General features: G+C 64.6%; 102 protein-coding genes and 1 tRNA gene (1 of these 103 only partly in view). 51 read left to right on the top strand and 52 right to left on the bottom strand.

The annotated features are described in order from the left end of the window. A protein-coding gene (locus ABIB80_RS05360; RefSeq protein WP_007599153.1) for a flavin reductase family protein crosses the window boundary here: on the top strand, positions 1 to 49 show its end. 635 nt of this gene lie to the left of the window's left edge; 49 of the gene's 684 nt are visible here — the last part of the coding sequence; its start codon lies off the left edge, out of view; it ends in the stop codon at positions 47 to 49. A gap of 8 nt (positions 50 to 57) precedes the next feature. Here ABIB80_RS05360 and yddG read toward each other — a convergent pair whose 3' ends face one another. From yddG to ABIB80_RS05345, 3 genes are all read right to left on the bottom strand, one after another. Continuing rightward, the gene (gene yddG / locus ABIB80_RS05355) at positions 58 to 927 is read right to left on the bottom strand and encodes an aromatic amino acid exporter YddG (protein ID WP_007599152.1); all 870 of its coding nucleotides are present in this window, start codon (positions 925 to 927) and stop codon (positions 58 to 60) included. A gap of 141 nt (positions 928 to 1,068) precedes the next feature. Next, positions 1,069 to 1,794 (bottom strand): acetoacetyl-CoA reductase, encoded by a 726-nt coding sequence (phbB, locus tag ABIB80_RS05350; RefSeq protein ID WP_007599151.1) that lies wholly within the window; start codon positions 1,792 to 1,794, stop codon positions 1,069 to 1,071. A gap of 240 nt (positions 1,795 to 2,034) precedes the next feature. After that, complete coding sequence (locus ABIB80_RS05345) at positions 2,035 to 3,213, bottom strand: acetyl-CoA C-acetyltransferase (protein WP_007599150.1); 1,179 nt, start codon at positions 3,211 to 3,213, stop codon at positions 2,035 to 2,037. 303 nt (positions 3,214 to 3,516) lie between these two features. Between ABIB80_RS05345 and phaR the strand changes: the two genes are divergently transcribed. Continuing rightward, positions 3,517 to 4,113 (top strand): polyhydroxyalkanoate synthesis repressor PhaR, encoded by a 597-nt coding sequence (gene phaR, locus ABIB80_RS05340; protein WP_007599149.1) that lies wholly within the window; start codon positions 3,517 to 3,519, stop codon positions 4,111 to 4,113. 42 nt (positions 4,114 to 4,155) lie between these two features. Further along, positions 4,156 to 4,773, top strand: coding sequence for a class I SAM-dependent methyltransferase (locus ABIB80_RS05335; RefSeq protein WP_007599148.1), 618 nt, complete (start codon positions 4,156 to 4,158; stop codon positions 4,771 to 4,773). A gap of 11 nt (positions 4,774 to 4,784) precedes the next feature. On the opposite strand, the gene ABIB80_RS05330 is transcribed toward ABIB80_RS05335, so the two are convergent. Continuing rightward, the gene (locus tag ABIB80_RS05330; RefSeq protein ID WP_007599147.1) at positions 4,785 to 5,672 is read right to left on the bottom strand and encodes a branched-chain amino acid aminotransferase; all 888 of its coding nucleotides are present in this window, start codon (positions 5,670 to 5,672) and stop codon (positions 4,785 to 4,787) included. 117 nt (positions 5,673 to 5,789) lie between these two features. Between ABIB80_RS05330 and ABIB80_RS05325 the strand changes: the two genes are divergently transcribed. After that, positions 5,790 to 6,725: an alpha/beta hydrolase gene (locus tag ABIB80_RS05325; RefSeq protein WP_007599146.1), complete on the top strand. Its 936-nt coding sequence runs from the start codon at positions 5,790 to 5,792 to the stop codon at positions 6,723 to 6,725. A 48-nt stretch (positions 6,726 to 6,773) separates the two neighbouring features. On the opposite strand, the gene ABIB80_RS05320 is transcribed toward ABIB80_RS05325, so the two are convergent. From ABIB80_RS05320 to ABIB80_RS05300, 5 genes are all read right to left on the bottom strand, one after another. Beyond that, a complete protein-coding gene (locus ABIB80_RS05320) occupies positions 6,774 to 7,019 on the bottom strand; it encodes a hypothetical protein (RefSeq protein ID WP_007599145.1) in 246 nt (81 codons plus the stop codon). A 110-nt stretch (positions 7,020 to 7,129) separates the two neighbouring features. Then, positions 7,130 to 7,690 carry a carboxymuconolactone decarboxylase family protein gene (locus ABIB80_RS05315; RefSeq protein ID WP_007599144.1) on the bottom strand — a complete coding sequence of 187 codons (561 nt, stop codon included), beginning with the start codon at positions 7,688 to 7,690 and terminating at the stop codon, positions 7,130 to 7,132. A gap of 106 nt (positions 7,691 to 7,796) precedes the next feature. Then, on the bottom strand, positions 7,797 to 8,384 hold the full coding sequence (locus ABIB80_RS05310) for a peroxidase-related enzyme (RefSeq protein ID WP_007599143.1): 588 nt from the start codon (positions 8,382 to 8,384) through the stop codon (positions 7,797 to 7,799). Then, positions 8,384 to 8,872, bottom strand: coding sequence for a CMD domain-containing protein (locus tag ABIB80_RS05305; protein WP_007599142.1), 489 nt, complete (start codon positions 8,870 to 8,872; stop codon positions 8,384 to 8,386). The genes ABIB80_RS05310 and ABIB80_RS05305 overlap by 1 nt, the downstream gene beginning before the upstream one ends. Then, entirely contained in the window at positions 8,869 to 10,026 is a 1,158-nt protein-coding gene (locus tag ABIB80_RS05300; protein WP_007599141.1) for a PLP-dependent cysteine synthase family protein, read from the bottom strand. Before ABIB80_RS05300 ends, ABIB80_RS05305 begins: the two co-directional genes overlap by 4 nt. An 86-nt stretch (positions 10,027 to 10,112) precedes the next feature. Here ABIB80_RS05300 and ABIB80_RS05295 point away from each other — a divergent pair, with 86 nt between their 5' ends. From ABIB80_RS05295 to ABIB80_RS05285, 3 genes are read left to right on the top strand one after another with little or no spacing between them, the layout of a single operon-like run. Continuing rightward, positions 10,113 to 11,093: a LysR family transcriptional regulator gene (locus ABIB80_RS05295; RefSeq protein WP_007599140.1), complete on the top strand. Its 981-nt coding sequence runs from the start codon at positions 10,113 to 10,115 to the stop codon at positions 11,091 to 11,093. Then, entirely contained in the window at positions 11,090 to 12,547 is a 1,458-nt protein-coding gene (locus ABIB80_RS05290; RefSeq protein ID WP_007599139.1) for an NAD(P)-binding domain-containing protein, read from the top strand. The genes ABIB80_RS05295 and ABIB80_RS05290 overlap by 4 nt, the downstream gene beginning before the upstream one ends. Before the next feature lie 25 nt (positions 12,548 to 12,572). Continuing rightward, a complete protein-coding gene (locus tag ABIB80_RS05285) occupies positions 12,573 to 13,877 on the top strand; it encodes a citrate-proton symporter (RefSeq protein ID WP_007599138.1) in 1,305 nt (434 codons plus the stop codon). Positions 13,878 to 13,883: 6 nt separating this feature from the next. On the opposite strand, the gene ABIB80_RS05280 is transcribed toward ABIB80_RS05285, so the two are convergent. Further along, positions 13,884 to 14,348, bottom strand: a complete 465-nt coding sequence (locus ABIB80_RS05280) for an Lrp/AsnC family transcriptional regulator (protein WP_007599137.1) — start codon at positions 14,346 to 14,348, stop codon at positions 13,884 to 13,886. A gap of 163 nt (positions 14,349 to 14,511) precedes the next feature. Between ABIB80_RS05280 and ABIB80_RS05275 the strand changes: the two genes are divergently transcribed. Further along, positions 14,512 to 15,525 (top strand): 1-aminocyclopropane-1-carboxylate deaminase, encoded by a 1,014-nt coding sequence (locus tag ABIB80_RS05275; protein WP_007599136.1) that lies wholly within the window; start codon positions 14,512 to 14,514, stop codon positions 15,523 to 15,525. A gap of 202 nt (positions 15,526 to 15,727) precedes the next feature. Here ABIB80_RS05275 and recQ read toward each other — a convergent pair whose 3' ends face one another. The 6 genes from recQ to ABIB80_RS05245 form a co-directional block, all read right to left on the bottom strand. Beyond that, positions 15,728 to 17,593 carry a DNA helicase RecQ gene (gene recQ, locus ABIB80_RS05270; RefSeq protein ID WP_035993930.1) on the bottom strand — a complete coding sequence of 622 codons (1,866 nt, stop codon included), beginning with the start codon at positions 17,591 to 17,593 and terminating at the stop codon, positions 15,728 to 15,730. 124 nt (positions 17,594 to 17,717) lie between these two features. After that, positions 17,718 to 18,461 (bottom strand): polysaccharide deacetylase family protein, encoded by a 744-nt coding sequence (locus ABIB80_RS05265; RefSeq protein ID WP_088941380.1) that lies wholly within the window; start codon positions 18,459 to 18,461, stop codon positions 17,718 to 17,720. Between the two features lie 104 nt (positions 18,462 to 18,565). Further along, a complete protein-coding gene (metA, locus tag ABIB80_RS05260; RefSeq protein ID WP_007599131.1) occupies positions 18,566 to 19,567 on the bottom strand; it encodes a homoserine O-succinyltransferase MetA in 1,002 nt (333 codons plus the stop codon). A 12-nt stretch (positions 19,568 to 19,579) separates the two neighbouring features. Further along, entirely contained in the window at positions 19,580 to 20,881 is a 1,302-nt protein-coding gene (locus ABIB80_RS05255) for an O-acetylhomoserine aminocarboxypropyltransferase/cysteine synthase family protein (protein WP_354127125.1), read from the bottom strand. Positions 20,882 to 21,140: 259 nt separating this feature from the next. Then, positions 21,141 to 22,721: an amidase family protein gene (locus ABIB80_RS05250; RefSeq protein ID WP_007599129.1), complete on the bottom strand. Its 1,581-nt coding sequence runs from the start codon at positions 22,719 to 22,721 to the stop codon at positions 21,141 to 21,143. 547 nt (positions 22,722 to 23,268) lie between these two features. Further along, positions 23,269 to 23,832, bottom strand: a complete 564-nt coding sequence (locus ABIB80_RS05245) for a TetR/AcrR family transcriptional regulator (RefSeq protein WP_007599128.1) — start codon at positions 23,830 to 23,832, stop codon at positions 23,269 to 23,271. A 79-nt stretch (positions 23,833 to 23,911) separates the two neighbouring features. Between ABIB80_RS05245 and ABIB80_RS05240 the strand changes: the two genes are divergently transcribed. The 3 genes from ABIB80_RS05240 to ABIB80_RS05230 all read left to right on the top strand — a co-directional run bounded on the left by ABIB80_RS05240 (position 23,912) and on the right by ABIB80_RS05230 (position 25,660). Beyond that, positions 23,912 to 24,916: a quinone oxidoreductase family protein gene (locus ABIB80_RS05240; RefSeq protein WP_007599127.1), complete on the top strand. Its 1,005-nt coding sequence runs from the start codon at positions 23,912 to 23,914 to the stop codon at positions 24,914 to 24,916. Between the two features lie 97 nt (positions 24,917 to 25,013). Then, positions 25,014 to 25,484 (top strand): PaaI family thioesterase, encoded by a 471-nt coding sequence (locus ABIB80_RS05235; protein ID WP_007599122.1) that lies wholly within the window; start codon positions 25,014 to 25,016, stop codon positions 25,482 to 25,484. Next, positions 25,451 to 25,660 carry a CoA transferase gene (locus tag ABIB80_RS05230; RefSeq protein WP_354127124.1) on the top strand — a complete coding sequence of 70 codons (210 nt, stop codon included), beginning with the start codon at positions 25,451 to 25,453 and terminating at the stop codon, positions 25,658 to 25,660. The genes ABIB80_RS05235 and ABIB80_RS05230 overlap by 34 nt, the downstream gene beginning before the upstream one ends. A 423-nt stretch (positions 25,661 to 26,083) precedes the next feature. Here ABIB80_RS05230 and ABIB80_RS05225 read toward each other — a convergent pair. Beyond that, positions 26,084 to 26,173: transfer RNA gene (locus tag ABIB80_RS05225), tRNA-Ser, on the bottom strand. Positions 26,174 to 26,369: 196 nt separating this feature from the next. Between ABIB80_RS05225 and ABIB80_RS05220 the strand changes: the two genes are divergently transcribed. Further along, entirely contained in the window at positions 26,370 to 26,711 is a 342-nt protein-coding gene (locus ABIB80_RS05220) for a hypothetical protein (RefSeq protein ID WP_007599077.1), read from the top strand. A 47-nt stretch (positions 26,712 to 26,758) separates the two neighbouring features. Here the strand turns inward: ABIB80_RS05220 and ABIB80_RS05215 are convergent, their stop codons facing one another. From ABIB80_RS05215 to ABIB80_RS05205, 3 genes are all read right to left on the bottom strand, one after another. Beyond that, on the bottom strand, positions 26,759 to 28,222 hold the full coding sequence (locus ABIB80_RS05215) for a trehalose-6-phosphate synthase (RefSeq protein ID WP_007599076.1): 1,464 nt from the start codon (positions 28,220 to 28,222) through the stop codon (positions 26,759 to 26,761). 238 nt (positions 28,223 to 28,460) lie between these two features. Further along, a complete protein-coding gene (otsB, locus tag ABIB80_RS05210; protein WP_007599075.1) occupies positions 28,461 to 29,282 on the bottom strand; it encodes a trehalose-phosphatase in 822 nt (273 codons plus the stop codon). Positions 29,283 to 29,285: 3 nt separating this feature from the next. After that, complete coding sequence (locus ABIB80_RS05205) at positions 29,286 to 30,785, bottom strand: MFS transporter (protein ID WP_007599074.1); 1,500 nt, start codon at positions 30,783 to 30,785, stop codon at positions 29,286 to 29,288. A 182-nt stretch (positions 30,786 to 30,967) separates the two neighbouring features. On the opposite strand from ABIB80_RS05205, the gene ABIB80_RS05200 reads away from it, so the two are divergent. Continuing rightward, positions 30,968 to 31,306 carry a DUF3175 domain-containing protein gene (locus ABIB80_RS05200; protein WP_007599073.1) on the top strand — a complete coding sequence of 113 codons (339 nt, stop codon included), beginning with the start codon at positions 30,968 to 30,970 and terminating at the stop codon, positions 31,304 to 31,306. A 166-nt stretch (positions 31,307 to 31,472) separates the two neighbouring features. Here the strand turns inward: ABIB80_RS05200 and ABIB80_RS05195 are convergent, their stop codons facing one another. Both ABIB80_RS05195 and ABIB80_RS05190 read right to left on the bottom strand, forming a co-directional pair. Beyond that, on the bottom strand, positions 31,473 to 33,506 hold the full coding sequence (locus ABIB80_RS05195; protein WP_007599072.1) for a methyl-accepting chemotaxis protein: 2,034 nt from the start codon (positions 33,504 to 33,506) through the stop codon (positions 31,473 to 31,475). A 279-nt stretch (positions 33,507 to 33,785) separates the two neighbouring features. After that, positions 33,786 to 35,825 (bottom strand): methyl-accepting chemotaxis protein, encoded by a 2,040-nt coding sequence (locus ABIB80_RS05190; protein WP_354127123.1) that lies wholly within the window; start codon positions 35,823 to 35,825, stop codon positions 33,786 to 33,788. A 282-nt stretch (positions 35,826 to 36,107) separates the two neighbouring features. On the opposite strand from ABIB80_RS05190, the gene ABIB80_RS05185 reads away from it, so the two are divergent. Continuing rightward, positions 36,108 to 37,274: an FIST N-terminal domain-containing protein gene (locus tag ABIB80_RS05185; RefSeq protein ID WP_007599070.1), complete on the top strand. Its 1,167-nt coding sequence runs from the start codon at positions 36,108 to 36,110 to the stop codon at positions 37,272 to 37,274. 5 nt (positions 37,275 to 37,279) lie between these two features. Next, complete coding sequence (locus ABIB80_RS05180; protein WP_007599067.1) at positions 37,280 to 38,629, top strand: hybrid sensor histidine kinase/response regulator; 1,350 nt, start codon at positions 37,280 to 37,282, stop codon at positions 38,627 to 38,629. On the opposite strand, the gene ABIB80_RS05175 is transcribed toward ABIB80_RS05180, so the two are convergent. The 4 genes from ABIB80_RS05175 to ABIB80_RS05160 form a co-directional block, all read right to left on the bottom strand. Continuing rightward, positions 38,626 to 39,330: a response regulator gene (locus ABIB80_RS05175; RefSeq protein WP_007599066.1), complete on the bottom strand. Its 705-nt coding sequence runs from the start codon at positions 39,328 to 39,330 to the stop codon at positions 38,626 to 38,628. The genes ABIB80_RS05180 and ABIB80_RS05175 overlap by 4 nt on opposite strands. Positions 39,331 to 39,466: 136 nt before the next feature. Continuing rightward, on the bottom strand, positions 39,467 to 40,150 hold the full coding sequence (locus ABIB80_RS05170; RefSeq protein ID WP_035995389.1) for a response regulator: 684 nt from the start codon (positions 40,148 to 40,150) through the stop codon (positions 39,467 to 39,469). A gap of 138 nt (positions 40,151 to 40,288) precedes the next feature. After that, entirely contained in the window at positions 40,289 to 41,458 is a 1,170-nt protein-coding gene (locus tag ABIB80_RS05165) for a c-type cytochrome (RefSeq protein ID WP_007599063.1), read from the bottom strand. 140 nt (positions 41,459 to 41,598) lie between these two features. Then, positions 41,599 to 43,314, bottom strand: coding sequence for a PQQ-dependent methanol/ethanol family dehydrogenase (locus tag ABIB80_RS05160; protein ID WP_007599061.1), 1,716 nt, complete (start codon positions 43,312 to 43,314; stop codon positions 41,599 to 41,601). Positions 43,315 to 44,293: 979 nt separating this feature from the next. On the opposite strand from ABIB80_RS05160, the gene ABIB80_RS05150 reads away from it, so the two are divergent. The 4 genes from ABIB80_RS05150 (at position 44,294) to ABIB80_RS05135 (ending at position 49,341) form a co-directional block, all read left to right on the top strand. After that, positions 44,294 to 44,779 (top strand): (2Fe-2S)-binding protein, encoded by a 486-nt coding sequence (locus ABIB80_RS05150; RefSeq protein WP_007599059.1) that lies wholly within the window; start codon positions 44,294 to 44,296, stop codon positions 44,777 to 44,779. An 84-nt stretch (positions 44,780 to 44,863) separates the two neighbouring features. Further along, positions 44,864 to 47,206: a xanthine dehydrogenase family protein molybdopterin-binding subunit gene (locus ABIB80_RS05145; protein WP_007599057.1), complete on the top strand. Its 2,343-nt coding sequence runs from the start codon at positions 44,864 to 44,866 to the stop codon at positions 47,204 to 47,206. A gap of 13 nt (positions 47,207 to 47,219) precedes the next feature. Continuing rightward, positions 47,220 to 48,020 (top strand): FAD binding domain-containing protein, encoded by an 801-nt coding sequence (locus ABIB80_RS05140; protein ID WP_007599055.1) that lies wholly within the window; start codon positions 47,220 to 47,222, stop codon positions 48,018 to 48,020. Positions 48,021 to 48,228: 208 nt separating this feature from the next. After that, positions 48,229 to 49,341 carry a CaiB/BaiF CoA transferase family protein gene (locus tag ABIB80_RS05135; RefSeq protein ID WP_007599053.1) on the top strand — a complete coding sequence of 371 codons (1,113 nt, stop codon included), beginning with the start codon at positions 48,229 to 48,231 and terminating at the stop codon, positions 49,339 to 49,341. A 188-nt stretch (positions 49,342 to 49,529) separates the two neighbouring features. Here ABIB80_RS05135 and hppD read toward each other — a convergent pair whose 3' ends face one another. Next, complete coding sequence (gene hppD, locus ABIB80_RS05130) at positions 49,530 to 50,645, bottom strand: 4-hydroxyphenylpyruvate dioxygenase (protein WP_007599051.1); 1,116 nt, start codon at positions 50,643 to 50,645, stop codon at positions 49,530 to 49,532. A gap of 121 nt (positions 50,646 to 50,766) precedes the next feature. On the opposite strand from hppD, the gene ABIB80_RS05125 reads away from it, so the two are divergent. Both ABIB80_RS05125 and ABIB80_RS05120 read left to right on the top strand, forming a co-directional pair. Then, on the top strand, positions 50,767 to 51,246 hold the full coding sequence (locus tag ABIB80_RS05125; RefSeq protein ID WP_007599049.1) for an Lrp/AsnC family transcriptional regulator: 480 nt from the start codon (positions 50,767 to 50,769) through the stop codon (positions 51,244 to 51,246). 74 nt (positions 51,247 to 51,320) lie between these two features. Beyond that, positions 51,321 to 51,632 (top strand): DUF1272 domain-containing protein, encoded by a 312-nt coding sequence (locus tag ABIB80_RS05120; RefSeq protein ID WP_007599047.1) that lies wholly within the window; start codon positions 51,321 to 51,323, stop codon positions 51,630 to 51,632. Positions 51,633 to 51,741: 109 nt separating this feature from the next. On the opposite strand, the gene fahA is transcribed toward ABIB80_RS05120, so the two are convergent. The 5 genes from fahA to ABIB80_RS05095 form a co-directional block, all read right to left on the bottom strand. Next, positions 51,742 to 53,016, bottom strand: a complete 1,275-nt coding sequence (gene fahA, locus ABIB80_RS05115; RefSeq protein WP_007599046.1) for a fumarylacetoacetase — start codon at positions 53,014 to 53,016, stop codon at positions 51,742 to 51,744. 231 nt (positions 53,017 to 53,247) lie between these two features. Beyond that, positions 53,248 to 54,594 (bottom strand): homogentisate 1,2-dioxygenase, encoded by a 1,347-nt coding sequence (hmgA, locus tag ABIB80_RS05110; protein ID WP_007599045.1) that lies wholly within the window; start codon positions 54,592 to 54,594, stop codon positions 53,248 to 53,250. Continuing rightward, on the bottom strand, positions 54,591 to 55,553 hold the full coding sequence (locus tag ABIB80_RS05105) for an MBL fold metallo-hydrolase (RefSeq protein WP_007599044.1): 963 nt from the start codon (positions 55,551 to 55,553) through the stop codon (positions 54,591 to 54,593). The genes hmgA and ABIB80_RS05105 overlap by 4 nt, the downstream gene beginning before the upstream one ends. Before the next feature lie 25 nt (positions 55,554 to 55,578). After that, a complete protein-coding gene (locus ABIB80_RS05100; protein ID WP_007599042.1) occupies positions 55,579 to 55,815 on the bottom strand; it encodes a DUF2783 domain-containing protein in 237 nt (78 codons plus the stop codon). An 8-nt stretch (positions 55,816 to 55,823) separates the two neighbouring features. Then, a complete protein-coding gene (locus tag ABIB80_RS05095) occupies positions 55,824 to 57,452 on the bottom strand; it encodes an FAD-dependent oxidoreductase (protein WP_007599040.1) in 1,629 nt (542 codons plus the stop codon). A gap of 110 nt (positions 57,453 to 57,562) precedes the next feature. On the opposite strand from ABIB80_RS05095, the gene ABIB80_RS05090 reads away from it, so the two are divergent. After that, positions 57,563 to 58,105, top strand: a complete 543-nt coding sequence (locus ABIB80_RS05090) for a MarR family winged helix-turn-helix transcriptional regulator (protein WP_007599039.1) — start codon at positions 57,563 to 57,565, stop codon at positions 58,103 to 58,105. Here ABIB80_RS05090 and ABIB80_RS05085 read toward each other — a convergent pair whose 3' ends face one another. After that, positions 58,106 to 58,912: an N-acyl homoserine lactonase family protein gene (locus tag ABIB80_RS05085; RefSeq protein ID WP_035995385.1), complete on the bottom strand. Its 807-nt coding sequence runs from the start codon at positions 58,910 to 58,912 to the stop codon at positions 58,106 to 58,108. Between the two features lie 373 nt (positions 58,913 to 59,285). Here ABIB80_RS05085 and ABIB80_RS05080 point away from each other — a divergent pair, with 373 nt between their 5' ends. The 6 genes from ABIB80_RS05080 to ABIB80_RS05055 all read left to right on the top strand — a co-directional run bounded on the left by ABIB80_RS05080 (position 59,286) and on the right by ABIB80_RS05055 (position 66,473). After that, positions 59,286 to 60,794 carry a caspase family protein gene (locus ABIB80_RS05080; protein ID WP_007599037.1) on the top strand — a complete coding sequence of 503 codons (1,509 nt, stop codon included), beginning with the start codon at positions 59,286 to 59,288 and terminating at the stop codon, positions 60,792 to 60,794. A gap of 145 nt (positions 60,795 to 60,939) precedes the next feature. Next, on the top strand, positions 60,940 to 61,611 hold the full coding sequence (locus tag ABIB80_RS05075) for an OmpA family protein (RefSeq protein ID WP_007599036.1): 672 nt from the start codon (positions 60,940 to 60,942) through the stop codon (positions 61,609 to 61,611). A gap of 158 nt (positions 61,612 to 61,769) precedes the next feature. Then, entirely contained in the window at positions 61,770 to 62,699 is a 930-nt protein-coding gene (locus ABIB80_RS05070; protein ID WP_007599035.1) for an efflux RND transporter periplasmic adaptor subunit, read from the top strand. Then, positions 62,699 to 65,848: an efflux RND transporter permease subunit gene (locus ABIB80_RS05065; RefSeq protein WP_007599034.1), complete on the top strand. Its 3,150-nt coding sequence runs from the start codon at positions 62,699 to 62,701 to the stop codon at positions 65,846 to 65,848. The genes ABIB80_RS05070 and ABIB80_RS05065 overlap by 1 nt, the downstream gene beginning before the upstream one ends. Before the next feature lie 35 nt (positions 65,849 to 65,883). Further along, a complete protein-coding gene (locus ABIB80_RS05060; protein ID WP_245285962.1) occupies positions 65,884 to 66,192 on the top strand; it encodes a hypothetical protein in 309 nt (102 codons plus the stop codon). Next, positions 66,129 to 66,473, top strand: a complete 345-nt coding sequence (locus ABIB80_RS05055; RefSeq protein ID WP_198288261.1) for a type II toxin-antitoxin system RelE/ParE family toxin — start codon at positions 66,129 to 66,131, stop codon at positions 66,471 to 66,473. The genes ABIB80_RS05060 and ABIB80_RS05055 overlap by 64 nt, the downstream gene beginning before the upstream one ends. A 5-nt stretch (positions 66,474 to 66,478) precedes the next feature. Here ABIB80_RS05055 and ABIB80_RS05050 read toward each other — a convergent pair whose 3' ends face one another. Beyond that, positions 66,479 to 67,153 (bottom strand): Crp/Fnr family transcriptional regulator, encoded by a 675-nt coding sequence (locus ABIB80_RS05050; RefSeq protein ID WP_007599026.1) that lies wholly within the window; start codon positions 67,151 to 67,153, stop codon positions 66,479 to 66,481. 235 nt (positions 67,154 to 67,388) lie between these two features. Between ABIB80_RS05050 and ABIB80_RS05045 the strand changes: the two genes are divergently transcribed. Continuing rightward, on the top strand, positions 67,389 to 69,470 hold the full coding sequence (locus ABIB80_RS05045) for an AsmA family protein (RefSeq protein ID WP_007599025.1): 2,082 nt from the start codon (positions 67,389 to 67,391) through the stop codon (positions 69,468 to 69,470). Between the two features lie 286 nt (positions 69,471 to 69,756). Continuing rightward, positions 69,757 to 72,204 carry an adenylate/guanylate cyclase domain-containing protein gene (locus ABIB80_RS05040; protein ID WP_354127122.1) on the top strand — a complete coding sequence of 816 codons (2,448 nt, stop codon included), beginning with the start codon at positions 69,757 to 69,759 and terminating at the stop codon, positions 72,202 to 72,204. 102 nt (positions 72,205 to 72,306) lie between these two features. Here ABIB80_RS05040 and ABIB80_RS05035 read toward each other — a convergent pair whose 3' ends face one another. Together ABIB80_RS05035 and ABIB80_RS05030 are read right to left on the bottom strand one after the other, a co-directional pair. Next, entirely contained in the window at positions 72,307 to 73,590 is a 1,284-nt protein-coding gene (locus ABIB80_RS05035) for a Spy/CpxP family protein refolding chaperone (RefSeq protein ID WP_354127121.1), read from the bottom strand. Between the two features lie 316 nt (positions 73,591 to 73,906). Next, positions 73,907 to 74,902: a LysM peptidoglycan-binding domain-containing protein gene (locus tag ABIB80_RS05030; protein ID WP_007599022.1), complete on the bottom strand. Its 996-nt coding sequence runs from the start codon at positions 74,900 to 74,902 to the stop codon at positions 73,907 to 73,909. Between the two features lie 183 nt (positions 74,903 to 75,085). On the opposite strand from ABIB80_RS05030, the gene ABIB80_RS05025 reads away from it, so the two are divergent. The 10 genes from ABIB80_RS05025 to ABIB80_RS04980 all read left to right on the top strand — a co-directional run bounded on the left by ABIB80_RS05025 (position 75,086) and on the right by ABIB80_RS04980 (position 86,093). Beyond that, positions 75,086 to 75,787: a hypothetical protein gene (locus ABIB80_RS05025; protein WP_007599021.1), complete on the top strand. Its 702-nt coding sequence runs from the start codon at positions 75,086 to 75,088 to the stop codon at positions 75,785 to 75,787. 139 nt (positions 75,788 to 75,926) lie between these two features. Continuing rightward, the gene (locus ABIB80_RS05020; RefSeq protein ID WP_354127120.1) at positions 75,927 to 78,590 is read left to right on the top strand and encodes a bifunctional diguanylate cyclase/phosphodiesterase; all 2,664 of its coding nucleotides are present in this window, start codon (positions 75,927 to 75,929) and stop codon (positions 78,588 to 78,590) included. A gap of 341 nt (positions 78,591 to 78,931) precedes the next feature. Continuing rightward, entirely contained in the window at positions 78,932 to 79,891 is a 960-nt protein-coding gene (locus ABIB80_RS05015) for a helix-turn-helix domain-containing protein (protein WP_007599018.1), read from the top strand. Positions 79,892 to 79,989: 98 nt separating this feature from the next. After that, positions 79,990 to 80,280 (top strand): hypothetical protein, encoded by a 291-nt coding sequence (locus tag ABIB80_RS05010; protein ID WP_007599017.1) that lies wholly within the window; start codon positions 79,990 to 79,992, stop codon positions 80,278 to 80,280. 102 nt (positions 80,281 to 80,382) lie between these two features. Further along, the gene (locus tag ABIB80_RS05005) at positions 80,383 to 81,588 is read left to right on the top strand and encodes an NAD(P)/FAD-dependent oxidoreductase (protein ID WP_007599015.1); all 1,206 of its coding nucleotides are present in this window, start codon (positions 80,383 to 80,385) and stop codon (positions 81,586 to 81,588) included. Between the two features lie 77 nt (positions 81,589 to 81,665). Beyond that, on the top strand, positions 81,666 to 82,463 hold the full coding sequence (locus ABIB80_RS05000) for an acetoacetate decarboxylase (protein WP_007599014.1): 798 nt from the start codon (positions 81,666 to 81,668) through the stop codon (positions 82,461 to 82,463). Between the two features lie 32 nt (positions 82,464 to 82,495). Next, positions 82,496 to 83,668, top strand: coding sequence for a patatin-like phospholipase family protein (locus ABIB80_RS04995; RefSeq protein ID WP_007599013.1), 1,173 nt, complete (start codon positions 82,496 to 82,498; stop codon positions 83,666 to 83,668). Positions 83,669 to 83,702: 34 nt separating this feature from the next. Then, positions 83,703 to 84,485: a 3-hydroxybutyrate dehydrogenase gene (locus ABIB80_RS04990; RefSeq protein WP_007599012.1), complete on the top strand. Its 783-nt coding sequence runs from the start codon at positions 83,703 to 83,705 to the stop codon at positions 84,483 to 84,485. Between the two features lie 129 nt (positions 84,486 to 84,614). After that, positions 84,615 to 85,532, top strand: a complete 918-nt coding sequence (locus tag ABIB80_RS04985; protein ID WP_007599011.1) for an MBL fold metallo-hydrolase — start codon at positions 84,615 to 84,617, stop codon at positions 85,530 to 85,532. Between the two features lie 201 nt (positions 85,533 to 85,733). After that, positions 85,734 to 86,093: a hypothetical protein gene (locus ABIB80_RS04980; RefSeq protein ID WP_007599010.1), complete on the top strand. Its 360-nt coding sequence runs from the start codon at positions 85,734 to 85,736 to the stop codon at positions 86,091 to 86,093. A gap of 70 nt (positions 86,094 to 86,163) precedes the next feature. Here ABIB80_RS04980 and ABIB80_RS04975 read toward each other — a convergent pair whose 3' ends face one another. Then, positions 86,164 to 86,286, bottom strand: a complete 123-nt coding sequence (locus ABIB80_RS04975) for a hypothetical protein (RefSeq protein WP_007599008.1) — start codon at positions 86,284 to 86,286, stop codon at positions 86,164 to 86,166. A gap of 96 nt (positions 86,287 to 86,382) precedes the next feature. Then, positions 86,383 to 86,559 (bottom strand): hypothetical protein, encoded by a 177-nt coding sequence (locus ABIB80_RS04970; protein ID WP_157158619.1) that lies wholly within the window; start codon positions 86,557 to 86,559, stop codon positions 86,383 to 86,385. Between the two features lie 138 nt (positions 86,560 to 86,697). Between ABIB80_RS04970 and ABIB80_RS04965 the strand changes: the two genes are divergently transcribed. From ABIB80_RS04965 to ABIB80_RS04955, 3 genes are all read left to right on the top strand, one after another. Then, positions 86,698 to 86,829: a hypothetical protein gene (locus ABIB80_RS04965; RefSeq protein WP_354127119.1), complete on the top strand. Its 132-nt coding sequence runs from the start codon at positions 86,698 to 86,700 to the stop codon at positions 86,827 to 86,829. Between the two features lie 121 nt (positions 86,830 to 86,950). Next, on the top strand, positions 86,951 to 88,075 hold the full coding sequence (locus ABIB80_RS04960) for a lactonase family protein (protein WP_007599001.1): 1,125 nt from the start codon (positions 86,951 to 86,953) through the stop codon (positions 88,073 to 88,075). Between the two features lie 323 nt (positions 88,076 to 88,398). Then, complete coding sequence (locus ABIB80_RS04955) at positions 88,399 to 89,286, top strand: efflux RND transporter periplasmic adaptor subunit (protein WP_007598998.1); 888 nt, start codon at positions 88,399 to 88,401, stop codon at positions 89,284 to 89,286. Positions 89,287 to 89,538: 252 nt separating this feature from the next. Here ABIB80_RS04955 and ABIB80_RS04950 read toward each other — a convergent pair whose 3' ends face one another. Continuing rightward, positions 89,539 to 90,387, bottom strand: coding sequence for a caspase family protein (locus ABIB80_RS04950; RefSeq protein ID WP_007598997.1), 849 nt, complete (start codon positions 90,385 to 90,387; stop codon positions 89,539 to 89,541). 425 nt (positions 90,388 to 90,812) lie between these two features. Here ABIB80_RS04950 and ABIB80_RS04945 point away from each other — a divergent pair, with 425 nt between their 5' ends. The 3 genes from ABIB80_RS04945 (at position 90,813) to ABIB80_RS04935 (ending at position 94,789) form a co-directional block, all read left to right on the top strand. Next, entirely contained in the window at positions 90,813 to 92,540 is a 1,728-nt protein-coding gene (locus tag ABIB80_RS04945; RefSeq protein ID WP_007598995.1) for a hypothetical protein, read from the top strand. 213 nt (positions 92,541 to 92,753) lie between these two features. Then, positions 92,754 to 93,494 (top strand): thermonuclease family protein, encoded by a 741-nt coding sequence (locus ABIB80_RS04940; protein ID WP_035995378.1) that lies wholly within the window; start codon positions 92,754 to 92,756, stop codon positions 93,492 to 93,494. Between the two features lie 107 nt (positions 93,495 to 93,601). Further along, positions 93,602 to 94,789: a pyridoxal-phosphate-dependent aminotransferase family protein gene (locus tag ABIB80_RS04935; protein ID WP_007598984.1), complete on the top strand. Its 1,188-nt coding sequence runs from the start codon at positions 93,602 to 93,604 to the stop codon at positions 94,787 to 94,789. Positions 94,790 to 94,897: 108 nt separating this feature from the next. On the opposite strand, the gene ABIB80_RS04930 is transcribed toward ABIB80_RS04935, so the two are convergent. Next, positions 94,898 to 96,010, bottom strand: coding sequence for a hypothetical protein (locus tag ABIB80_RS04930; RefSeq protein WP_354127118.1), 1,113 nt, complete (start codon positions 96,008 to 96,010; stop codon positions 94,898 to 94,900). Next, the gene (locus ABIB80_RS04925; protein WP_007598980.1) at positions 96,010 to 97,446 is read right to left on the bottom strand and encodes an MBOAT family O-acyltransferase; all 1,437 of its coding nucleotides are present in this window, start codon (positions 97,444 to 97,446) and stop codon (positions 96,010 to 96,012) included. Before ABIB80_RS04925 ends, ABIB80_RS04930 begins: the two co-directional genes overlap by 1 nt. 334 nt (positions 97,447 to 97,780) lie before the next feature. Here ABIB80_RS04925 and ABIB80_RS04920 point away from each other — a divergent pair, with 334 nt between their 5' ends. Beyond that, entirely contained in the window at positions 97,781 to 99,886 is a 2,106-nt protein-coding gene (locus ABIB80_RS04920; protein WP_007598978.1) for a S9 family peptidase, read from the top strand. Positions 99,887 to 100,079: 193 nt separating this feature from the next. On the opposite strand, the gene ABIB80_RS04915 is transcribed toward ABIB80_RS04920, so the two are convergent. From ABIB80_RS04915 to ABIB80_RS04895, 5 genes are read right to left on the bottom strand one after another with little or no spacing between them, the layout of a single operon-like run. Further along, the gene (locus ABIB80_RS04915) at positions 100,080 to 100,799 is read right to left on the bottom strand and encodes a ribonuclease activity regulator RraA (RefSeq protein WP_354127117.1); all 720 of its coding nucleotides are present in this window, start codon (positions 100,797 to 100,799) and stop codon (positions 100,080 to 100,082) included. 11 nt (positions 100,800 to 100,810) lie between these two features. Beyond that, the gene (gene araD, locus ABIB80_RS04910) at positions 100,811 to 102,550 is read right to left on the bottom strand and encodes an L-arabinonate dehydratase (RefSeq protein WP_007598974.1); all 1,740 of its coding nucleotides are present in this window, start codon (positions 102,548 to 102,550) and stop codon (positions 100,811 to 100,813) included. Continuing rightward, on the bottom strand, positions 102,547 to 103,404 hold the full coding sequence (locus ABIB80_RS04905; protein WP_007598972.1) for an ABC transporter permease: 858 nt from the start codon (positions 103,402 to 103,404) through the stop codon (positions 102,547 to 102,549). Before ABIB80_RS04905 ends, araD begins: the two co-directional genes overlap by 4 nt. An 11-nt stretch (positions 103,405 to 103,415) precedes the next feature. Continuing rightward, on the bottom strand, positions 103,416 to 104,177 hold the full coding sequence (locus ABIB80_RS04900; protein ID WP_354127116.1) for an ABC transporter ATP-binding protein: 762 nt from the start codon (positions 104,175 to 104,177) through the stop codon (positions 103,416 to 103,418). After that, entirely contained in the window at positions 104,177 to 105,196 is a 1,020-nt protein-coding gene (locus ABIB80_RS04895; RefSeq protein ID WP_007598968.1) for an ABC transporter substrate-binding protein, read from the bottom strand. The genes ABIB80_RS04900 and ABIB80_RS04895 overlap by 1 nt, the downstream gene beginning before the upstream one ends. Before the next feature lie 94 nt (positions 105,197 to 105,290). Here ABIB80_RS04895 and ABIB80_RS04890 point away from each other — a divergent pair, with 94 nt between their 5' ends. The 3 genes from ABIB80_RS04890 to ABIB80_RS04880 all read left to right on the top strand — a co-directional run bounded on the left by ABIB80_RS04890 (position 105,291) and on the right by ABIB80_RS04880 (position 110,212). Continuing rightward, positions 105,291 to 106,007 carry a GntR family transcriptional regulator gene (locus ABIB80_RS04890; RefSeq protein ID WP_007598966.1) on the top strand — a complete coding sequence of 239 codons (717 nt, stop codon included), beginning with the start codon at positions 105,291 to 105,293 and terminating at the stop codon, positions 106,005 to 106,007. Positions 106,008 to 106,209: 202 nt separating this feature from the next. Further along, complete coding sequence (locus ABIB80_RS04885) at positions 106,210 to 106,638, top strand: response regulator (RefSeq protein ID WP_007598964.1); 429 nt, start codon at positions 106,210 to 106,212, stop codon at positions 106,636 to 106,638. Next, a complete protein-coding gene (locus ABIB80_RS04880) occupies positions 106,616 to 110,212 on the top strand; it encodes a PAS domain S-box protein (protein ID WP_007598962.1) in 3,597 nt (1,198 codons plus the stop codon). Before ABIB80_RS04885 ends, ABIB80_RS04880 begins: the two co-directional genes overlap by 23 nt. Positions 110,213 to 110,334: 122 nt before the next feature. Here the strand turns inward: ABIB80_RS04880 and ABIB80_RS04875 are convergent, their stop codons facing one another. Further along, positions 110,335 to 110,970 (bottom strand): response regulator transcription factor, encoded by a 636-nt coding sequence (locus ABIB80_RS04875; RefSeq protein WP_007598960.1) that lies wholly within the window; start codon positions 110,968 to 110,970, stop codon positions 110,335 to 110,337. A gap of 150 nt (positions 110,971 to 111,120) precedes the next feature. On the opposite strand from ABIB80_RS04875, the gene ABIB80_RS04870 reads away from it, so the two are divergent. After that, positions 111,121 to 111,411, top strand: coding sequence for a hypothetical protein (locus tag ABIB80_RS04870; protein ID WP_007598959.1), 291 nt, complete (start codon positions 111,121 to 111,123; stop codon positions 111,409 to 111,411). Positions 111,412 to 111,468: 57 nt separating this feature from the next. On the opposite strand, the gene ABIB80_RS04865 is transcribed toward ABIB80_RS04870, so the two are convergent. The 5 genes from ABIB80_RS04865 to ABIB80_RS04845 all read right to left on the bottom strand — a co-directional run bounded on the left by ABIB80_RS04865 (position 111,469) and on the right by ABIB80_RS04845 (position 114,266). Beyond that, a complete protein-coding gene (locus tag ABIB80_RS04865) occupies positions 111,469 to 111,972 on the bottom strand; it encodes a response regulator (protein WP_007598958.1) in 504 nt (167 codons plus the stop codon). Positions 111,973 to 112,113: 141 nt separating this feature from the next. Beyond that, positions 112,114 to 112,431 (bottom strand): hypothetical protein, encoded by a 318-nt coding sequence (locus ABIB80_RS04860; RefSeq protein WP_007598957.1) that lies wholly within the window; start codon positions 112,429 to 112,431, stop codon positions 112,114 to 112,116. Between the two features lie 2 nt (positions 112,432 to 112,433). Then, a complete protein-coding gene (locus ABIB80_RS04855) occupies positions 112,434 to 113,315 on the bottom strand; it encodes a CheR family methyltransferase (protein ID WP_007598956.1) in 882 nt (293 codons plus the stop codon). A 59-nt stretch (positions 113,316 to 113,374) separates the two neighbouring features. Then, positions 113,375 to 113,761 (bottom strand): response regulator, encoded by a 387-nt coding sequence (locus ABIB80_RS04850; protein WP_007598955.1) that lies wholly within the window; start codon positions 113,759 to 113,761, stop codon positions 113,375 to 113,377. Between the two features lie 31 nt (positions 113,762 to 113,792). Then, positions 113,793 to 114,266 (bottom strand): chemotaxis protein CheW, encoded by a 474-nt coding sequence (locus ABIB80_RS04845; RefSeq protein ID WP_007598954.1) that lies wholly within the window; start codon positions 114,264 to 114,266, stop codon positions 113,793 to 113,795. Between the last annotated feature and the right edge of the window lie 97 nt (positions 114,267 to 114,363).

Here is a 114,363-nt window from a genome sequence, read left to right as displayed (position 1 = left end):
GATTCCGGAGGCGATGTATCGGCCGCCGGGTTGGCAGCCGGCGCTTTAGCGGCGCCCTCACCGTTTCCTCGACACCATGTCCTTGGCCGCGATCAAGCCGCCGCCGGCGATCAGGATCGCGGCGATGGCGATGTTGGCGCTCGCCTTCGCAAAGCCAGCGGCGATGAGGAAGCCAGTCGAGAGTAGCGGCGTCGCGTAGGATGCGGCGCCGAGCACGCGGATGTCGCCGCGCTTCATGCCGATGTCCCAGGCGTAGAACGCAGCACCGACCGGACCGATGCCGAGCGCGATGACGGAGAGCCATTGCAGCGTCGTGTCCGGCCATACCGTGGCTTCAAGCAGGCCATGCATCAGCGCGGCAAGCAACGCCGTGGCGAGGCAGAATCCCGCGACCGCATCGGTCGGCACCGCCTTCAATCGCCGCGACAACACCGAATAGATCGCCCACACGAAGGCTGCGATGAAGGCCGCGGCCAGACCCGGCAATTGTCCCTGCGTGAAGCCCGAGGTGTTCCCGGCGAACAGCAGCACGGTGCCGACGAGACCGAGCACGGCGCCGACGACGTGATGCACGGCCAGCCGCTCGCCCGGCAGAAACGACGAGAACAGCACGATCAGAAGCGGCCACAGATAATTCAGCAAGCCGGCTTCAGCCGGCGGCGCGAAGCGCAGCGCGAGGAAATAAAGCGCGTGATAGCCAAACAGTCCGCCGACACCGACGATCCACACGGCCAGCGGCTGACGCAGGCTTTTGGCCGCCGAGCCGCGGCCGATCCAGGTGAGCAGGCCGACGAGACCGCCGATCGCGAACGTCATCGCGGCCAGCTGGAACGCCGGGATCTTTCCGGTCGCCACCGTCATCACCGACAGTAACGACCACATCAGGATCGCGGTCAATCCGATCAGCGTCGCAGTGCGGGGAGTCATCGGCCACATACTCTCGTCATGGCGGGCTTGTCCCGGCCATCCACGTTCTTTCGTGGCGACGGATGTTGTAAGGCCGTGGATGCCCGGGACAAGCCCGGGCATGCCGAAGTTACCGATATGATCGAACGTGATGCCTGCGCATCACACCATGTATTGGCCGCCGTTGACGGTCAGCGTCGAGCCGGTGATGGCGCCGGCCTCGTCGGCGGCAAGGAACACGACCGCGCGCGCGATTTCCTCGGGCTCACCGAGACGGCCGATCGGGATCAGCGGCAAGATGGCCTTTTCCAGCACGTCCTTCGGCACCGCCTGCACCATCTCGGTGTTGATGTAGCCGGGGCAGATCGCATTCACGGTGATACCGCCCTTGGCGTTCTCGATCGCCAGCGCCTTGGTGAAGCCGATCTCGCCCGCCTTCGCCGCCGAATAGTTCACCTGACCGAACTGACCCTTCTGCCCGTTGATCGAGGAGATGTTGATGATGCGGCCGAACTTGCGTCCACGCATGCCCTCGATGACCTGGCGCGACATGTTGAACAGCGAGCCGAGATTGGTGCCGATCACGGCGTTCCATTGCTCGAGGCTCATCTTGTGGAAGGCGCCGTCCTTGGTAATGCCGGCATTGTTGACGAGCACGTCGATTGGGCCAACCTCGGCCTCGACCTTCTTCACGCCCTCGGCGCAGGCATCGAAACTGCTGACGTCCCATTTGTAGACGGCGATGCCGGTCTCGGCCTTGAACTTCTCCGCCGCCGCGTCGTTGCCGGCATAGCTCGCCGCAACCTTGTAGCCGGCCGCCTTCAGCGCCTTGCCGATGGCAGCTCCGATGCCCCGCGTACCACCCGTCACCAATGCAACACGTGCCATATCGTATTTCCTTCCCTTGGACTCTTCGGACGTTTCTGTGTGATCGTTTTTAACGGTGGATTATGCGGTTGGTTTGACGGACATCAAGAACAAAACGCCCGGCATCGAGCCGGGCGTTTCTCTTTAGTCGAGGCTTGTACGGTTGCGAAGAATATTTGATTTGCAACCGCTGCTTTTTTAATCGCGTGCAACGCACTCAGTCACGTGTGCAACGCACGCGCAAATGACGCACCAACTATCTCAGTCGCGCGCCACACACATCGCGATGCCCATGCCGCCGCCGATGCACAGCGTGGCGAGGCCCTTCTTCGAATCCCGCTTCTGCATTTCGTGGAGCAGCGTCACCAGCACGCGGGCGCCGGAGGCACCGACCGGATGGCCGATCGCGATCGCGCCGCCGTTGACATTGACCTTCGAGGTATCCCAGCCGAGATCCTTGTTGACGGCACAAGCCTGCGCCGCGAAGGCTTCATTGGCTTCGATCAGGTCGAGATCGCCGACGTTCCAGCCGGCCTTCTTCAGCGCGGCGCGCGAGGCCGGGATCGGGCCCGAGCCCATGATCTTCGGATCGACGCCCGCCTGCGCCCAGGACACGATGCGCGCGAGCGGCGTCTTGCCTTCCTTGGCGGCCTGTTTGGCGGTCATCAGCACCACGACGGCGGCGCCGTCATTGATGCCGGAGGCCGAACCCGCGGTGACCGTGCCGTCCTTCTCGAAGGCGGGACGGAGCTTCGCCATCGCGTCGACCGTTGCGCCATGGCGCGGATATTCGTCGGCGCTGACGACGACATCGCCCTTGCGTCCCTTGATGGTGACGGGAACGATTTCGTCGTTGAATCTACCGGCCTTCTGCGCGGCCTCGGCCTTCTGCTGCGAGGCGACCGCGAACTCGTCCTGCTGGGCGCGGGTGATCTGCCACTGCCGCGCGACGTTCTCGGCGGTGTTGCCCATGTGATAGCCGTTGAAGGCGTCCCACAGGCCGTCCTTGATCATGGTGTCGATGAATTCGACCGCGCCCATCTTGACGCCGCCGCGCAGATACTGGGCGTGCGGAGCCATGCTCATGGATTCCTGGCCGCCGGCCACCACGATCTCGGAATCGCCGTTGAGCAGCGCCTGATAGCCGAGCGCAACAGTGCGCAGGCCCGAACCGCAGAGCTGGTTGACGCCCCAGGCCGGGCTCTCGACCGGAATGCCGGCATTGATCGAAGCCTGGCGAGCCGGGTTCTGGCCTTGGGCGGCGGTCAGGATCTGGCCCATGATGACTTCGGAGACCCGGCCGGGCTCGATGCCGCCGCGCTCCAGCGCGGCCTTGATGGCGATGGCCCCGAGATCATGGGCGGGAAGGGTTGCGAACGCTCCGTTGAAGCTTCCGACCGGGGTGCGGGCGGCGCTGACGATGACGACATCGTCTGACATGGGCATCTCCTGGGTTGAATGGGGGCAGAGGGGGCTGGGGAAACGGCTCGCCAGTCTCGGACGGCATCCTGTTAACGTCGTTGAGGCATGTCAATCGGCCGGCGGCCGAATTCATCCCGCAGCGCATTCAAAATAGCGTTCTTGGCGCTTTCGCAAGCACGTTTTTGCTGCCCGATTAACCGTGGCGCACAAAACGGTAGCGTGACCCCTTTGAAAATGCTTATTTTGTTGCGTTGCGTACTCTTCCCGCCCTGCGGCATAGCCCGACAGGTTCCCGTTCTCCGCGCTTGCAAGTGAGAGCCCATGGCGAAATCAGACCAACCCACCACCATCAAGAAATACGCGAACCGCCGGCTCTATAACACCGGAACGAGCACTTACGTGACGCTGGAAGACCTCGCCTCCATGGTCAAGGACGGCGAAGATTTCCTGGTCTACGACGCCAAGACCGGCGACGACATCACCCGCTCCGTGCTTGCCCAGATCATCTTCGAACAGGAGAACAAGGCCGGCCAGAACCTGCTCCCGACCACCTTCCTGCGCCAGCTGATCCGCTTCTACGGCGACAGCATGCAGATGGTGGTGCCGAAATATCTGGAGCAGGCCATCGCGTCGCTGACGCAGGAGCAGGAGAAGTTCCGCAAACAGATCGCCACCTCCCTGTCCGGAACCCCGTTTGCGCCGCTGGAGGAACAGGTCCGCCGCAACATGGAGCTGTTCCAGCAGACCTTCTCGATGTTCAAGCCTTTCGCGCCCGGCGCAGCCCGCCCCGCGGGCTCCGCGGAGCCGGCCCCCGAGGCGACTGCCGAAGCGCCGAAGGACAGCAACATCGACGATCTGCGCCAGCAGATGAAGGACATGCAGGAACGCCTCGAGCGGATGTCGAAGAAGGACGAGTAGATCGTCCCTCTGCGCCGGCTCCCGGCAAGCCGGAGGACGCGCATGTCCGACCGAAGCACCCATTGGGACAATGTTTACGCCACCAGGGGCGAAGCCGAGGTCAGCTGGTTTCAGAACAGTCCGGCGACTTCGCTTGCAATGATCCGGGCGGCCAATCCGGACCGCGCGGCCGCCCTCCTCGACATCGGCGGCGGCGCATCGCGACTTGTCGATGCTCTCCTGCTGGACGGATATCGCGACGTCGCCGTGCTGGATCTCTCTGCCAATGCGCTTGACGCTGCAAAGAAGCGGATCGGCGCAGCCGCTTCGACGGTCGACTGGATCGTTGCCGACGCCACGACATGGCGCCCGGCAAAGACCTACGATCTATGGCACGATCGGGCGGCGTTTCACTTCCTGACCGACTCCCGCGACAGGACCGCATACATCGAGCGGCTGCGGTCGGCGGTTGCGCCCGGCGGCCACGTCATCATTGCGACGTTTGCACTCGACGGCCCCGAGAAATGCAGCGGCCTGCCGGTGCAGCGTCATGACAGCGCGAGTCTTGCGGCGGAGCTCGGGCCGGGATTCGAGCTCGTCGAAACGCGCAACGAGGCGCACCAGACGCCGTGGAATTCGATGCAGGCGTTTCAGTTCAGCCGGTTCAAGCGACGCAGCTAGGACAGTGCTATTCAAGCCGCCAGCTTCACGGCATGGGCAAAGTCCCAATAGAGCTTGCGCGCGCGAATGTAGAGCGGGCCCGGCTGCAGCTCGCGATCGTCAATGCGGATCACCGGCGCGACTTTTGCGAAATTGCCGGTGGAAAAGATCTCGTCGGCGGCGAGGAAGTCGGCATAGCGCAGCGTCTTCTCGACCACGGTGACGCCGTCGGCGCGAAGCAGGCTGATGACGCGCTGGCGGGTGACGCCGTTGAGAAAAGTGCCGTTCGGCGCCGGTGTGTAGACCACGCCGTCCTTGGCCATGAACACGTTGGAATTGCCGAACTCCGCGACGTTGCCGAGCATGTCGAGCATCAGCGCGTTCTGGAAGCCGCGCGAGGCGGCCTCGGCAAGCGCGCGCGAATTGTTCGGATAGAGACAGGCGGCCTTGGCCTCGACCGGCGCGCACTCGGCGGTGGGCCTGCGGAACGGCGACAGCGTGATCGCATTGCCGACGGGTTTCGGCATTGGCGCCTCGTAGATGCATAGGCACCAATCAGTGGTCTCGGGATCGAACAGCACGCCGCCGCCCGAGCCGTTCTGCGCCCAATACATCGGACGGACGTAGAGCTCGGCATTCGGCGCGAAGCGCGCGATGCCCTCATTTGCGAGTGTCATCCAGGTTCCGGTATCGACCACCGGCTTCAGCCCAAAGTTGATGGCGGACTGATTGGCGCGGGCAACGTGGCGGTCGAGATCGGGCGCGACGCCTTCGAACACCCGCGCGCCGTCGAACACGACCGAGCCGAGCCAGGCCGCATGCGTGCGCGGACCCATGATCGGCACATTGCCGTCATGCCATTTGCCCTCGAAGAAGGTCCAGCTTGGCGAATATGCAATGGGCTTTTTGATCTCGGCCATGACCGGCCTCTCCCTTGGCGTGGTGCCGCATTATAGCGCCACTATTGGGCGCAATTTCTAAATGATTCCCTGCGGGAAAATGGTGAGTTACCCTCCCGGACGGGGAAAGGAAGCACCATGCCGCTCGATCCGCTCGCAAAGCGTTTGTTGACCATGATGGCTGCGGCTGCGCCGCAGGCACGGAGCCGGCCCAGCGTGGAGGCACGGCGGCAATCATTGGCAAAGCTGATGCAGTTTGCGCGCGCCGATGCGCCTGACGTGACGACGTCCGACGGCATGCTGCCTGGTCCCGGCGGCGCGCTGCCCTATCGCCTCTATTCACCGGCAGGCGCCGATGATCGCGCGCCCGGCTTCGTGTTCTTTCACGGCGGCGGGCTCGTTGCCGGCAGCATCGCCACGCATGACCGCATCGCGGCGGCGCTGGCACATGCGACCGGCTGCCGCCTCGTCTCGGTCGATTACCGGCTGGCGCCCGAGCACAAATTCCCCGCCGCCGTGGACGATGCGGTTGCTGCCACCGAATGGGTGGCGCGCGAGGCCGCATCGCTCGGCATCGACGCCGGACGTCTGGTGCTCGGCGGCGATTCCGCCGGTGCAACGCTCGCCGCGATCGTGTGTCAGGAGGCGGCGCAGACAGCTGGCCTTTCCATCGTCGCGCAATGCCTGATCTGCCCGGTGCTGGATTTCGAGGAGGCCTCGCCGTCGCGGCAGGCGTTCGCCGAGGGGCACCTGATCGACCGCGTCACGATCGAAGCCGATCTCGCCGATTATCTGCCCGAGGACCTTGATGCTGCCGATCCGCGCATCTCGCCCTTGCGCGCGACACGGCTTGCGGGCCTGCCGACCGCCATTATCCACACCGCCGAGTTCGACCCGATGCGCGACGAGGGCAATGCCTATGCCCGCAAGCTGCTCGCTGCGGGCGTCACGGTCGAGCACGTCTGCCACGAGGGCATGGTCCACAATTTCCACGCCATGGGCGCAATCCTGCCGCAGGCGCAGCTCGTGCTGTCGCAGATCGGTGAGCAGGTCAGGCGGGCGGTGGGGACGTGAAGCACCTCGTGTTGCCGTCTCCCGCAACGGAAGAGGAAAGAGAATGCCTCACGCTCTCGCCTCGATGACGGAACGCGCCGCCGCGACGTAGTTTGGCCAATGCGCATCCGCATAACGCTCGGCCTGTCGCGCGCAGGTGACGTCGGGCGCATGCGCAGCCGCGATCATGCGCGCAAAGCGCTCTTCGGCGACCGTCACGTCGTCGGACGCGGCCGAGGACGCGGCTCCTGCGGCGGTCGGCGCAACGGCGAGTCCCGCCAGTCCGGCGAGCAGGATGCGGCGTGACGTGTCCATGGCTGTCGTTCCCTCTTCATTGCACTTCGATCGTGACCGGCGATGCGTCGCCATGGCGGCGGCAGGGTACCGTGACGCCTCCGTCCAGTCCAGCAGTTGGGCCAGCGTGGTCAGTCTGGCACCGGCACGTCGAACGTGTTGAGCGTCACCGACACCATGCAGTAAATGCCGACGAGATAGGACAGTTCGGCCGCGCCGTGCTCGCCGAATTCCTTGACGGCGGCCCGATAAGTCAGTTCCGGCAGCACGCCGCCGCTGACCAATGCGGACGCCACATCGTAGGCGACCGCCTCCTGCTTGGTGAGATCGACCGGCCGCTGTCCGGCGACGATGGTCGCGAGCTTCTCGTCGGAGAGGCCGCGCTGCTCGGCGACCAGCACATGCGCATAGAGCTCGTAGCCGGAGCGGAAATGCGAGCCGGTGACGAGGATCGCGACCTCACGCACCGGCGCCGGCAGCAGCGGGTTCGCCGCGATCGCCTTGACCAGCTCCCACACCGGCTTGCCGAACCGCGGCTCGCGGATCCATGGATTCCAGGGCCCGAGCAGCGCGCCATCGTCGCGCATGTTCACAAAGCCCTTGAAGTGGTCCTTGATGCCGGCTCGCATGTCGTCGTAGAGCGGCTTCTGTTCGGCACTCAGGTCTTTCGGATCGAGAATGGGAAGGCGCACGGCAGGTCTCCTCGTTGAGAAGCCGCGAAACTCGCCCGCACGCACGCGCAAGGCAAGTGAAGTTGCCGTGACATTCGGTTCGGGGCGAGCGACCCGATGGCGTCGGTTACGATGCCTCCGGCCGCACCAGCGGCTCGCCCAGCGTATGCATCAGCCGGTTGGCCCAGCCGAAGATCGCGGCCGACAGCACCAGGTCGAGCTGCTCAAGCTCGCTGAGCCCGGCCTCGCCAAGTGCGCGCGCATCGTCTGCGCTCGCTTCGATCGGAGTCGTCGAGAGTTTTGTAGCGAAATTGAACAGGGCCTGCTCGCGTGCCTCCAGCGTGGAATCGCGCTCGTCGGTAAAGATCTCCTCGACGACCTCTTTGCGCCCGGAGTAATTGATGAAGCGTGAGGCGTGCACGGCGGCGCAATAGATGCAGCGGTTGACGACCGAGGCACTCAGCGCGCCGAGCTCGCGCTCCGCCGGGGACAGTCCGTCCTTGCCATACATAATGAGGTTGAACAGCGGCGAGCGCACCGCGAGCGACTCCGGGTCATGCGCCAGCGTCAGCACGTAAGGCGAGACGCCCTTGTTGGAGGGGGTGACCTTCATCGCCGCGAGCTGCTCGGGCGTCGCCGAGGCGAGCTCGACCGGCGTGACATAAGGCGACCAGGTCGGGATCGTGGTAGTGAAGTTGTGGACGACCTCGCTCATCAGGCTTCGATCTCTTTCAGGAGCCTGAGGCCGGCAAGGACCCGCAGCTGGTAGTTCACGAAGGCGCCAAGCTCGGACAGCCGCACGATATCGGCCTCGCTGACGCCGGCCGCCTTCAGCGCCGCGATGTCCTGTCGCGTCGACTCGCGCGGCGAAAGCGTCAGCAGATCGGCGTGGCGGGCCATGGCATCGTGCAGGGGATCGCCACACACACCGCCGGGCCGGGCGAGCACGGCGAAGTCAAGATCGCTCGAATGCGCCAGATAGGAGTCGTAGTGCGCGGTCAGCGCCTCGTCGCCGACATGCCGGCACATCCGCGCCGCGAGTGCCGCCCGCAAGCCGTGGCTCAGACCGCCGGGCTCGCGCGGCAGCAGCACCGCGTCATGGGCTGCTTCGCTGAGGCGCAAAATCTCGGTGCGGGCGTTCAGAGCGTGGCCGAGCCGCGACGCCGCGGGCACCCCGACAATGGTTTCGATCAGCGTGGTCAAGCACTGCTCCGCAAGCTCTGTGGATTGGCGACGTCCTCGACGGCGAGCGCCGGCGGCTGCGCCGTATCGAGAAACGCCGACAGGGCAGCCTCGATCGGCATCGGATCAAGGCCGCGAGCTTTTAGCCACGTGGGATCATAATAGGTCTGCCGGTAGCGCTCGCCGGAATCGCAGATCAGCGTGACCAACGATCCGGTTTTGCCGGCGGTGCTCATCTCCGAGGCAATGCGGCAGAGCGCCAGGAAATTGGTGCCGGTCGAGCCGCCAACTGGCCGGCGCAGCCGGCGCGACAGCACGTTCATCGCTGCGATCGTTGCGACATCCGGGATCTTCATCATGCGATCGACGACGCCCGGCACGAAGGAGGGTTCGCAGCGGGGCCGACCGACGCCTTCGATCAGCGAAGGCCGCTCGCAGACATGGGAGCGGTCCTGCGAGCGGAAGCAGTCGAAGAAGGCGGAATGCTCGACATCGGCAACGCACAGCCGCGTCGGGTACTGGCGATAGCGCAGATAGCGTCCGAGCGTGGCCGAGGTGCCACCGGTGCCCGCCCCCATCACGATCCAGTCCGGCAACGGACGCGTCTCGCCCTTCAATTGCGTAAAGATCGATTCGGCGATGTTGTTGTTGCCGCGCCAGTCGGTGGCGCGCTCGGCGAAAGTGAACTGGTCCATATAGTGGCCGTTCAGCCGGGCGGCGAGCGCCGCCGCTTCCGCATAGAGTGCACGGCCGTCATCGATCAGATGGCAGTTGCCGCCGTAATGCTCGATCGCGGCGATCTTCTCTGCCGAGGTCGTGCGCGGCATCACGGCATAGAAGGGCACGCCGATCATCTGTGCGAAATAGGCTTCCGACACCGCGGTCGATCCCGACGAGGCTTCGACGACGGGCGTGCCTTCGCGGATGTGGCCGTTGCAGAGCGCGTAAAGGAAGAGCGAGCGCGCGAGCCGGTGCTTCAGGCTGCCGGTCGGATGCGTGGACTCGTCCTTCAGATAGATGTCGATGCCGGCGAGAGCCGGCACGATCAGCCGGATCAGATGCGTGTCGGCCGTGCGGCACTGGTCGGCCTCGATCGCCGCCACGGCCTCATCGACCCAGCCGCGCCGATAGGCCGGTCCGGCCGGATTGTGGTGGCGAAAGGGGTTTGGCTCCATCGACATGACCTCAACTTCCCATAATACCTATTGCACATCAAGAAATATTGTTCATTCTATATTCGCATAATTCGGACAACCAGACCATGAACCAGGACGTTATCGACATTCGCCTTCTCGAGGCCTTCGCCGCCGTGATGTCGGCCGGCAGCATCACCGGTGCGGCGCGGTTGCTCGGCCGTTCGCAGCCGGTCACGACGCGTCAGATCCAGGATCTCGAGGCTGACGTCGGCTATCTCCTGTTCACCCGGAATGGCCCGCGCATCAGCCCGACACCGAAAGGCCTCCTGTTTCATGCTGAGGTCGAGCGGCTTCTGATGGGCCTGAAGCACATCCGCCAGCGTGCCAACGCGATCGGCGCGGGTGCGCTTCCCGTGCTCAGCCTGGCGGCGATCCCGGCGCTGGCGGCCGGCTTCGTCCCGGCTGCGCTCGCAGCGCTCGAACGCGAGTTGCTACCAAGCCAGATCCACGTGCAGGCGCTCTCGGCCGAGAATGTGGTTCAATCGGTGCTGTCGCAGTCGGTCGATTTCGGTCTTGCGAGCCTGCCGATCCAGCATCCCGGACTCGATGTGCAGTGGGTCTGCGAGGTGCCGTGCGTTGCGTGCCTCGCGATGGATCACCCGCTGGCGAAGAAGAAGGTCATTCGCCTGAAGGATCTTAGTGGCGTCCGGCTGCTGACGATGGCCAACCCCTACCGGCTTCGCCGCCGCGTGGAGGAGGCGCTGGAGCGTGAAGGTGTCGTGCCCGCTGAGGTCATCGACACCAACGCTTCACTGACGGCGATTGCCATGGCCAAGCAGACGCTCGGCATCGCCGTGGTCGAGCCGGTGCTGACTTCCAGCCTGCCGGTTGAAGGCGTCGTCACCCGGCCGTTGGATGTGTCCATTTCGTTCCTGTTCGCCGCGATTGCGCCGACCGGGCGCGAGCTGACGCCGACGGTTGCCGCGCTCAACGGCGCTCTGCGCGCCGCGGTCGCGCTGATGCCTGGCGCAAGGCTCCATAGCGGCGCCACCGCGCTAGCCGAGGCCGGCGACGAAACCACTAAATTCGAGAAAGCTTCCTCATGACGATGACACCTGGTGCGGCGGGCCTCGGGGCACTTGAAGCGCGCCTGAAGCAGGATCTGGCCTGGCTCGAACTGCCGGCCAAGTCATGGGTGCCCCGCCGCGTCGTCGATGGCGAGGGCGTCGTCGACGTCGTCATCGTCGGTGCCGGCATGGCCGGCCTCGTCGCCTCCGCCATGCTCAAGCGTCTCGGCGTCGACAACCAGCTCGTGCTCGACCGCGCGTGCGCAGGCGAGGAAGGTCCCTGGGTCACGTTCGCGCGGATGCGGACGCTGCGCTCACCCAAGGAATTGACCGGCCCCGCGATGGGCATGCCGGCGCTGACCTTCCGCGCCTTCTACGAGGCGCAATATGGCGAGCAAGCCTGGCAGGCGCTCGACCGCGCGCCGCGCACGGTATGGATGGATTACTTGATATGGTACCGCAAAGTGCTGGGCCTGCCCGTCCGCAACGGGGTCTCGGTTGAGCGTATCCACGCGCGCCCCGATGAATTGTTCGCGCTCGAAATCAGCGAAGGTGGCACGTCGCGACACATTCTCGCGCGGCATGTCGTCCTGGCGACGGGGCGCGACGGCCTCGGCGGCGCTTACGTGCCGCCGCTCGCCGACGGCATCGACCGGCGCTTCTGGGCCCATTCCTCCGACCCGATCGACTTCGAAAAGATTCGCGGCAGGCGCGTGGCCGTCGTCGGCGCGGGCGCATCCGCGATGGACAACGCGGCGATGGCGCTGGAGGCGGGCGCCGCGCGCCTCGATCTCTTCATCCGGCGCGCAGACATCCCGCGCGTCAACAAATTCACCGGCATCGGCAGCCAGGGGGTCGTGCACGGCTTTGCCGGCCTGACGGACGACTGGAAATGGCGCTTCCTCGATCACACGCTGAAAGCGCAGACGCCGCCGCCGCGGCAGAGCGTGCTGCGCGTCTCCGCCTATCCGCAGGCGCATTTCCATCTCGCAAGCCCGATCGATGATCTCGTCGTCAAAGAGGATCATCTCATGGTGACGACGCCGAAGGGCCGCTATGCGACCGACTTCATCATCTTCGGCACCGGCTTCAAGGTCGACCTCGCGTTGCGCGACGAGCTTGCCGCGTTCGCGCCGCATATCCGCTTCTGGAGCGATCGCTTCCCGACGCCTGACGGCATGAACAATGCGGAGCTGGAAAACTCGCCCGACCTCGGCGACAGCTTTCAGTTCCTGGAGAAGCAGTCAGGCGCCTGCCCGATGCTGGCACGGCTGCACTGTTTCAACTATCCGGCGACGCTGAGCCACGGGAAACTTTCCGGCGATATTCCGGCGATCAGCGAGGGCGCCGACCGGCTCGCGCGCGGCATCGTCCGCCGCCTCTTCGTCGAGGATCGCGAGATTCATTTCGCCAACCTCAAGGCCTTCGCAACGCCGGAACTCGCCGGCGACGAATGGCAGGATGCCGACGCCACCCATCAACCCGCCGAATAGGCACAACCGGACAGGCAAGCGAGAGATGCAGACGAACAGGAAGGCCATCGTGGCCGCGGTCGCCGGCAACGCAATGGAGTGGTACGACTTCACCGTGTTCGCGCTGATGACACCGGTCATCAAGAACCTGTTCTTTCCGGTCGACCCCAAAATTCCAGGCAGTGAGATCAACGCGCTGCTGCTGACGACCGCGCTGTTCGGCACCGGTTTCTTCATGCGGCCGATCGGCGGCCTCGTGCTCGGCTATTTCGGCGATCGCAAGGGGCGGAAGGCGGCGATGACGCTCGGCATGGGCATCATGGCGCTGTCGGTCGCGCTGTTGGCATTGACGCCGACCTACGCGACAGCCGGCATTGGGGCACCCCTGATCGTGCTGCTGGCGCGGCTGTTACAGGGCTTTTCGGTCGGCGGCGAGTTCGGTACTTCGACCGCCTATCTGATCGAAGCGGCGCCTCCCGGCCGCACCGGCTTCTATGGCTCGTGGCAAATCGCCGGCCAGCTCATGGCCAACGTGCTCGGCGCAGTGCTGGGCGCCGCCCTGACGCTGACCTTCACGCAGGAGCAGCTTGCCGCCGGCGCCTGGCGTATCCCCTTCTTCGTCGGCCTCGTGATCGTTCCGATCCTGCTTTATATGCGCGCCAGCGTCATCGAGCCCGAAGCGTCCCGGCGCAGCATGGCGACGGTGCACAAGGAAGATTTCATCGCCGCGCTGAAGAATCCCGGCCGCAATTTCCTGATCGGCATGGGCATGGTGGTGGCAAGCGCCGTGTCGTTCTACGTCACCTTCGGCTACACCGTGACCTACGCCAAGGAGGTGCTGAAGCTGCCGCTGATGCAGAGCTTCCTGGTTCAGATGATCGCGGCGATCGTGATGGTGATCGTCGTTCCCGTTGCCGGCGCCGTCTCCGACCGCTACCCGCGCAGGCCGCTGCTGCTGGTCTCGCTCATTGGCTATTTCGTCTCGCTGTATCCGCTCTATAGCTGGGTGATCTCCGAGCCGTCGATCGCAAGGCTCCTGGTCGCCCAGGTCGTCATCGGCTTCTTCAGCGCCTTCTTCCTCGGCGTCTACTGCACCACGCTGGTCGAGCTGTTCCCGATCCGCGTCCGCTCGACCGCGCTTGCCATCGTCAACAATGTCGCGGTGCTGGTATTCGGCGGCTTTGCCCAGTTCTTCGTGACATGGCTGATCGCGCTCACCGGCTCCCCGCTGGCGCCGATCTTCTATGTGATGATCGGCGTCGGCCTCGGGCTGATCGCGGTGATCGCGATGCGACCGGAGGACGCCGGACGGGAGCAGGTCGCGGACGGCATCGTCGAACAGGCGTTGTGAGGCCGTTCAAAACTCCAGCGGTGCGTTGTCGACGACTTCCTTCATCACGAAAAAGGTGCGGGTCTGGCGCACGCCGGGCAGCGCGATCAGCTGCTCGCCATGGATACGGTTGAAGTCCTCCATGTCGCCGACGCGGATCTTGAGGAAATAGTCGAAGTCGCCGGCGACGAGGTGGCAGTCGAGCACGAATTTCAGCCTGGTGATCGCCTGCTCGAAGATCGCAAAGCTCTCCGGCGTCGAACGGTCGAGCACGACGCCGACCATCACCAGCGTGCCCTTTGCCACCTTCTTCGGCGCGACCATGGCGCGGACGGCGGCGATGAAGCCGTGCTCGAACAGGCGTTGGGTGCGGCGATGACAGGTGGCGGGACTGATGGCGACGGTTTCGGCCAGCTCGGCATTGCTGAGCCGGCCGTTATTTTGCAGCAATCGCAACATCTTAAGGTCGATACGGTCGAGGCGGGCGGACATGGAAGAAGCTTCCGTGGCGAGCGTCTATTCGGAAGGAATAGCACATATTGGCGCCCTTATCGCAAGATCGAGCGCAATAAACGCGCAATATTTGAAAGCACCTTTTTGCGGCGCGATGTTAGTGTTTTCGCAGACATTTAACGCCAATCGGGATGACCTGACGATGCTCGAAAAATTCGCGCGCTATCCGCTGACCTTTGGTCCGACGCCCATCGAGAAGCTGGAGCGGCTCTCGAAGCATCTCGGCGGCAATGTCGAGGTCTACGCCAAGCGCGAGGACTGCAATTCCGGGCTCGCCTATGGCGGCAACAAGCTGCGCAAGCTCGAATACATCATCCCCGACGCGATCGCCTCGAACGCCGACACGCTGGTCTCGATCGGCGGCGTGCAGTCCAACCACACCCGCATGATCGCGGCGGTCGCTGCCAAGATCGGCATGAAGTGCCGCCTGGTGCAGGAAGCCTGGGTGCCGCACGAGGACGCCGTCTATGACCGCGTCGGCAACATCATGCTGTCGCGCATCATGGGCGCCGACGTGCGCCTGGTCGACGACGGCTTCGATATCGGCATTCGCAAGAGCTGGGAGGAGGCCATCGAGGAGGTGAAGGCGGCGGGCGGCAAGCCCTACGCGATTCCCGCCGGCGCCTCCGTGCACAAATTCGGTGGGCTCGGCTATGTCGGCTTCGCCGAAGAAGTGCGCAAGCAGGAAGCCGAGCTCGGCTTCAAGTTCGACTACATCGTGGTCTGCACCGTCACCGGCTCCACCCATGCCGGCATGCTGGTCGGCTTCGCCGCCGATGGCCGCGCGCGAAAGGTGATCGGCATCGACGCGTCGTTCACCCCGGCGCAGACCAAGGCGCAGGTGCTCTCGATCGCGCAGAACACGGCCAAGCTTGTCGAACTCGGCCAGGATCTCGTCGCAGACGACGTCGTTCTGATCGAGGATTACGCTTATCCAGCCTACGGCGTGCCGTCGGAAGAGACCAAGGAGGCGATCCGCCTCACCGCGCGTCTCGAAGCCATGATCACCGATCCCGTCTACGAGGGCAAGTCGATGCAGGGCCTGATCGACCTTACGCAGAAGGGCTATTTCGAGAAGGGCGCGAAGATCCTCTACGCCCATCTCGGCGGTGCACCGGCGCTGAACGGCTACGGGTATGCGTTCCGGAACGGCTAGCGCGTCGGTGATGTGAGGCGGCGCGCACCTCCCCACGAGTGTCGTCCTGGCGAAAGCCAGGACCCATTACCCCGACTGCCAATTGTTGAAACACGCTGAGGCATTCAGCGTGCCTTTTCCTACGGCCTGTGGCTATGGATCCCGGATCGGGCGCTCCGCTTCGCTGCGCTTATCCGGGATGACGGCGGGGGTGTGGCGCGCCCTACCGCGTCCTGACAATCTGCAGCAGCTCGTCGCCGTAATGCTCGAGCTTCTTGTCGCCGATGCCGGGCACATTGCGCAGCTCGTCCAGCGTGGTCGGCCATGCGCGAACGATGCCGTCGATGGTGGCGTCGTGCAGCACGACGTAGGCCGGCACGCCACGTGCGCGGGCAATCTCCGAGCGCCATGCTCGTAGCCGCGCGCGCAATTCAGGATCGACATCGCCCTGCGCCGCGCCGGCCGCAGGCGCAAGATCACCGCGGCGAGACTTGGCGCGGCTTGAACGGATCCGGGCGCCGGGCGCTTCTTCGCGCAGCCACACTTCCGTTTCGCCCCGCAGCACGCCGCGCGACGAATCCGTCAGCTTAAGCGCGCCGAACGCTTCGCTGTCACTCAGCAAATGTCCCATCGCCACGAGCTGCCGCAGCACCGTGCGCCACTGCTTCTCGTTGAGCTCGCGTCCGATGCCGAAGACGGTGAGCTTGTCGTGACCGAACTGCGTCACCTTCTCGGTGAGCCGTCCGATCAGCACGTCGATGAGGTGCATCGCGCCGAAGCGCTGCCCGGTGCGATAGGCACAGGATAGCAGTTTTTGCGCCAGCACCTTGCCGTCGCGCATTTTCGGCGGCATCAGGCAATTGTCGCAATTGCCGCAGCCCTCGCCCATCACGATCTCGCCGAAATAGGCGAGCAGCCGCCGGCGCCGGCAGTGCGGCGTTTCGGCCAGGCCAACAAGCGCATCGAGCTTGCCGATCGAGACCCGCTTGAATTCGTCGGAGCCGCTCGACTCGTCGATCATACGGCGCTGCTGCACGATGTCCGAGAGACCGTAGGCCATCCAGGCCGCCGACGGCTTGCCGTCACGGCCGGCGCGCCCTGTCTCCTGGTAATAGGCCTCGATGCTCTTGGGCAGATCGAGATGCGCGACGAAGCGCACGTCGGGCTTGTCGATGCCCATGCCGAAAGCGATGGTCGCGACGATGACGATGCCGTCCTCGTTGAGGAAGCGGTCCTGGTTGCGCGAGCGCACGCTGCTGTCGAGCCCGGCGTGATAAGGCAACGCGGCAATGCCGGCGTCGTCGAGCGCGGCGGCGACCTCCTCGACCCGTTTGCGGGACAGGCAATAGACGACGCCCGCATCTCCCGCGTGACGCTCCCGGATGAAATCCTTGAGCTGCGACACCGCGTTGCGCTTGTCGACGATCTCGTAACGGATGTTGGGACGATCGAAGCTCGAGACGAAGTGCGGACTGTCTGCAAGGTGAAGCCGCTCGACGATTTCCTTGCGGGTCAATTCGTCGGCAGTCGCGGTCAGCGCGATGCGGGGAACGTCGGGAAAACGCTCGGCGATGACCGACAGGCCGACATATTCGGGGCGGAAATCATGGCCCCATTGCGAGACGCAATGCGCCTCGTCGATAGCGAACAGCGCCACCTTCGCCCGCGCCAGCAGCGCCAGGCAGCGCGGCGTCAGCAGCCGTTCCGGCGCGACATAGAGCAGGTCGAGATCACCCGCGATCAGGCGCCGCTCGATGTCGGACGCTTCCTGCGGGGTCAGCGACGAGTTCAGCGCGGCGGCGTTGACGCCTGCTTCGAGCATGGCGGCGACCTGATCGCGCATCAGCGCAATCAAGGGCGACACCACGACACCGCAGCCTTCGCGCAGCAGTGCCGGCAATTGATAGCACAGCGACTTGCCGCCGCCGGTCGGCATCAACACCAGGCAATTGCCGCCGTCCGTGACGTGCCGGATGATCTCACCCTGCGCGCCGCGGAACCCGGGCAGGCCGAACACCGAACGCAGCACCGACAACGCATCGCGGCCCTGAGCCGGCGCGGACAGCGGAGCGGTGGAAGGAGAGGACATGGGCATGTCGGGGTGAGGCCGTGAGATTCGTCCCAAGGCCAGTCGCATGACCGCGCAGGCGTGGCAAGACCGTTTGCTCCGCCGGACGCCGCCTTCCCCCACCCTTTGTGGGAAGAAAACTTTCTTACGCGCCGATTCGTCGCAGCGCTTCCGCGACCGTCACGATCGGCATGTCGCGCTTCCCGGCGGCCTGCAGCGCGTGACGCATCAGGTGCGGCGTGCAGCCATATGGGCTCGGCGCGTCGGCGACGTCATGACCGTAGAAGATCAGCCATCCGCCGCTCTCGACCGCCTCGTCGAAATAGCGATCGACACCCGTCGTATTGATCTCGCGATCGACCAGGGGCGAGGCGCGCAGGAACTGGAGGTCGATGACGTCGCGATTGACTCCGGGAAGGATGCCGCGCGCCGAGCGGAAGGTCTTGGCGAGCTGCGGCTTGCGCCACACCGACGCGATGCCATAGGGGTAAGCGAAATTTTCCAGCGTGATCGAGGAATCAATGCCGCGAAAATGGCTGCGGTTTCGCTCGATCTCCCGGGCCATGGCGGTCTCGTCGAGACCGACCGCGCTCTGGTGCGAGAAGGTGTGGCAGGCAATCTCGTGTCCGGCCCGGTGAAGCCGCACGATGGCGTCGTTCGACAGGCCGTGCCAGTGGTCCGAGGGACGATCGACCAGGCTGCCGGCGAGATAGAAGGTACCGCGACCGCCATGCTGCTCCAGAAGCCCGGCGCCCTCGCCTGCGGCGCTATCGGGGGCATCGTCGAAGGTGAAGCTCACCATGGGCGCATTCGCGGGCAGCCGATGCGGCGCGGCGCGGAAATGCCGGGCCAGCCGATTGCTCACGCGTCCCTGGAGTGCCGACCACACGACTCGCATTTCCTGTCTGTCCCGCCCCTCACTGAAGCATTCGTACGCTGCTCGAGGCAAGCTTCACACTTCGTTAGTCCTAACGTCGAGCTCGTCGTCCCGACCTAACGCGCAAGCACCGACGCATCGGTCCCCGCGCCGAGATATTGCAGCCAGTTCCGGAACAATGCCGCCGCGGCGCTGCCAGCGGCGATATCGGTGCGCAAATTCAGCGCGGGCAGCTCGTTGCTGAGCGCGGGGTGGCGCTGGTGCCTTGCCTGCTTCTCGAAGCGGACCAGCTTCTCTTCCGTCGCAGCGTCAAAATAGCTCACGGGCAAATGCGGATAATTGTCGCGCTCACGCGCGAGATAACGGCCGATGTCGCGCAGATATTCACGCTGAAGCGACAGCGCGTCATATTCCGGATGGCCCTGGAAGAACACGAAGCGGCTGGCATATTGCCGGACGAAGATGTCGACGCCGGCCTTTGCCGAACGCGTCAGCACCTGGTAGCCGGCCTGCGCGAGGTCGCTCTCGGCGATCTCGTTCAGGCGCGAATGCGAGACCTTGAGCGGCGCAGGCGCGGCCCGCGTCAGCGGATCGCCGGTCACGGCTTCGCAGTCGAAAATGCCGTGACATTTGGCGGCGAGCGGCCGCCGTTCGATGCGGTCGAGATGCAGCACCGCGGCGTGCGCAGCGAGGCACGACCAGATCGTCGAGCGCGTGTTGACCTTGGCCCAGTCGATCAGCTCGGTGAGGTCGCGCCAGTACGGTTCCTGGTCGAGCTCGGGCGCGATCGGCTCGGCGCCGGTCACGATCAGGCCGTCGAACCTGTGGCGCCTGAGCTCGGTGAGTTCCGAATATTCGCTATCGACATGCCACTTCGCTTCCGGCGAGCGCTTGACCGAGGGCAGCGAGAAGCAGTGAAAGCGGATGCGGCGCGGACCTGCTGCGGCTTGCAGCAGCTTCATGAACTGCCGCTCGGTCGCCTTCAGCGCCGGATCCGGCATGTTGTTGATCAATCCGATGGTGAGCTCTGTGTCGCCGTGCTCGCGCGCCAGATCGCCCGCCCCCGGCACCAGCGCCGGGCTCGATATGCCTTGATCCCTGTCGATCAGGATCGTCATCGGCGCCGCCGCCTACTCCGCGGCCTGGAGGCGCGCGGACCGGCAGGCCTTTTCCAGGGCCTGGTCGAGGTCCTCGATGATGTCCTGGCAATGCTCGATGCCGATCGACAAGCGGATCGTTTCCGGCAAAACGCCGGCGACCCGCTGCTGCTCGGCAGACATCTGCCGGTGCGTCGTCGAGGCCGGATGGCAGGCCAGCGACTTGGCATCGCCGATATTGACGAGGCGCGTGATCAGGTTCAACGCATCGTAGAAGGACTTGCCGGCTTCCATGCCGCCCTTGATGCCGAAGGTGAACAGCGACGAGGCGTTGCCGTCGAGATATTTCTGGACCAGCGGATAATAAGGACTGTCCGGGAAACCGGTGTAATTGACCCAGGCCACGCGCGGATCCTTGCGCAGGAATTCGGCGACCTTGCGGGCATTCTCGCAGTGGCGCTCCATGCGCAGCGCGACGGTCTCGATGCCCTGGAGCAGCAGGAAGGCGTTGAACGGCGACAGCACCGAACCCATGGTGCGCTGATAGATGCTGCGCGCGCGCTCAATGTACGCCGTCTTGCCGAAGCGCTCGGCATAGACGAGGCCGTGATAGGAGGCGTCCGGCTTGTTGTAGCCGGGGAAGCGATCGACGTGCTTGGCCCAGGGGAAATTTCCGGAATCGACGATGGCGCCGCCGAGCGTGGTACCATGGCCACCCAGGAATTTCGTCAGCGAATGCACGGCGATGTCGGCGCCGTAATCGAACGGCTTGAGCAGGATGGGGGTTGCAACGGTATTGTCGACGATCAGCGGCACGCCATGGGCATGGGCGATCTTCGCCAGTGCCTCGATGTCGCAGACATTGCCGGCGGGATTGCCGATGGTTTCGGCGAACACGGCGCGGGTGTTCTCGTCGATCAGCTTTTCGATCGCCTCGGGCTTGTCGCTCTCGGCGAAGCGGCCGGTGATGCCCTGCCGCGGCAGGATGTGCGAGAGCAGCGTATGCGTGGTGCCGTAGAGCTGCGGCACGGAAACGAGGTTGCCGCCGTGATCGGCGACGTTGACGAAGGCGAAATGCAGCGCGGCCTGCCCGGTCGCGACCGCAAGCGCGCCGACGCCGCCCTCGAGCTCGGCGATACGTTTCTCCAGCACCGCGCTGGTCGGATTGGCGATGCGGCTGTAGCGATAGCCTTCGGTCTCGAGATTGAAGAGCGCCGCGCCGTGATCGGCGCTGTCGAAGGCGTAGGCCGCGGTCTGGTAGATCGGCACGGCAACAGCGTGCGTGGTGGCTTCGGGCTCGTAGCCGGCGTGAATAGCGATCGTCTCATTGCGCATCGTGCCACCTCCGCGTGGAGCGGGCCGCACTTATTGGCCTGTATGAGGCATGTGCGTTGTCCGCCGTCCCTCTGTTAGAGGCGGGTGGTAAAGCGGACAATAATTCGTCTAGAGATCGAGGAAGTAACCCTAACGGTTATTGGGGAATTGGCTAAAATTCGAGTCAAATTGGATGAATGAAATTTTGCGGTTTGCGGCAGCGACCACGCTGCACTCCCTCTCCCACAAGGGGGGAGAGGGAAACACCCTTCGCTACCTCTCAGTCCATCTGTTCCCACAGCCGATGGGCGAGCACGCCGGCCCGCTTCTCGATCGCGGCCGCCGCGTCGAGCGCCAGGTCCTCGCGATAGCGCCCGGCGATGAGCTGCACGCCGATCGGCTTGCCATCGTGCAGCGTCACCGGCACCACGGCGCCGGGCAGGCCCAGCACGTTGATCGCGGAGATGAAGCGGATCTCGCCCCAGAAAATCTCGCGCACGCGCTCGGGGCTGACAGTGTCCTCGCGCGGGCCAGGCGTCGGCTTCACCGTGGTCGGTGCCAGCACCACCGGATACTCCTCGAAGAACAATTGCCAGGCGCGGATGTGGCCGTTGCGCGCGGCGGTCGCCTGCATCCAGGCCTTGAGGTCGAGCACGTTGGCCTTGGCTTTCATGCCGCCCCACGCCTTGTGGAAGTCTTCGGACGTCACCTTCAGCATGCCGGCTTCCTGCATCACCATCGTCTCGTTGGTGATGATGTCGCACCAGGTCTGCCAGACGCCGTCGATGTCGGGCACGGGCACGTCGACCTCGCTGACACGATAGCCGGAACGCTCCAGATGATCGGCGGCCTGGCGCAACGCCGCCGCGACGTGCGGATCGACGTCCATGTCTTCAGGAATCCTGGCGAGCGCGACCTTGATCGGCCCCTTCGGCTTCGGACCGACCAGCGGCGCCGGCACCCACCAGGGATCGCGCGGATCGCGCTGGCTCATCACCTCCAGCGCGAGCCGGACGTCCGCGACGTGGCGGGCGAGCGGCCCCTGCGCCGACATCAGATGCGCCAGCATCGGCCGCTCGGCGGCTGCGCTCGCGTTGAACGCAGGAATACGCCCCTGCGTCGGCTTGATGGTCGCAACGCCGTTGCAATGCGCCGGCCAGCGCAGCGAGCCGCCGATGTCGTTGCCGTGCGCGATGGAGCCGATGCCGGCGGCGACGGCCGAACCCGCACCGCCCGAGGAGCCCCCGCAGGTGATATTGGGATCCCAGGGATTGAGCGTCAGTCCGTGCAAGGGATTATCGGTGAAGCCGCGGAAGGAGAATTCCGGCGTGTTGGTGAGGCCGATAACGATCGCGCCGGCCTTCTTCAGGTTGCGCACCACGGGCGAATCCGACGGCGCGATGAGATCCTTGTTGGCCGGCACGCCGTTGAAATTGGGACGGCCTTCGTAATCGACATTCTCCTTGATCGTGATCGGTACGCCGTGCAGAAGGCCGAGCTCGCCGCCCTTGGCGCGCCGCTTGTCGGCCGCATGGGCCGCAGCCAGCGCCTCCTCCGAGAGATCGACGACGACGGCGTTCAGCCTCGGGTTGACGGCACGCATGCGCTCCAGATGCGCCTCGGCAGTCTCGACCGCGGAGATGGCGCCGGAGCGGATTGCGGCTGCGGTCTCGACCGCCGACCATTGCCAGGCCGGGCCTTTTGGGCGGCGTGGTGCTGATGATTTGCGCTGGGGGGCCCGCTTCACCGGCTTCGTTGCAGCCTTCGCGACCTTGCTCTTGCGAACGGCGCTTTTCTTGCTGGAGGTCTTCGCTGCTTTCTTTGCAGCACTTTTCTTCCTGGTCGCCGTCTTCTTCGCCACGTCGCATCTCCTCAAATTGCGCTGCCGAAGTTATGGAGCTCACGCGACCGTGTACAGGCGCGTTTCTGCATGGCGCGGCGTCGGGGCGCGTTGTGGCGGCCGAAGGCGCGCGAGACGCTCATGAGGTCGTCTCCCGTGACGCATGTATCGGTTGAATGATGGAATGAACTGCCGCCAGATTGCGGCATCGCGAGCGGGTTTTTGACGCCGCCGTTTGGAGAGTGACAAATTGGGACGTTTGCCTACAGCCACACAGCATCCCATGTCGGTGGCGATCGCCGATGGAAGGGGGCGTCGCGGGCGTGCGCGAGGGACGGGAGGTGGTAGCGGGAGCGCTACCACGGACCAATTGCCTTACCAAGGGCTGGAGACGGGCAGAAGAGTTGGAGAAAGCCCCAATCGAGACCAGAAGGTCAAACGGTCCCGTGCGTCAACACTGGAAATACATCGGAAAACTTTGCCATCAGAGCACTCGTCTCCCCTTCGCGCAAGAAGCAGCCCTCCCCGGCCGTGACCCTCGACGGACGTAGAGCTTCAGTCGAAGCTCTCAATTGCAAAGCCGGGCAATCTGAGCTCCACACGCGCGCATAGGCTCCTGCGATTGCGCCACGCGCGCCTGAATGAGAGCACCTTCAAAGGCCGCCAAGATTACTGGCGCGAGCGTCTCCGCATTCTTCGGAGCCATTCCGCATCGGATCAAGCCATCAGCAATCGTTTGGTGCCAGAGACCGAAAGCGTTCTTGCATGCCTTGGTGAGCGCCTGAGATTGGGGTGCAGTTTCCAATGCAACGGTGCACACGGGGCAGCCAGCGGTGAACCCGGACTTTGCCAACTGTGCCGCGCTCCCCGCAAACAACTTGCGGACACCCTCCGCAGCGCGGCCGCCTTCGGGGAAGCACTGCGCGATGCCCCCAGCGACATTTTGTGCAGCCCATTCGAGAGCGGCGACTCCAACCTGCTCCTTACCATCCGGAAAATAGTGATAGGCGGAACCCCAGGGCGCTCCCGACTCCTGGACCAGCCGCCGCCATGAGGCCGCGGCATAGCCCTCTCTCTGAAAGAGAGACATGGCGGCCAAAATCATCTGTTCGCGCGGTGAATGGGCTGTCATGGGCGTTTGACTAGGACGATCGTCTTATCTATAGACGTAGAGACGTTAGGACAAATGTCATAATGGAGGGTGGGGATCTATGAAGGCGGTATTGTTGCATGCCTACGGCGACGCTGAGGCGCTTCGGGTGGAAGAGGTTTTGAAACCGCAGCCCGGGGCTGACGAAGTGCTCATCCGGATCGAAGCGGCGAGCGTCAACTACGCCGACATCGTGCGTCGGCGCGGTGATCCCTATCCACTGCGGACACCTTTGCCGGCGATCCTCGGCAGCGAAGCCGCCGGTGTCGTCGACGCCGTTGGCGAGGGTGTCACAACGCTGCATCCCGGTGATCGGGTGTTCGCGTTTTTCGGCGGAGACGGTCTTGGCGGCTACGCTGAGTACGCCCTCGCCGGCGTCGACAACGTCATCAAACTGGACCCAAGACTCGATTTTGACGTCGCTTCCACGCTTGTCGTTGCCGGCGTGACTGCTTTTCAAATGCTCAAGGACGCTGGACGGCTCAAGCCCGGCGAATCTGTCTTCATTCCCGGCGGCGCCGGAGGCGTTGGCAACTACGCAATTCAGCTCGCCAAGATTTTGGGCGCCGGCTGCGTCATTGCCGGCGCCAGCACACCCGAACGCCGGCAGCAAGCCTTGGCGCGGGGCGCCGACCACGCCATCGACTCTACCGCCGATGATTGGCCGCGCGAGGTGAAGCGGCTCACCGGCGGACGCGGGGCCGATGTGGTTCTCGATATGGTCGGAGGCGCATTTTTCGACCAGGCTCTGGCCGCGCTCGCACCATTCGGGCGCCTCGTCGTCTATGGGACCGCCAGCAGGAAGCCCTCTTCTTTCATCGCCCAACGCCTGATGCCGATGAACCAAGCCGTGATTGGCTACTACGTCAGCCACTGGTTCAAGGCTCGGCCGGATCAAGCGCAGAAGGCCTTCGACACCGTTGCAGGATTCGTGATCGAACAGCGCCTTCATGTGGAGGTTGCCGGGCGGCTGCCACTCGAAGGGGCCACCGAAGCTCACCGCATCATGGAAGCGCGGCAGGCGACGGGAAAATACGTGCTCAAGCCGTCGCTGACCGCCCCTTGAGCTAAGCAGCGCCACGTATCAACGGCGGCACGCAGCACGCCGCCGATATGTCGGAACCGAAGATGGCAGGCCGGCTGTCTTGAAAAGGGAGGAAACCATGACGATGAGCGACGAGCGTCCCGCATCGCGAGAGAATGGAGGGCTAGCGCTCTTCCGCGAGCTTTTGCGCACAGGCGCGCCAGCCGCTCCCATCTGCATGCCACTGAATTTCCAGTTGTCCGCGGCAGAGCACGGTAGCACAGAGTTTACTGGTTGGCCCGGACCACAGTTCGCAAACCCAGGAGGGGTTGTGCACGGTGGTTACCTCGCCGTGATTTTGAGCTCGGCGATGTCCTGTGCCGTCCATACGACACTTAATGAAGGCGAGGGTTATACGACAACGAACTTTACTGTGAATCTCACCCGTCCGCTAAAGCCGGGACCGGGCCCTGTTATCGCCTCGGGCGTCGTAGTTCACCGCGGCAGACAAGGCGCTACTGCCGAGGGTCGCATCGTCGATGACACGGGCAAGCTTCTTGCGCACGGCACAACGACTTGCGTGATTTTCGCTCCGCGAAAACAAGACTAGCAGTCGCTGCATTTACCAAATTGCTGCCTTCAAAGGACCTTACGAGGTTTCGCATCACCGGGACGACCGATCGTCCACTCGCGGGTGTCAAGGTGATCGATGTTGGCCACTACGTCGCAGCACCGCTGGCAGCGATGATACTGGCGGATCAAAGGGACGGACGTCATGCGCGTTAAGCGATCAGGACATCGAGCGGTAATGCCGCTCGCGGAGGCGGCCTGCGGGCTTGGGCGGGGTTGCTTGGTGCAGCAACGGGACTCCACACGGATGTCAGACGCCACGCGCCGACAAGCACGAGGGTCGGCCGACATGAAACAGAGAGTGTCTGTGACAAGCCAGCAAACGGGAGACATTCGCAGGACCGCGATCGTCACGGAAACCTCGTCCGGCACCGGACAGGCCACCGCAAGGGCGTGCGCGATTCCGGTTTTGTCGTCTAGGAAAGACGGCGAGAAATTACTTAGCCGTTGTTGTCATCACCGCAAATCTGCGCCGGCTAATGTAATTGTCAGCTACTCTGGGGCGCCTGACCGGGGCAACAGCGCACGATGGTGCGCAGAAAAGTCCAATATCGAAGATTGGCGTACAAAATCGTGCAATGGCGGAGAGAGTGGGATTCGAACCCACGGTACGGTTTCCCGCACACACGCTTTCCAAGCGTGCGCCTTAAGCCACTCGGCCATCTCTCCGGAGCGCACTCTCTTGAAGGGGCGCCGATGATTTTGCAAGGGATCGCGGGGAAATCGGGTGATTTTTCCGTAAGATGTTGTATTTCATAGATAATATCGGGCGCCACGCTAACGCTCGGAACCGCCTGCCGGCTGAACCGGCGGCGGGTTTGGTGCGACGATTCACTCAAGACCGTCAAACAAGACCGGGGGCCCCATGATCATCCGCAACACCATCGCCGCGCTGAGCCTGATTTCGGCTGTCGCCGCCGCCTTTGCAGGACCGGCCGCCGCACAGGTCTGCACCCGGCAAGGGGGCGACGTCAGCTGTGACGACGGACGGCGCGGGATGCTTTCGGGCGATGCCATCCTCTGGCCGGACGGCACGCGTTCGAGCGCGACGCCGCATCAGAGCGTCATTATCGGCAACAAGAGCTCGGTGCATGTCGGGCCCGGCGTGTTCGTCGGCCAGGGCAAGGGCATGGTGCCGCTCGACGATCCGAACGCGCCGAACAAGCGGCAGTGCGCGATTCTGGAAGGCGTGTCGTATTGCTATTGAGGCTCTCGTCTTCGCCCCTGCCCTCCCCGAAATGAACGGGGAGGAGACTAGATCAGCCGCACGCCCGATATCGCCGACTTGAGCCAGCGCAGCGCTTGCGGCGGCTGGTTGGCGAGCGGCGCAACCGCGGCCTTCTCCGTCCGGCACTTCTCCAGTTCTGCGACGAAATCCGCCGACCATTGCTGGATGGTGTGGCCGCGCAGCTTCTTCATCATCGCATCCCAGCGCATCTTGCGCTCGGTGAGCGGCATCGCGGCCGCGACCGCGATCGCGCGCGCCATGCCGTCGATGTCGTGCGGATTGACCAGCAGCGCGGCGTCGAGTTCGTTGGCCGCGCCGGCGAATTTCGACAACACCAGCACGCCGGGATCGGCCGGGTTTTGTGCGGCGACATATTCCTTGGCGACCAGGTTCATGCCGTCGTGCAGCGGCGTCACCACGCCGATCTGCGCGGTGCGGTAGAGTCCCGCGAGCACGGCCTGGCTAAAGCCCTTGTTGAGATAGCGGATAGGTGTCCAGTCGGCCTCGCCGTGGCGGCCGTTGACGTCGGACACGAGCCGCGCGACTTCGTTCTGCAAATTGCCATAGGCTTCGATGGCACCGCGCGAGGGATTTGCGATCTGCAACAGCGAGATGCTGCGCGCAAACTGCGGATGCTCGGTCCAAAGCCGATCGAACGCGCTGATGCGGTTGACGAGGCCCTTGGAATAGTCGAGCCGGTCGACGCCGATCGCGAGCCGCTCACCGTTGAGGCTGCGGCGAAGCCGGGAGACGTCCGGATGCGACGCCGATTTCGCCGCGTATTGCGCGAACTTCTCGGCGTCGATGCCGATCGGAAAGACCTCGCAGCGCGTTCGGCCATGCTGCGAGATCGCAACGCCGTCTTCGACGGCGAGGCCGAGTTCGCCCGCGACATAGCCGAGAAAATTCTGGCAGTCGTCATGGGTCTGGAAGCCGATCAGATCGTAGGCCAGCATCGCCGTGATCAGCTCGCGATGATTGGGCACGCCCTGCATCACCGCGGCGACAGGCCATGGCGTATGGAGGAAGAAGCCGATCGGATCGTCGACGCCGAGGTCCCGCAGCTCCGCGCCGAGTGCGAGGAAATGATAATCCTGCACCCAGAACGCGGTTTGTGCTTTCCGAAAGCGCATCAAGGCGCGCGCCATGAAGGCGTTGACCTCGCGATAGCTGACATAGTCGTCACGCGAGACGCGGATCAGATCGCTGCGCGAGTGCAGCGCCGGCCACAGCGCCGAATTGGCAAACCCCTCGTAATACCCGCCATAGTGTGCCGCCGGCAGATCCAGCGTCGCGATCGCGCCCGAACCCAATGCTTCGATTTCGGCGAACGGCTCCTTTTGATGACCGTCACGCACACGGCCCGAGGAACCCACCCAGATCGCGCCCGAATGTTCCACGACGGGTAACAAGGCCGCCGCGAGACCGCCCGTCATGGGCTCGTTGGGTTTGCCGCGTGCGACGCGATTCGAAACGACGACTAAGTTCACAGGTCGTCCCCTCCTGTTTCATTCCACCCGTTTAACTGCCGTTCATCAATATGGTTCCTGATCATCCTTTGCACCAATTGAAACCAAAATCGGGCGTGCGCGTTGGAACCGGTTTACCTCCAGGGAACCCGACGATTTCGCTACACAAAGTCGGTTTGGGTTACCGTGGCGCGCACAGCATGAAACGGGCGCGCTGGGGAATTACGCGCGCGATATGTGGCTCCGAGATGTCGGTGCCTTATTCCAACCTTGAGTCGTCGAGCAGCCGCGCGAGGAACGTGCGCACGTCGTTCGGCGCGTCGAAGTGCCCGTTGACACCCATAGCGCGGCGGCCGACCGAGAAAGCGAGCCCGTTCATGTCGGGCATGATCGCGAACACGGTCTCGTCGGTGACGTCATCGCCGATGAAGATCGGACGGCGGCCCTTGAAAGGCTCGTGCTTCATCAACTCGCGCACGCCGGTCGCCTTGGTGAAACCGGAATGCTTGATCTCGCAAACGAACTTGCCGGGCAGCACCTCGATCGGCGCATTGGGCAGGTCGGCGCGGATCAGCGAAACGGATTCATAGATCGCCTTCTCCGCATGCGGCGCAAGGCGGTAGTGCAGCGCCAGCGAATAGCCCTTGTCCTCGAGCAGAATGCCGGGACTGAGCTTGGCGACCGCCGCGAGCCGCCGCTTCAGCTCCTTGTCCAGCGGCGGCGCGCTGACGGCATCGGCTTCGTTGTCCACCGAAAGCCGCATCTCCGCGCCGTGGCCGGCGACGGCGCGAAAGACATCGGGCGCGAAGATCAGGTCGATGTCGTTGAGCGAACGGCCGCTGACCATCGCCAGTGCGCCCGAGGTGCGCTCCGTCAACCGGTTCAGCGTTTCCGACAGGCCGGGCGGCACCCACACCTCGCGCGGCGTCGGCATCAGGTCGAGCAGCGTCCCGTCGATGTCGAGCAGGATCGCTGTTTGATTGAGATGCGGCACGAGCGCGTGGGGCACCGGCACCGCATCGGGCGCTTCATCGTCGACCATGGTGCGCTCTTGATCCAATTCAGCCAGTTCCGATTTCATAGTCTACTCCATGGAAGCAAGCGGCCGCGCGATTTCTTCGAGCGATCTGCGTTCCGCCGAGATGGCATAGCGCCACGCCACGATCGCGGCTGCGATCATCAGGAAGGCCCCCAGTAAATAGCCTGCGAATACGCTCGTGCGCGACCCCGTGTCGATCAGCGCCCCGAACAATGCGGGGCCGATCACGCCGCCGATACCGGTGCCGACCGCGTAGAACACGGCGATCGCGAGCGCGCGGACTTCCAAGGGAAACGTCTCGCTGACGGTGAGATAGGCGGCGCTCGCGGCGGGCGAGGCAAAGAAGAAGATCACCATCCAGGCGATGGTCTGCCCCTGCGCGCTCAAGGCGCCAATCGAGAACAGATAGCCCGACAGCGCCAGCAACAAGCCCGACACCCCATAGGTGAACATGATCATGGTCCGGCGGCCGAGCGTATCGAACAGGCGGCCGAGCAGCAGCGGGCCGAGGAAATTGCCGGCGGCGAAGGGGAGCAGATACCAGCCGACATGATCGGCGCTGATGCCGTAAAAATCGGTCAACACCAGCGCAAAGGTGAAGAAGATGGCGTTGTAGAAGAAGGCCTGCGCGATCATCAGCACGAGGCCGACCATCGCCCGCTGGCGATAGACCGAGAACAGCGTGTGCACGACCTCGCGGATCGGCGTGTGGCTCCGCATTTTCAGGCGGATCCTGGCGAAGCGGCCGTCGGTCGTATCCTGGTCGTGTCCGAGCACCGAGCGTTCGATCTCGTCGACGATGGCGTGGGCCTGGTCGGGACGGCCGTGGATCATCAGCCAGCGCGGGCTCTCCGGAATCCACATCCGCATCAAGAGCACGACGAGGCCGATGGCCGCGCCGATGAGATAAGCGAGGCGCCAGCCGAGATCAGGGCCGATCACCGCGGGATCGAGCAGCACAATGGCCGCTACGGCGCCCATCGCGGCACCGATCCAGAAGCTGCCGTTGATGACGAGATCAGTCCAGCCGCGATAGCGCGCCGGCACCAGTTCCTGGATGGTCGAATTGATCGCGGTATATTCGCCGCCGATGCCGGCGCCGGTGAGAAAGCGAAACAGTGCGTAGCTCGCGACATTCCATGACAGAGCCGTCGCGGCCGTCGCCGAGAGATAGAGCGCGAGCGTGATGAAGAACAGCTTCTTGCGACCGATGCGGTCGGTGAGCCAGCCGAAGCCGAGCGCGCCGAGCACCGCGCCTGCGAGATAGGCGGAATTGGCAATGCCGAGATCGAGATTGGAGAAATGCAGCGAGGGACTCTGCTTCAGCGCGCCGGAGAGCGCGCCGGCCAACGTCACCTCGAGGCCATCCAGAATCCAGGTGATGCCGAGCGCGAGCACGACGCGGGTGTGAAACCCGCTCCACGGCAGCGCGTCAAGTCGCGCGGGAATGCTGGTTTCGATGATGCGGTCGCCCGCGGCCGCCTTCGCGACCGCCTTGGAGACCACAGGTCCATCGTCCGGCGCTAGGCTTCGCTGCAATTCCATCGCGTTGTTGCATCTGACCAATGGACATGGCCCCGGTTCACATAGCGTGGACAGGGGCGATCCGATCAAGGGGGTGCGGCATTCCGCCTGCCACCTGCGACAACGTCTGCGGCGAGGGCAGGTTCCCGCAGGAACGACTGCTCGCGCCGCTGGTTTTCGGTGGAGCCGCAAGGAGTTGACGCATGGCTCATGCCAGAAAGACGACACATTCTCGCAAAACATCGGCGAGCAAGAGCACCAGACGCGCCGCACCGAAGCGCTGGTCACAGCGCGTGACGAAGGAGAGCGACGCGCTCGACCTCAAACAAGGCGTGTTCAAGCTGACCAGCGCGAAGAAAATCGCGGCTTCGTTGAAGCGCTCGGCCGAGCACAGCGCGCGCCGCAAGACCGGCGCCTACCGCTCGGCGCTGTCGATGCTGACGTTCTACATCAACCGCGCCGGCAAGACGCTGCCGCAGACGCAGCGCACCCGGCTGGAGCGGGCAAAGGTGGAGCTGAAGCGGGCGTTCGGGAGGGAGTGAGCGCCAGGTCGTCCTGGACAAGCGCAGCGCCGATCCAGGACCTGTTACCCCAGGGAGCAGTTTGGCGAAGATTCGGGGTTAGCGGCCCGCGCCGCAACTTCGCGCTGGGGTAATGGGTCCTGGCTTTCGCCAGGACGACGGCGGAGTGCGTGGCGCGCTTCGGGCCTTACGCCGCGCGGATATTCCCCATGAAGCGGTCGAGCTCGGCGCGCAGGCGGGTGCTTTCGGACGATAATGTCTTGGCCGAATGCAGCACCTCTTCCGAAGCCGAGCCGGTTTCGGCGGCACCGCGGTTGACCTGGCCGATGTCGGTGGCGGCGGTCTGAGTGCCCTGCGCGACGGTCTGGACGCTGCGCGCGATTTCCTGCGTCGCCGCGCCCTGCTGCTCCACTGCGCTCGCGATCGACGTCGAGATCGACGAGATCTGGCCGATGGTGGCGCCGATCTCCTTGATCGCCGCAACCGACTCGGCGGTGGCGCCTTGCATGCCCGTGATGTGCGAGGAGATCTCGTCGGTGGCCTTCGCGGTCTGGCTCGCCAGCGACTTCACCTCGCTGGCGACCACCGCAAAGCCGCGGCCGGCATCGCCGGCGCGCGCCGCCTCGATGGTCGCGTTCAAAGCGAGAAGATTGGTCTGCTCGGCGATCGCCGTGATCAGCTTGACGACTTCGCCGATCTGCTGGGCGGCGTGCGAGAGCTTGCCGATGCGGTTATCGGTCTCCCTGGCCTGCACCACGGCGTTTTCGGCAATACGGCTGGAATCGCGCACCTGGCGGCCGATCTCCTCGACCGAGGCCGAGAGCTCTTCGGTCGCGGTCGCGACCGACTGCATGTTGCTGGAGGCCTGCTCGGAGACGTCGGCGACCTGGCTCGACAGGCTCTGCGTGGTCTCGGCGGTACGGGTCAGCGTCGAGGCCGCCGATTCCAGCTGCACGGCGGAAGCCGAGACGTTGGAGACGATGGCACCGACCGCGCTCTCGAAATCGTCGGCGAAACGAATCAGCTCGGAACGGCGAGCAGCGCTCGCTTCCTTGTTCTGGGCTTCGTTGGCGGCAGCGTCGCGCTCGGCCTTGGCCACGGCCTGCACCTTGAATTCCTCGACCGCGCCGGCCATCTCGCCGATCTCATCCTTGCGGCCCAGGCCCGGGAGCACGACGTCGAAATTGCCCGAGGCAAGCTCGCGCATTGCCTTGCACATCGCGATCATCGGACGCGAAATGCCGTTGCCTAGCATCAGGGCGAGCGCAGCGCCGACGGCAAGGCCGCCCAGCGCCATCATCAGCATCAGCCGCTCGGTCTCGCCGATGGTGGCATTGGCGTTGACCTCGATGCGCTGCTGATCCGCCGTCAGCTCCGACCGCAGCTCACCCGAGAGCTTGAGAATGGACGCGGCCGTCTTGGTCATGTCGCCGTTCAGCTTGACGATGACCTTCACGTTCTCGGTCAGTTTTGAAAAGGAGGTGCGGTACTGCTTGAGGAGATTGCTGATCTCGGTGACGCGGTCGGTGATCTTCTGGTCGTTGGCATAGATCGAGACCAGCAAGGTCTCCAGGAATTTGATACGGGCGATCACGCCGTCGGCGGTCTTCGGCTCCGGCTTGGCGACGAAGGCGCTGACCGAGGTGGAGACCGCAAGGTATTGCGATGTGATGTCCTTGGCCGTGCTCTGAACCGAGTTCAGGCCCGCCAGTGCCGCGGTATCGGCGAGGTCGTCGAACTTGAACCGGATCTTGTTGCCGACGCTGTTGAGCTCATCGGTCGCGATCTTGCCATTCTCGCGCGTCAACGTGATGATCTCGCCGAACACCTTGGTAAAGCCCTTGAAGTCGGCCTCGAGCCTGCCGACCTGCTCGCGGCGCGCTGCGCCCGTGGTGGCCGCCGCCGACTTGGCGATCGCGGCCCTCAGATTCTCTTCGGCTGCTTTGGCCGCGGTCTCATCATCCGCCGCGCCGGTCAGCGTGTAGGCCCGCGCCAGCCCCTGGTAAGCGATCAGCTCGCGATCGACCGTCCGCGCAAGGTCCGCTTCGGCGACGCTGGAGCGGTAGGAGGCCACGGCGGCCTGGATCCGCTCGAAGCCGAAATACGCGAAAGCCATGCTGACGGCGAGGATGGCGAGCACCGCCACGAAGCCGAGGATGATTTTTGCGCGAAAACGCAAGGTGAGCAGCTTCGATGTGGTCGGCTTCGACTTGACGGGCATTCCCCACCCCATTCCATTCGCGGAAAAACAGGCGCAGCCCGGAAGCAGCCCGCTTCCTGACGCGTGAGCACGGTAAATGGCAAAGGATAAGCGGCGGTAAACTTGTGGCGCCGCAACTGGCGGTTAGGTGACGCAGGGTCTCGTCGTCCTGGACAAGCGCTACCCAGTGAGCAGTTGGCGATGACTCGGGGTTAGCAGTTCGCCCGACAACTCCTCCTTGGGGTAATGGGTCCTGGCTTTCGCCAGGACGACGGCGGAGTGCGTGGCGCGCTTCGGGCCTCACGCCGCCCGGATATTCCCCATGAAGCGGTCGAGCTCGGCGCGCAGGCGGGTGCTTTCGGACGACAGCGTCTTGGCCGAATGCAGCACCTCTTCCGAAGCCGAGCCGGTTTCGGCGGCACCGCGGTTGACCTGGCCGATGTCGGTGGCAGCGGTCTGAGTGCCCTGCGCGACGGTCTGGACGCTGCGCGCGATTTCCTGCGTCGCCGCGCCCTGCTGCTCCACTGCGCTCGCAATCGACGTCGAGATCGACGAGATCTGGCCGATGGTGGCGCCGATCTCCTTGATCGCCGCAACCGACTCGGCGGTGGCGCCCTGCATGCCTGTGATGTGCGAAGAGATCTCGTCGGTCGCCTTCGCGGTCTGGCTCGCCAGCGACTTCACTTCGCTGGCCACGACGGCAAAGCCGCGGCCGGCTTCACCGGCGCGTGCCGCTTCGATGGTCGCGTTGAGCGCCAGAAGATTGGTCTGCTCGGCGATCGCCGTGATCAGCTTGACCACTTCGCCGATCTGCTGGGCGGCATGCGAGAGCTTGCCGATGCGATTGTCGGTCTCCTTTGCCTGCACCACGGCGTTTTCGGCAATGCGGCTGGAATCGCGTACCTGGCGGCCGATCTCCTCGACCGAGGCCGAGAGCTCTTCCGTCGCGGTCGCGACCGACTGCATGTTGCTGGAGGCCTGCTCGGAGACGTCGGCGACCTGGCTCGACAGGCTCTGCGTGGTCTCGGCGGTGCGGGTCAGCGTCGAGGCCGCCGATTCCAGCTGCACGGCCGAGGCCGAGACGTTGGAGACGATGGCACCGACCGCGCTCTCGAAATCGTCGGCGAAACGAATCAGCTCCGAACGGCGAGCAGCGCTCGCTTCCTTGTTCTGGGCCTCGTTGGCGGCGGCGTCGCGCTCGGCCTTGGCCACGGCCTGCACCTTGAATTCCTCGACCGCGCCAGCCATCTCGCCGATCTCGTCCTTGCGGCCCAGGCCCGGCAGCACGACATCGAAATTGCCCGCGGCAAGCTCGCGCATCGCCTTGCACATCGCGATCATCGGACGCGAAATGCCGGTGCCGAGCAGGAAGGCGAGGACCGCGCCGAGCAGCGTGCCGCCGACGGCCAGCATCAGCACCAGTTGCTCGGTCTTCCCGATGGTCGCTTCCGATTCGGACTCCAGCCGCTGCTGTTCGGCAACGAGGTCCGCCTTCATGGCGGTAGCACCCTGAAGGATCGCGCCGGCCGAACCGCTCATCTCGGTGACGAGATCGTCGATCATCTTGGCATTGGCGATCAGTTTCTCCAGCGATTCCCGATAGGCACCGAGTAATCCCTTGGCATCCTTCAGGCCGGCGACGATCTTGTCGTCCATGGAATAAACCGCGCCGAGCGAGTTCTCGACGAATTTCAGCCGCGCCAGCGCGCTGGTCGCAATCGCCTGATCGGATGTCAGCACGAAATTGGTCGCCGCCGCGTTCGCGGTCTGGAATTGGGCATTGACCTGCTTGGTCCCGAACTCGATCGCCTGCGCCTCGGAATCGGAGGCATTGTTGCCGATGTCGTCGAGCTTGTATTTCAGGAGGTTGGCGTTGCGCATGAGCTGGTTCTGCACCAGCAGCGCGCTGTCACGCTTGGCCTGGAGGACTTTTGCGAAGGTCGCGGAGAAGTTGGAGAACTCCTTGGCGAGCTTGCCCAGGCCCTCCTGGCGCGCCGGCTTCTTGGCGCTCTTGACCGCCTGGTCGATGGCGCTCTTGAGGCCGGTCTCCGCGTCCAGCGCCGTCTTGGCGTCGTCCTCCTTGCCGGTGACGACGAAGTATTTGGCGGCCGAGCGATAGGCGAGCAGCTCCCGGTCGATATTGCGGGCGAGATCGGCCTCGGTGACGCTGCTGCGGTAGGACCCGACCCCGGACGAGACCCGCTCGAAGCCAAAATAGGAGAAAGCCATGCTGCCGGCGGAGATCACCAGCACGGCGGCAAAGCCCAGAATGATCTTGGCGCGGAACCTGAGGGTCGGCATTATGGTGCGCTTCGACGAAGACGCGATACGTCCGGACATTCCCACCCCCAACCCTCTGTTCTTGCAACGCTCAGCCGGCCCGGAAGCAGCCCTTCCCGAACCTGTGCGGAAAATTAAGGCAGAAACGTCAAGAGGCGGTAAATCCAGCCGGCCTGCACCCCGGGTGGCGAGACTATCCGTCCTCCCGGCGCTCGTTCAGCCTTGCCGGGCCGAGGGGGCCGTGTTGCGGCCAACCGGAAAGCGCCTTACTCTTGGGGAACTTGTCGGACACTTATCAGGCACTTGGCGTTAGACCGGGCTGGTCCTCGAGGGGAGAAACGAGTGGGGCAAACCGATTTTCGGTTTGGCGGTGCGTCTGGCGTTGCCGTTGCCAAATCGAAGGCTGCGAGCGTCGATGAAGCCGTGGCCGAGCTCGTCGCCCAACTCCCGTCCGACGAGCTGGCGCTGATCCTGGTCTTCCTCTCGCCCCGCTACGACCCCCATCGCTTCATCGCCGAGATCACCCGGCAGTTCGATGAGACCCGGATCTGCGGTTGCACGACCGCGGGCGAGCTCGCCCCTGACGGCTGGGACGAGAACAGCGTCGTGGCGCTCGCGTTCAGCCGTGCCGATTTCTCGGCCGCGGTGCGGCCGATTTTCAACCTCGACAGTTTCCGCGTCGAGGACGGCCGCAGAATCGGCGGCGAGCTCCGGCACGAGCTGTTGCGGATCACCCCGCAAGTCGATCGCGGCAATGCCTTCGGCCTCGTGTTGATCGACGGCCTGTGCCGCCGCGAAGAGGCGGTGATGTCCGCGATCTATGCCTCGCTCGACGACATTCCGGTTGTCGGCGGCTCCGCGGGTGACGGGATGCGCTTCGAGAAGACCTGGGTGTTCTGCGACGGCAAGGCACACACCAATGCCGCCCTCCTGATCCTGTTGAACACCTCGCTGCCGTTCCGGGTTTTCAAGTGCGACAATTTCGAGCCCAGTCCGCAGAAGATGGTGGTCACCGAAGCCGACATCGAAAATCGAACGGTCAGGGAGCTGAACGCGGAGCCAGCGGCCGAGGAATATTCGCGCATGGTCGGGATCCTGGACGCCAAGCTCGATCCGTTCTCCTTCGCGTCCCACCCGGTGCTGGTGCGGGTCGGCGGCGCCTATTACGCGCGGTCGATCCAGCGCGTCGAACCGGACGGCTCCTTGCATTTCTTCTGCGCCATCGACGAAGGCATGGTGCTGACGGCGGCGACGTCGCGCAGCCTGGTCGGCTCGACCCGCGACACCTTCACCGAAATCCGCGACCAGATCGGAGAGGTCTCGCTCTATATCGGCTTCGAGTGCCTGCTCCGGCGGCTCGACGCCGAGCAGCACCAGCTCACCCGCGACATGTCCGAACTGTACCGGCAGAACCGAGTCGTCGGCTTTCACACCTATGGCGAGCAGTTCGGCTCCATGCATGTGAACCAGACCTTCACCGGCGTCGCGATCGGAAGGCGCCCGTCGTGACGGACATGTGGCAGGGCCCTGATGCGACCGACCAGTTGCGGCGCGAGGCGGCGAAGCTGAAGAAGATCAACGCCGCCCTGATGTCGCGCGTCGAGCGCTCGATGGACCAGCAGCTCAACGCCTTCTCGCTGTTCGAGACTGCGATTGCGCTCGACCACAAGGTCCGCGACCGGACTCACCAGTTGCGCGGAGCGCTGCATTCGGTCGAGCGCGCCAATGAAGAGCTCTACCGCGCCAAGCAACAGGCTGAAGCCGCAAGCTCGCTGAAATCATCGGTGCTGATCTCGGTCACCCACGACCTGTTGCAGCCGCTCAACGCGGCGCGGCTGACGCTGTCGGCGCTGACCGAAATGATGGAGTCGCAGGAAGCGGGCCTGCTGATCGACCAGGCCGACCGCTCGCTGCTGATGCTGGAGGACCTACTGCGGTCGCTGCTGGAGATCGCAAAGCTCGACGCCGGCGCACTCAAGCCCGACGTGCGCGCCATCGCGCTGGCGCCCCTGTTCGAGCAGCTTCGCAACGAATTCGAGCCGGTCGCGGCGCGGCAGGGGCTTGCCCTGCACATCCGCACCTCACCGCACGCGGTGAGGTCGGATGCGATGATGCTGCGACGGATCCTTCAGAATCTGCTTGCCAATGCGATCCGCTATACCCGCAGCGGCGGCGTCGTCATGGGATGCCGGCTGCGGGGCGACCGCATCTGCGTCCAGGTCTCCGACACCGGGCCTGGAATTGCGCAGGCGCAGCAGGAGGCAATCTTCCGCGAATTCCAGCGCGGCGAAGCAACCGCGACCGACCAGGCCGGCTTCGGGCTCGGCCTCTCCATCGTCCGCCGTTTCGCAACCGTGCTCGGTCACGGGGTGCAGTTGTCGTCCCGGATCGGCAAAGGATCGACCTTCACCCTGGAGCTGGAGCCGACCGACCTCGCGGAGGTCGGCGACGAGGTGCACGAGATCAAGCTCGACGAGCGGCACTATAGCGGGCTCGAAGGCGCCAAGATCCTGCTGATCGAGAACGACCCGAACGGCTCGGAGGCGATGGCCGCGCTGCTGGAAGGTTGGGGCTGCGACGTCGCGACCACGCGCTCGGCTGCCGATGCGCTGCTGCGCCTCAGCGAGCTCGGCGGTGCGCCGGATGCCGTGATCGCCGATCTGCACCTCGATCACGGCGAGAGCGGCCTGTCGGCCATCGCCGATGTCCGCCAGCATCTGAAGCTCGACACGCCGGCCATGATCATCACCGCCGACTACTCCGACAAGGCTGCAAAGGAAGCGAGCCGCCACGGCCTCGAGGTGCTGAAGAAGCCGATCAAGCCCGCCGAGATGCGGGCGCTGCTGTCGTTCCTGCTGGGCTAGTCCCGCGCGGGTGGATCGGGCTGTGCCCGCTCGCGATGGGCCGTGGGGCTCTCGGCTGCCAGCGTCGCGAAGTCGATCCTGGACATTTCGACGATCGCCTTGGTGCGGCTGAGCACGTTGAGCTTGCGCAGGATCTCGGAGACGTGGACCTTCACCGTGGTCTCCGAAATCGTCAGCTCGTAGGCGATCTGCTTGTTTTGCAGGCCGCGCTGGAGCATTTCGAGCACGCGCAATTGCTGCGGCGTCAGCTCGTGCAGGCGCTTCAGGAGATCCTGCGCGGGGCCGGACGCCCGTTGCGGCCGGGCCCGTCCGCGATAGGCGGCGGGAACACAGACCGAGCCGCGCAGCACCTCGCCGATCGACTGTGCCAGCTCCTGCTTGGACGACGATTTGGGGATGTAGCCGGACACGCCGAGCGACAACGCGCCGGACACGATCTGCCGATCCTGATGTCCGGATACGATGACGACGGGAATTTTTGGAAACGCCTTGCGGATGCGGATGATGCCCGAAAGACCCGTGGTGCCCGGCATCGACAGATCGAGCAGGATCAGGTCGAGTTCGGTGCTCGCCGCGATCTGCTCCAGCGCGCCGTCGATCGACGTCGCCTGAACAATATCGGCCGCGGGCGCCACCATCCGGAGCGCGCCTTCGAGCGCCTCGCGAAACAGCGGATGGTCCTCGACGATCAGAAATCGCATCACGTAAGAGCCATTGTGAAGACCTTGCTGAAGACCTCGCCCAGGAGGCCGCCAGGGCCGGCGTCGAATTGAACGCGTTGAGAATGGCTCGGCACCGCCAAGCCGGCTTGATCCAGGTCAAGAACGACACTGCGCGTCATTGCGACCTGCCGCGATCGGGCCGCGCATAAGGCCGGCTGCGCGGATCGGGCAGCTCCATCTTGCCGATTTCGATGATCGCCTTGTTGCGGCTGAACAGGCCGAGCTTGCGCAGGATCTCGGTGATATGCGCCTTCACCGTGGATTCCGCGAGCTGAAGCTCCTGGGCGATCTGGCGGTTCGGATAGCCGCGACGCAGGAGGTCGAGCACGCGAAGCTGCTGCGGCGTGAGCTCGTGCAGCTTGACCTCGAGCGCCTTGCTGGCCTCGGCCCGCCGCTGCGGCGTCGCCACGAAATCCTTCGGCACCGACACCGACCCGCTCAGCACGCCCTCGATCGATTGCGCCAGCTCACGCTTCGACGTCGACTTGGGCAGATATCCGGCGGCACCCAGCGCCAGCGCCTCGCGGACGACGCGCTGGTCCTCCTCGCTCGACACGATGGCGACCGGCAGGCGCGGAAAGGCCTCGCGCAAGCGCAGAAAGCCGGAGAAGCCGGTCGCGTCCGGCAGCGAAAGATCGAGCAGCGCAAGGTCGATACCCTGCTCGGCCGACAGGATATGCAGCGCATCCGCGATCGACATCGCTTCGAAGATCCGCGCTTCCGGCAAGGCCAGCCGCACCGCATTGCCGAGCGCCTCGCGAAACAGCGGATGATCGTCGATGATCAGGAAGCTGGTCATGGCGCCTTCCCAACACTGCATCGCACGCGCACCTGCCGCGGCGGCGGAAGCGGCACATCCATGCGATCGCCGTCCGGCGCCGGGATGATGCCGGACGGACGCTACCACATCCTCCCGATCGCGCTCGGTCAAGATCGCTCAGTCGTTCGATTCGGATTGGACCGTCAGCAGGAAGGAAAAGATGTGGTCGAACTGATCGTCGGTGAAGACCTCTTTCCAGGCCGGCATACCCTTGGTCGGCCGCCCCTCATGCACGGTGGTCCAGAATTTCTCGCGCATATCGTCACCGTAGCGATGACGCAGCAGCCGCAGGTCGATCTTCCGCTCGCTCTGGATCGCGTCCGGACCGTGGCAGTGCGCACAGGTTCCGTTGAATATCTCCTTGCCCGAACCGACGGCCTCGGTGCCGGGCGCGTCGCCCTTGGTCTCGGTGGCGACCACACTGGCGGTCTGCGTCGCGCCGGGCCCGGCCCCGATGGTCGTTCCCGCCGGCATCGCTGGGGCCGCACCGAAGCGAGCCGGCTGGCCGGTCGGCAAGCCATATTTGACCGCGAGCGCGCCGATCGTGGCCTGAAGCTGCGGCAGGACGGCATCGACGCGATCACGCAGCTCGGTGGATGTCTTCGCAAAGCCGATCGCCGCATCCCATGACAGGCCTTCGCCCTCGGTGAGCTGAATCTGATAGCGATCATTGTAGCTGGTCTTGTTCAGCCAGCCGGCGACCGGGCCCCAGATGAAGGCGACGTCGGCCTTGCCCTGATCGAGCGCCTGCATGCCTTCCTCGGGCGACAGCACCGTCACCATCCGGATGTCGGCGCGGCTCGCGAGCAGGTTTTGCGGCGTGCTGGCGAACTGCACGGCAACACGCTTGCCGTGGAGGCTGTCGAGGCTGTTGAGCACCTGCCCCTTGGCCGCCACGAGGCCATAGCCCTCCTTCGCGACCGTGCCGGAGAAGATCACGGCCGGTCCCATGAAATCCTCGGACCGCGGCAGCCCGATCATGGCGTCGCATTGCTTGCCGAGCAGCGTGACACGCACGGTGCGCTTGCCGAAATAGGATTTGTACCAGTCGTAGGCGACCGGCCGGCCGAGCGCCTGCGCCAGGGCCTGCCCGATCTCGACATAGAAGCCCGGCTGAGACGGATTATCGCTTGAGAATGGAAGATTGGTCGGGTCGGCGCAGAGACGCAGCGGCTGCGCCTCGTCCGCATGCAGCAAGGCGGGAACCACCAGCGCGGCGGCACATGCGAGCAGACCTGCGATGGCGCGATTTCGGCTCGCACCGATGCCAGAACGATTCGGACGCATCCTCGTCTCCCGTAGCTCTTGATTGGGCCGGAGCTCTGTTGAGCCAGGCGCTGCGGCACCAGGCATCGGCCGATGCCGCAGCTCGTGTCAGGAAAAGGCGCGCGCGTATCCCGTCACCTCGAGGATGCGCGCGCGAGTGCTCACTGGACGGAGAACACGAAGAGCGAACCGCCCTCGGGGGCTGCGGCCGTCATCTTCTTTCCTATCTCGCCCAGGAACGCCGGCAGCGCAGCGGTGCGGCCGACGACGATGGCGACATATTGCGTGCCGTCGACCTGATAGGTCACCGGACCTGCGCCGATGCCGGAGCCGAGATTCTTGCTCCACAACACCTTGCCGGACTTCGCATCGATGGCGCGGAAATCGCCATGGATGTTGCCGGCAAACACGAGGCCACCGCCGGTGGTCAGCGTGCCGCCGTTGAAGGGCAGGTCTTCCTTGATCGACCAGACCTTCTTCTGCGCGACCGGGTCCCAGGCCACGAGCTCGCCGAGGAAGCCGCCGGGACCTTCCTTGGTCGGGAATTCGGCGCCGAGATAGAACACACCGCGCTTGTAGGCGACGTCCGAGACCGACCAGTCCATGCAGACGTTGTTGGACGGGATGTAGACGAGACCGGTCTGCGGATTGAACGACATCGGCTGCCAGTTCTTGCCGCCGATCAGGTTCGGGCAGATGTCCTTGGCGGGATGATTCGGCCCGGGACGCTTGTCGGGATCCTCGACCGCGCGCATCGTGGCGACGTCCCACTTCTTGGCCCAGTTGGAGAACACGTATTTCTCCGCCGAAAGCACCTTGCCGGTCTCGCGGTTGGCGACGAAGAAGTAGCCGTTGCGATCCGCCTTCATCAGCGCCGGAACGGTGCTGCCGTCGATCTTCAGATCCGCGAGCACGGCTTCGTTGACGCCGTCATAGTCCCAGGCATCGGCCGGCGTGGTCTGGATGTGCCACTTGATCTTGCCGGTGTTGGGATCGAACGCCACCGTCGAGGCGGTGTAGAGGTTGGTCAGCTTGCCGAAATTGCCGTCGCCGGTCGAGCGCACCGCCGTATTCCAGGGTCCAGGATTGCTGGTGCCCCAATAAACCGTGTCGGTCTTCGGATCGTAGGAGCCGACCAGCCAGGGCGCGCCGCCGCCATGCTGGGCGGAGTCGCCCTTCCAGGTGTCGCCGCCGGGCTCATCCGGCGACGGAACGGTATAGGTCTGCCACAACTGCTTGCCGGTGCCGATGTCGAAGGCCTGGAGCGAGCCGCGTACGCCGTATTCGCCGCCGCCGAACCCGGTGATGACCTTGTCGCGCACGACGAGCGGCGGCGAGGTGATGACCGAACCCTGCTTGTAGTCGACCACCTTCGTCGTCCACAGCGACTTGCCGGTCGCGGCATCGAGCGCCGTCAGCTTGCCGTCGAGGCGACCGACGAAGATCTTGCCGTCGGCATAGGAGACGCCGCGATTGTTCACATCGCAGCAGGCGTATTGCAGCACGTCCTCGGGAATATCGGGCTCGTAGGTCCACTTGCGCGCGCCGGTGGCGGCATCGAGCGCGTAGACATATTTCGGGCCCCAGGAGCTCGAAACGTAGAGCGTGTTGCCGACGACGATCGGCGAGGATTCGTTCGAACGCAGCGACGCCAGCGAGAACGAATAGGCGAGCGTCAGCTTGCCGGCGTTCTCGGTGTTGATCTGCTTCAGCGGGCTGAAGCGCGTGTTGCCGTAGTCGTGGCCGGCAACGGCCCATTGGTTCGAATCGGATTGCGCCTTGAGCAGGGAGTCGTTGGCGCGAACGCCCGGCGTAGCGGCGGCCAGCATCGCAATCATCGAGATGCCAGCCAAGAAGCCCTTCGTTCCAAAGGTCATGTATTCCCTCCGCGGTGTTGTTGTGCACGCCATGTTGGGCGCTTGAGCGCGCTGCGCTCGTGATGCGCAGTTTGTCTGCGAGCCATCGTTCGAAATTACAGCATCGCCGTTTCGCGGTTAGTATAGGCGGAAGGTAGTAGTGCGGATGGTTGGCGAGTTGCGCCGCTCATCTCGTTGTTCAGACTTGCGTCTTGTCCCTGCTTGCAGCTCGAAACGAGCCGTCGGATTTGGGCGCACCGCGACACAATCGGGCCGCTCCCATCCGGCGTCGCGTGCATCGGTCACGATGATGGCGCTACCACCACCGCAAATTTTTCGAAGACGTTCGCGGCAAGTTTTCGCGAGGTCGAGTCGGTCAGCCGCGCGCCGAGATGTGCGAGCTTGCCGCCGGTCTGCGCGTCGGCCTCGTCGTGCAGGATGGTGACGTCGGGCGATCGTTTCCAGCCGGACCGTGGCCCGACCTTGGCAAAGCCCGCGACGCCGCCCGCGCGGCGCCTTCACCGGACCGACCTTCAGCCCCACGGTCGCAGTCCTGGGCGCCCCGGCCGGCGCGGCTCGCCACCGGCATCGGGCCAGCACAGCTGCGGTGCACCGTCACGAACAAAATCAATGACTTAGCTTGCCACCGCCTACTACCAAGATCGCGATTACATTGGCGCAAGCGCGTGCTCCTATTCGTGTCAACGAACAAGACATCAAAGGGAGGCATGACGCGCGAGGACCCCACGTCCAGGACCAGCGCCTCGCACCGGCGGTTGAACCAAGCCCGCCGCTGACGAAGCGCACATCGTTTTCGAAGGCTCCTTGCAAAGTCGCGCCACGCGCTGGCGGCGGCACGGGGTATCGCGACCGAATCGCGCACCGCGGCAACCGTCACGGATGACCTTTCCATGACGCGCCGCCTGTAAAATCCCAGTTGCAAACTTCCGTTCGCGCTGTCTCTAATTGGAATAACTATAAACATTCGGGAGGTACTCACGTGTCTACAGTCAAACTGACGGTGAACGGCAAGGCTGTTGCCGTCGACGTCGAGGACCGCACGCTGCTGGTTCAGCTGCTGCGCGACCACCTCAACCTCACCGGAACCCATGTCGGTTGCGACACCAGCCAGTGCGGTGCCTGCGTCGTCCATATGGACGGCAAGGCGGTCAAATCCTGCACTATGCTGGCGGGACAGGCCGACGGCGCCAGCATCACCACGATCGAAGGCATCGCCAAGGGCGACGAGTTGCACCCGATGCAGGCAGCCTTCCGCGACAATCACGGCCTGCAGTGCGGCTATTGCACGCCGGGCATGATCATGTCGGCCATCGACATCGTGCACCGCTATGGTGGCCAGCTCGACGAGGCCACCGTCCGCCACGAGCTCGAAGGCAATATCTGCCGCTGCACCGGCTACCACAACATCGTCAAAGCCGTACTGGACGCAGCAGGCCGCATGAAGGTCTCGCAGGCGGCCGAGTAATCGGCGCGCCTCGAAACAAAAACCATCGCCGCCGCTTTCGAGGGAAAGCGCGGTCAAGACAAATTCCGGTCGGGAGGACCAGACATGGGTGTTGAAGGCATTGGCGCGCGCGTCGTGCGCAAGGAAGACAAGCGTTTCATTACCGGCAAGGGCCGCTACGTCGACGACATCAAATTGCAGGGCATGACCCATGCCCATTTCATCCGCAGCCCGCACGCGCATGCCAAGGTGAAGGGAATCGATTCCTCCGCCGCGCTGAAGATGCCGGGCGTGGTCGCGGTGCTGACGGGACAGGAGATCGTCGACGACAAGGTCGGCAACCTCATCTGCGGCTGGGCAATCACCTCCAAGGACGGCAGCCCGATGAAGATGGGCGCATGGCCGGCGATGGCGCCGGAGACGGTGCGCTTCGTCGGTCAGGCGGTCGCAGTCGTGATCGCCGAGACCAAAAATCTCGCACGCGACGCGGCCGAAGCCGTGGTCGTGAACTACGAAGAGCTGCCCGCGGTCGCCGACGTTCACGCCGCGATCAAGTCCGGCGCGCCGCAGCTGCATCCCGAAGCTCCCGGCAACCAGGTCTATGACTGGGTGATCGGCGACGAGGGCGCCACCGATGCCGCCTTCGCCAAGGCCGCCAACGTGGTGAAGCTCGACGTCACCAACAACCGTCTCGCGCCGAACGCAATGGAGCCCCGCGCGGCGATTGCCGATTACGATTCGGCGGAAGAGCACTTCACGCTCTACACGACGTCGCAGAATCCCCACGTCGCCCGCCTCGTGCTGTCGGCGTTCTACAACATCGCACCCGAGCACAAGCTGCGCGTGATTGCGCCTGACGTCGGCGGCGGCTTCGGCTCGAAAATCTTCATCTATCCCGAAGAGATGGTGGCGCTGTGGGCCTCGAAGAAAGTCGGCCGTCCCGTGAAATGGACCGGCGACCGGACCGAGGCCTTCCTCACCGATGCGCATGGCCGCGACCACGTCACCCATGCCGAGATGGCCTTCGACGCCAACAACAAGATCACCGGATTGAAGGTGAAGACCTACGCCAATTTCGGCGCCTACATGTCACTGTTCTCGTCCTCGGTCCCGACCTATCTCTACGCGACGCTGCTGTCGGGCCAGTACAACATCCCGGCGATCCATGCCGAGGTGGTCGGGGTCTACACCAACACCACGCCGGTCGACGCCTATCGCGGCGCCGGCCGCCCCGAGGCGAGCTATCTGATCGAACGTCTGATGGAGACGGCGGCGCGGCAGTTGAAGGTCGATCCGGCCGCGTTGCGCCGGACCAACTTCATCACCCAGTTCCCGCACCAGACGCCGGTGATCATGGCTTATGACACCGGCGACTTTAATGCCTCGCTCGATGCCGCGATGAAGGCGATCGACTATGCCGGCTTTGCCGGGCGCAAGGCCAAGGCGAAGGCCGACGGCAAGCTGCGTGGCATCGGCGTGTCCTGCTACATCGAGGCCTGCGGCATCGCGCCGTCGAAGGCCGTCGGCAGCCTGGGCGCCGGCGTCGGTCTTTGGGAGTCCGCCGAAGTCCGCGTCAACCCGGTCGGCACCATCGAGGTGCTGACGGGATCGCACAGCCACGGCCAGGGTCACGAGACCACGTTCTGCCAGCTCGTCGCGGAGCGGCTCGGCGTTCCCATCAGCCAGGTCTCGATCGTCCATGGCGACACCGACAAGGTGCAGTTCGGCATGGGCACCTACGGCTCGCGCTCGGCCGCCGTTGGCCTCACCGCGATCCTGAAAGCCATGGAGAAGATGGAATCCAAGGCCAAGAAGATCGCCGCGCATGCGCTGGAAGCTTCGGAAGGCGACATCGTCATCGAGAACGGCGAGTTCAAGGTGGCCGGAACCGACAAGGCGATCGCCTTCCCGATGGTCGCGCTCGCGGCCTACACCGCGCACAATCTGCCTGACGGGATGGAGCCGGGCCTGAAGGAAAGCGCCTTCTACGACCCGACCAATTTCACCTTCCCGGCCGGCACCTATATCTGCGAGCTCGAGGTCGATCCCGGCACTGGCAAGACGTCTTTCGTCAACTTTGTCGCGGCCGACGATTTCGGCCGGCTGATCAACCCGATGATCGTCGAGGGCCAGGTCCATGGCGGTCTCGTGCAAGGCATCGGACAAGCGTTGCTCGAGCACGCGATCTACGACGCCAGCGGGCAGCCGGTCACGGCCTCGTTCATGGACTACGCCATGCCGCGCGCCGACGACGTTCCCTCGTTCAATCTCTCCCACACCACGACGCTGTGCCCGGGCAATCCGCTCGGCATCAAAGGGTGCGGTGAGGCCGGCGCGATCGGCGCGTCAGCGGCCGTGATCAACGCGATCACGGATGCGATCGGCAAGAACAATCTGGAAATGCCCGCAACCCCGGACCGGGTGTGGCGCACGATCCACGCGGCTTAAGGGAGGAACGAAGATGTACCAGACCGTTTATCATCGCGCGTCCTCGGTCGACGAGGCCGTCAGCCTGTTCTCCAAGAGCAGCGAAGCAAAGTTCCTCGCCGGCGGCCAGACGCTGCTGCCGGTGATGAAGCAACGCCTCGCCAGTCCGTCCGACGTCATCGACCTCGGCAAGATCAAGGAGCTGCAGGGCGTCGAGCTCTCAGGCGACGTGCTGACCATCAAGGCCGGCACGACCTATTTCGACATCATGCAGAATGCCGATGTGAAGAAGGCGATCCCCGCAATCGCCTATCTTACCTCGGTGCTTGGGGACCCCGCCGTGCGCTATCGCGGCACGATCGGCGGCTCGATCGCCAACAACGATCCTGCCGCGGATTTTCCGGCCGCGCTGCTCGCGCTCGGCGCCACCGTGAAGACCAACAAGCGGTCGATTACGGCGGATGACTTCTTCCAGGGCCTGTTCACGACGGCGCTGGAAGACGGCGAGCTCATCACCGCCGTGTCGTTCCCGGTTCCGGCGAAGGCAGGCTACGAAAAGATGCGCCACCCGGCGTCTCGCTTCGCGCTGACCGGCGTGTTCGTCGCGCAGACGAAGTCGGGCGAGGTTCGGGTGGCCGCCACCGGCGCCTCGCAAAGCGGCGTGATGCGGGTCCCGGCCATCGAAACGGCGCTGAAGGCGAATTGGTCGCCGTCGGCGATCGACAGCGTGAGCATTTCGGCGAGCAATCTGCTGGCCGACATCCACGGAACGGCGGAGTACCGCGCCAACCTCATCAAGGTGATGGCGCAGCGCGCGGTGGCTGCCGCTCGCTGATCATCGCGCCTTAGCGCCTCAACACAAATTTTCCGCGGCGCGCACTTCGGTGCGCGCCGTTTTATTTGGCCGTGCGGGTGAAAAGCGCTTGCCTCACTGGCGTGGAGGCGAGAAAAGTTAATCGGCCAATTAACTTGCCCCGCAGAGGAACGCCTCGGCGCTTGCCGACCATCGGCAATATGCGCCTTGGATCCGAGGAAACAAACACGTGCCCGATCAATCAGCCCAAAACTCCTCCGTCCGCACCTCCGGCCCGCTCGCAGGTTTCCGCATCGTTGAATTCGCCGGCATTGGACCAGGCCCGTTCGCCTGCATGATGCTGGCCGACATGGGCGCCGAAATCGTCACGCTCGATCGGGTCGGCGCCAGGAAGAACATGAAGTCGGTCGCAGGCCGCGGCCGCAAGGTGGTCGAGCTCGACCTCAAGGACAAGGCGGCGATCGCGGAGGTGCTCGATCTGCTTGCGAATGCCGACGCACTGGTCGAGGGTTTTCGTCCCGGCGTGATGGAGCGGCTCGGCCTCGGGCCTGACGTGGTGCTCGCGCGCAATCCAAAGCTGGTCTACGGCCGCATGACCGGCTGGGGCCAGCAAGGCCCGCTCGCCAACGCCGCCGGCCACGACATCAACTACATCTCCATCACCGGCGCGCTCGCCGCGATCGGCACGAAGGAAGCGCCGGTGCCGCCGCTCAATTTGGTCGGCGATTTCGGCGGCGGCGCGCTCTACCTCGTGGTCGGCGTGCTCGCGGCGCTGCTGGAGGGCTCGCGGTCAGGCAAGGGCCAGGTCGTCGATGCCGCGATGTGCGACGGCGCGGCATCGCTGATGTCGTTCTTCTTCGACATGACCACGCTCGGCCGCTGGACCGAAGGCCGCAACGAGAACTTCCTTGACGGCGGCGCGCATTTCTACGGCGTCTACGAATGTGCCTGCGGCCATTTCGTCTCGATCGGCTCGATCGAGCCGCAGTTCTACGCGTTGCTGCGCGAACACGCCGGCCTGACCGACGCCGACTTCGACGCGCAGATGGACCGCAAGGCCTGGCCCGCGCTGAAGGAAAAATTGAAGACGGTATTCAAGAGCAAGACGCGCGAGGACTGGTGCAAGATCATGGAAGGCACCGACATCTGCTTTGCGCCGGTGCTGACCATGTCGGAAGCGACCGAGCATCCGCACATGGTCGCCCGCAACGTCTTCGTCGAGCGCCACGGCGTGAAGCAGCCGGCGCCGGCGCCGCGCTTTTCGCGGACGCCATCGGCGGTGCGCGAGCCGGAAGTGGCCGAGATCGGCGCGGTGATGAAGGCGTGGAAGGCGGGGCGTTAAGGCCTCCGCTGTCGCATCACACTCCGGGTCGTCCTGGCGAAAGCCAGGACCCATAGCCACCAAACGTGGTTTGACGAAGACCCGGAGTTACCAGTCCGCCCACCGACCGCTCCATGGGGTAATGGGTCCTGGCTTTCGCCAGGACGACGGCTGTGTTTGACGCTGCGGCGTGCCTATAGGTAGCGCGCCTACGCCGCATCCACCTTCAACACCCCACGCCGGATCTGATCCTCCTCGATCGATTCGAACAGCGCCTTGAAATTGCCCTCGCCGAAACCGTCGTCGCCCTTGCGCTGGATGAACTCGAAGAAGATAGGGCCGATCGCATTGGCCGAGAAGATCTGCAGCAGCACCTTAGTCTGGCCGCCGTCGACCACGCCCTCCCCGTCGATCAGGATGCCGTTTTTCTGAAGCCGCGCGACGTCCTCGCCATGCTTCGGCAGCCGCGCGTCGATCCGCTCGAAATAGGTCGCGGGCGGCGCCGGCATGAAGGGCAGGCCCGCTTCGCGCAAGTCCTCGATGGTGCGGTGGATGTCGCGGCAGCCGCAGGCGATGTGCTGGATGCCTTCGCCGCGATAGATATTCAGATATTCCTCGATCTGGCCGGAATCGCCGGCGTCCTCGTTGATCGGAATCCGGATCTTGCCGTCGGGGCTCGTCAGCGCCCGCGAGAACAGGCCGGAGGCGCGGCCCTCGATGTCGAAGAAGCGGATCTGGCGGAAGTTAAAGAGTTTTTCGTAGAACCCGGTCCAGACATCCATGCGGCCGCGATGGACGTTGTGGGTGAGGTGATCGAGATAGAACAGGCCGGCGCCGGCAGGCCGCGGATCGCGCGCGCCGAGCCATTCGAACTCGCCGTCATAGGCCGAACCCTTGGCGCCGTAGCGATCGACGAAGTAGAGCAGGCTGCCGCCGATGCCCTTGATCGCGGGGACATCGAGCGTCTTCTGCGCGGAGGACACATCCGCAGGTTCGGCGCCGAGTGAAATCGCGCGGTCATAGGCCTTCTTCGCATCGACGACCCGAAACGCCATTGACGGCGCACAGGGGCCGTGCGCGGCGACGAAATCGTGACCGTGAGTGCCGGGCTCCTCGTTGACCAGATAGTTGATATCGCCCTGACGATAAACCGTGATCGTCTTCGTTCTATGGCGCGCGACGGGCGCATAGCCCATCAGCTTGAACAGGGCGTGCAGCTGGTCCGGATCGGGATGCGCATATTCGACGAACTCGAACCCGTCGGTGCCCATCGGATTATCGGCGGTGATCGTGGCCGGCGGTGCATCGTGCGGAAACGGACCCATGCTGCTCTCCCAAATTGCTGTTGAGAGGAACTATCCTTCACGACGCCTGCAATGAGCGTGCAAATGGGACGCTGTTTGGCTATGTTGTGCACGGTCCGTGCATAAAATGGGTAAACCGCGCATGACTTTGGTGGATGCCTTCGACCTCAAGATCCTGGGCGCGCTCCAGGACGACGGCCGCCTCACCAACCAGGAACTGGCCGACCTCGCAGGCCTCTCGGCCTCGCAATGCTCGCGGCGACGGATGCGGCTGGAGGAGGAGAAGGTGATCTCAGGCTATCATGCCGATCTCTCCAGCGAGGCGCTGGGCTTCGGCGTGGTCGCCTTCATCCAGGTGACGCTGGCGACCCACTCACCGGATAACTCGAAACGCTTCCGAACGCTGGTCAATCGAATCGACGAGATCCAGGAGGCCTATTCGCTCACCGGCGACGCCGACTATGTGCTGAAAGCCGTACTGCGCGACCTGAAGGGTCTCTCCAATCTCGTCAACGACGTGCTGATGCCGCACCAGAGCGTGGCGCATGTGCGCTCTTCGATCGTGCTCGACCGGCTGAAGGAAAGCACGCGTCTGCCGCTGAAGGAAATCAAACCCGGCTGAAATCGAGGGAAATCCGGCATTCGCGCTGCGCGCGCGATCTGCGATGATCCCGGCCAATCTGCGGAGACTGAGCCATGGCCCTTCAGCTTCGACCGAACTGCGAATATTGCGACCGCGACCTGCCCCCGAACGCAACCGATGCGCGGATCTGCTCCTATGAATGCACGTTCTGTGCGGACTGCGCGGAGACGAAACTGTCCAACGTGTGCCCGAACTGCGGCGGCGGTTTTGCGCCGCGCCCGATCAGGCCAGTGCAGGAATGGCGACCGGGCGTGTGCACGACGAAGCAGGCGCCGTCGGATAAGCGAGTGCATCTGAAGTACAGCCTGGAGGACGTCGCGGCGCATTGCGCGCGGGTCAAGGACGTACCGCCTGAAATGCGCTGACTTCGTAGGGTGGGCAAAGCGAAGCGTGCCTACCGCGATCGCGGAGAGGAATGGTGGGCACGGCGCTGATGCCCCTTTGCCCACCCTACAAGACCGAGTGTGGGGCGCCCTACTCCGCCGGCAAAACCGTCCCTTCGACCTCACCAAAACCGACGCGATAGCCCTCGCCTTGACACCAGCCGCGCATGACGAGGCTGTCGCCGTCTTCCAGGAACGACCGCTTGATGCCGTCGGGCAATTCGACCGGCTCGGTGCCGTTCCAGCTGATCTCCAGCAGGCTGCCGCGCTGGTTCTTCTCCGGACCGGAAATGGTGCCGCTCCCGAGGAGATCTCCGACATTCATGGCGCAGCCGGAGGAGGCGTGGTGCATCAGCTGCTGCACCGACGACCAGTACATGTACTTAAAATTGGTGCGGCTGATGCCGGCCGGCGCGTTGGCTCCGGCGGCACGCAAGGAGACGTCGAGCTCCACATCATAGTTCTGCGGCTTGCCCTGCTTGAGGTAGTCAAGCGGCACCGGCTCCTGCGCCGGCCCGCTCAGGCGAAACGGCTCCAGCGCCTCGCGCGTCACCACCCACGGGCTGATCGAGGTCGCGAACGCCTTGGCGAGGAACGGGCCAAGCGGCACATATTCCCATTGCTGGATATCGCGCGCGCTCCAGTCGTTGAGTAGCACGAAGCCGAAGATCATCTCCTCGGCCTGCTGCTCAGTGAGCATGCCCCCCATCGGCGAGGGCTGCCCGATCACGACACCCATCTCCAGCTCGAAATCGAGCCGCTTGCAGGGCGCAAAGCTCGGCACCTCGACAGAGGGCGGCTTCAGCTGCCCGCGCGGACGCTTCACCTTGGTGCCCGAGACCACGACGGTCGAGGCACGGCCGTTGTAGGCGATCGGCATGTGCAGCCAGTTCGGCTGCAGCGCATTGTCCTTGCCGCGGAACATGACGCCGACGTTGGTGGCGTGCTCCTTGGACGAATAGAAATCGGTGTAGCCGGAGACTGCGAATGGCAGATGCAGTTTCGCATCGCGCATCGGCACCAGAGCCTGCTTGCGCAGCTCCTCGTTGTCGCGCAGCTCGGGATGATCGTGGCGCAGCAGCTCGCTGATCCGCGCCCGCGTCTTCGCCCAGACCTTTGGTCCCAGCGTCATGAAAGCATTGAGCGACGGCGTCGAGAACACGCCGAGCGGCCCGACGTCGAGCCGCGAATCCTGCTCGAGTTCCCAGAGATCGAGCACATAGTCGCCGATCGCCACGCCGACGCGCTGAGTCGGATTGGCCGCGGTCGAGAACACGCCGTAGGGCAGGTTCTGGATCGGGAAGTCGGAGGCGGGATCGACGTCGATGAAAGAGCGGAGGCTGGGATCGTTGGGGTGGGTTGTCACTTTTTCACTCGGTCCTTTTTCCTTCTCCGCTTGCGGGAGAAGGTGGCATAGGCGGCCTTTGGCCGCCGTTACTTAAGAGAACGCCGAAGCCAAGCTTCGGCTTTGGCGCCGGATGAGGGGTTGTATCTGCGTGTCCGAATGAGAGAGGCTTGTTCGCGGAGACAGACCCCTCACCCGTCTCGCCGCTACGCGGCGAGCCACCCTCTCCCACAAGGGGAGAGGGGAAGATCGCTACGGCTTGCTCGGATCGAACCGCTTTTCCAGGCCCTTCCAGCAATCCGCGTAGTCGTCCTGCAACGTCGCGGAATTCGCGGCGTGCGCGGTGACGCGCTGCGCGTAGCGGGTCTCGAACATGAAGGCCATGGTGCCAGTTAGCTTGACCGGCTTCAGCTCGCCATTACTGGCGTGCTCGAAAGCGTCGCGATCGGGGCCGTGCGGCAGCATGCAATTGTGCAGGCTCATGCCGCCCGGCACGAAACCTTGCGGCTTGGCGTCGTAGACGCCGTAGATCAGGCCCATGAACTCGCTCATGATGTTCATGTGATACCACGGCGGGCGGAAGGTGTTGTCGGCGACCATCCAGCGCTCGGGGAAGATCACGAAGTCGATATTCGCCGTGCCTGGGGTCTCCGACGGCGAGGTCAGCACGGTGAAGATCGAGGGATCGGGATGATCGAAGCCGATCGCGCCGACCGGCGAGAAGCTGCGCAGATCATATTTATACGGCGCATAATTGCCGTGCCAGGCGACGACGTCGATCGGCGAGTGCGGCAACGTCGTCTTGAACAGTGCGCCGCCCCATTTCACGAATAGCTCGGTCGGTGTGTCCTTGTCCTCGTAGTGCGCGACCGGCGTCAGGAAGTCGCGGGCATTGGCGAGGCAGTTGGCGCCGATCGGCCCGCGCTCCGGCAGGGTGAAGGCGCCGCCGTAGTTTTCGCAGAGATAGCCCCGCGCCGGTCCGCTCGGAATCTCCACCCGGAACTTGACGCCGCGCGGGATCACCACGATCTCGCCGGGCTCGGCATCGATCCGACCGAACTCGGTGACGATGCGAAGATTGCCCTGCTGCAGCACGAACATCAGCTCGCCGTCGGCATTGTAGAAGTGCTGGTCCACCATCGACTTGGTGATCAGATAAACATGGGCGGCCATGCCGGCCTGGGTATTGACGTCACCGGCGGTGGTCATGGTCTGCACGCCCTGAAGGAAAGTCATGTCCTCCTTCGGGATCGGCGCCGGATCCCAGCGCAACTGCGCGATCGGCAGATCGTTTTCATGGCACGGTGCCGAGCGCCACAGGCCGCCGTCGGCCTTCTCGAAGCGACCCGAATGTTTCACCGACGGGCGAATACGATAAAGCCATGAGCGCTCGTTGCTGCCGCGCGGCGCCGTGAAGGGAGAGCCGGAGAGCTGCTCGGCATAGAGGCCGTAGGCACAGCGCTGCGGCGAGTTGCGCCCGATCGGCAGCGCGCCCGGCAGCGCCTCGGTCTCAAAACTGTTGCCAAAGCCGGACATGTAGCCCGGCGTGACCTGGGCCGTGCTGCGAATGATCTGATCGGGCGAGGTATTGATGTTCATGATGATCCTCCTCCTTGCAGGGCGGCCCACATCTCCTGGTCGCGCTTGTCGGTCCAGATCACGGGGTCGTCGATTCCCGACGCCTCGTCGAAGGCGCGCGACACGTTGAACGGCAGACAGTGCTCGTAGATCGCGAAGCTCGAAAATTTCGGATCCATGACCTCGCGCGTCGCGGCCATCGATTCCTTCAGCGTGCGGCCCTTGGCGACCGAGATTTCGGCGGCGCCATAGAGCGAGGTGACGAAGTCACGCGTCATCGCGATGGCTTCACGCACCGTGGCAACACCTTTGAGCGCATCGCCGCGGCCCGGCGCGATCGCCTTGGGATTGAAGTTGCGGATTTCGTTCAGCGTCAGCGGCCATTCGCGCAAATGCGCGTCGCCGCAATAGCAGGCCGAATGGTATTCGATCAGGTCGCCGGAGAACATCACCTCGGCATCGGGCACCCAGGCGACGATGTCGCCGGAGGTGTGGCCGGCGCCGAGCTGCATCAGGCGCACCTCGCGCTTGCCGAGATAGATCGACATCTCGCCTTCGAAGGTCAGCGTCGGCCAGGTCAGGCCGGGAATGCTCGATGCGTCCTGAAACAGGCGCGGGAAGCGGCCATACTCGGAATCCCAATCCTGCTGGCCGCGCTCCTCGATCAGGCGATAGGTCTCCTGCGAGGCGACGATGCCCTGCGCCTTGTAGGCGGAGGCACCGAGCACGCGCACGGCGTGATAATGCGACAGCACGACATATTTGATCGGCTTATCGGTGACGGTACGGACGCGCTCGATCACCTTGTTCGCCATCGCCGGCGTCGATTGCGCGTCGAACACCAGGCAGCCGTCGTCGCCGACGATGATCGCGGTGTTCGGATCGCCCTCCGCGGTGAAGGCGTAGAGATCGGTGCCGATCTCCGAGAAGGTAATCTTCTTTTCGGAGAGGTCGCCGGTGGATGCGAAGTTCTTCGCCATCAATTCATCCTTCAAGTCTTCGGGGTTATTGTTGTTGCTGTTGTTGTTGCTGTTGCTGCTGCTGGCCGTCGATCATGCGCCGCCTGGCGAGGAGGATCGCCTCCCGCAGCACGTCGATATCGCCGATGTGATTGGCGAGGATCAGCACCAGCGCCGCGTCGAAATCGGCGCTTTGCTCGTCGGTGAAGCCACGATGCGCCTCCACGATGGCGCGAAAGGCGTCGTCGGGCCGCGCGAAGTTGGAACTGGTCGAGAGCGGCATGCGAATCCTCAATTCAAGCCTTGAGACCGCGACAGCGCGGTCGCAATCGCTTCGCGCGTTGGACGCCGGAAGCGCGCCGCAACGTAGCCGTCCGGCCTGAGTAAGTAGGCTGAGCCTGGTTCCGCATCATAGCGCTTTGCGGTGAGCGCTGCCGGATCTGCGAGCCCGTCCTTCCCGCCGATGCGGATATCCTTCACACCAACCGGCGCCTCAATCGCCGCGCCATTGCTGAATGACAGCAAGGTGAAGTCCGTTCCACCCTTGCGGAACGCGTCCGTCAAATAGGCTTGCTCGCCCGTGGGCGTCGCAACGGGAGCATCGAGCATCGAACAACCCGGGAGCGGACCACCGCGCCACGCATCCGCATCCGGCGATGACAGCGGCGAGTCATAGCTGCACGGCACCGAGAGCCGCCCGCCATTGACCATGCGCTGGCCGAACTCCGTTTCCTTGGCCAGCGACAGCACCGCCTTACGCAGCCGCGCTTCCTGATGCGAGTTCGGTGCCATGAAGTCGGTCGAGCGGGTGGATTCGCGAATGTTCTCGTCGGCAGCCAGGCTGCGCTCGACATGATAGCTCTCGAGCAGGCTCGCGGGTGAAGCGCCGCGCAGCACGCGGTCGAGCTTCCAGGAGAGATTCTCGGCGTCCTCAAGTCCCGAGTTGGCGCCGCGCGCGCCGAAAGGCGACACCTGATGCGCGGAATCGCCTGCAAAGATCACGCGGCCATGGACGAAGCGGTCCATCCGTCGGCACTGGAATTTGTAGAGCGATATCCACTCGAACTCGAACTTGTCGTGGCCGAGCATGCGCGCAATCCGCGGCCGCACGTTCTCGGGCTTCTTCTCGACGATGGGGTCGGCATAGCGATTGAGCTGAAGGTCGATGCGCCAGACATCATCAGGCTGTCGGTGCAACAGCGCCGAACGTCCCGCATGAAACGGCGGATCGAACCAGAACCAGCGCTCCGTCGGGAATTCCGCGGTCATCTTGACGTCGGCGATCAGGAACTGGTCCTCGAACACCTGTCCCGCGAAGTCGGCGCCGACCATCTGCCGCAGCGAAGAGCGCGCGCCGTCGCAGGCGACGACATATTGCGCGTGCAGGCGATAGGCGCCCTCCGGCGTCTCGATTGTCAGCGCAACGGAATCGTTGCGGCGCTCCAGCGCCGTCACCTTGTTGCGCCAGCGCAGGTTGATCTCGGGTAGATCGCCGATGCGGTCGACCAGATAGGCTTCGGCGTAGTACTGCTGGAGATTGATGAAGGCCGGCCGCTTGTGACCGTCCTCCGGCAGCAGATTGAACTGGTAGAGCTGCTGCTCGCCGTGGAAGATGCGGCCGACGCTCCAGACCACGCCCTTGTCGACCATGCGGTCGCCGACGCCGAGCCGGTCCCAATATTCCAGCGACCGTTTCGAGAAGCAGATCGCACGGGAGCCCTCTCCGATACGGTCGGCATCATCCAGAAGGACGACGTGCTGGCCGCGCTGGGCAAGGTCGATCGCAAGCGACAGCCCGACCGGGCCCGCGCCGACGACCACCACGGGATGCTCGGCCGCGCTCTGGCCGGGACGATCCTGATCGGGGTGGCGGCGATAGCCGAACTGGGTTTTGGCCTGATGCGTATTGGCCTTCGCCATGCGCTAACCTCGGCTCTGGTCAGGAGAGGCCTGATCTGCTAATAGTCTCACGTGCAACTATTTTGGACCGGAGCCGGCCGGCCGTCAACTGGAATTCGGAGCGCTCTCCCTTGGCGAGGACATCCAGCGACATCGCGCTGAAGACACGCGAGGCCGATGAGGCCTCAGCGCGGCCAAAAACACGGCTCGACCTATTCAGGTTCGTGCCGTTCCGCCTCAACCGGCTCGCCGCGGAGGTGAGTTCCGCGCTCGCGGTCGAATATCAGGAACGTCACGGCCTCGACATCCCGGCCTGGCGCGTGATCGCGACGCTCGGCTTCCGCAACGATGCCTGCAGCGCGCAGTACGTCGCGCAATGCACCCGCACGCACAAATCCACCATCAGCCGCGCGGTGACCATGTTGCTGCACCAGGGTTTGATCGAGCGCGTCGAGAACGAAGCCGACCGCCGCGAATTCCGCCTGCGACTGACAAGGAAAGGCCGCACGCTCTACGAGGAACTGTTTCCGCAATTGCTGCGGCGGGAAGACGAGATTCTCGCCTGCCTCTCGGCGCAGGAGCGCAAACAGCTATCGACGCTGCTCGGCAAGATCGAACAGAGCCTCGACCTGATCCAGACCAGCGAAGAGGCCGACGCCAAGCAGGCGTATTGATCACTTCGCAAACGATCGCGACGGCGGCAAATGCAGCGCCCAAACATCGACCTTGTCGCTGGCGCGCGGATAGATCTCCGTCACGATCGGATCATGCCCGGGAATGAACCGGTCAGGATGGCCGGCGAGACGCTCGATCGTCTCCCAGCCAACCGCCATGTCGCCGACATTGTAGACGATCGGGAATGGGCTTCGGCGCTGGAGATTGGCGTAATAATGCGCGGCATCCGACGCCAGCACCACCGGTCCGCGGGCGGTCTCAACCTTCACCACCTGCAGGCCGTCCGAATGGCCGCCGACGCGGTGCACGGTGACGCCGGGCGCGACCTCGCCGTCGCCGGAATAGAAATTGACGCGCTCGCCATAGACATGGCGGACCATCTGGGTGACGTGCTCGACCGAGAACGGATGTCGCAGCAGTCCGTTGCACATGCAGCGCCCCGTCGCGTAGGCCATCTCGCGCTCCTGGATATGGAAGCGCGCGTGCGGGAAACGGTCCAGATTGCCGGCGTGGTCGTAATGCAGATGCGTCACGATGATATCGCGAATGCTCGACGCCGCGACACCAAAGCGCTCCAGCGCGTCGACCGGATTGAGCGTCAGCTTGCGCGCCCGCGCGGACGCTTCCTCGGCATTGAAGCCGGTATCGACCAGAATGTCGCGGCCGTTGCCGCGGATCAGCCAGACGAAATAGTCGAGGTCCTGCGCCGCGCTGTCGTGCGGGTCGGGCGCGAGGAAGTTCATATTGGGCGTGCGCGGCGACATCGTCGCATAGCGCAGTGCGTAGATTTCGTAGGCGTTTCCCATGATTTTGATCTTGCTCTTTTGTGGATGCACCTTCAGGGGCGATCGACCGCACCAAGCCATCGTCCACCGCAAAGGTCAAACACCGGAGGTTGCGAAGCAGGCCCGTCCGCAATGTGAGACCAATCACATTGTTGTAGCCACGGCTGCCCTAACGTGCAGCCGCAATGACAACCAGAATGCATCGCGTGCAATCGTGACCGCCCGTTTATTCCCCCCGCAACATGCCCATGCGTCGCGGTCAATTGTCGCGATAGCGCCGAATCCGCAAGCGGTTGACGCCCCCCTTCGCCGGTTTGATAATGCACATTGCGTAAGTTAAGGTCGCCGCGGCGCAAGCTGGAAACGGCGCCTTTTTGGCTGGATCGCGCTAATTATGAAAATTCGCCTGCTTTTCGTTCTGTCCTTGCTCGTGTCGCTCGTCCCGACCGCTCCGTCACTTGCGGCCGGCGATCGCTTTGCGCTGGTCATCGGCAATGCCAAATATCCGGACGCGGACGCTCCCCTGAAGGAACCGCTCAACGACGCGCGCGACGTCGCAGACGAGCTCAAGCGCGACGGCTTTTCCGTCGAGATCGGTGAGAACCTGACCGGCGACGGCATGCGCCGCGCCTTCGACAAGCTCTACGGCAAGATCAAGCCGGGGTCGGTGGCACTGGTGTTCTTCAGCGGCTTCGGCATCCAGTCCGCGCGGCAGAGCTACTTGCTGCCGATCGATGCGCAGATCTGGACCGAATCCGATGTGCGCCGCGACGGCATCAGCCTCGAAACCGTGCTCGGCGAGCTCAACACCCGCGGCGCCGGCGTCAAGATCGCGCTGGTCGACGCCTCCAGGCGCAACCCGTTCGAGCGCCGGTTCCGCAGCTTCTCGGCCGGCCTCACCCCCGTCATCGCGCCGAACGGCACGCTGGTGATGTATTCGGCGGCGCTGGCGTCAGTAGTCTCGGACGCCGGCGGCGAGCACAGCCTGTTCGTCCAGGAACTCCTCAAGGAAATCCGCGTCCCCGACCTGATGGCCGAGGAGACGCTGAACCGCACCAAGATGGGCGTCACCCGTGCCTCGCGGGGCGAGCAGGTGCCGTGGATATCCTCATCACTGGCCGAGGATTTCTCGTTCATTCCAGGGGCCGGCGGGTCGCGCCCGACAATGACCCCGCCACCCCCGCCTCCCGCGCCGCCGGCCGTCGCCAATAACCCGCCGCCGGCTCCGCCCGCACCATCGCCTGTGCCGCCGAAACCGGCCGACACAGTCGCAGCACCGGCTCCGTCACCGAAGCCGCAGGTCGAGGCTGCCTTGCCTCCTGCACCGCCGCCGCCTCCGCCCGTGATTCCGGCCGACCCCGTCACCGCTCCGAGCATGGAGAGCGGGCCGAGTGCGGCCGTCCTGGCCGACGACCCCACCATCAAGGGGCTGACCGCCAAGATCGCGGCCAATCCGGACGACGTGAACGCGCTTTACCGGCGCGGCCAGGTCTATGCCAGCAAGGGCGCCTACAGCTTGGCCATCAAGGATTTTGACGAGACGCTCCGGATCAACCCGAAGGATGTAGAGGCTCTGAACAACCGCTGCTGGACCCGCACCGTGGTCGGCGACCTCCAGGGCGCGCTGAAGGATTGCAACGAGGCCCTGCGGCTGCGACCGAACTTCGTCGACGCGCTGGACAGCCGGGGGCTGGTCAATCTGAAATCGGGGGCGGTCAAGAACGCCATCGCCGATTTCGAGGCAGCCCTGAGGATCAATCCGCGCCTGACCTCCTCGCTGTTCGGACGCGGGATCGCCAAGCAGCGCAACGGCTCGGCCCAGGAAGGTGCACTCGACATCGCCAATGCCAAGGCGATGGACCCGAACATTGTTCAGGAATTCGCAAGCTACGGAGTGCGTTGATATTTTTTTGAATCGAGGCCGGTGTGCCTCGAACCCGCGGCGGCCCCGCGAAGACTAATCGAACGGATGCCGCAGGCCGTCCCTTCGGGGGCTTATTGCAGGGATTTTGGAACGACGCGAGCTGGCTGCGCAGGAGGGACTGGCTATGAGATTGGCTGCAAAGGGACTTACCGCAATCCTGTCCATCATCACCGTTGGCGCCGCGCTGTCGCTGACGATCCCGCCGGCATTCGCGGGCGACGACGGCAACAGCAAGAACGTCACCGAGGACGAGATCGTCCGCGCGCTGGCGCCGCCGCCGAAGAAGCCGCTGACCCGCGGCCTCTCGATCGCTCCGCAGGCCGATCCCGCACCGAGTGCGACGGAGACCAAGCTGATCCAGTCCGTGCGCGGCCGCTCGACAAGGTCGCTTTCATCGACCGAGCGTGAAGAAATCGCGTCGGCGGCCAAGGACAAGCCGAACATCGATCTCGAAATCACGTTCGACTACAACTCGGCCAATATCAGCGCCAAATCGCTTGCCTCGGTCCAGGCGCTCGGCCGCGCGCTGACCAGCCCCGACCTGAAGGGCTCGACCTTCGTGGTCGCCGGACATACTGACGCCGCCGGCGGCGAGAGCTATAATCAGGATCTGTCGGAGCGCCGCGCGGATTCGATCAAGCGCTATTTGGTCGACAAATACAGCATCTCCGCGACCGACCTCGTCACGGTCGGCTATGGCAAGAGCAAGCTGAAGGACCCGGCCCAGCCGATGGCGGAGGTCAACCGTCGCGTGCAGGTCGTCAACATGGAAAACAAGACCACCGCATCGAAGTGAGCACGACGTAATCCTTTGAAGTGACAAGTCGTGATGTGGTGTAAAGTCTCGCTTCCAGCACGCGTCCCGCAGGCTTGCGGGACGCTGCTTTATTTCAGGGAAACGCTCACCATGGGCCGCGCGCGGACGGCCGCGAGCCAGGCCAGGACGATCCGGCAATGAACCTCTCCGAATATCTCAAGCCGGCCGGAACGGTGGTCTTCGTCGTCGTGCTCGGCGTCGGCTATTATCTGTTCGAGCATCGGCACCGCGCCGAGCCCAAGGAAACGCCGAGCGAGGCGCTGGTCATCGTGACCAAGTCGACCAATGCCTGCTTCTCCGACCTGGTCCGGGTGACCGGCTTCTTCGTGCCGCGCCGCGAAGCCGTGGTCGTCGCCGACCAGGAGGGATCCAGGGTCACCGACCTCTTCGTCACCGAGGGCACCCTCGTCACCGACAATCAGGAGCTGGCGCGCCTGACCGCACCGCCCCAGATCCCGGGCCAGCCGCAGCGGCCCGGCCCGCAAGGACCGGTCTCGCTGAAAGCCCCTGCGCCGGGCCTCGTCACCGAGGTCCGCACCATCGTCGGCGCACCGGCCTCGCCACAGGCCGGCCCGATGTTCCGTATCGCCGTCAACAACGAGATCGAGCTGGACGCGCAGGTCCCGGCGGTGCACATGGCCAAGCTCAGCTCCGGCGCGACCGTGCGCATCAGCCGCGACGACGCGCCCGATTTGATCGGGCGGGTCAGGCTGGTCGCGCCCGAAATCGATCGCGCCACCCAGCTCGGCCGCGTGCGCATCAGCGTCACCAACAATCCCTCGCTGAAAGTCGGCGTGTTCGCCCGCGCCTCGATCGACGCCAAGCGAAGCTGCGGCGTCGCGGTTCCCAAGACCGCGATCGACCATCTCACCGTGCAGGTCGTCAAGAGCAACATTGTCGAGACGCGCAAGGTACGGGTCGGGCTGTCATCGGACAGCGCGACGGAAATCCTGGAAGGCCTCAACGTCGGCGAGATCGTCGTCGCCGACGCCGGCTCTTCGCTGCATGACGGCGACCAGATCAAGACCATGTTCGCCGATGAACTCGATCGCACGCGGGTACGCTGATGGCTCTCAATATCTCGGCATGGTCGATTCGCAATCCGCTGCCGTCGGTGGTTTTTTCCATCATCCTCCTGATCCTCGGCTGGGTGTCCTTCACCAAGCTCGCGGTGACGCGGCTACCCTCGGCCGACATTCCCGTGATCTCGGTCGCGGTATCGCAGTTCGGCGCGGCACCCGCCGAGCTCGAATCCCAGGTCACCAAGACGGTTGAAGACGCCGTCTCCGGTGTCGAAGGCGTCAGGCACATCACCTCGCAGATCACCGACGGCCTGTCGGTGACGACGATCCAGTTCGCGCTGGAAACCAACACCGACCGCGCGCTCAACGACGTCAAGGACGCGGTGACGCGCGTGCGCTCCAACCTGCCGCAGAACGTCACCGAGCCGCTGATCCAGCGCGTCGACGTCATCGGCCTGCCGATCGTCACCTACGCCGCGATCTCGCCCGGCAAGACGCCGGAGCAGCTCTCCTATTTCGTCGACGACGTGGTCAAGCGCGCGCTGCAGGGCGTGCGCGGCGTCGCCCAGGTCGAGCGCATCGGCGGTGTCGAGCGCGAGATCCTGGTCTCGCTCGATCCCGACCGCCTGCAGTCGATGGGGTTGACGGCCGTCAATGTCAGCCAGAGCCTGCGCGGTACCAATGTCGACGTCGCCGGCGGTCGCGCCGAGATCGGCAAGAACGACCAGGCGATCCGCACCCTCGCCGGCGCCAAGACGCTGAGCGACCTCGCCGGCACCATGATTCCGCTGTTCGGCGGCGGCGAGGTCCGGCTCGACGATCTCGGCACCGTCACCGACACCATCGCCGACCGCCGTACCTTCGCCCGCTTCAACGGCGAGCCCATCGTCGCGCTCGGCATCAAACGCTCCAAGGGTGCCAGCGACGTGAAGGTCGCCGAGGCCGTGCAGAAGCGCATCGACACGCTCAAGGCCACCTATCCCGACGTCGACCTGAAGGTGATCGACACCTCGGTCGAATATACCAACGGCAATTACCACGCGGCGATCTCGACCCTGTTCGAGGGCGCCATCCTCGCCGTCGTCATCGTGCTGTTGTTCCTGCGCGACCTGCGCGCCACCATCATCGCCGCGATCTCGCTGCCGTTGTCGATCTTCCCGGCATTCTGGGCGATGGACCTGCTCGGCTTCTCGCTCAACCTCGTCAGCTTTCTCGCCATCACGCTGTCGACGGGTATTCTGGTCGACGACGCCATTGTCGAGATCGAGAACATCGTCAGGCACATGAACATGGGCAAGTCGCCCTATCGTGCCGCCCTGGAAGCCGCCGACGAGATCGGCCTCGCGGTGATCGCGATCTCGCTGACGATCATTGCGATCTTCGCACCCGCGAGCTTCATGTCGGGCATCGCCGGACAGTTCTTCAAGCAGTTCGGCATCACCGTCTCGGTACAGGTGTTCTTCTCGCTGCTCGCGGCGCGCTTTGTCACGCCGGTGCTCGCCGCCTACTTCCTCAAACATGGCAATCACCAAGAGCCGCCGCCCGGCCGCGTGCTGCGGTCCTATCACAGGATCGTGGGCTGGTCGGTGAAGCACTATTTCATCACGGTGCTGGCCGGCTTCGGCGTCTTCGCCGCCTCGATCTGGAGCATCACGCTGCTGCCGCAGGGTTTCCTGCCGGCGCAGGACAGCTCGCGCTCGCTGGTTGCCCTCGAGCTGCCGCCGGGCACGCAGCTCGCCTACACCGAAAAGGTCACCGAAGACATCGTGGCGCGCCTGCGCAAGCGGCCCGAGGTGAAGAGCATCTTCGTCGATGGCGGCCGCGTTCCACCAGGGACCCAGGAAGTCCGGCGCGCCGCCTTGATCATCAACTACACGCCCAAGGACAGCCGCGATATCACGCAGCGCGAGCTCGAATTCTCGATCAGCCAGGAACTGGAGAACATTCCGGACATCCGCTTCTGGTTCCTCGACGAGAACGGCCTGCGCGCCATCTCGCTGGTCGTGACCGGCGCGGACGCCAACATCGTCAACAACGTCGCCAGCGAACTCGCGACGCAGATGAAGCGGATTCCCACCATCTCCAACGTGATCTCGGAAACCACGCTGGAGCGGCCCGAGCTGCGCGTCGAACCGCGCGCCGATCTCGCCGCACGGCTCGGCGTCTCGACCGAAAGCCTGTCGCAGACCATCCGCGTCGCCACCATCGGCGACGTCGGCCCCGCGCTCGCCAAGTTCGACGTCGGCGACCGTCTGGTGCCGATCCGCGTGCAGCTCGAGGATGCCGCGCGCGGCAATCTGAAGACGCTCGAACAGTTGCGCGTGCCACTCGGCGAACACGGCGAGAAGGGCGGCGTGCCGCTCTCCGTCATCGCCGACGTCAAGCTCGACCAGGGTCCGACCAGCATCAACCGTTACGATCGCGAGCGACAGGCGACCGTCGCGGCCGATCTCGTCGGCTCCGCCGCGCTCGGCGACGCCACCAAGAAGATCTACGACCTGCCGGTCATGAAGAGCCGGCCGAAGGGCGTGAAGGTCTCCCCCTCCGGCGACGCCGAAAGCCTGAACGAACTATCCGAAGGCTTTGCCACCGCGATCACGGCGGGCCTGATGATGGTCTACGCCGTGCTGGTGCTGCTGTTCGGCACCTTCCTGCAGCCGATCACCATTCTGTTCTCGCTGCCGCTCTCGATCGGCGGCGCGATCGCGGCCCTGCTGATCACCGGCAAGCAGCTCACGACACCGGTGTGGATCGGCATCCTAATGCTGATGGGCATCGTCACCAAGAATGCGATCATGCTGGTGGAATTCGCCATCGAGTCCATTCACGCCGGCACACCGCGCGAAGAAGCCATGATCGACGCAGGCATGAAACGCGCACGCCCGATCGTGATGACCACGATCGCAATGGCCGCGGGCATGATGCCAAGCGCGCTCGCGGTCGGCGCGGGCGGCGAATTCCGCTCGCCGATGGCGCTCGCGGTGATCGGCGGCCTGATCTTCTCGACCATCCTGTCACTGGTGTTCGTGCCCGCGATGTTCATGGTGATGGACGATCTCGGCGCCCTGATCTGGCGCTTCGGCAAGCGGCTGGTCGTGCACAGCGAAGATGCGGAGGGCGCAAGTCACCACGGAGCTGCGCCGGCGGAAGCGATGCAGCGGCCGAAAAACATCGTGCATCCTGCGGCGGAGTAGCTATTGCCTTCAGATCTCGGGCTCGACATCGGTAAGTGAAGTGCTATCTTTCGGGAATGAACCTCATAAGCCGAACGCTTGAGATCGACGCCGACACTGATGCCCGTCTCCGGGAGATCGCGTCCGAGCGGGGAAAGGACATCGCAACGGTTCTCGCAGAGGCCGTCGCATTGCTCGATTCAGTGATCGACGTTTCCAGTCCAGATCTCGCAGAGGACCGCAGTCGTTACGACGACTTCAAGCGCACCGGCCTGGCTGTCCCACTCGACGACGTTAAAGCGTGGGTGGCAAGCTGGGACTCGGCAGACGAGCTGCCCCGTCCCCAGCCGCGCAAGGTGAAATGATCCACCTTTCGCCAGCCGCGGTCGAAGACATCGAGCGGCTGCGAACACTCCTCGATACTGTTAATCTTGGCGCCGCGAAACGCGCCTTGGCCTCGATCTGGAAGGCAATCGATCGGCTGCCGGAATTGCCGGCGCTGGGCAAACCGACTGAGGATGCCGTCATCCGCCAAATCATCATCCGCTTCGGCTCGTCAGGTTACATCGTGCGATATGTCATCGCTCCCGAGACAGGCGATATTCTCATTACGAGAATCTGGCATGGCCGTGAGGCACGGACCTGACGCCCCTACTCGTTCCGCGCGATCGCCGTCAGCTTGGTCATGTTCCGCAGCAGGATGCGGCCGCGCTGGAGATCGAGGATCGCTTCCTTGCGCCAGGCCTGAAGCTGGCGGTTGACGCTCTCGCGGGCGGCGCCGACGAAGACGCCGAGTTGCTCCTGCGAGATGTGCACCTCCGAGCCGAAATCGGCGGCGAGCGCGCAGAGGCGCCGCGCGAGGCGAACCGGCAGCGGCTGGAGCATGGACTCTTCCATGCGCTCGCTCTGCCAGCGGATGCGCTGGCACAGCAGCGCGATGATCTTGATCCCGACTTTCGGCTCGCGTTCGAGGAAAGCCAGAAAGTCTTCGCGCCGCAGCACGAACAACTCGCTGGCTTCGCCCGCGGTGGCGTCCGCAGTGCGGCTCTGGCCGTCCAGCACCGCAACCTCTCCGAACAGGTCGCCCGGCCCCATGAAGTTCAGCGTCAGGCGGCTGCCGTCGGAGGCGCCGGTCTCGATACGGACCTGGCCTCGGCGCACGCCGAACAGCGCATCGCCCGCGTCGCCCTTCTGGAACAGCACCTCGCCGTTCCCCAGATGCTGGGTGTGGCAGAGATTCGCCAGCCGCTGGAGCTCGTCTGCGCCGAGATCGGCGAACATCGCATTCATCTTGAGGATGACCGCAAATTCGGCCTGCTTGCTCATTTCAATGTCCTTGTGAATTTCGTTGGCAAATCGCTTGGAACCATCAACATCAGGATCGCGTAAAACCGCGCCGGGGAAGTGTGCCATAAGTCACATAACTTTGCAGCACCCCCAGACTATTTTTCCGTGCTTGGAGCCGCTTCCCGTCCCGGGATAAACTCAGGCGCAAAGGACGCGCGCAAATGACGGTCATCTGCCGGATTCGACGCCGATCGTCCGCCGCTGGAAAGTCGACATGAGAGCAGTGAAATTCGCCGGCGCGGCGGTGGCCGCCGTCGTCATCGTGATCGCACTCCTGCTGGTGGTCGGGATCCCCTCGGGCTTCCTGACGTCGACGATTGCCTCGCGTGTTGAGAGCGCGACCGGCTATCGCCTGTCGATCGACGGCACGACCAGAATCAGCCTGTGGCCGACGCTGAACGTAACGCTGAACGACCTCACGCTTGCCGACCCCAAGGACCGCAGCGGCATCACGCGCCTGACCATCGACAGCGTGCAGGCCGACATGTCGCTCTCGAGCGTCTGGTCGGGCCGCCCGAAGATCAGCGAACTCGTCGTCACCCATCCCGTGCTCTACCAGCCGCTGCTGCGTGAACGCCTGCCGAATGCCGGCGGCACGTCGAAGCCGGTCGCGCTCGATACCGACGGCGCCGCCATCGACCGCGTCAAGGTCACCGATGGCGAGATCGCATTCGCGCGCATGCGCGATCGTGTCGAGAGCCGCATCAGCGCCGTCAATGCCGATGCCATCGTCGGTCGCGACCGCAAGGTCAACATCACCGGCACCGCACGGGTCGGCGAGCATCCGACCAAGTTCGACATCAAGGCAACCACGCCGGCGCCGCCGGCCGACCGGCCGACCATTCCGGTGGATTTCGCCATCGACATGCCGGACGTGCTGAAGTCCCGGCTCGCAGGTCATGCCGAGATGCGGCTGAGCGGCGACGTCGTGATGATCAACGGCGTGAGCGGCACGCTCGGCGACGGCGCGTTCAACGGCTGGGCCTCGGTCGATATCGCGAGCAAGCCTCTGGTCAAGCTCGATCTCGACTTCCAGCGGCTCGCGATCCCGCTGGCGAAATCGCCGGAAGGCGCGTCCGGCCAGCCCTGGAGCGATGCGCCGATCGATGTGTCCGCGCTCAACTATGTCGATGCGCAAATCAGGATCTCCGCGCATGAGGCGGTGATCGGCGAGGCACGCCTCGCGCCGCTGGCGGTCGATGCAAAACTCGCCGGCGGCGTGCTGAAGGCCGGCACCGCCAATCTCGGCGCCTATGGCGGCCAGGTCACGGGCGAATTGATCCTGGATGCCACCAGCGGCGCGCCGAGCTTTGCCATGCATTCCGACCTCGCCGGCGTGCGCGCGCTGCCGCTGCTGCAGGGCCTCGCCGAATTCGACCGGATCGACGGCAAGCTGCAGGCCAAGCTCGCGCTGCGCAGCGCCGGCACCAGCCAGCGCGCGCTGATGGCGAACATGCAAGGCACGGCCTTCGTCAATTTCCAGGACGGCGCCATTCGCGGCATCAACGTCGCACAGATGATCCGCTCGCTGACATCGGGCACGCTGTCCGGCTGGCAGGAAAACGGAGACAGCAGTCGGGAGCAGAGCACGGATTTGTCGCAGCTCTCGGCGTCGTTCCGGATCGACAAGGGCCAGGCGGTGACCACCGATCTCAACCTGACCGGACCGCTGGTCCGCGTGACCGGCGCCGGCACGATCGCACTCGACACCAAGATGATGGGCTTCCGCGTCGAGCCGAAGCTGGTGATGACGACCGAAGGCCAGGGTCGCGCCGCCGAGCCGGTCGGCTTCGGCATTCCCGTGATGATCCAGGGCACCTGGTCGCAGCCACGGATCTATCCTGACATGGCCGGCATGCTGGACAATCCGGATGCCGCCTATGCCAAGCTGCGCGAGATGGGCAAGGGGCTGTTCGGCGCTGATGGCGCCGGGCTCGGCAACATCTTGGGCAGCCTTGGTCTCGGAGGGACCACCGCGCCGGGTGGCGGCAATGCGGCCGGCAATGCCAATCCGCAAACCCAGCAGCCCGCCGGACAGAACAATTTGCTCGGTGGCCCCCTGGGCGAGGCGCTCGGCAATCTGATCCAGCAGGGACTTTCCGGTGGCGCGGGAAACGGCACGGCGACTGGGACTGGCACCGGCACTGGCACCGGCCGCAGCCGCAGCCTGCCTGCGGCGCCATCCCCATTGACGCCGCAAGCCTCGCCGGCGTCCCCCGCCCTGGAGGACCCGCCGGCGGCGCAGCAGGACAGCCAGCCGATGAACGACGTGCTGCGACAGCTCTTTAATCGATGATTGCAGGACCAAAGCGCTGGACTCCCAGCCCTCCCTTGCCAAGCCCATCCCCTTACATCGGCTTGCCCGGCAGCGGCTTCCTCCAAACGGACGAGACTGCGACAATTCACCATGCTTGCGCCTGCCCAGCGTCCAAGGCGGATAACCAAGACGGGTAACCACGCCGGCTGCTCGGCCGGCCCTTGACCAGTCCCTTCACAGTCCCCTGGACCAAATTGTGCTAGAAGGCTCGCAGGGTCCGTGCGGACCGTAGCGCCGGCGCTGATGGTGGCGCGAGAGGATCGGGATGGCAGGAGCGAACGACAAGACACGGTTTCTGCGCGAGGGTCTGTTCGCCAAATACGTCGTCTCTCTTGTCGGCCTCGTCGTGTTCGTGCTCGCCGTCAACGGCGCGATGGAGAGCTGGATCTCCTACCGCGCCACCAAGACACAGCTGACCGACGGTCTCGAGGACAAGGCGCAGGCAGCCGCGCGGCGGATCGAGCAGTCGATCTCCGAGCTCGAGCGCCAGATCAGCTGGGTGACGCGGGCGAGCCAGGACACGCTCGAGAAGCGCCGCGCCGACTATGCCCAGCTGCTGCACCAGGTCTCGGTCGTCACTCAGCTGTTCCAGCTCAACGGCGACGGCCGCGAGGTGCTCCGCGTCTCGCGCCAGTCGACCACGACCGGCAGCAATGCCGACCTCTCCCGCGACATGCGCTTCACCGACACCGTCGCCCGCGGCGTCAGCTACGCACCGGCCTGGTTCTCCGACCGGACGCCGTTCATGTCGATCTCGGTGGCGCATTCCGGTTTCAACGCCGGCGTCACCGTGGCCGAGCTCGATCTCAGCTTTCTCTCCGAGTACCTCTCCGACGCTCAGGTCGGCAAGGCGGCGTTCGCCTATGTGGTCGATCCGCGCGGCCGCGTGCTGGCGACGTCCTCGAAAGGGCCCGAAATCGGCAAGGACCTCTCGAAGCTGCCGCAAGTTGCGGCCGCGGTTGCGCCCGGCCACGCGCCCGACAATTCGGGCACCGACTTCAACGGCCATGCGGTGATGAGCGCCGCGAGCACCGTGCCGAAGCTCGGCTGGAGCGTGATGTTCGAGCAGCCGACCACGCAAGCCTTGATGCCGATCCGCGACCAGCTGGTGCGCATTGCGCTTTTGATCGGCATGGGCCTGCTGGTCGCGATCCTCGCCGGCACGCTTCTGGCGCGCCGCATGATCATTCCGATCACGGCGCTGCGTGACGGCGCGCACAAGCTCGGCGAGGGTGATTTCAGCCATCGCATCGAGGTGCACACCGCGGACGAGCTGGAAGATCTCGCTGGCCAGTTCAACCGCATGGCCAGCCAGATCCAGGAAACCTATTCGGATCTGGAGACCAAGGTCGAGGAGCGCACCCGCGATCTCGCGCAGTCGATCAACGAGCTCAAGGTGCTGGAAGAGGTCGGCCGCGCGGTCGCCGCCTCGCTCGATCTCAACGCCGTGCTGCCGACGATCGCCGCGCGCGCCATCGAGATCACCCATGCCGACGCCGTGCTGATCTACGGCTATGACGCGCAGGTGCGTCGCTTCAATCTGGTCGAGGCCAACGGCATCGACAAATCCGCCGACGGCGCCCATGTCACGATTGATGAGGGCCAGGATATCCTGAGCGATTCGGCCGGCAGCGGCGAACCGATCGCGATTGCCGATCTCGACCAGGCGTCCGAGCAACCGCTGCGCGACGTCGCGATCGAAGCCGGCTTCCATTCGGTGCTGGTGGTGCCGCTAGTCGACCAGCAGGGCACGCTCGGCTCGCTGGTGGTGCTGCGCCGAGCCAGCGGCGAGTTCGCCCCAAGCATCATCGGCCTGATGCGCACCTTCGCCAACCAGGCCGTGCTGGCGATGCGCAATGCGCGGCTGTTCACCGAGGTCGACCACAAGGGCCGCGAGCTCGCGGCTGCGCACGAAACCGTGCAGCAGCAGGCCGCCAAGCTCCAGGAGCAGACCGAGCAGCTGCGCAACTGGAATCGCTCGCTGGAAGAGCGGGTCGAGAAACAACTCGGCGAGATCGGCCGCATCAAACGGCTCGAACGTTTCCTCGCGCCGCAAGTGGCGCAGCTGATCGCCTCGTCGGACGGCCACGACGCGCTCCTCGACAGCCACCGCCGCGAGGTCACCGTCGTGTTCTGCGATCTGCGCGGCTTCACCTCGTTCACGGAGGCGACCGAGCCCGAAGAGGCGATGAACGTGCTGCGCGAATATCACGCCGCGCTTGGCGAGCTGATCCACCGCTATGAAGGCACGCTCGACCGCTTTGCCGGCGACGGCGTGATGATCCTGTTCAATGCGCCCATCCAGTTCGCCGACCACACCAAGCGCGCGGTGAAGATGGCGGTCGAGATGCGCGACACGATCGGCGCCCTGACCGAGAAATGGAAGAACCGCGGCCACTCGCTCGGATTCGGCGTCGGCGTCGCCATGGGCTACGCCACGCTCGGCCAGATCGGCTTCGAGCAGCGGCTCGAATATGCCGCGATCGGGAGCGTCACCAATCTCTCCTCCCGCCTCTGCGACGAAGCCAAGGCCGGCCAGGTCGTCGTCAGCCGCCGCGTCTACGGCATGGTCGAGCCCTGGGTCGAAGCCCGCGCGCTCGACGATCTCGTGCTCAAGGGTTTTAACCACCCCGTGCTCGCGATGGAGATTCTGTCGTGGCGCGAGGAGGTCGAGAACGTGGTGGACGCCGCCGCGGCAAGGCGGCGCGGCTAGCCAAAACAAAAAACTGCGAAAACAACCCCATGCACAGTAGCCGGGGCCTTCAAGATCAATGGCTTACGCGGGCACGGAATGGGCTGGAAGCGGTGCGGGTGATCACGCCCCGCGCTTCGGCCCCATCGCCTCGAACCCGGCCTTCTGCTCGTCGCTCAGGTCCGCCTCGAAATCATCGAGCGCGTCGCTGACGCCGTTCACGGCTTGCAGCATCGTCTCCAGCCGCGCCTTCACGGCGGTGAGACGGGCCTGTGGTGTCGGTGCTGGCTGTGACGGACAGGCGCTGAGCGTTTCCATGGTGCGCAGCGTGGTGTCCTGGAGCACGTCGAGGCGGGCGCGGCCGGTGTCGTCGAGCTTGAGCGTGGCGGCGATCTCGGCCGCGGGCCATTGCTGCTGCACGAGCTGCTCATATTGGCGCTGCAGCTTCTCGTCGTAGCGGGGATCGCTGTCCGCCTGACAGGCCGATGCCGTCTGGGGATTCTTTTGCTGGATGGCTGCAAGCGCGGCGCGGCGGTCCTTGGCCAGGCTGTCGAGCTTGGCCTTCTGGTCGTCGTCGAGGAGATCGACGAACTTTGCGAGCGATGGCGCGACGGCATCCGTTGCCTTGATCATGGCTTCGATACGCTCGCGCATCAGGCCGAGGCGCTCGATGGCCGTCGCGGGGACCTGCGTCGGACAGGCGGCGCGGATGGTGTCGCGCGCGGATGCCCACGCGGTCGCGAGCTCGTCGAGCGCTGTGCGCTGCAATTCATTCGGCTGCACGGCAGCGGCGATGCGATCGACCGGCAGGCCGCCGGTGTCGCTGGCATCGCAGACCGTCTCCGCGGTCGGGACTCGCCGTCCGCGCCGGCCGTGCGGCGTGGTGTAGGCGGCAAGCTCCGTGGCCGCATAGGGCGCGAAGATCGCGGCATAGATGTCGCCATAGCCATAGAGCGAGAGGCTGGTCGTATCGCCGAGGATGATTGCGGTGGTGAGATCGTCATGCGCGAACGGCCAGAACACCGGGCCGACCCAGCCGTAGCTGCCGTCGGGATGGCGCCACCAGCCCTGCGGACGGCGGCCGCCGCGCCAGCCCGCCAGCGCAGCTTGCGCCATCATTGCGGCACGGAGGACGTAAGGATTCGCAGGCTGGCCGCGCTCTGAGCCGCGCGGATCTTGCGACCGCAACGCTGCGGACCGGTATCGGCTGCCCCGCACCGCCATGCGGGCATGGCGCAAGCGCGACATGCCGATCATGTGGCCGACGGCAAAGCGCGCGACACCGAGCGGGCCGCCGCGGAAGCCGAACTGCGCCTCGGCGCGGCTTGGCAGCAGGAGCGCCAGAATCGCCAGCGTTGCGCCCGTTAGCGCCAGCCCCAGCTTGGGTCCCAAGCGTGATCTCGACATGATCACTGACCTGTCCACCTTGGCCCTCCTCCGGCGCCAAGCGCGCATCGCGTCGCATCACAATGACGCGCGAGGGAACCAAATGTTCCGGAAGCGTACAGAGCAAAGCGTCGCGGTATTTGCTTAGGACGTCTCGGCGGCGCCTGAGCGAGCGCCTCGTCCTTCGAGACGACCGCTTGGCGGCCTCCTCAGGATGAGGCTTGGCAGCGCATCCTTCTACGTTGAATGCCGCCGCAGACTCATTCCTCATCCTGAGGGCCCGCCGCAGGCGGGCGTCTCGAAGGATGGCCGCAGGAGCCGCGGCGAAGCGCCGCCTTCACTCCGCCTTCTGCGGCAGCACGAAGGTCTGGCCAGGATAGATCAAGTTGGGATTGTGGATCTTGGCGCGGTTTGCGTTGTAGATCACGGCAAAGCGGGCGCCGTCGCCATAAGCGAGCCGGCTGAGCGCCCATAGGCTGTCGCCGCGGGAGATCACCCGGCTGCCGCCTGTTTCCGCCGGTGCACCGCCGACGACATCCGCCGGCGAGGCCGATGCAACCGCCGTGGCCGCGGGCGCCCGCGCCATCACCCCTGACCCGCCCTTCGGTTTCGGTGCGCCCATCAGTCGGGGGCGGGCCGCAGGCCTGTCCGATACCGATGCCACGACATCCGACTTGTCGTCGGGCTTCTCGGCCTTCGCTTCCTGCTTCGTCTCTTGCCTCGCGGCGGGTGCAGGGCGCGCGGGCGGCGGCGCGGCTTCGGCGATCGTCACCGGCATGCTGCGGCCGGATTGCGTGACGGTGCCGTCAGGCGATTTCGCCCGCAGGGTCAGCTCATAGGAACCGGCGGGAAGCTGCGGCGGCGTCATGACGAATTGGCCCGAGGCATCCGCCACCACCGTGTCGATCGGCTTGCCGTCGCGCAACAGCTCGACCTTGGCGCCCGGCGTCGCCTGGCCCGCGATCACCGCCGCCTCGCCGTGATCGTCGACGCGCGCGACGTCGAAACGGGGGCCGGCATCCGCAACCGCCGGCGGCGGCTTGACCGGTGCAAGATCGGCAAGTGCGGCCGTGACCTGCTTTTGCGTCTCGGCCAGCGCACCCGCCTTCGGCTCGGGGGCCGGTGCCGGAGACGCAGCTGGCGCCGGCGGCGCGACCGCGGCGAGCTTGGGCTCTTCCGGCTTGGGCTCGACCTTGGGTTCCGGCTTGGCGGCGATGTCGGTCTTCGCCCCCATCGGCAACAGGCGACGCAGCTCGGTGGGGCCGATCACCAGCACGGTGCCGCCCACCGCGAGCAGACAGAATGCAATGAAGGCCTTGGATGCGGTCAACATCGGAAACGAACCCTGATCAGGAAGAATTTTGCAAATCAATCGGCCCAGCAAGGTGCGCCGTTTTGGTCACGGCAGCAAGACGGTCGATAGGATGATGAGCCGGCACGGAGATGAACCGACGCACCCCCGCCGGTGTCAAATGCTCAAGGCCGCATCGCGGCATTTTTCTCGAGGGATTGTCCCGTGAACGCATTTTGCCGTCCCGCACAATGGCCTGTTGGGCTGGTGCTTGCCCTGACAATGGCCGCAACTCCAGGGCTCGCCGCGTCCGGCCCGCCGCCGGATTACATCCTCACCGACAATGCCGATCTCGCCTTCACCTCACCCGATGGCGCCACGGGGATCGAGCAGTACATGAAGGACGGCGGCGATTTCGACGTCAAATGGCAGGCCTGGGCGAGGCGTGGCGAACAGATGACGGAGCTCAAGCCCGAGCAGGGCTACGGGGCCGGCTTCCGCTTCACCCCCGACTCGCAATGGCTGGTGCGGATGCAGAAGACCGGTTCCGGCGAGCAGGACCTCTATCTCTACCATGCCGAGAAGGGTGCCTTCGTCAGCGCGACGAAGACCTCGTTCAGCGACTTGGCCTGGGCCTATTTCCACAGCCGGCCCGACACCGGGAAGATGAAGCTCGACTACCACATCTCGGCCAATCTCGTGAAAGGCACCGAAGAGGCCTATCGCGGGCTCGGCGTGCACTGGCCGGACAACCGTTACCTCGTGATCTCGTTGTCGGGCGAAATGGACAAGCACCCGAAGAACGTCGCCGTGAAGGGATTGGCCGACTGGCGCTGCCGCTATGATCTCAAGACCGGGACCTTCGACGTGCCGGCGACGTTCGCCAAGACCAATGCGGAAGCGTTGAGATGGGAAATCCGACGCTGAGGGAACCGTGGTCCACCGCGCCTTCAGACAAGCGAGGGAACCAACCCTCTGATTCCGTTCCGATTCATGCTTTTCTAACCCTCACTGGTAACGCGCTCTTGTCGGTTTTGCCGCATCTTGCATCCCACGGGAGGGCTGCATGGGCACATCGATCCGATGGAGCGCGCGCATGCGCGCGTTGCTGCGCCGTTGGCGCGGAGCGCCGCTGACATGGCTGATCGCAGGCGGCTTCGTGCTGATGGCCGCAATGGCTGTGGGCACCGCGCTCACCGTCGACCGCTTCCGGCAGAATGCAATTGAAAGCGGCCGTGACAGCGTGGAGAGCGCGGTCCGGTTGCTCGCCCGCCATTTCGACCGCGAGTTCGAGGATTTTGCGGTGCTGCAGAAGAGCATCATCGCGGAACTCGAAAGCCATGGCATCGAATCCGCAGACGTCTTCCGCAGCGAGATGGGCACGCTCGCCATGCACGAGGTGTTGCGCGCCAAAGCCAGCGGCTGGTCCGACGTCGCCGGCGCCAATTTGTTCGACGCCAAGGGCGTGCTGATCAACTCGTCGCGGCGCTGGCCGGTCGCCGATGTTTCGGTCGCCGACCGCGGCTATTTCGATCGCCTCAAGAACGATCCGGCTTCGCAGGAGGAGGTCGAGGTCGTGCCCGGACGGTTGGGCAGCGGACCGGTCATCGTATTCGCGCGCCGCGTCTCCGGCCCCCACGGCGAATTCCTCGGGTTGGTCTCGCGCGCGATCGCGCCGGAGCAACTCGAATCCTTCTTCGCCTCGAGCGGGCTCGGCGAGGATTCCTCGATCGCGATGCATCACCAGAACGGCCAGTTGCTCGCGCGCGTTCCGCATGTGGAGACGATGATCGGGCAGAATTTCCGCAACGGCACGCGCGAGCAGATGGCGGTGTTCGAGCGAACCTTCGTCACGATGCAGCTCGCAAGCCCGATCGACGGCAAGGATCGCATCGTCGCCGCACGCCTCCTGACCGGCGAGCCGCTGGTCGTGGTCGCGACCAAGTCGCTGGATGCGGCGCTGGCGACATGGCACACGCAAACGAAATTCTTCGTGGCCGTCGCCGTGCTGTCGATCGGCCTGCTCGTACTCACGCTCTATTTCATCTTCCGCCAGATGACCCGCCGGCTCGCCGTGGAGAAGCAGCAGCTCGACACCGCGATGAACACGATGACGCAGGGTCTCCTGATGTTCGACCAGGACGAGCGGCTGATCGTCTGCAACCGGCGCTACATCGAGATGTATGGGCTATCGGCCGATGTGGTGAAGCCCGGCGCATATTTCCGCCAGGTGATCCGGCATCGCCACGACACCGGCTCGTTCCACGGCGACGTCGATTCCTATTGCGACCGCATTTTGGGCGATGCCGGGCAGACGCAGAGCACGATCGTCGAGACCTCCGATGGCCGCCTGATCGAGATCAAGAACCAGCCCGGCGCCGCCGGCGGCTGGCTCGCGACCCATGACGACGTCACCGAGCGCATCCGCGCCGACGAGCGCATCGCGCATATGGCGCATTACGACGCGCTGACCGACCTGCCCAACCGCGTGCTGATGCGCGGCCATCTGGAGCGGCGCGTCGCCGAGCTTGCCCAAGGCAAGCCGTTCGCGATCCTCTATATCGACGTCGACGAGTTCAAGGGTGTCAACGATTCGCTGGGACACGAGGTCGGCGACGAGCTGCTGCGCCAGGTCGCGAACCGCCTGCGCGCTTGTGTCAGCGGCAACGACATGGTCGCGCGGCTGGGCGGTGACGAATTCGCCATCGTCAAGGCCGGCACCCGCGACGACGCCGAGCTGACGGCCCTGGCCGAGCAGATCCTGAAGGCGCTGCGCGCGCCCGTGGACTGCAACGGCCAGGACGTCCCGACCGATGCCAGCATCGGCATCGCGATCGCACCCGACCACGGCGACAATCCCGACGATCTGCTCAAGCGCGCCGATCTCGCGATGTATGCGGCAAAATCCGAGGGCCGCCGTACCTTCCGTGTCTTCGCGCCCGAATACGACGCCAAGGCGCGGCTGCGCCGCCAGCTCGAGTTCGATCTGCGGCAGGCGCTGGCCCGCGGCGAGTTCGAGGTGCACTACCAGCCGCTGGTCGATCTCGCGGCCAACGTTGTCACCGGCTGCGAAGCGCTGCTGCGCTGGCATCATCCGGAGCGCGGCATGGTCTCGCCCGCCGATTTCATCCCGGTTGCGGAAGAGACCGGATTGATCGGCGAGATCGGCGAATGGGTGCTGAGGCAGGCCTGCCTCGAGGCCGCCAGCTGGCCCGGCGACATCGACATCGCGGTCAACGTCTCGCCGGTGCAGTTCCGCTCGCGGACATTGGCGCTGAAGGTGGCAGCCGCGCTCGCCGAGTCGGGGCTCGCGCCCGGACGGCTCGAGCTCGAGATCACCGAGACCGTCCTGATCCGCGATGACCAGGAGGCGCTGACGATCCTGCAGCAGTTGCGCGAACTCGGGGTGCGCATCGCGCTCGACGATTTCGGCACCGGCTATTCGTCGCTGAGCTATTTGCATCGTTTTCCGTTCGACAAGATCAAGATCGACCGCAGCTTCATCAGCGACATCGGCGAACCCGAGGATTCCTCGCCGATCGTGCAGGCGGTGGTGCACATGGCCGCCGCCCGCCACATGGCGACGACCGCCGAAGGCGTCGAGACCGAAGCGCAGCGCGCGGTGCTGCTCCAGCTCGGATGCAGCCAGATGCAAGGCTGGCTGTTCAGCCCTGCCGTGCCGGCGGCGAAACTGAAGCAGCTGTTGTCGGCACAGGCGGCCGCGGCGTAGCGGCGCCCCGGTCATCCGGTCCCGCCGTTTGGAGGATGTGTCGCAGAATCGGACAAGGCTTGTCCGCTTCGAAATCCGGCCATCCCGCGCCACAAGCGTGCCCAATCGCGCATCGATGTGACGGCCGTGTGGCGGCCTGCCCCCCTTTTCTTACAAGCACTTCCCCTCCCCGCCCGCCCGCCGTGCGTTCGCGAAAGCGCGGGCCGGCTTGGAGCAGGATCGGACAAAGCATGCCGGGTTCAGGAAATACGCACCGCAATCGCGGCGCATAGAACACGCGCCGTTCCGTACAAATGCGGACGACTGATCGAGAGCCCGAGCTGATCAGGAGGAGCCACACCATGACCGGGAACATTGCACTCATGCGCAATCCCTCGCACAAGGGCTTGCCGCCCGCACCCGACGCACAGCCCGACGACCGCTCGACGTCCGAACGGCGCGCCGCCGACGCGGAGATGGCGCGTGTGCTCAGGACCGAGCCGTTTCGCGTGGCGCTGGACTCCTCGGGTGCCGGTATCGCGCACTGGAAGCATGATCCGCTGCACGACGTCGTCGAGCCCATGCGCCACCACGTGGTCATGGCGCATAAAGGCGTGATGCAGCGCATGGAGCGGCGCTCGGGAAAATCGATCTCGATCGGCACGTTTCGTCCGGGGGTCGTGAACATCGTTCCGGAAGGGTCGAGCTCCCGATGGGACATTCCGAAGCCCGTCGACGTCGTTCAGCTTTACCTTCCCGACGCAACGCTGCAGCGCATCGCCGGCGAGGCCGGAACCGCGGGGCCCGCCGAATTGATTGAGCGAACGGCGCATCCCGACACGATCACGTCCCGACTGCTCCTGAGCGCGGCGGATTCGCTGGAGAGCCATGGCGTGCTTGATACGCTGTTCCGGCATCAGCTCACGGATCTTCTGGCCACGCGCCTTTTGGCTGCGCATGCAGGCTCGCCAACCACGTTCCAGCCGACCATGGGCGGACTGGCGCCGAAGGTCCTGCTCCGTGCAATCGAACGATTGCGCTCCGATAGCGAAGCGGACGTCTCGCTCGATGCGCTGGCGTCCGATGCCGGGCTATCGCGCTTCCATTTCTGCCGGTCCTTCAAGGAGAGCACCGGGCTGTCGCCGCATGCCTGGCTGCGCCAGCACCGGCTCGAGCAGGCCATGAACATGCTGCGGGAGAGCGACGAATCGATCGTCTCGGTCGCCGCGGCGCTTGGTTACTCCTCGCAGACCGCCTTCGCCGCGGCATTCAAGAAGCTGACGGGCGAGACGCCGAGCGATTGGCGCAGGCGCATGCGTTAGCAGCAATCTCTCGACAACGACGGCAATCGCGCTGGGGCACCGGCAAATCGGGTCAGCTACATCATCTCCATGTCCAGACCAATCGAGGGAGACCAAAGATGACCTGGAAAAACTTCGTCAACCGACGGCTGATTGCCTCACGCCGCCGAAGCCTTGCGACCGCGACCTTGTACGGACTCTCGCTGGCCGTTCGCTTCACGTCGGCGACGGGCGAGGAAGTGGAAATTCCAGCTTACACCATGCACCCGGCACAGCCGCCCGTTTCCATCATGATCCGAAATGGCCCCGGCCTTCCCTATCAGGACTGGAGTCGAAGTGAGCTTCAGCCCGTTGTCCTAGGCTACGGCCGGCCACCGAATTCGCTGCAGGCACGCTGCATCGCGCCCTAAGGCCAGCGACCCAACCAAACCCACGCGCTGACGCGGACGCTGCCCTCAACGCAGCAGCGCGGTCGCGCGCGGTCTTTCGAACAGCAACCAAGGAGAAAATCCATGCGACTCGTCATCATCGGCGCCGGCTTCGCCGGCATGTACGCCGCCCTTTCCGCAGCCCGGCTGCGCGACATCCGGGGCGTTTCGCCGCAAGATCTGCAGATCGCGCTCGTCTCACCGGAGCCGACGCTGGTGGTCCGTCCGCGGCTCTACGAGCCGAAGCCGGAAACCCTGACGGCCCCGCTGCTCGACGTCCTCGAGGCGATCGACGTCGACTACATCCAGGGCAGCGCCGAGACGATCAACACCGAGGCCCGAACGGTGCAGATCACGCCCGCGAAGGGCGCGCGAAAGACGCTGTCCTACGACCGCCTCGTCGTGACCACCGGCAGCCGGCTGTTCCGTCCGAACATTCCGGGCCTCGCCGAGCATGGTTTCAGCGTCGATTCGCTCGACGATGCCGTTGCGCTCGACAAGCATCTGCATGGTCTCGCGAAGCGGCCTGCCGTGAACGGACGCGACACGGTCGTCGTCGCCGGCGGCGGCTTCACCGGGATCGAGGCGGCCACCGAAATACCGGCGCGGCTGCGCGAAATCCTGGGCCCCAATGCCAGGACGCGCGTCGTCATCGTCGATCGCAACACTGCGATCGCACCCGACATGGGTGCAGGCGCCCGCCCCATCATCGAGGAAGCCTTGCGCAAGGTTGGCGTAGAGACACGGCTCGGCGCCGGCGTCGCCGCGCTCGACGAGAGCGGCGTCACCCTTTCCAGCGGTGAGCACATCGAAACCGAGACGGTGATCTGGGCGGCGGGCATTCGTGCGGCGCCGTTGACCGGGCAGATTCCCGCCGAGCGCGACAATTTCGGCCGGTTGCTGGTCGACCGCTGCTTGCAGGTGCCAGGCGTTCAGGGTGTCTTCGCGGCCGGCGACGCGGCACGCGCCGCCTGCGACGACGAGGGCAATTACGCACTGATGTCGTGCCAGCACGCCACGCGGATGGGCGCCTTTGCCGGCAACAATGCCGCGGCCGAATTGCTCGGCGTTCCGACCAGGCCCTACCACCAGAAGGCCTACGTCACGTGCCTCGACCTTGGCAAAGCCGGTGCGCTGTTCACACGCGGATGGGAGCGCAAGGTCGAGCTGGTCGGCGACGTCGCCAAGAAGACCAAGCGTGAGATCAACACCGTCTGGATCTATCCGCCGAAGGCGGAGCGCGCCCTGGCGCTCGCGTCGGCCGATCCGGAACGGGTGACCGAAGTCTAGACGCCCACGTGATGATGGCCGCGCTCCCGCGGGGCGCGCGGCCGCCACTGCAGACCGATCATTCAGGAGCCCACAGCATGAACCAGCAGATCCGCAACCTCGCGTTCGCGATGCCGCTGACGAACCCGGCTTTCCCGCCCGGCCCGTATCGCTTCATCAATCGCGAATATTTCATCATCCAGTACCGGACCGACCCGGAGGCATTGCGCCGGATCGTGCCGGAGCCGCTGGAGCTGACCGAGCCTGTGGTGAATTACGAATTCATTCGCATGCCCGATTCCACCGGCTTCGGCGACTACACGGAAAGCGGCCAGATCATCCCGGTGTCCTTCCGCGGCCAGACCGGCAGCTTCGTCCACCAGATGTTCCTCAACGACCATCCGCCGATCGCCGGTGGCCGCGAGCTGTGGGGCTTTCCCAAGAAGCTGGCCCAGCCGAAGCTGGCCGTCGAGACCGATACCCTGGTCGGTACGCTGGACTACGGTTCGGTGCGCATCGCCACCGGCACCATGGGCTACAAGCATCGCGCCCTCGATCTTTCCGCCGAAGCACGGAAGCTCATCGCGCCAAATTTCCTGCTGAAGATCATTCCGCATGTCGACGGCACCGCGCGCATTTGCGAGCTGGTCCGCTTCCATCTCGAAGACGTGACGGTGAAGGGCGCGTGGACGGGGCCCGCCGCGCTCGATCTCTTCTCCCACGCGCTCGCGCCGGTCGCCGAGCTGCCGGTTCTTCAGGTGCTCTCGGCCAAGCATATCGTTGCCGACCTGACGCTCGGATTAGGAACCGTGGTGCACGACTATCTGGAGCGGTCCGCGGTGGCGCGATCGCGTGGAGCCGAAGCTGAAATCCTGACCGAAACACAGGCCGGCTGACCGAACGGGTCGCATTGCAAGGAGTAGTCGCCATGTTCAACGTGACGCGCGAACAAATCGATTCCGCACGACCGGTCAATCCGCTGCCCTACGATGTCGTTGCGCTGGTGCTGCAGGGTGGCGGCGCGCTCGGCGCCTACCAGGCAGGCGTCTACGAAGGCTTGCACGAGGCGGGGATCCGGCCGAACTGGCTGGCGGGCATCTCGATCGGCGCGCTCAACGCCGCCATCATCGCGGGCTCCCCGGAAGACGAGCGCGTGGCGCGGCTGCGCGAGTTCTGGGAGACGATCTGCGCAACCCCGGTGGAATGGCCTGCCGGCGAGGGACTGGCCGGCGCGCTACCCTTCGCGTTCGACTTCAACTCCCTGCACAACACGCTTGCCGCGATGCGCGCGCTGTTCCAGGGCCAGCCCGGCTTCTTCAGGCCGCGCTTCCCCTCGCCCTTGTGGTCGCCCTTCTCGGGCGACGCGTCGACCAGCTTCTATGACACGGCGCCGTTGCAGCGGACGCTGGAACAGCTGGTCGATTTCGACCGGCTGAACTCGGGCGAAGTGCGCGTCAGCGTCGGCGCGGTCAACGTCCGCACCGGCAATCTCACCTATTTCGACACAGCCGAGCGGCGGCTCGGTCCGAAACACTTCATGGCTTCGGGCGCGCTGCCGCCCGGATTTCCCGCCGTCGAAATCGACTCCGAGCACTACTGGGATGGTGGCGTGGTCTCCAACACGCCTCTCTCCCGCGTGCTGTCGGGCGATGCGAAAGACACGCTGACGTTCCAGATCGATCTCTGGTCGGCGCGGGGCCGCGTGCCGCACGACATGATGGAGGTTTCGAGCCGACAGAAGGACATTCAGTATTCCAGTCGCACCCGCGCCGTCACCGACCAGGCGCTGCGGATGCAGAAGATGCGTCAGGCGCTGCAGCGGACGATCGACAGATTGCCGGAGGCCGCAAGAAACGATCCGGAGATGCACGCCATCGCCGAGCTCGCCCGTCACCGCTCCCACAACATCATCCACCTGATCTACCAGTCCAAGCTCCACGAAGGTCACTCCAAGGACTACGAGTTCGGACCGAAGGCGATGCGCGCGCACTGGCAAAGCGGGCGGGACGACATCCGCCGCACGCTTGCCGACGGACGGCGCCTCGAGCCGCCGCCTTCCGAACTCGGCATCGTCACCCACGACATTCACCGCCGCGATTGACGTCGCCGGCAACCATCATCGAAAGGAGTTTTTCATGTTGAAAGGCAAAGTAGCGATCGTCACCGGATCGACCAGCGGCATTGGCCTCGGGATCGCAAGAGAGCTGGCCAGCCTCGGCGCCGATATCGTCCTGAACGGCTTTGGCGAACCGGGAGCGATCGAGAACATCAGGGCCGGCATCGAACGCGAGGACGGCGTGCGCGTCGCGTATGACGGCACCGACATGTCGGATGGCGAGGCCGTGCGCGGAATGATCGAGGCGACCATCGAAAAATTCGGACGGCTCGACATCCTCGTCAATAATGCCGGCATCCAGTTCACCGCACCAGTCGAGGAGTTTCCGCCCGCCAAGTGGAAGACCATTCTCGACATCAATCTGTCGGCGGCATTTCACGGCATCGCTGCGGCCGTGCCCCAGATGAAAAAGCAGCGATGGGGTCGCATCGTCAACATCGCTTCCACGCATGGTCTCGTCGCATCCGCCCACAAGGCAGCCTATGTCGCGGCCAAGCATGGCCTCGTCGGCCTTACCAAGGTGGTAGGCCTTGAAACCGCCGGCAGCGGCGTCACTTGCAACGCGGTCTGTCCCGGCTGGGTGCGCACGCCGCTCGTGGAGAAACAGATTAGCGACATCGCGGCGGAGAAAGGCATCAGCCAGAAGCAAGCAGCCGAAGAGCTTCTCGCCGAAAAACAGCCGTCGCTGGACTTCGCCTCCCCGAAGCAGATCGGTGGCACCGTCGCCTTCTTGTGCTCGGCCGCGGCCGACCAGATCACCGGGACGACGATCTCCGTCGATGGCGGCTGGACCGCGCGATGAACGCGTGACGAGCCTCTAATCCACCAAGCGATGACGGCCGCGCTCTCCCTGGCGGCGCGGCCTGCTCAACCATGACCAGCCAGAGTCAACACCAACCGAGCGCCCAACCCTTCAAAACAGGAGACCAACATGAATCTGCACAACACCTCATATCCCGTGTCATCGGGACCCGAAGAGCTCGTTCCGTCGCGCTACGCGCTGAAGATCGGCGAGATCGACGTGCTGGTGGTCAGCGACGGCGTGCTGCCGTTGCCGACCAAGATGCTCGCGCACAACGCTGACCCGGCGGTGCGGGCGACCTGGCTGCACGACATGTTCCTGCCGCAGGACGCTTTCGACTGGGCGCTGAACGCCGTCATGGTCCGCAGCGGCGGCAAGACCATCCTCATCGACGCCGGACTGGGCTCGGACCCGAACCTGAACTTGCCGCGCGCCGGACAGTTGATCAGGCGACTGGCGGCCGCCGGCATCGATCTTTCGGCGGTGACCGATCTGGTGTTGACCCATCTGCACATGGACCACATTGGCGGCCTGCTGGTCGACGGCGTGAAGGAGCAGCTGCGCAAGGACCTGCGTATCCATGTCGCGGCCGCCGAGGTCAAATTTTGGGAAAAGCCTGATTTCTCCCGCACTGCCATGCCGGAAGGGTTTCCGGACGCGCTTCGATCGACCGCCAAGCAGTTCCTGAAGGAGTACGGCCCTCAGCTGCGGCTGTTCGATGACGAGCACGAGATTGCGCCCGGCGTCATCGCCCGTCGCACCGGCGGTCACACCCCCGGACACAGCGTGGTTCGCATGGCGTCCGGCGATGACGCGCTGACATTCGCCGGCGATGCCGTGTTTGCCGTCGGGTTCGAGCAACCCGACTGGTTTAACGGCTTCGAGCACGACCCCGAGGAGGCCGCGCGCGTTCGCGTTCATCTGTTGCGACAGCTTGCCGAGACCGGCGAAATGCTGGTGGCGACGCACCTGCCGTTCCCGTCCGTGGGCCGGGTGGCAGCCGACGGCGACGCCTTCCGTTGGGTGCCGGTGTTCTGGGACTACTGACCGCTTGCCGGGTTAGAGCTGAAGCAGGGCGCGGACTCGATAAGTCCGCGCCCTTGAAAATAGGATCAAACATCGACCCTCGCGGTTGCCCTGCTGAGACGGCTGGAACCCGATCAGCGGGCGCCAGCCGGCATTGCGTCACGTGCAGCGCAGGCGGCTCCTCGTCTGCGCTCTTGCGCGCGCGAGATCGAGCGAGGAGATATGGCGATCGCGGCATTCAGGATGATCACTCTCGTAGCGGTTGCTGCCATGATCGGCCCATCCGTGCAGGCCCGCGACGACGGTCGCTACGCGAACTCTCCCCTCAAGGGCTGGTTCGAGAGCCTGCACAGCAAGGGCGGAGGTCCCTGCTGTGCCGACGCCGACAGCACGGCGCTGGACGATGTCGACTGGGACACGAGCAACGGACATTATCGCGTGAGACTCCTGGGCGACTGGATCGAGGTGCCCGACGACACCGTGATCACCGAGCCGAACCGCGCCGGCCGCACCATGGTCTGGCCGTATTACGTCAACGGCCGCGCCAAGATCCGCTGCTTCATGCCCGGCAGCATGATTTGAGATTTTGAATTCTAATGTCCCGGGCGCGGCGCAGCATGCAACGATGCGCCTTGAACCGGACGGCGCGGGCTCACTTGATTTGCTTGGCCGCGTGGATCTCGACGAACTCGGCGTCGGGATGGGCGACGATGGTGGCGAACATGATGCCACTGATGATGAGCGACCAGGCGGTGTCCCAATAAATCCAAAACACGTGCCAGCCTCCGTTTCGATCTGCTCCGCCCGCGGGATCAGGGTAACGGCAAGGCGAGGCTGCCGTTCCCAGTCCGCGAGCGGCGCGGGCGAGGTGCTATTTTGGTTTGGTCGGCGCGGAGTTGGGATCGGTTTGGCCGGTGTGGCGCTTTGCCACGACGTCCTCATCGCGCTCGGCCTGACGCGGGCGCGGCGGCGACTTGGGCTGGCCCGCCTGACCGCCATGCTTGCCGCCCATGTCGGGCTTACCTTCGAGATCGTTTTCACGGGGCATGCCGGTTCAATGCGCTCGCGCGGCATTGGTTCGGTTCGCCTGTGAACGAGTTCATAGGATCGCCGCGATTTGCAGCGCACGATCGCCAGGCCCACCCCCGGGAGCATTCTCATTCATATGACTGACGGATTCGGCCTGATGCGGAAACGACTTGTCGCCTGGACGATCCTGACCTGCGCGCTGCTCGCGGTCACCGTGTGGACCGTGCTCGGGCCGCCCCACACCCCGCCCGGGCCCCATCTGCCCTCCCGCACAGCGGCGATACGGTAAGCCTCCCACCGATACCATTTCGGCATCAATCGATCCCAATTGGAATTTGGTGCGGCGGGGCGGCTGCCGCTATCCTCCCGGCAAAACGACAAATGCCGCACCGGCATCCAGGAGGGACCCCATGCTGAGACCGACCCGACGCATCAGATCCGGCGTACCCCGCGCCGCGATCGCCACCACGCTTGCTTTCCTCACTCTCATTTCTGGAGTCCGCGCCGGCATGGCCGAGACCTTCGCCTATGTCGGCAATGCCGACAGTAACGACATCAGCGTGTTCAAAATGGCCGAGAGCGGCGAGATGACGCCCGTGCAGAAGGCCGCCTTCACCGGCGTCGAAAAGCCCGGCTCCTCGACGCCGCTCGCGATCACGCCCGATCATCGCGTGCTGATCGCCGGTGTCCGCTCGCAGCCGTTCGTTGCGGTGAGCTTTGCGATCGATCCCAAGACGGGCCAGCTCAGCCATATCGGCAACGGCCCGCTCGCCGACAGCATGGCCAATATCGCCATCGACCGCGGCGGCAAATTCCTGTTCAGCGCCTCCTATGGCGGCAACAAGGTCGCGCTAAATCCGCTGCTCGCCAACGGCGTCGCGGGCGAGCCGAAGCAGGTGATCCCGACCGGGCTGAACGCGCACGCCTTCCTGCCCTCGCCCGACAACCGCTTCGCGTTCGCGACCAATCTCGGCTCCGACCAGATTCTTGCCTTCGCGTTCGACGCCACGACCGGCACGCTCACGCCGAGCGATCCGCCGGCTCACAAGGTGCCAGAGAAATCGGGGCCGCGGCATTTCGTGTTCCACCCCAACGGCAAGTTCGTCTATCTCCTCCACGAGCTGAACGGCGACGTCGCGGCGTTCGCCTATGAGGCCAAGGGCGGCGCATGGGACGAGATCCAGCGCACCAGCGCGCTGCCGGAAGGATTTACCGGAAAGCCCTGGGCCGCCGACATCCACATTACCCCCGACGGCCGTTTCCTGTACGCCTCCGAGCGTACCACCAGCACGCTCACCGCCTACAAGGTCGATGCAACCACCGGCAAGCTGACCACCATCGGCAGCGTGCCGACCGAGAAGCAGCCGCGCGGCTTTCACATCGATCCCAGCGGGCGCTACCTCGCCGCAGTCGGCGAGCTCTCCGACAGCATGACGGTCTATGCCATCGACCAGAGCAGCGGCGCGCTCGCCAAGCTGAAGTCCTATGCCACCGGCAAGAAGCCGAACTGGGTGGAGTTCTTGAGCCTGCCGTGAGATTGCTCCGCTGCGGGATGAGTTCGGCCTGCATGGTGCGAGACGCCCGCTTTGGCGGGCTCCTCACCATGAGGGTCTGACATCCCGCCGCGAAGCATGACCTCATCCTGAGGGCCCGCCGCAGGCGGGCGTCTCGAAGGATGGCCGCAGGGACAGTGGAAGACAGCGAACCTTGGCGCCGGTCCCGAAGACTAAATCACGGGCGGCATCGCGCCGCCCGTGCTGCTGCGGCATTCTCATTCGGCCGGCCCTGATGTGCCCTTGGCTCGCAGCGATCGCTTCTGCTAACGATAAGGCCGTCAAGGCCCCAACCGGAATGACCCATGCGTTCATTGCCTGCGCGTTCTGTTTCCAGACATCTCGTTGCGCTCACCGGACTGCTGTTGCTGTCGGCCCAGCCCGCTGCCGCCGCCGATGACGACGCGCCCAAGGGGCCGGCGGTCACGGTGCTGAAGGTCGCAAAATCCTGTTTCTCCGACATCGTCGAGGGCACCGGCACCATCCTCGCGCGCGAGGCAAGCTCGGTGCGGCCGGAGCGGCCCGGCCTGAAGGTGACGGAGGTGCTGGCGGAAGCCGGCGACACCATCACCGCAGGCCAGGTGCTGGCGCGGCTGGCGCTGCCCGAGGGCGGCACACTTCAGATCACCGCCCCCGTGGCAGGCGTGATCGCGACGTCGACCGCGCAGATCGGCAACCTCGCCTCCGCCAAGGGCGAGGCGCTGTTCACGATCGTGGCGCGCAGCGAGTACGATCTCGTCGCCCTCGTCGCGACCAGCGATATGCGCAAGCTCGCGGTCAACCAGGTGGCGACCGTGCGCATCGCCGGCGCGGGCGATATCGACGGCAAGGTGCGCCGCATCGGCCCGACGGTCGAGCCGAACATCCAGCAAGGCATGGTCTATATCGGCATTTCCTCGCAGAAGCGGCTGTTGCTGAATGCGAGCGGCCGCGCGCTGATCAAGTCGGGCCAGAGCTGCAACGTCGCGGTGCCGCTGACATCGGTGCAGTATTCCTCCGCCGGCACCGTCGTGCAGGTGATCCGCCGCAACCGCGTCGAGACCAAGCGCGTCGAGGTCGGACTGATGTCGGGCGGCAATATCGAGATCCGCGACGGCCTCAACGAAGGCGATATCGTCGTGGCCCGCGCCGGCGCGCTGCTGCGCGAAGGCGATCCGGTGCGCACGGTGATGGCTGCGGAAGCGGCGAAGTAATCGCCACAATCGTCATTGCGAGAAGCAAAGCGACGAAGCAATCCAGAATCTTTCCGCGGGAAGATTCTGGATTGCTTCGCTCCGCTCGCAATGACGATGGAGAGGCAGATGTGCGTTAAACACGCACATCGTAGGGTGTGCAAAGCGAAGCGTGCCCACGTCTTCTATAGAGCGCGTCTTCTATCGAAATGTTGGAGAGATGGTGGGCACGGCGCGTTGCGCCTTTGCCCACCCTACAAGACCTAAGAAAAACTAGCCGCCGGCTTCGCCGAAATGGACGTCCTCAAGCAGCGAGGAGGAGACGGACGGGACCTGGTCGCCTTCGCTGGCGCGGGAGATGGCGAGGCGGGTCTTGTTGAAGACGCTCTCGGCGCTGCCCTGGGCATTGAGGTTGTTGAGGAACTCGCTGACAAGCACGCTGTGCTCGCCCTTGCCGTCGTCGACGACCTTGCCGGGCGAAGCCGAGGAGAGGATCAGCGCATTGTCCGTCGCGCTGATCGGCGCGAGGCCGTGGCTGTAGGAGCGGAAGCGGCGCTCATAGGGATTGCGGCGGGAGGCGTCGACCACGACGAGCTTGGCCTTGGCGCCCTGCTCCTTCATCATGTCGAGCACGCCTTCGATGGAGACGCCCTGACGACGGACATCGTTTTCCTTCCAGATCACGGCATCGACCGGCAGCATGTAGCTCTCGCGGCCGGCCTGCACGCCGTAGCCGCCGAAGAACAGCATGACGACGGTGTCGCGCTTGATCCGGGACTTCAGGCGATTGACGGCGCGGACCATGTCGTCCTTGGTCGCGTCTTCCACCATGTCGACGTCAAACCCGTTCTTGCGCAGCGACGAAGACAGCGCGCGGGCGTCGTTGATCGACTGCGTCAGCGGCGCATTGGCGTCGGGGTAGTGCCCATTGCCGATGACGAGGGCGAGACGCGAGGCCTGGCCGATCGAGCCGGTGACCTGGTCGGTCGAGACGGCCTTGGCGGCATCGAGCGCCCGCATGTTCAGGGCAGCATGGGCGCCGATCACGAGCGAGACCGTGCCGATGAGGGCTGCGGCCAGCGCGATCGTGCGTCGGGAAATGTCGAGCTGCGTTACATTCATCTCGCGTCATTCCTGTCACTGCCAAAGACCAGCCAAGCACGCGCACACTGTTTGAGTAGCGCGATAGCGTCTTTGGGTTTGAGGGATTGGCCGGGGTGTGCCCCCGAATTGCGCGCAATTTGCGGCGCCGCACCAAACAAAGCCTTAACCGGATATCGCCTCCCCCGCAATAGATCGCCGAAAATTTGAGCTAAGTCACTGGAAGTACGCGCTAATTTGCACCGCCAAAAGTGTGATTTTTTTGCGTCCCCGTAGCCTTCCGGAGCCTGATTATGCAGGCTTCGTGCCGGCTTTTTCTGTGACTGTCATCACATTTGTATTTCCTGCGAATCCGGGTAGCTTTTTCAACGACTTGCAGGGGGTGGCACGCGGCTGGGAGCGTGCCGGCCGGCGCCCTCGGCCAAATTCCCGCGACCAGGTATTTCATGAGCTTTCAATATTTTGCCGGCGCCACCTGCCGGGCGCTGACGGCGCGGAAGGACGGCCCCTCGCTTTACGACGTCTGCGATCCCGTATTGTCCGTTGCGGCCAGCGGCGATCCGCATCTGGCCAAGTTCTACAAGACCGCCCTCGGCAATCCCGCATTGCGGGTGCTGCTCCGCCGGGCCGGTCTGCCCGAACTGCGCGATGAAGGCAAACTGGCCCGGCTGCGCCACGCGCTGGTGCGCGCCCGCGACGAGGCCGAGCCCGATTGGGCGGCGGTCGGCCAGCCCGTTGCCGACCTCGTCGACAGCATCGCGCTGGATCATCCCAAGCCGCCGCCGGCCATGTTCACCGGCGCCATGCCGCAACAATCGCAGATCGACGGCGTGATCCGCGACTGCGCGCAGCATCTGCTGGGCTCGTACCGCAAGAATGGCTTTCTGCCGACCTACGCTGCGTTCAACCTGATCGGCGACCCCGATTTCCGCGGCCGCGAGCTGACCATCGCGCTCTCGGGTCTCAACGCGCGCGGCTACAAGAACTCCTCGCTGCTGTTCAACCTCGCCCGTGTCTTCATCGCGCGATCGCCGGCGCGCGCTGTCGTCAATCCGCCCTGGCGAGGGGTTGCCGAACCGATGTGGGAGCCGGTGCAGATCCGCCACCGCTCGGCCTATTACGACGCGTTCTTCATCGAGGCGCTGCTCGGCTATGTCGAGAGCGGTCTCGCCTCGCCTACCGAGATGACGGCGGCGAAGCGCGCGGTTGCCGACATGGTCGATTTCTGCGTCAACATCAGCCGCGAAGAGGTCGAGGGCATCGACGGGGCGCGGTTCAACGTCATCACCGCGCTCGCGCCGGCGCCGCATCCGCGCTTCTCACGCTATTTCGCCCAGATCAAGCAGGACCTCGGTTTCGGCGTCTACGTGCCGGATTGCGACACCACGGCGTGCTCGATCTCCGCGGCGACGCAGGCCGGCTGCACCGATCCGATCCTCGACCAGCCGCTGCTGGATTTCTATGCAGGCTATCAGGTGCGCGCCGGCGTCAACGAGCCGCGCGTGACCGTGCCGATCAACGACAATATCGACTATGAGGGCGGGGTTGCGACCTGGATCGACAATCTCAAGGGCGAGCGGCCCTATGGCAACGATCTCGATCCGACGCTCAATCTCGACATTCTCGAGGTCAGCTTTCGCAACCTCGCGCGCTGGAAAGTATTGGAGACGCCGGCGCGGCTCGCCACCGTGCATCGCATCATCGGCTTCCAGAAGCGGCTGGCGGCGAGCGGCGCCTTCGCCAATCCGCGCTCGCACATCTATTATCTGCCGGAGCTCTACAGCGCCTATTTCGGCCGCTGTTATGCCGCCTTCCTGGCGCTGCCGCTGGCGGCGCAGGCGATCATCGATCCCGACGGCGATTTCGATTTCATCCGCCACCGCGTGCTGTCTTACGTCAAGGGCGAGCTGATGGCCGCCGAGATGAACGTGTTCGACGCAGCGCTCGCGCTGATCGCGCTCGGCCATCTCGGTGCGGACCCGCGCGCCTTTGCGCCGGCGCTGAACGTGATCGTCGCGAGCCTCGGCGAAGGCGGCCGCCGCGGCCCGTTCCGTGCCTATGAATGGAACAAGATGAAGACGCCGACGCGGATTTTGGTCGGCGGTCCGGAGGTGACGTCGGCGTTCGTGCTGATGGCGCTGGCGGTGGCCAAGCGGGCGATGACGCGGGGATAGGTTTCGTAGGGTGGATTAGCGAAGCGTAACCCACCACTTCTGCCGCCGTGGAGACGAAAGAGGTGGGGTTACGCCTTCGGCTAACCCACCATACAAAACTTCGCTCGATGACGGGAAGTTGAAAGCCCAAGTGCCAGGCATATGCTGGCCGGGCGGACAAAAGCCGACCACAATTGCGAGGTCTATCGCAATTTTCATCACACGCGGACCGGCATGTTGCGAAAATTCCTGATTGCGCTGTCATTGCTCGCCTTGTCCTTGCCCGGCCTGGCGTCGCAGGCTGAGGCCGCCGACATCACCGGCACCGCAAAGGTCCGCGCCGGCGACGCGGTGGCGATCGGCAACACGCGGATCAGGCTCGGCGGCATCGACGCGCCCGCGGTCGACCAGCTCTGCCTCAACAACAAGGGCGAGCGCTGGACCTGCGGCATCGCGGCCCGCGACGAGCTCGCCAAATATGTCGACGGCAAGAACTGGGTCTGCCATGCGAGGTCGATCGACCGGCGCGGCCGCACCGTGGCGCGTTGCGATGTCGGCGGCGAGGATATCCAGAAATGGCTGGTGCGCGCAGGCTGGGCGCTGGCCTACACCCGCATGTCGCACGACTATGAGGCGGACGAGAAGGCCGCGCGGGAGGCCAAGGCCGGGATGTGGCAGGGCGCCTTCATCGCGCCCTGGGACTGGCGCGTGCGCAACAAGAAGACCACCATCCTCGGCGCCACCAAGCCGCCCGACGGCGCGCATGCGATCCTGCTCGCTTCGGCCTCGGGGCCCGTCGCGCCCTCGCCGGACTGCACCATCAAGGGCAACGTCAACACCGCCGGCGAGTGCATCTATCACCGGCCGACCAGCCGCTGGTATGCGCAGATCAAGATGAAGATCAGCAAGGGCACGCGCTGGTTCTGCTCGGTGGAGGAAGCCGAAGATGCGGGCTGCCGCGAGACTAAGAGATAACCCACGTCAGACCTGCGTTTTCCGGCCTTTTCTTGCACCGCAGCGCCGCGTAAAAGTGTGAATCAGCGACCCACCATCCTGTTCTCAGGCAACAAGGACCAACAGCAATGACCGTTCGCGCGGGCCGGGAATTTCTGGCCATCCCCGGGCCCACCAATATGCCCGACGAGGTGCTGCGGGCGATGCATCGTCCGGCGATCGACATCTACTCCAAGCAGATGACCGATCTGACCGAGAGCCTGCTCAGCGACATCTCGAAACTGTTTGCCACCAAGGGCAAGTCCTACATCTACATCGCCAACGGTCACGGCGCCTGGGAAGCAGCATTGAGCAACGTGCTGTCGCGCGGCGACAAGGTGCTGGTGCTCGAAAGCGGGCGGTTCGCGATCGGCTGGGGCCATGCCGCGGCGCTGATGGGTGCCGAGGTGGAGGTGCTCAAGGGTGACTGGCGCCGCGCGGTGCGGCCGCACGAAGTCGAGGAGCGCCTGCGCCGCGACAAGGAGCACACCATCAAGGCCGTCGTCGTCGTCCAGGTCGACACCGCCTCAGGCGTGCAGAACGACATCGAGGCGATCGGCAAGGCGATCAAGGCGAGCGGTCATCCGGCGCTGTACATGGTCGACACTGTCGCCTCACTCGGCTGCATGCCGTTCGAGATGGACAAATGGGGCATCGACGTTGCGATGTCGGGCTCGCAGAAGGGCCTGATGACGCCGCCCGGCCTCGGCTTCGTCACGGCCAATGCGCGTGCGCTCGAGGTCCACAAGAAGGCCAATATGGCGACACCCTATTGGAGCTGGAGCGAGCGCGAAGGCAGCGAGCATTATCGCAAATATGCCGGCACCGCGCCGGTTCATCTGCTGTTCGCGCTGCGCCAGGCGATCGACCTCTTGCACGAGGAAGGGCTGGAGAACGCCTTCCGCCGCCACAGCCTGCTCGGCGAAGCCGCGCGCCGCGCGGTCGGCGCATGGTCGGAAGGCCAGGTGCTCGGCTTCAACATCGCGGAAGCCAGCGAACGCTCCAACACCGTGACCACAGTGACCATGAGCAACGGCCATGATCCCGCAATCCTGCAACGCTATTGCAAGGAGAAGTGCGGCGTCGTGCTCGGCACCGGCATCGGCGATCTCTCGGGACAAGCCTTCCGCATCGCCCATATGGGCCACGTCAACGCCCCGATGCTGCTCGGCACGTTGGGGGTGATCGAGGTCGGGCTGAACGCGCTGAAGATCCCGCACGGCAAGGGCGGGCTCGAAGCGGCGGTTGCGTATCTCGGCGAAGAGGTGGCGGCGTAAGCGTCTTTTTTCCTTCTCCCCTTGGGGGAGCAATCTTGTAGCCCGGGTGAGCGGAGCGACACCCGGGATTCTTGCGTGAGTCCCCGCATGTCGCTTCGCTCATGCGGGCTACGGCAGCGGCGGGATCCGATACGCCTCGACCTGCGCCTTCAGTTCCTCCAGCGAGGCAAGCGGCGCCTTCGGATCCACCCGATATTCCCCACGCGCCAGCCACGACAGCACCTTCGCATCGACGATCGGCGAATGGTGGATGACGTCGCCGTAATTGTCGAGGTTATGCGTCACGTCCTTGATCGCCCGGAAATCGTACAGGCGCACATTGGGAAGCTGCGTCAGGCGCTGCGCAATGACGGCGGTGAGGTCGGTGACGATCTTCAGCGTCGCAGGCGAAGCGTCGCGCATCGCGACGAATTGCAGGATCGAATAGGGCGGGAAGTAGATGTCGAAGGTCACGTCCGGATGGCGCGCGATCAGGCCGACGGCGTCGCGTTCGAAATGCGTTATCATGGCATCGTAACGATAGCCTTCACCGAGAAAGCGGCTGCGTACGGGATCGGTGATATAGGCGAAGGCCGCGAGCGTCCTTTTCGCATTATAGGCGCGCGCGACGTCGATATCGCGCGGCAGCGCATAGATGTCGTCGACGTCGGCCAACGCAAACTTGACGGGCAGATAAGGCGCGGCCCGGGTCAGCGGCTGCCGCAGCGGCGGAACCGACCGCAGCAACGCAAACAGGGATTCCTTCGCCATCGCCGCGCTGAACAGGTAGGACGCGATGCCCTTTGCCGTCCCGCGATAGAGATCGGCAGAGAGATAAGGATCGGTCTCGATGTCGGCCGCATCGACAAAGATGAAATCGTCCATCGCCCAGATCACGCGTTTTGCGCCGCGGTCGATGGCCTGCTCGAGCACAAAACCCTGCTGGCGCGAATTGGAGCCGGTCATCGCCAGCTTGAGCGAGTGCACGCCAAGCGCATGATCGATGTCGCTCTGGCGGAAATGGATCGCGAGCGAGGTGCCCATGAAGGCGGCGTCGAACAACTGGCTGCGGATCAGCCCGGCATTCTGCACGCGCGTGTCATCGGAATAGAACGGCGCGACGAGGCGCGAGGGGCGAAACAGCTGCAAGGGATCGATGACATAGGTGAGCGCAGCCGCGCCCAGCACGCACGCGATGCTCGCGAGGAGAAGACGCCCTGGATGTGTGAACGCGCCTTGCATCAGAACCGGAAATAGATGAATTCACTGTGGCTCTGGATACCCAAAACCCCGAACGCAAGCACCAGCGACGCACCATAGAGGACCAGCGGCTGCATCCGTCCGGCTATCAGGCCGCCACCGACCCTGCGATTGGCGTGGTCGTACCCCATGATTCCTTGCGTGTTCGGCGCCAGCCACACCAGCGCGGCATAAATTGCGACCATCACCGACGCCGCAATCTCCTCGCGGCCGAACACGATATTCGCCGGATCGGCCATCGCATTCAGAATCCGCATGGCCCAATCGACCCGCTCGGCCCGGAAGAAGACCCAGGCGACAACGACGGCGAGAAAGGTCAGCACGGCCCCGGCGACGCGAGCTGGGCGCGCGAGCAATTTCGGAACATTCGGCACCCGCGCGTTGAAGGCGTGATTGATACAGAGATAGGCGCCGTGCAGCGCGCCCCAAATGACAAACGTCCAGGCCGCGCCATGCCAGAGCCCGCCGAGCAGCATCGTGAGCATCAAATTGACGTAGCGCAGCACGCGGCCGCGACGGTTGCCCCCGAGCGGAATGTAGAGATAGTCGCGCAGGAAGTGCGACAGCGTCATGTGCCAGCGTCGCCAGAACTCGACGATGCTGGTGGCCTTGTAGGGCGAGTTGAAATTGACCGGCAGGAAGATGCCGAACATCAGCGATATCCCGATCGCCATGTCCGAATAGCCCGAGAAGTCGAAATAGAGCTGGAAGGTGTAGGCGAGCGAGCCAAGCCAGGCCTGATCAAAACTCGGCGCGCGCGCATCGAAGGCGAGCGCGACCAGCGGCTGGATTCCGTCGGCGAGGCACGTCTTCTTGAACAGGCCGATCGCGAAGATGATGAGGCCGCACAGGATCAGATGCCCATGCGGATGCTTGGTTTCCTCCCGCTCGAATTGCGGAATCATGTCCTTGTGGTGAAGGATTGGCCCCGCGATCAGATGCGGAAAGTATGTCACGAAGAGCGCGTAGTGCGGCAGCGCGTAGGCCGCCACCTGCCCGCGCCAGGCATCGACCAGGAACGCGATCTGGGTGAAGGTGTAGAAGGAGATGCCGACCGGCAGCAGGATGTGGACCGCAAAATGCGTGCCGGCCAGTGCATTGACGTTTTCGGCGACGAAGCCGGCATATTTGAAGATGCCAAGCACGAGGAGATCGCCGGCGACGCCGAGGGCAAGGGCGGCCTTTCGCTGCGACCGAGCAAGCTTCGCTACGATGAGGAGATGGCCTATGCCATAGTTGAAGGCGATCGATATCAGCAACAGGGCTACGAACTGCCAATTGCCGATGGCATAAAAAGTGAGCGAGGCCGCCGCCAACCAGATCACCGGGGCCAGATTGCTGCGCCGCCCGAGCCGGAAATAGCCTGCCAGCGCGGCCGGCAGGAACAGCAGGATGAACGGGTAGGAATTGAACAGCATCAGGCTGGACCGGCGGCGGGGATTAGGAAGCCTAAAGCATAGAAGGGACCGATCAACAACCCGGCGACTTGACGCTATTCTGGCGCAGTCCTTGGCGCAGTGGCGCTGGCAATTCGTGGAATCGGGACGATATAAGGCAGGACGCATCTTCTCCCTCTCCCCGCCTGCGGGGAGAGGGTTGGGGTGAGGGGGAGTCTCCACGAGGACGGTGACAGCGAGACTCGCGGAGAGCCCCCCTCACTCGGATTGCATCTTCGATGCAATCCGACCTCTCCCCGCAAGCGGGGCGCGGTGAAGAAGAAGCCGCGCGCGAACGTGACATGATGAGGATCGAGTGACACAAGCCAAACCACCTTCCCAGCCCCCCGTCGCCCCGCGCCGGCCGCATTCCTTCACGCGGCATGGGATCACCGTGACCGACGACTATGCCTGGCTGAAGGACGAGAAATGGCAGGAGGTGCTGCGCGACCCCGCGGTGCTCGATCCCGACATCCGCAAATATCTGGACGAAGAGAATGTCTACACCGAGAGCCTGCTCGGCCACACCTCATCGCTTCAAAAGACGCTGGTGCGCGAGATGCGGGGGCGGATCAAGGAGGACGATTCCAGCGTGCCGTCGCCGGATGGTCCCTTCGCCTATTTCCGCAAATTCCGCGAAGGCGGCCAGCACGAGCTGTTCGGCCGCATGCCGCGCGATGGCGGCGAGGGCCACATCGTGCTCGACGGCGATGCGCTCGCCAAGGACCACACCTATTTCAAATTCGGCGGCAGCCGGCACTCGAATGACCACAGGCTGCAGGCCTGGAGCGCCGACACCAAAGGCTCGGAATATTTCTCCATCCGCGTGCGCGACTGGGCGACCGGAAAGGACCTCGACGACGTCGTCGAGGAGACCGACGGCGGCGTGGTCTGGAGCAAGGACGCAACGTCGTTCTTCTACGTGAAGCTCGACGACAATCACCGCCCGATGCAGGTGTGGCGGCACAAGCTCGGCACTGGGCAGGCAGACGACACGCTGGTTTACGAAGAGCAGGATTCCGGCTGGTTCACCCATCTGCACGAGAGCACCAGCGGGCGCTTCTGCGTCGTCGCGGGCGGCGACCACGAGACCTCCGAGCAGCGGCTGATCGACCTCGCCCATCCCGACGCACCGCCGCGCCTGGTCGCGGCACGCGAGGAAGGCGTGCAATATTCGCTGGCCGACCGTGGCGACGAACTGTTCATCCTCACCAACGCCGACGACGCGATCGACTTCAAGATCGTCACCGCACCGCTGGCATCACCCGAGCGCAAGAACTGGCGCGATCTGATCCCGTATCGCCCGGGCATCTACATCATCGATCTCGATCTCTATGCCGGCCACATGGTGTGGCTGGAACGCGCCAATGCGTTGCCGTCGATCGTGATCCGCGACCTCGCGACCAAGGAAGAGCACGCCATCGCGTTCGACGAGGCGGCCTATTCGCTGGATACGATGGGCTCCTACGAATTCGAGACGACGAATTTGCGTTTCGCCTATTCGTCGATGACGACGCCGTCGGAAGTCTATGACTACGACATGGTCAAGCGGACGCGTACCCTACGCAAGCGGCAGGAGATTCCGTCCGGCCACAATGCGAGCGACTACGTTACGACGCGCATCATGGCGAAGGCGCATGACGGCGCCGAGGTGCCGGTCTCGATCCTCCATCGCCGCGGGCTCACGCTCGATGGCGCGGCGCCGCTTCTGCTCTACGGCTACGGCTCCTACGGCATGGCCATGCCGGCTTCGTTCAGCGCCAACCGCCTGTCGCTGGTCGATCGCGGCTTCGTCTACGCCATCGCCCATATCCGCGGCGGCGCCGACAAGGGCTGGGGCTGGTATCTCGACGGCAAGCGCGAGAAGAAGACCAATTCGTTCGACGACTTCTCGGCCAGCGCCCGCGCACTGATTGATGCGAAGTACACCAGCGCAAAGCGCATCGTCGGCCACGGCGGTTCGGCCGGTGGCATGCTGATGGGCGCGGTGGCGAACCGCGCCGGCGAATTGTTCGCCGGCATCGTCGCCGAAGTGCCGTTCGTCGACGTGCTCAACACCATGCTTGACGACACGCTGCCGCTGACGCCGCCGGAATGGCCGGAATGGGGCAACCCGATCGAGAGCGAAAAGGATTTCCGCACCATCCTGTCGTATTCGCCCTACGACAATGTCGCGGCGAATGATTATCCCGCGATCCTGGCAATGGGCGGATTGACCGATCCGCGCGTCACGTACTGGGAGCCCGCCAAATGGATCGCGCGCCTGCGCGCGACGATGAGCGGTGGCGGCCCGGTGTTGCTGCGCACCAACATGGGCGCCGGCCACGGCGGCGCCTCGGGACGCTTCAACCGGCTCGATGAAGTCGCGATCGTCTATGCGTTCGCGCTGTGGGCGGCTGGGATGGCGGAGGCCGGGGTGTAGGCGTTCATATGCCTCCCCATCGTCGTCCTGGCGAAAGCCAGGACCCATACCGCGTGATCTATCCGAAGAAGGTCGGTGTCAGTACCGCGCGAAAACACGACAACTCCGAGTCTTCGCCAAATTACTCCCTGGGGTAATGGGTCCTGGCTTTCGCCAGGACGACGACGGAGATTGTGGGACGAGTTGTCGGCCTTTACCTTCCGTTCGCCTTCCGCCATGCGGCGAAGTCGGTCAGCGTCTGCGGGTCCGTCGCCGGATAGAGACCGAAAATGCCGCGGCCCTTGTTGACTTCTTCGGTGACGAAGTCCTCGAACGCGGTCATCTCGAAGGTCTCGTTGGCGATCTCGTCAGCAAGATGCGCGGGAATCACGATCACGCCGTCGCTGTCGCCAAGAATGACGTCGCCGGGAAACACCGGCGCGTCGCCGCACCCGATCGGCACGTTGATTTCGATGGCTTGATGCAGCGTCAGATTGGTCGGTGCGCTCGGGCGGTGGTGGTAGGCGGGGATCCCCAGTTTGGCGATCTCGGCCGAGTCGCGAAAACCGCCATCGGTGACGACACCGGCGACACCGCGCTTCATCAGGCGCGTGACCAGGATCGCACCGGCCGAAGCGGCGCGCGCGTCCTTGCGGCTGTCCATCACCAGCACGCTGCCTGGCGGGCAATCCTCGACCGCCTTGCGCTGCGGATGGGAGCGGTCCTTGAAAACGTCGATGGTGTTGAGATCCTCGCGAGCCGGCATATAGCGCAGCGTGAAGGCTTCACCGACCATGGTCGGCTGGTTGGCGCCGAGCGGGTGCACATCCTGGATCATCTGGATGCGCAGGCCGCGCTTGAACAGCGCTGTGGCGACGGTGGCGGTGGAGACGGATTTGAGCTTGTTGCGGGTGGCTTCGGTAAGTTTCGTCATTTTCACGCTCTCTAGTAAATCGAGGGCTCGCCGATCGGCGCGCCGAAATCGGTCTCGAGGAAGTCGAAATCGCAGCCGTCATTGGCCTGCTTGATGTGCTTGGTGAACATCCAGCCATAGCCGCGCTCGAAGCGGCGCTCGGGCTGCTTCCAGGCGGCGCGGCGCTTGTCGAGCTCGGCTTCCGACACATCGAGATTGATGGTGCGGGCGGCGACATCGAGCGTGATGCGGTCGCCGTTCCGCACCAGCGCCAGCGGTCCGCCGACATAGGATTCGGGGGCTACGTGCAGAATGCAGGCGCCGTAGCTGGTGCCGCTCATCCGCGCATCCGAGATGCGCACCATGTCGCGCACGCCCTGCTTCACGAGCTTGGTCGGGATCGGCAGCATGCCCCATTCCGGCATGCCCGGTCCGCCCTGCGGCCCCGCATTGCGCAAGATGAGAATGTGGTCTTCGGTGACGTCGAGATCGGGATCGTCGATCGCCTTCTTCATCGACGGATAATCGTCGAACACCAGCGCAGGCCCAGTGTGCTTGAGGAAGCGCGGCGCGCAGGCGCTCGGCTTGATGACGCAGCCGTCGGGCGCGAGATTGCCCTTGAGCACGGCGAGCGCGCCTTCCTTGTAGATGGGATTGTCGATCGAGCGGATCACGTCGTCATTGTGGACCTCGGCCTGCGCGATGTTCTCGCCGAGAGTCTTGCCGGTGACGGTGATGCAATCGAGATGCAGATGCGGCTTGATCTGTCCCATCAGCGCCGGCAGGCCGCCGGCATAGAAGAAGTCTTCCATCAGATAGGTATCACCGCTCGGCCGCACATTGGCGATGACAGGCACCTTGCGGCTCGCAATCTCGAAATCGTCGAGACCGATGTCGAGACCGGCGCGGCGAGCCTGCGCGATCAGATGGATGATCGCATTGGTCGAACAGCCCATCGCCATCGCCACTGCGATCGCGTTCTCGAACGCCTTGCGGGTCTGGATCGCCTTCGGCGTCAGATCTTCCCAGACCATCTCGACGATGCGGCGGCCGCATTCGGAGGCCATGCGGATGTGGTTGGCATCGGCGGCAGGAATCGAGGAGGCACCTGGAAGCGTCATGCCGATCGCCTCGGCAATCGCGGTCATGGTGGAAGCCGTGCCCATCGTCATGCAGGTGCCGTAGCTGCGCGCAATGCCAGCTTCGATGTCGAGCCAGTCCTTCTCGGAGATTTTTCCGGCGCGGCGCTCGTCCCAATATTTCCAGCCGTCCGAGCCCGAGCCGAGCGTCTTGCCCTTCCAATTGCCGCGCAACATCGGACCGGCCGGCAGATAGATCGCCGGGATGTTCATCGAGGTCGCGCCCAGCAGCAGCGCCGGAGTGGTCTTGTCGCAGCCGCCCATCAGCACCACGCCGTCGACGGGATGGCTGCGCAGCAGCTCCTCGGCGTCCATCGCCAGCAGATTGCGATAGAGCATCGTGGTCGGCTTGAGCAGCGATTCCGACAGCGACAGCGCCGGCAGCTCCAGCGGCAGACCGCCGGCCATCAGGATGCCGCGCTTGACGTCATCGACGCGCGACTTGAAATGCATGTGGCAAGGTTGCGCGTCCGACCAGGTGTTGAGGATCGCGATGATCGGGCGGTCCTTCCACTCCTCCGGCGCGTAGCCCATCTGCATGGTGCGGGAGCGATGGCCGAACGAGCGGAGATCGTCGGGTGCGAACCAGCGCGCGCTGCGGAGCTGGTCGGGCGTTAGTTTCTTCTTGGTCATGATTGGGTGCCCCATTTCTGCACGGTGTTCCGCTCGATGGCGCGGAAGATCAGGTTCTCGACAAAAAGCCCGATGATGATCACCGTCAAGAGGCCGGCGAAGACCGCAGGTATGTCGAGCAGGTTGCGGTTTTCGAAGATGAACCAGCCGAGCCCGCCCTGCCCCGACGACACGCCGAACACCAGCTCGGCCGCGATCAGCGTGCGCCAGGCGAAGGCCCAGCCGATCTTGAGGCCGGTGAGGATCGAGCCGAAGGCCGCGGGAATCAGTATCTTCGCCACATAGGGCAGCCCGCGCAGGCCGTAATTGCGGCCGACCATGCGCAACGTGTTGGACACGCTCTTGAAGCCGGAATGGGTGTTGAGCGCGACCGGCCACAGCACCGAATGGATCAGCACAAACACCAGACTGCCGTTGCCGAGACCGAACCAGATCAAAGCGAGCGGCAACAGCGCGATCGCCGGCAACGGATTGAACATCGCCGTGACCGTCTCGAGGAAATCGGTGCCGATACGGGTCGAGATCGCGAGCACGGTGAAGATCGCGGCCAGCACAATGCCGGCCGAATAGCCCATGAACAGCACTTTGAGCGAAGCCCAGACGCGCATCGGGATGGTGCCGTCCTTCACACGCTCGAACATCGTGATGACGGTGTCGTGCAGCGTCGGAAACAACAGGGGATTGTCGAGGGCGAGGCCGTAGGCCTCCCAGACCGCCGCGAGGAACAGGATAATGACGGCCTTGCGGACAAACCCATCGTTCCACAACAGCTCGACCACGCTCAGCTTGCGCTCGACTTCGGCTGCGCTGCCGGCGACCGGCGCCTCACGTAGCAGGATCCTGGCTTCGCCCATGTAAGGCTCCCTTAATGCGCCGTTGCTTCGGAGGCGAACAGGAGATCGTGAATCTCCTTCTCGAGCCGGCCGGCACTGCCATCGTCATTGGAGACCTTGTCGACGTCGACCACCTCGGCCTTGACGCGGCCGGGATGCGGCGACAGCAGCAGGATGCGGTTGCCGATGCGGATGGCCTCCGCAATCGAGTGGGTCACGAACAGCACGGTGAATTTGGTCTCGCTCCAGAGCTGGAGCAGCTCGTCCTGGCAGGTTCGCCGCGTCAGCGCGTCGAGCGCGGCGAACGGCTCGTCCATGAGCAGGATGTCCGGCTCCATCGCCATGCCGCGCGCGATCGCGACGCGCTGCTTCATGCCGCCGGACAGCGTGTGCGGATAAGCATCGACCACGCGTGTCAGGCCGACCTTCTCGATATAGGCCCGCGCCCGCGCTTCGGCGTCCTTCCGCGACAATTTTCGCGCGGTCAGCAGTGGAAACATCACGTTGGCCAGCACGCTCTTCCAGGGCAGCAGCTGGTCGAACTCCTGGAAGATCATCATGCGGTCGGCGCCGGGACCATGGATCTCGCGGTCGTTGATGGTCATGCGGCCTTCGCTCGGCGCCATGTAACCGCCGACGGCCTTGAGCAGGGTCGACTTGCCGCAGCCGGACGGCCCGAGCAGCACGAAGCGATCGGACCTGTCGACGGTGAAGCTCACCCTTTCGGTCGCGTTGACGACGGCGCTGGAGGTCTTGTAGCGCAGCGTCACGGAGCTGACGTCGAGCAGCGCCATCAGTTGCCCTTCAGGTCGTGGGCGACGGGGAGATAGTAATCGGTCCAGGCCTTGGGCTGAGTCTTCAGCGTGCCGGTCTTGAACAGATGGGCGGCGAATTTCATCGTGCCCTGCGGTTCGAGATTCCACTCCATCATGCCGGGCTCCTTCAGGAGTTCGAGCAGCTCTTCCACCGAGGTCTTGTCGCCGGTGATCTCCTTGTAGATCTCGACCGCCTGTTTGGTGTCGCTGCGGATCAGATCCTGCGCTTCCTTGGTCGCATCGCGCACGGCCTGGATGATCTTCGGGTTGGCATCGGCGAACTTCGTGGTGGTGAAGAACTGCGCCTGGCTGAGCGGCCCGCCCATCACGTCAGGCGACGACAGCACGACATGCGCACCCGGCACGTTCTTCAGCTCGAGGAAAGTGAACGGCGGAATCGAGAAATGGGTGTGCACCTCGTGCTTGGAATTGGACAGCGCCGCATAGGCGTCGGGATGGCCGAGCTGCACCGTGTTGACGTCCAGCTTCGACCATTGGTCGGCACCAAAGGCCTCGGCCGCGGCGATCTGAAGCACGATCGCCTGGGTCGAGACTTTGACGGTCGGCACCGCGATCTTGTCGCCGGGGCCGAAATCCCTAATCGACTTGATGTTGGCGTCACGGCTGATCAGCGTCATCGGCTGCGCCGAGGTCGCGACGATGCCCTTGACGCCGCCGCGAGTGCGGTCCCACAGCAGCAACAGATTGCCGGTGCCGGTGTTGAGGATGTCGACGCCGCCCGCGAGCAGCGCATCGGTCTGCGCGCCGCCGCCGGAGAAGGTGACCCATTTGGTGGTGACACCCGCTACCCCGAGCTGGGCTGCGTGCTTCTCGATCAGCTTCTGCTTTTCCATGATGTGGCTCGGCATGTAGAAAATGCCGGGCTGACGCGACAACGATATCTCGGATTTTTGCTGCGCCTTCGCGGGCGAGGCCGCCAGCGCCGTGGCGGCGATCACGGCGACGGCCGTGAGGCCACACTGCAATTGCTTGATCATTGTTGTTCGTTTCCTCTGGCCGCCATTGACGAGCGATCCCACTAATGCACTAATGTATTAGTGCATCAAGGGCAAGGTGGCCGGAGCTCTTCGCATGGAACCAGCCCACCCTGCGCCCCGCAGGATCACCCGCCCCGGCGCGCGGCTCGACCGGGCCCGGCAGGCCGCGCCGCAAGTGTTCGAGCGGCTGCGCAACGCCATTCTTGCGCTCGAACTGCCGCCGGGCTCGCCGCTGTCGCGCACGGATCTCGCCGCACAATTCGGCGTCAGCTCGACGCCGATCCGCGACGCCTTGATGCGGCTGGAGGAAGAAGGGCTGGTCGACGTGTTTCCGCAGCACGCCACCGTCGTCAGCCGGGTCGACGTCGGTCGGGCCGAGCAGGCCCATTTCCTGCGCCAGGCGCTGGAGCTCGAAATCGTCCGCCTGCTCGCGCAGCAGCACGGCGAAGCCCTGGTCATACGCCTCGACCACACGATCGCGCTGCAGCAGCAATTCGCCAAGGCCGGAGACTTCCAGAGCTTCATTGCGGGCGACAATGATTTTCATGCGCTGCTTTATGCCGCGGCCGGCAAGCAGGAGCTCTGGACGCTGGTGCGCAGCCGCAGCGGACATATCGACCGGCTGCGCCGGCTGCATCTGCCCTCACCCGGCAAGGCCCAGAACATCGTCCGCCACCACAAGCTGATCACGCGCGCGATCGAGGCCGGCGACGCCGATGCTGCGCAACAGCATCTGCGCAAGCACCTGTCGGGCACGTTGAGCGAGCTCGACACGATCCGAAGCCACTATCCGGAATATTTGACCGACTAGGCCCTATGGCGTGCGGTTGTCGCGAGCGCTTGTGCACGTCACCGTGCATAAGTTTGGCGCAACCGAGTTCGCCTTTTGCGAGCAATCGTCGGATCGATGGCGAAGTGCTTGCAGGCCGGATGCAATCCGCGCAACAATTTCAGAATTGATGGTTTGATTTGCGGTCGCTGGGAAAACCCATCCAGCCCGGAGGATACCAGACGTGGCCAACATCCTGATCGTGGATGACGACCCGGCCGTGCAGATGACAATCCGGCTGCTCCTGGAGAGGGCCGGTCATCATGTCACCGTCGCCGGAGACGGCCGCAAGGGACTTGCGCTGTTCGAAGCCGGCCAGTTCGACCTTCTGTTTCTCGACATCTTCATGCCCGGCATGGACGGCCTGGAGACGATGCGCCACGTCCGGGCGCTGCAGCCGGCGATTCCGATCGTCGTCATTTCCGGCCGTTCGTCCGCGCCGGATGCCCATGCGGAGCCGGACTTTCTCAAGATGGCGACCAAGCTCGGCGCGGTGGCGAGCTTGCAGAAGCCGTTCCGGGCCGACGCGCTGCTCGCCGCCGTCGCCGGCTGCCTGGACGCGGCGCGGACGGCGTCGGCGAGGAATCCGGATGTCAGCACCGGCCGCCGATGACAAGAACCTTCATTCTGTTCCAACCGAGCACGGGCGCGGCCATTCAGGAAGCGGTGCAAATTTCGCCATGACCCTCGCTACGCGGCTCGCGATCGCGATGATCCTGCTGGTGACGGTCACCGTGGCCGCGGTCGGCTGGCTCGGCTATCGCAACATCACCCAGGCCGTGATTCCGCGGGTCCTGGAACGGATCGAAGCCCAGTCGAGCCTGCTGGCCACCCATCTTGAATCTTATGTGGCCGGCGCTCGTGGCGATCTGCTCGGTTATCGCTCCGCCGCTGCCATCAATGGCATGATCCGCGCTCATATCGGTGGAGGCATCGACGCTGTCGACGGCGTTTCGGAGCAAACCTGGCGCGAGCGCATCGCCACGCGGTTCGCAGCCGAGATCGACGCGAAGCCGAGCTACGGGCAATTTCGAATCATCGGCCTTGACGACGACCAGCGCGAACTGGTCCGCGTCGATCGCGCCGGCCCGAACGGAGCAGCACGGATTGTCCCCAACGACGAACTGGAACGCAAGAGCGACCGAACCTACTTCCAGGAGACGATTCGATTGGCGCCGGGCGACATCTATGTTTCGCCCATCGATCTCGCCACCCGGCAGGGAGGAACCACGGACCCTCACATTCCCACGATGCGCGTCGCGACGCCGCTGTTCACGCCTGATGGCAAGCCGTTCGGCATCGTCATCGCCAATATCGACATGCGTCCCGCGCTCGACCGCATCCGCTCGACCGCGAGCGCAGGGGGAGAGATCTATGTCGTGAACTCGCGTGGCGACTATCTCGTCCATCCCGATCGCACGCGGGAATTCGGTGCATTGCATGGCAACGGCAACGATTGGCGTCGTGACTTTCCTTTCTTTGCAGCCCGGGCCGGCCTGCCGCAAGGTTCCACGCAGCTTACGAGCGACCAAGCGGGTCGGCCGAGTGGAGCGGCGATCGCACCGGCGCTGCTGGCCGGCAAGGAGTGGTTGGCTATCATCGAGACGGCCCCACCGTCGGTGTTCAGCCGCGTTCCGGCGGCCATTCAAAAAACCTCCTCGCTGGTCGGCCTGCTTGCTGTCCTTGCCGCAGCTTTGCTTGCGGTGCTGCTGGCGCGCTCATTGACATGGCCGATCGGGCGCCTGACTGCGGCGGTGGAGGCGATCGGCAGCGGACGGCACGCCGAGATTCCCGTCGATGCGAGCGGAGAGACGGGTGTGCTGGCGCGGGCCTTCGCTCAAATGGTCGAGGAAACGAGAGCGAAGACGGCCGCTCTTGAACGCGAGATCGAGGAGCATCGCCGCACCGAGGCCGCGCGAAGCCATCATGAAGCGCGCGAGCGCTTGTTCAGCGCCGCCGTCGAATCCTCCGACGACGCGATCGTGATGCAATCGCTCGACGCCATCATCACCGGCTGGAATGCCGCCGCCGAGCGCCTCTACGGCTACTCGGCGAATGAGGCGATTGGGAAATCCACCGCGATCATCGTCCCACCCGACCGACGCGAGCAAGGCAAGGACTATTTACGGCGGATCGCCGGAGGTGAACCGATCGAACGCTTCGAGACGGTGCGCCTGCGCAAGGATGGCACGCCGGTCGAGATCTCACTCAGCCTGTCGCCGATCAGGGGCCCATCGGGCGAGATCATCGGCGCCTCCGGCACCGCGCGCAGCCTGACCGAGGCGCGGCGGGCAGAGCGGGCGTTGCAGCAGCAGCTGGAGGAACGGCGACAGCTCTTCGACACCTCGCAGGATCTGATCATGGTGATGGACGCGCGCGGCCACATCGCGCAGATCAGTCCGAGCAGCGAGGCCATTCTCGGCTACCGGCCGGAGCAGATGATCGGCCGGAGCGGCGCCGATTTCATTCATCCGAGCCATCTCGACCGGTCCCGCGACGAGATGCGCGCGCTGCGGCGCGGCGAACGTCTCAAGCTCGCCGACACCCGCTGCTTCCACAAGAATGGCCACGAGGTCTGGCTGTCCTGGCTCGGCAGCTGGTCCGCCCAGGCCAAGCGCTACTTCTTCGTCGGGCGCGACATGACGGAGGCGAGGCTTGCACAGGAGTCCTTGCGGGAGAGCGAGCAACTTGCGCGCAACATCATCGAGACCTCGCTCGACGCGTTCACCCAGACAGACCACACCGGTGCCATCCTGAGCTGGAACTCGCAGGCCGAGAAGCTCTTCGGATGGACGCGTGAGGAGGCGATCGGCAAGAATGCGATTGAACTTTTTATCGCCCCCAGTGAGCGCGAAAGCGTCACGGCCAGACTGAAGCTCTTTCTCGACTCTGACCAACAATCGCCAGCCAATCCACGGCGCGAAGTTTTGGTGCGGCGGCGCGACGGCAAGGAATTTAAGGCCGAGCTCAGCGTCACGGCGCTCCGGCGACGCGAAGGTATCCTCTTGAATTCGTTCTACCGCGACCTGACCGACAAGATCGCGGCCGACGAGCGCATCCGCCATGCCGAGAAGATGGAGGCGGTCGGCCAGCTCACCGGCGGCGTGGCGCACGACTTCAACAACATCCTCACCGTCATCACCGGAACGATCGAGATCCTGGCCGACGCGGTGGCCGGGGAGCCGGAGCTCGCGGCGATCACGAAGATGATCGACGAGGCCGCCGGGCGTGGCGCCGAGCTGACTCAGCACCTGCTGGCGTTTGCGCGCAAGCAGCCGCTCCAGCCGCGCGAAATCGACGTCAACGCGCTGATCATCGACACCGCGAAACTGTTGCGGCCGACGCTGGGCGAGCAGATCCATATCGAATCGGTGTTCGAGGACGAGAACTGCGTCGCGACCGTCGATCCAAGCCAGCTCACCACCGCGATCCTCAACCTCGCACTCAATGCCCGCGACGCCATGCCCGGCGGCGGCAAGCTGATCGTGGAGACGGGCGCGGCCTATCTCGACGAGGCCTATGCCAGCGTCAACGACGTCCCGCCGGGACACTACGTGCTGATCGCCGTGAGCGACACCGGCAGCGGAATTCCCGCCAACATGTTGGCCAGGGTGTTCGACCCCTTCTTCACCTCGAAGGGACCGGGCAAGGGCACCGGACTCGGGCTTTCGATGGTCTACGGCTTCATCAAGCAGTCCGCGGGCCATATCAAGATCTACAGCGAGGAAGGCCACGGCACCACGATCAAGATGTACCTGCCGCCCGGCAAGACGCCGACGGTGGTCGGCGAGGGCGTGACGCCGGCGACCATCGAGGGCGGACACGAGACGATCCTGGTGGTCGAGGACGACCGGCTGGTGCGCGACTACGTGCTGGCGCAGCTGCATTCGCTCGGTTACGTCACCTTGCAGGCTGCGAACGCCGCGGAGGCGCTCGCCATCGTCGCCGCCGGAAAACCGTTCGACCTCCTGTTCACCGACGTCATCATGCCCGGCAAGATGAACGGACGGCAGCTCGCCGACGAACTGCAGAGAACGCGTCCAGATCTCAAGGTGCTCTACACGTCCGGCTATACCGAGAACGCGATCATCCATCACGGCCGGCTGGATTCGGGCGTTCTGCTGCTGGCGAAGCCCTATCGTAAATCGGATCTGGCACGGACCATCCGCAAGGCGCTGAGCAGTTGATGGTGCGTCGGGCTGGGTGAGAACCCGTAGCCCGGGTGAGGGAAGCGATACCCGGGAACACTACGAGCCAAGTCCCGGATGTCGCTTCGCTCATCCGGGCTACGAAATGTCACCCACGGAATTTACGACGCGCGCTGCGCCGCGGTCATCACGATCCGGATCAGATCGGCGGCATTGCGCGCACCGAGCTTCTTCATGATGTTGGCGCGGTGGTCCTCGATGGTGCGCGGGCTGATGCCGAGCGTGCGGCCGGCCTCCTTGTTGGAGGCGCCGGCGGCAAACTGCTCGAGCACCTCGCGCTCCCTGCGCGTCAACGGCTCGCGCCCGGGGAAATGCAGCGAGCCGAACTTCGGCGCCGCGTTCTCCGACTGCCTGCGTGCATAAGCACCGATCGCCTCGTCCAGCCGGCCGACGATCTCGCTGCCGCGGAACGGCTTCTCGATGAAGTCGAGCGCGCCGCTCTTGATGGCCCCTACCGCCATCGCGATATCGCCCTGTCCGGAGATCATGAAGATCGGTGCCGGATAGTCCTCGCCGTGCAGCTCATTGAGAATATCGAGGCCCGACTTGCCGGGAATGTGCACGTCGAGCAGGACCGCTGCAGGTGTGCGGTTTCGCGCGACGGAGAGCAATGCTGCGCCGTCCGCAAAACAGATCACCTCATAGCCCGCCGCCTTCAACACCATCGACAAGGTGTCGCGAACGGCAGCGTCGTCGTCGACCACGAAGATTTCACCGCGAGAGCTTTGTTCGGCCATGTGCCACACATCCGGTTGGCATGAAGGATTCGCGTCCGCCCCAACCGTTATGGCGTTCGGCGCGGATTCGGCCCACCGTATTTGTACGGGACATGGACTTAACGCACAAGTAGCGGCAGGGCGCCTAATTGCGGAGGACGGAGAATATCCATGCTAAATTTGGCCGCTACGCCGCCCCTCGTCGCAATGCCCGAAGTCGATAGCCGTGAGCTGATTGCGGCTGACCTTCGCAAGCTGATCTCGCAGATCGAGACCAGCATGGGCCGGACGGCCACAACCATGGATCAAGAACACGGGAGCGGTCCGGAAGGTTCCGCCGACGTCTTCGTACTCGACGATGTCACACTCCGGTATGCCACGGCGATCGCCGCTCTCGACGCCTGCCGGGCCGGCCTTGGCCACGCCCTGGAATGCCTGTGGGAAGCCGGCCGCACGGTGTAAATCGCGATCGCTGCGACGCGGCGACCGCATTGTTTCATCGCATGGCCGGCCCGCGGCTCAGGCGCGGTGCCGCTCCACGATCGCGTCGGTGGCGACGCCACCCCAGGTGTGGATCGCCGGCAGGCCCATCGCGGTCTTGCCGAGATTGGCGAGGCTGATGCGCAAAGCGGCCAGATCCAGCGGCTTGGGCAGGCTCTGGAGCTCGATCCCGACGGAACGGGCGAAGCTGCGGGCGGCGCTGCGGCGCTTGCCGTCCATGCCGCTGACGACGATCACGGCGCCGCCAAATTTCGCCTTCGCCATCTCGCCCAGCACGTCGATGCCGTCGCCATCCTCCAGCACGAGATCAAGTGTCACGCAATCGAAGCGCGCCGTGCGGAGTTTTTCGATCGCTTCGGCCACGGACGGCGCCACGGTGACTTCGTGGCCGGCCTGCTTGGCCGCGACCGTGATCAGGCTGCGCTGCGTGGCGTCGTCGTCGACCACCAGAAGCTGAAGCGCGCGCCGCTCGGCGCTGTGGGGCAGGTTTGACGGGAGAGGTGAGAAAGAGCTTCTGGGCATTACGGTATCCTGAGATTGAGACCGGCAATGGATACACGGTTCGCGCTTAGGCGACGTAAAGCCGCGGCGGCAAATTCAGTCGGATGTTTCAGCAAATGTGAACCAACATCGCGGAAAACGGCGACGAGACGCACGTGAAGATCACGCCGCCTCGTCACGGCCACCGGCCGCGCCGCGCTTCTTCCGGTTCTTGCCACGCAGGAATTGGATGTCCATTTCGACGCCGTTGACGCGCACCAGTTCGCAGCGGCGGTAGGCGAGGCCGGTGGACGACAGCAGCAGGAAGAACTCTTTGAGGTTCAGGCCCTGAATCGAGCCTTCCACCGTCAGGATGGCGTCGGTGTCGGAGATCGCGTTGAGCTTGCAGTCGCGGCGCCAAGTGCCGTCGATGGCCATGATGCAGACATCATAGCCGCGACTGAACGTCACGCGTTCCGCGCCCTTGCCATCCTCGGCCATGCCTATCGTCCTGCCATGACCGCTACGCGCGGCGCTGCGCCGGCAAGAGCCGGCTTGGCGGCCGCGGCACGCGCGTCGTTCGGCTTGTAGAGACCGCGCCGCTCCGGAATCGGCCTGAACGTATCGGTCAGTCCGACCACCGTTTCGGCCGCGCCCAGCACCAGGAAACCGTCTCCCTCGATCTGGCGAGCCAGGCGGTTGAAGATGTTGATCTTCGTGTCCTGGTCGAAATAGATCAGCACGTTGCGGCAGAAGATGACGTCGAAGGTGCCGAGCTGAGCGAAATCGTGCAGCAGATTGAGCTGCCGGTGCTGGATCATCGCCCGCAACTCGGGATTGATCTGCCAGGTCTCGCCGGTCTGCTTGAAATATTTCATCAGCATCTGGATCGGCAGGCCGCGCTGCACTTCGAACTGGCTGTAGATGCCGGCCTTGGCCTTCTCGAGCACCTCCTGCGACAGGTCGGTGGCGATGATCTCGACGCGCCAGCCGGTCAGGGCCGCACCCATCTCCTTCAGGCTCATCGCCAGCGAATAGGGCTCCTGCCCGGTCGAGCCGGCGGCGCACCAGATGCGCACGCTGCGGCGGCCGGCGCGGGCCTTGATGATCTCCGGCATGATGGTGTCTCGGAAATGATCGAACGGGACCTTGTCGCGAAAGAAGAAGGTCTCGTTGGTGGTCATCGCCTCGACCACGCTGGTGACGAGCGCGCCCGAGCCAGCGCCTTGCAGCTTCTGCACGAGCTCGCCGATACCGGAGATCCCAGCCTTGCGCGCCAGCGGCAACAGCCGGCTTTCAATCAGATATTGCTTGTCTGCGGACAGATCGAGCCCGGAATGATCCCTCAGGAACTTACGCAGATACTCATATTCGGTCGGGGTCACGGATGGGCCTCTCGGAAGCTGTACTGGGAACACTCTGGCCGGAACACTCCGCCAGACACTCAGACCATGGCTTGTCCGACCGGGATCAAGCCGACTTCAGCAAATTTGTCGGCGATGATGTCCTTGTCGAAGGGCTTCATGATGTACTCGTTGGCGCCGCCGCTGAGCGCCTGAGCGATATGAGCCACGTTGTTTTCAGTGGTGCAGAACACGACCTTGGGCTGGTCGCCGCCCGGCAGGCGGCGCATGTGGCCCATGAACTCGAAGCCGTCCATCACCGGCATATTCCAGTCCAGCAGCACAGCGTCGGGCAGCTTGTGCTGACAGACCTCGAGCGCCTTGGAGCCGTCCTCGGCCTCCGTGACTTCGAATTCCAGGCCTTCCAGGATCCGGCGTGCGATCTTGCGCACGACGCTGGAATCATCGACCACCAAACACGTCTTCATCTTGGTTCTCCGGCTTCGATGTTTTCGGGGCTCACGCAGCCATTTGCACTTCGGTTTTGAGCTCGAGGACGCGATCGACGTCGAGGACGACCATGAGCTGGCCGTCGAGGCGGTGGACACCGCCGGCGAGCTTGGCCATGCGGGGGTCGAGATTGACGGGGTTTTCTTCCATGCCGTCCTCGGCGAGCCGCAGCACTTCGCCGATCTGGTCGATCAGGAGGCCGTAGGATTCACCGCGCAGATCGACACCGACCGCCATCGGGATCTTGCCGTCCTCGGGCTTGGGCAGGCCGAGCCGGGCGCGCATGTCGACCACGGTGACGATGCGGCCGCGCAGGTTCAGCACGCCCGCGATCTCGCGCGAGGACAGCGGCACGCGGGTGACGCGCTCGGGCATGAACACGTCCTGGACGCGGGAGATCGGCAGGCCGAACAGCTGGCCACCGATCATCGCGGTGACGTATTCGACCATGGCGCCTTCGCCGGACTGGGTCTTCTTGGTCATGTTGCGTATCTCCTGATCCCGCTGGTTACGCTGCTGCGCGGCTCAGCTCGGAGGCGCCGGCGGCGCCCGCGGTCTGTTCCTTCAGCGCCGCGATCAG

The organism is Bradyrhizobium sp. i1.15.2 (assembly GCF_040548425.1).
GTDB lineage: Bacteria > Pseudomonadota > Alphaproteobacteria > Rhizobiales > Xanthobacteraceae > Bradyrhizobium > Bradyrhizobium canariense.
This window is presented reverse-complemented; position numbering and strand designations above follow the sequence as displayed.

Coding starts and splice junctions, on each gene's coding strand:
- ABIB80_RS05190 (WP_354127123.1), bottom strand. CDS start 35,825: ATGTCCGGACGTATCGCGTCTTCGTCGAAGCGCACCATAATGCCGACC.
- ABIB80_RS04845 (WP_007598954.1), bottom strand. CDS start 114,266: ATGACCAAGAAGACCCAGTCCGGCGAAGGCGCCATGGTCGAATACGTC.
- phaR (WP_007599149.1), top strand. CDS start 3,517: ATGGCGAAATCAGACCAACCCACCACCATCAAGAAATACGCGAACCGC.
- ABIB80_RS05095 (WP_007599040.1), bottom strand. CDS start 57,452: ATGGCGAAGGCCAATACGCATCAGGCCAAAACCCAGTTCGGCTATCGC.
- ABIB80_RS05275 (WP_007599136.1), top strand. CDS start 14,512: ATGCTCGAAAAATTCGCGCGCTATCCGCTGACCTTTGGTCCGACGCCC.
- ABIB80_RS05070 (WP_007599035.1), top strand. CDS start 61,770: ATGAACCTCTCCGAATATCTCAAGCCGGCCGGAACGGTGGTCTTCGTC.
- ABIB80_RS05325 (WP_007599146.1), top strand. CDS start 5,790: ATGCCGCTCGATCCGCTCGCAAAGCGTTTGTTGACCATGATGGCTGCG.
- recQ (WP_035993930.1), bottom strand. CDS start 17,593: ATGTCCTCTCCTTCCACCGCTCCGCTGTCCGCGCCGGCTCAGGGCCGC.
- ABIB80_RS05125 (WP_007599049.1), top strand. CDS start 50,767: ATGACTTTGGTGGATGCCTTCGACCTCAAGATCCTGGGCGCGCTCCAG.
- ABIB80_RS05045 (WP_007599025.1), top strand. CDS start 67,389: ATGAGAGCAGTGAAATTCGCCGGCGCGGCGGTGGCCGCCGTCGTCATC.
- ABIB80_RS05000 (WP_007599014.1), top strand. CDS start 81,666: ATGAACCAGCAGATCCGCAACCTCGCGTTCGCGATGCCGCTGACGAAC.
- ABIB80_RS05030 (WP_007599022.1), bottom strand. CDS start 74,902: ATGTTGACCGCATCCAAGGCCTTCATTGCATTCTGTCTGCTCGCGGTG.
- yddG (WP_007599152.1), bottom strand. CDS start 927: ATGACTCCCCGCACTGCGACGCTGATCGGATTGACCGCGATCCTGATG.
- ABIB80_RS05285 (WP_007599138.1), top strand. CDS start 12,573: ATGCAGACGAACAGGAAGGCCATCGTGGCCGCGGTCGCCGGCAACGCA.
- ABIB80_RS04995 (WP_007599013.1), top strand. CDS start 82,496: ATGTTCAACGTGACGCGCGAACAAATCGATTCCGCACGACCGGTCAAT.
- hmgA (WP_007599045.1), bottom strand. CDS start 54,594: ATGAACATCAATACCTCGCCCGATCAGATCATTCGCAGCACGGCCCAG.
- ABIB80_RS05335 (WP_007599148.1), top strand. CDS start 4,156: ATGTCCGACCGAAGCACCCATTGGGACAATGTTTACGCCACCAGGGGC.
- ABIB80_RS05240 (WP_007599127.1), top strand. CDS start 23,912: ATGAAGGCGGTATTGTTGCATGCCTACGGCGACGCTGAGGCGCTTCGG.
- ABIB80_RS05010 (WP_007599017.1), top strand. CDS start 79,990: ATGACCTGGAAAAACTTCGTCAACCGACGGCTGATTGCCTCACGCCGC.
- ABIB80_RS05255 (WP_354127125.1), bottom strand. CDS start 20,881: ATGCGCAATGAGACGATCGCTATTCACGCCGGCTACGAGCCCGAAGCC.
- ABIB80_RS04945 (WP_007598995.1), top strand. CDS start 90,813: ATGAGCTTTCAATATTTTGCCGGCGCCACCTGCCGGGCGCTGACGGCG.
- ABIB80_RS05345 (WP_007599150.1), bottom strand. CDS start 3,213: ATGTCAGACGATGTCGTCATCGTCAGCGCCGCCCGCACCCCGGTCGGA.
- ABIB80_RS05320 (WP_007599145.1), bottom strand. CDS start 7,019: ATGGACACGTCACGCCGCATCCTGCTCGCCGGACTGGCGGGACTCGCC.
- ABIB80_RS05105 (WP_007599044.1), bottom strand. CDS start 55,553: ATGGCGAAGAACTTCGCATCCACCGGCGACCTCTCCGAAAAGAAGATT.
- ABIB80_RS05050 (WP_007599026.1), bottom strand. CDS start 67,153: ATGAGCAAGCAGGCCGAATTTGCGGTCATCCTCAAGATGAATGCGATG.
- ABIB80_RS04915 (WP_354127117.1), bottom strand. CDS start 100,799: ATGACGAAACTTACCGAAGCCACCCGCAACAAGCTCAAATCCGTCTCC.
- ABIB80_RS05085 (WP_035995385.1), bottom strand. CDS start 58,912: ATGGGAAACGCCTACGAAATCTACGCACTGCGCTATGCGACGATGTCG.
- metA (WP_007599131.1), bottom strand. CDS start 19,567: ATGACGATCCTGATCGACAGGGATCAAGGCATATCGAGCCCGGCGCTG.
- ABIB80_RS05170 (WP_035995389.1), bottom strand. CDS start 40,150: ATGACCAGCTTCCTGATCATCGACGATCATCCGCTGTTTCGCGAGGCG.
- phbB (WP_007599151.1), bottom strand. CDS start 1,794: ATGGCACGTGTTGCATTGGTGACGGGTGGTACGCGGGGCATCGGAGCT.
- ABIB80_RS04900 (WP_354127116.1), bottom strand. CDS start 104,177: ATGGCGCTGCTCGACGTCAGCTCCGTGACGCTGCGCTACAAGACCTCC.
- ABIB80_RS04965 (WP_354127119.1), top strand. CDS start 86,698: ATGCGGAAACGACTTGTCGCCTGGACGATCCTGACCTGCGCGCTGCTC.
- ABIB80_RS05005 (WP_007599015.1), top strand. CDS start 80,383: ATGCGACTCGTCATCATCGGCGCCGGCTTCGCCGGCATGTACGCCGCC.
- ABIB80_RS04860 (WP_007598957.1), bottom strand. CDS start 112,431: ATGGCCGAGGATGGCAAGGGCGCGGAACGCGTGACGTTCAGTCGCGGC.
- ABIB80_RS05165 (WP_007599063.1), bottom strand. CDS start 41,458: ATGCGTCCGAATCGTTCTGGCATCGGTGCGAGCCGAAATCGCGCCATC.
- ABIB80_RS05100 (WP_007599042.1), bottom strand. CDS start 55,815: ATGCCGCTCTCGACCAGTTCCAACTTCGCGCGGCCCGACGACGCCTTT.
- ABIB80_RS04990 (WP_007599012.1), top strand. CDS start 83,703: ATGTTGAAAGGCAAAGTAGCGATCGTCACCGGATCGACCAGCGGCATT.
- ABIB80_RS05015 (WP_007599018.1), top strand. CDS start 78,932: ATGACCGGGAACATTGCACTCATGCGCAATCCCTCGCACAAGGGCTTG.
- ABIB80_RS04930 (WP_354127118.1), bottom strand. CDS start 96,010: ATGCAAGGCGCGTTCACACATCCAGGGCGTCTTCTCCTCGCGAGCATC.
- ABIB80_RS04970 (WP_157158619.1), bottom strand. CDS start 86,559: ATGCCCCGTGAAAACGATCTCGAAGGTAAGCCCGACATGGGCGGCAAG.
- ABIB80_RS05220 (WP_007599077.1), top strand. CDS start 26,370: ATGATCATCCGCAACACCATCGCCGCGCTGAGCCTGATTTCGGCTGTC.
- ABIB80_RS05295 (WP_007599140.1), top strand. CDS start 10,113: ATGAACCAGGACGTTATCGACATTCGCCTTCTCGAGGCCTTCGCCGCC.
- ABIB80_RS05035 (WP_354127121.1), bottom strand. CDS start 73,590: ATGTCGAGATCACGCTTGGGACCCAAGCTGGGGCTGGCGCTAACGGGC.
- ABIB80_RS04960 (WP_007599001.1), top strand. CDS start 86,951: ATGCTGAGACCGACCCGACGCATCAGATCCGGCGTACCCCGCGCCGCG.
- ABIB80_RS05300 (WP_007599141.1), bottom strand. CDS start 10,026: ATGGAGCCAAACCCCTTTCGCCACCACAATCCGGCCGGACCGGCCTAT.
- otsB (WP_007599075.1), bottom strand. CDS start 29,282: ATGAAATCGGAACTGGCTGAATTGGATCAAGAGCGCACCATGGTCGAC.
- ABIB80_RS05040 (WP_354127122.1), top strand. CDS start 69,757: ATGGCAGGAGCGAACGACAAGACACGGTTTCTGCGCGAGGGTCTGTTC.
- ABIB80_RS05245 (WP_007599128.1), bottom strand. CDS start 23,832: ATGACAGCCCATTCACCGCGCGAACAGATGATTTTGGCCGCCATGTCT.
- ABIB80_RS05180 (WP_007599067.1), top strand. CDS start 37,280: ATGTGGCAGGGCCCTGATGCGACCGACCAGTTGCGGCGCGAGGCGGCG.
- ABIB80_RS05020 (WP_354127120.1), top strand. CDS start 75,927: ATGGGCACATCGATCCGATGGAGCGCGCGCATGCGCGCGTTGCTGCGC.
- ABIB80_RS05145 (WP_007599057.1), top strand. CDS start 44,864: ATGGGTGTTGAAGGCATTGGCGCGCGCGTCGTGCGCAAGGAAGACAAG.
- ABIB80_RS05080 (WP_007599037.1), top strand. CDS start 59,286: ATGAAAATTCGCCTGCTTTTCGTTCTGTCCTTGCTCGTGTCGCTCGTC.
- ABIB80_RS04955 (WP_007598998.1), top strand. CDS start 88,399: ATGCGTTCATTGCCTGCGCGTTCTGTTTCCAGACATCTCGTTGCGCTC.
- ABIB80_RS05175 (WP_007599066.1), bottom strand. CDS start 39,330: ATGCGATTTCTGATCGTCGAGGACCATCCGCTGTTTCGCGAGGCGCTC.
- ABIB80_RS05140 (WP_007599055.1), top strand. CDS start 47,220: ATGTACCAGACCGTTTATCATCGCGCGTCCTCGGTCGACGAGGCCGTC.
- ABIB80_RS04950 (WP_007598997.1), bottom strand. CDS start 90,387: ATGAATGTAACGCAGCTCGACATTTCCCGACGCACGATCGCGCTGGCC.
- ABIB80_RS05195 (WP_007599072.1), bottom strand. CDS start 33,506: ATGCCCGTCAAGTCGAAGCCGACCACATCGAAGCTGCTCACCTTGCGT.
- ABIB80_RS05160 (WP_007599061.1), bottom strand. CDS start 43,314: ATGACCTTTGGAACGAAGGGCTTCTTGGCTGGCATCTCGATGATTGCG.
- ABIB80_RS05310 (WP_007599143.1), bottom strand. CDS start 8,384: ATGAGCGAGGTCGTCCACAACTTCACTACCACGATCCCGACCTGGTCG.
- ABIB80_RS04875 (WP_007598960.1), bottom strand. CDS start 110,970: ATGGCCGAACAAAGCTCTCGCGGTGAAATCTTCGTGGTCGACGACGAC.
- ABIB80_RS04935 (WP_007598984.1), top strand. CDS start 93,602: ATGACCGTTCGCGCGGGCCGGGAATTTCTGGCCATCCCCGGGCCCACC.
- ABIB80_RS04850 (WP_007598955.1), bottom strand. CDS start 113,761: ATGAAGACGTGTTTGGTGGTCGATGATTCCAGCGTCGTGCGCAAGATC.
- ABIB80_RS05280 (WP_007599137.1), bottom strand. CDS start 14,348: ATGTCCGCCCGCCTCGACCGTATCGACCTTAAGATGTTGCGATTGCTG.
- ABIB80_RS04890 (WP_007598966.1), top strand. CDS start 105,291: ATGGAACCAGCCCACCCTGCGCCCCGCAGGATCACCCGCCCCGGCGCG.
- ABIB80_RS05075 (WP_007599036.1), top strand. CDS start 60,940: ATGAGATTGGCTGCAAAGGGACTTACCGCAATCCTGTCCATCATCACC.
- ABIB80_RS04925 (WP_007598980.1), bottom strand. CDS start 97,446: ATGCTGTTCAATTCCTACCCGTTCATCCTGCTGTTCCTGCCGGCCGCG.
- ABIB80_RS04905 (WP_007598972.1), bottom strand. CDS start 103,404: ATGGGCGAAGCCAGGATCCTGCTACGTGAGGCGCCGGTCGCCGGCAGC.
- ABIB80_RS05290 (WP_007599139.1), top strand. CDS start 11,090: ATGACGATGACACCTGGTGCGGCGGGCCTCGGGGCACTTGAAGCGCGC.
- ABIB80_RS04870 (WP_007598959.1), top strand. CDS start 111,121: ATGCTAAATTTGGCCGCTACGCCGCCCCTCGTCGCAATGCCCGAAGTC.
- araD (WP_007598974.1), bottom strand. CDS start 102,550: ATGACCAAGAAGAAACTAACGCCCGACCAGCTCCGCAGCGCGCGCTGG.
- ABIB80_RS05065 (WP_007599034.1), top strand. CDS start 62,699: ATGGCTCTCAATATCTCGGCATGGTCGATTCGCAATCCGCTGCCGTCG.
- ABIB80_RS05120 (WP_007599047.1), top strand. CDS start 51,321: ATGGCCCTTCAGCTTCGACCGAACTGCGAATATTGCGACCGCGACCTG.
- ABIB80_RS04985 (WP_007599011.1), top strand. CDS start 84,615: ATGAATCTGCACAACACCTCATATCCCGTGTCATCGGGACCCGAAGAG.
- ABIB80_RS04880 (WP_007598962.1), top strand. CDS start 106,616: ATGTCAGCACCGGCCGCCGATGACAAGAACCTTCATTCTGTTCCAACC.
- hppD (WP_007599051.1), bottom strand. CDS start 50,645: ATGGGTCCGTTTCCGCACGATGCACCGCCGGCCACGATCACCGCCGAT.
- ABIB80_RS05205 (WP_007599074.1), bottom strand. CDS start 30,785: ATGGAATTGCAGCGAAGCCTAGCGCCGGACGATGGACCTGTGGTCTCC.
- ABIB80_RS05235 (WP_007599122.1), top strand. CDS start 25,014: ATGACGATGAGCGACGAGCGTCCCGCATCGCGAGAGAATGGAGGGCTA.
- ABIB80_RS05330 (WP_007599147.1), bottom strand. CDS start 5,672: ATGGCCGAGATCAAAAAGCCCATTGCATATTCGCCAAGCTGGACCTTC.
- ABIB80_RS04940 (WP_035995378.1), top strand. CDS start 92,754: ATGTTGCGAAAATTCCTGATTGCGCTGTCATTGCTCGCCTTGTCCTTG.
- ABIB80_RS04865 (WP_007598958.1), bottom strand. CDS start 111,972: ATGCCCAGAAGCTCTTTCTCACCTCTCCCGTCAAACCTGCCCCACAGC.
- ABIB80_RS04895 (WP_007598968.1), bottom strand. CDS start 105,196: ATGATCAAGCAATTGCAGTGTGGCCTCACGGCCGTCGCCGTGATCGCC.
- ABIB80_RS05200 (WP_007599073.1), top strand. CDS start 30,968: ATGGCTCATGCCAGAAAGACGACACATTCTCGCAAAACATCGGCGAGC.
- ABIB80_RS04980 (WP_007599010.1), top strand. CDS start 85,734: ATGGCGATCGCGGCATTCAGGATGATCACTCTCGTAGCGGTTGCTGCC.